Origin of the sequence: Nostoc sp. XA010 (genome assembly GCF_020829625.1) — a bacterium.
Classification (GTDB): Bacteria; Cyanobacteriota; Cyanobacteriia; order Cyanobacteriales; family Nostocaceae; genus Nostoc.
In genome coordinates this window covers 115,343-227,200 of sequence record NZ_JAIVFX010000012.1, presented here as the reverse complement: position 1 = coordinate 227,200, position 111,858 = coordinate 115,343, and the positions used below count along the sequence as shown (strand labels likewise).

90 protein-coding genes, 3 pseudogenes and 1 CRISPR repeat array (1 of these 94 running past the window's edge) are annotated in these 111,858 nt (G+C 41.1%); of the genes and pseudogenes, 43 read left to right on the top strand and 50 right to left on the bottom strand.

What is annotated here, in order from left to right; genetic code table 11:
• Positions 1-275 (top strand): annotated as a pseudogene (locus tag LC608_RS19385) (photosystem II q(b) protein); the annotation flags it as partial.
• 93 nt (positions 276-368) lie between these two features.
• Here the strand turns inward: LC608_RS19385 and LC608_RS19380 are convergent.
• The gene (locus tag LC608_RS19380) at positions 369-1,049 is read right to left on the bottom strand and encodes a RibD family protein (RefSeq protein WP_229555068.1); all 681 of its coding nucleotides are present in this window, start codon (positions 1,047-1,049) and stop codon (positions 369-371) included.
• Between the two features lie 173 nt (positions 1,050-1,222).
• Here LC608_RS19380 and LC608_RS19375 point away from each other — a divergent pair, with 173 nt between their 5' ends.
• Both LC608_RS19375 and LC608_RS19370 read left to right on the top strand, forming a co-directional pair.
• Positions 1,223-2,620 (top strand): DUF2252 domain-containing protein, encoded by a 1,398-nt coding sequence (locus LC608_RS19375; RefSeq protein ID WP_229555067.1) that lies wholly within the window; start codon positions 1,223-1,225, stop codon positions 2,618-2,620.
• Positions 2,621-2,763: 143 nt separating this feature from the next.
• Complete coding sequence (locus LC608_RS19370; protein ID WP_229555066.1) at positions 2,764-3,255, top strand: DUF1499 domain-containing protein; 492 nt, start codon at positions 2,764-2,766, stop codon at positions 3,253-3,255.
• Between the two features lie 283 nt (positions 3,256-3,538).
• Here the strand turns inward: LC608_RS19370 and LC608_RS19365 are convergent, their stop codons facing one another.
• Together LC608_RS19365 and LC608_RS19360 are read right to left on the bottom strand one after the other, a co-directional pair.
• On the bottom strand, positions 3,539-4,420 hold the full coding sequence (locus LC608_RS19365) for a CoA-binding protein (RefSeq protein WP_229555065.1): 882 nt from the start codon (positions 4,418-4,420) through the stop codon (positions 3,539-3,541).
• A 122-nt stretch (positions 4,421-4,542) separates the two neighbouring features.
• Positions 4,543-5,769 (bottom strand): succinate--CoA ligase subunit beta, encoded by a 1,227-nt coding sequence (locus LC608_RS19360; RefSeq protein WP_229555064.1) that lies wholly within the window; start codon positions 5,767-5,769, stop codon positions 4,543-4,545.
• Positions 5,770-6,419: 650 nt separating this feature from the next.
• Between LC608_RS19360 and LC608_RS19355 the strand changes: the two genes are divergently transcribed.
• Positions 6,420-8,222, top strand: coding sequence for a hypothetical protein (locus tag LC608_RS19355; RefSeq protein WP_229555063.1), 1,803 nt, complete (start codon positions 6,420-6,422; stop codon positions 8,220-8,222).
• 206 nt (positions 8,223-8,428) lie between these two features.
• Here the strand turns inward: LC608_RS19355 and LC608_RS19350 are convergent, their stop codons facing one another.
• Positions 8,429-8,977 carry a hypothetical protein gene (locus tag LC608_RS19350; protein WP_229555062.1) on the bottom strand — a complete coding sequence of 183 codons (549 nt, stop codon included), beginning with the start codon at positions 8,975-8,977 and terminating at the stop codon, positions 8,429-8,431.
• A gap of 105 nt (positions 8,978-9,082) precedes the next feature.
• Positions 9,083-9,859 (bottom strand): iron export ABC transporter permease subunit FetB, encoded by a 777-nt coding sequence (gene fetB, locus LC608_RS19345; protein WP_229555074.1) that lies wholly within the window; start codon positions 9,857-9,859, stop codon positions 9,083-9,085.
• A 333-nt stretch (positions 9,860-10,192) separates the two neighbouring features.
• Here fetB and LC608_RS19340 point away from each other — a divergent pair, with 333 nt between their 5' ends.
• Complete coding sequence (locus LC608_RS19340) at positions 10,193-11,341, top strand: DegT/DnrJ/EryC1/StrS aminotransferase family protein (RefSeq protein WP_229555061.1); 1,149 nt, start codon at positions 10,193-10,195, stop codon at positions 11,339-11,341.
• A 50-nt stretch (positions 11,342-11,391) separates the two neighbouring features.
• Here the strand turns inward: LC608_RS19340 and LC608_RS19335 are convergent, their stop codons facing one another.
• Positions 11,392-12,138, bottom strand: a complete 747-nt coding sequence (locus tag LC608_RS19335) for a DUF561 domain-containing protein (RefSeq protein ID WP_229555060.1) — start codon at positions 12,136-12,138, stop codon at positions 11,392-11,394.
• A 234-nt stretch (positions 12,139-12,372) separates the two neighbouring features.
• Positions 12,373-12,915 carry a Uma2 family endonuclease gene (locus LC608_RS19330; RefSeq protein ID WP_229555059.1) on the bottom strand — a complete coding sequence of 181 codons (543 nt, stop codon included), beginning with the start codon at positions 12,913-12,915 and terminating at the stop codon, positions 12,373-12,375.
• 85 nt (positions 12,916-13,000) lie between these two features.
• On the opposite strand from LC608_RS19330, the gene LC608_RS19325 reads away from it, so the two are divergent.
• Complete coding sequence (locus tag LC608_RS19325) at positions 13,001-13,597, top strand: Uma2 family endonuclease (protein ID WP_229555058.1); 597 nt, start codon at positions 13,001-13,003, stop codon at positions 13,595-13,597.
• A 62-nt stretch (positions 13,598-13,659) separates the two neighbouring features.
• Here the strand turns inward: LC608_RS19325 and LC608_RS19320 are convergent, their stop codons facing one another.
• A complete protein-coding gene (locus LC608_RS19320; protein WP_229555057.1) occupies positions 13,660-16,038 on the bottom strand; it encodes a tetratricopeptide repeat protein in 2,379 nt (792 codons plus the stop codon).
• 377 nt (positions 16,039-16,415) lie between these two features.
• Between LC608_RS19320 and LC608_RS19315 the strand changes: the two genes are divergently transcribed.
• Both LC608_RS19315 and LC608_RS19310 read left to right on the top strand, forming a co-directional pair.
• On the top strand, positions 16,416-16,688 hold the full coding sequence (locus LC608_RS19315) for a hypothetical protein (protein ID WP_229555056.1): 273 nt from the start codon (positions 16,416-16,418) through the stop codon (positions 16,686-16,688).
• A gap of 216 nt (positions 16,689-16,904) precedes the next feature.
• Complete coding sequence (locus LC608_RS19310) at positions 16,905-17,132, top strand: hypothetical protein (RefSeq protein ID WP_229555055.1); 228 nt, start codon at positions 16,905-16,907, stop codon at positions 17,130-17,132.
• 92 nt (positions 17,133-17,224) lie between these two features.
• On the opposite strand, the gene LC608_RS19305 is transcribed toward LC608_RS19310, so the two are convergent.
• On the bottom strand, positions 17,225-18,139 hold the full coding sequence (locus LC608_RS19305; RefSeq protein WP_229555054.1) for a hypothetical protein: 915 nt from the start codon (positions 18,137-18,139) through the stop codon (positions 17,225-17,227).
• Positions 18,140-18,430: 291 nt separating this feature from the next.
• Between LC608_RS19305 and mnmA the strand changes: the two genes are divergently transcribed.
• Complete coding sequence (mnmA, locus tag LC608_RS19300; protein WP_229555053.1) at positions 18,431-19,486, top strand: tRNA 2-thiouridine(34) synthase MnmA; 1,056 nt, start codon at positions 18,431-18,433, stop codon at positions 19,484-19,486.
• A 46-nt stretch (positions 19,487-19,532) separates the two neighbouring features.
• Here the strand turns inward: mnmA and LC608_RS19295 are convergent, their stop codons facing one another.
• The 4 genes from LC608_RS19295 to LC608_RS19280 all read right to left on the bottom strand — a co-directional run bounded on the left by LC608_RS19295 (position 19,533) and on the right by LC608_RS19280 (position 22,030).
• Positions 19,533-20,633, bottom strand: a complete 1,101-nt coding sequence (locus LC608_RS19295; protein ID WP_229555052.1) for an HNH endonuclease — start codon at positions 20,631-20,633, stop codon at positions 19,533-19,535.
• A gap of 92 nt (positions 20,634-20,725) precedes the next feature.
• On the bottom strand, positions 20,726-20,983 hold the full coding sequence (locus LC608_RS19290) for a type II toxin-antitoxin system RelE/ParE family toxin (RefSeq protein WP_229555051.1): 258 nt from the start codon (positions 20,981-20,983) through the stop codon (positions 20,726-20,728).
• Positions 20,983-21,252 carry a type II toxin-antitoxin system ParD family antitoxin gene (locus tag LC608_RS19285; protein ID WP_229555050.1) on the bottom strand — a complete coding sequence of 90 codons (270 nt, stop codon included), beginning with the start codon at positions 21,250-21,252 and terminating at the stop codon, positions 20,983-20,985. Before LC608_RS19285 ends, LC608_RS19290 begins: the two co-directional genes overlap by 1 nt.
• 124 nt (positions 21,253-21,376) lie before the next feature.
• Positions 21,377-22,030 (bottom strand): Uma2 family endonuclease, encoded by a 654-nt coding sequence (locus LC608_RS19280; RefSeq protein ID WP_229555049.1) that lies wholly within the window; start codon positions 22,028-22,030, stop codon positions 21,377-21,379.
• Positions 22,031-22,220: 190 nt separating this feature from the next.
• Between LC608_RS19280 and sat the strand changes: the two genes are divergently transcribed.
• From sat to LC608_RS19250, 6 genes are all read left to right on the top strand, one after another.
• Complete coding sequence (gene sat, locus LC608_RS19275) at positions 22,221-23,399, top strand: sulfate adenylyltransferase (RefSeq protein WP_229555048.1); 1,179 nt, start codon at positions 22,221-22,223, stop codon at positions 23,397-23,399.
• A gap of 160 nt (positions 23,400-23,559) precedes the next feature.
• The gene (locus tag LC608_RS19270; protein ID WP_229555047.1) at positions 23,560-25,686 is read left to right on the top strand and encodes a caspase family protein; all 2,127 of its coding nucleotides are present in this window, start codon (positions 23,560-23,562) and stop codon (positions 25,684-25,686) included.
• A 652-nt stretch (positions 25,687-26,338) separates the two neighbouring features.
• Positions 26,339-27,181, top strand: coding sequence for a DUF2382 domain-containing protein (locus tag LC608_RS19265; protein WP_229555046.1), 843 nt, complete (start codon positions 26,339-26,341; stop codon positions 27,179-27,181).
• A 326-nt stretch (positions 27,182-27,507) separates the two neighbouring features.
• Positions 27,508-28,404 carry a DUF2382 domain-containing protein gene (locus tag LC608_RS19260; RefSeq protein ID WP_229555045.1) on the top strand — a complete coding sequence of 299 codons (897 nt, stop codon included), beginning with the start codon at positions 27,508-27,510 and terminating at the stop codon, positions 28,402-28,404.
• Positions 28,405-28,663: 259 nt separating this feature from the next.
• The gene (locus tag LC608_RS19255) at positions 28,664-29,536 is read left to right on the top strand and encodes a YsnF/AvaK domain-containing protein (protein WP_229555044.1); all 873 of its coding nucleotides are present in this window, start codon (positions 28,664-28,666) and stop codon (positions 29,534-29,536) included.
• Positions 29,537-29,682: 146 nt separating this feature from the next.
• Positions 29,683-30,606 (top strand): ion channel, encoded by a 924-nt coding sequence (locus LC608_RS19250; protein ID WP_229555043.1) that lies wholly within the window; start codon positions 29,683-29,685, stop codon positions 30,604-30,606.
• A gap of 12 nt (positions 30,607-30,618) precedes the next feature.
• Here the strand turns inward: LC608_RS19250 and LC608_RS19245 are convergent, their stop codons facing one another.
• The gene (locus LC608_RS19245; protein WP_229555042.1) at positions 30,619-30,813 is read right to left on the bottom strand and encodes a hypothetical protein; all 195 of its coding nucleotides are present in this window, start codon (positions 30,811-30,813) and stop codon (positions 30,619-30,621) included.
• 301 nt (positions 30,814-31,114) lie between these two features.
• On the opposite strand from LC608_RS19245, the gene LC608_RS19240 reads away from it, so the two are divergent.
• The gene (locus LC608_RS19240; protein WP_229555041.1) at positions 31,115-32,878 is read left to right on the top strand and encodes an alpha/beta hydrolase; all 1,764 of its coding nucleotides are present in this window, start codon (positions 31,115-31,117) and stop codon (positions 32,876-32,878) included.
• A 113-nt stretch (positions 32,879-32,991) separates the two neighbouring features.
• On the top strand, positions 32,992-33,558 hold the full coding sequence (locus tag LC608_RS19235; RefSeq protein ID WP_229555040.1) for a hypothetical protein: 567 nt from the start codon (positions 32,992-32,994) through the stop codon (positions 33,556-33,558).
• Positions 33,559-33,681: 123 nt separating this feature from the next.
• Here the strand turns inward: LC608_RS19235 and LC608_RS19230 are convergent, their stop codons facing one another.
• Positions 33,682-35,016, bottom strand: a complete 1,335-nt coding sequence (locus LC608_RS19230) for an HlyD family secretion protein (protein WP_229555039.1) — start codon at positions 35,014-35,016, stop codon at positions 33,682-33,684.
• 951 nt (positions 35,017-35,967) lie between these two features.
• Here LC608_RS19230 and LC608_RS19225 point away from each other — a divergent pair.
• The 6 genes from LC608_RS19225 to LC608_RS19200 all read left to right on the top strand — a co-directional run bounded on the left by LC608_RS19225 (position 35,968) and on the right by LC608_RS19200 (position 44,523).
• Entirely contained in the window at positions 35,968-36,243 is a 276-nt protein-coding gene (locus LC608_RS19225; protein WP_229555038.1) for a hypothetical protein, read from the top strand.
• 795 nt (positions 36,244-37,038) lie between these two features.
• The gene (locus LC608_RS19220; RefSeq protein WP_229555037.1) at positions 37,039-37,275 is read left to right on the top strand and encodes a hypothetical protein; all 237 of its coding nucleotides are present in this window, start codon (positions 37,039-37,041) and stop codon (positions 37,273-37,275) included.
• Positions 37,276-37,510: 235 nt separating this feature from the next.
• Positions 37,511-39,655 carry a peptidase domain-containing ABC transporter gene (locus LC608_RS19215; protein WP_229555036.1) on the top strand — a complete coding sequence of 715 codons (2,145 nt, stop codon included), beginning with the start codon at positions 37,511-37,513 and terminating at the stop codon, positions 39,653-39,655.
• A 1,290-nt stretch (positions 39,656-40,945) separates the two neighbouring features.
• Complete coding sequence (locus LC608_RS19210) at positions 40,946-41,773, top strand: SDR family oxidoreductase (RefSeq protein ID WP_229555035.1); 828 nt, start codon at positions 40,946-40,948, stop codon at positions 41,771-41,773.
• Positions 41,774-42,038: 265 nt separating this feature from the next.
• The gene (locus tag LC608_RS19205; RefSeq protein ID WP_229555034.1) at positions 42,039-42,785 is read left to right on the top strand and encodes a class I SAM-dependent methyltransferase; all 747 of its coding nucleotides are present in this window, start codon (positions 42,039-42,041) and stop codon (positions 42,783-42,785) included.
• A gap of 241 nt (positions 42,786-43,026) precedes the next feature.
• Positions 43,027-44,523: a glycosyl hydrolase family 57 gene (locus tag LC608_RS19200; RefSeq protein WP_229555033.1), complete on the top strand. Its 1,497-nt coding sequence runs from the start codon at positions 43,027-43,029 to the stop codon at positions 44,521-44,523.
• A gap of 416 nt (positions 44,524-44,939) precedes the next feature.
• Here LC608_RS19200 and LC608_RS19195 read toward each other — a convergent pair whose 3' ends face one another.
• From LC608_RS19195 to LC608_RS19180, 4 genes and pseudogenes are all read right to left on the bottom strand, one after another.
• On the bottom strand, positions 44,940-45,698 hold the full coding sequence (locus LC608_RS19195; protein WP_229555032.1) for a class II aldolase/adducin family protein: 759 nt from the start codon (positions 45,696-45,698) through the stop codon (positions 44,940-44,942).
• Positions 45,685-46,353, bottom strand: coding sequence for a cysteine dioxygenase family protein (locus LC608_RS19190; RefSeq protein ID WP_229555031.1), 669 nt, complete (start codon positions 46,351-46,353; stop codon positions 45,685-45,687). The genes LC608_RS19195 and LC608_RS19190 overlap by 14 nt, the downstream gene beginning before the upstream one ends.
• Positions 46,354-46,502: 149 nt before the next feature.
• On the bottom strand, positions 46,503-46,721 hold the full coding sequence (locus LC608_RS19185) for an RRXRR domain-containing protein (RefSeq protein WP_229555030.1): 219 nt from the start codon (positions 46,719-46,721) through the stop codon (positions 46,503-46,505).
• Positions 46,722-47,344: 623 nt separating this feature from the next.
• A pseudogene (locus tag LC608_RS19180) lies at positions 47,345-47,539 on the bottom strand (pseudouridine synthase); the annotation flags it as partial.
• Positions 47,540-48,060: 521 nt separating this feature from the next.
• Here LC608_RS19180 and LC608_RS19175 point away from each other — a divergent pair.
• Positions 48,061-49,560 carry a multicopper oxidase family protein gene (locus LC608_RS19175; RefSeq protein WP_229555029.1) on the top strand — a complete coding sequence of 500 codons (1,500 nt, stop codon included), beginning with the start codon at positions 48,061-48,063 and terminating at the stop codon, positions 49,558-49,560.
• A gap of 166 nt (positions 49,561-49,726) precedes the next feature.
• Here LC608_RS19175 and LC608_RS19170 read toward each other — a convergent pair whose 3' ends face one another.
• The gene (locus LC608_RS19170) at positions 49,727-51,448 is read right to left on the bottom strand and encodes an RluA family pseudouridine synthase (protein WP_229555028.1); all 1,722 of its coding nucleotides are present in this window, start codon (positions 51,446-51,448) and stop codon (positions 49,727-49,729) included.
• Positions 51,449-51,705: 257 nt separating this feature from the next.
• Positions 51,706-53,031 carry a hypothetical protein gene (locus LC608_RS19165; protein ID WP_229555027.1) on the bottom strand — a complete coding sequence of 442 codons (1,326 nt, stop codon included), beginning with the start codon at positions 53,029-53,031 and terminating at the stop codon, positions 51,706-51,708.
• A 475-nt stretch (positions 53,032-53,506) separates the two neighbouring features.
• On the opposite strand from LC608_RS19165, the gene LC608_RS19160 reads away from it, so the two are divergent.
• Complete coding sequence (locus LC608_RS19160; RefSeq protein ID WP_229555026.1) at positions 53,507-53,770, top strand: hypothetical protein; 264 nt, start codon at positions 53,507-53,509, stop codon at positions 53,768-53,770.
• Between the two features lie 88 nt (positions 53,771-53,858).
• Positions 53,859-54,538: direct repeats of the CRISPR family, unit length 36 nt; unit sequence GTTTCAATCCCTAATAGGGATTTTAGGTAATTGCAA.
• A gap of 351 nt (positions 54,539-54,889) precedes the next feature.
• Here LC608_RS19160 and LC608_RS19155 read toward each other — a convergent pair.
• The 3 genes from LC608_RS19155 to LC608_RS19145 all read right to left on the bottom strand — a co-directional run bounded on the left by LC608_RS19155 (position 54,890) and on the right by LC608_RS19145 (position 56,916).
• Entirely contained in the window at positions 54,890-55,213 is a 324-nt protein-coding gene (locus tag LC608_RS19155; RefSeq protein WP_109007228.1) for a hypothetical protein, read from the bottom strand.
• Positions 55,214-55,496: 283 nt separating this feature from the next.
• Complete coding sequence (locus tag LC608_RS19150) at positions 55,497-55,676, bottom strand: chlorophyll a/b-binding protein (RefSeq protein WP_012407782.1); 180 nt, start codon at positions 55,674-55,676, stop codon at positions 55,497-55,499.
• A gap of 367 nt (positions 55,677-56,043) precedes the next feature.
• Entirely contained in the window at positions 56,044-56,916 is an 873-nt protein-coding gene (locus LC608_RS19145) for an MBL fold metallo-hydrolase (RefSeq protein WP_229555025.1), read from the bottom strand.
• Between the two features lie 300 nt (positions 56,917-57,216).
• On the opposite strand from LC608_RS19145, the gene LC608_RS19140 reads away from it, so the two are divergent.
• Positions 57,217-57,483, top strand: coding sequence for a Precorrin-3B methylase (locus tag LC608_RS19140; protein WP_229555024.1), 267 nt, complete (start codon positions 57,217-57,219; stop codon positions 57,481-57,483).
• Positions 57,484-57,577: 94 nt separating this feature from the next.
• A complete protein-coding gene (locus tag LC608_RS19135; protein ID WP_229555023.1) occupies positions 57,578-58,429 on the top strand; it encodes an alpha/beta hydrolase in 852 nt (283 codons plus the stop codon).
• Between the two features lie 13 nt (positions 58,430-58,442).
• On the opposite strand, the gene LC608_RS37585 is transcribed toward LC608_RS19135, so the two are convergent.
• A complete protein-coding gene (locus LC608_RS37585; protein WP_374108412.1) occupies positions 58,443-58,691 on the bottom strand; it encodes a WD40 repeat domain-containing protein in 249 nt (82 codons plus the stop codon).
• 82 nt (positions 58,692-58,773) lie between these two features.
• Here LC608_RS37585 and LC608_RS19130 point away from each other — a divergent pair, with 82 nt between their 5' ends.
• Both LC608_RS19130 and LC608_RS19125 read left to right on the top strand, forming a co-directional pair.
• Entirely contained in the window at positions 58,774-58,956 is a 183-nt protein-coding gene (locus tag LC608_RS19130; protein ID WP_109007232.1) for a hypothetical protein, read from the top strand.
• A 280-nt stretch (positions 58,957-59,236) separates the two neighbouring features.
• The gene (locus LC608_RS19125) at positions 59,237-59,932 is read left to right on the top strand and encodes a pentapeptide repeat-containing protein (RefSeq protein ID WP_229555022.1); all 696 of its coding nucleotides are present in this window, start codon (positions 59,237-59,239) and stop codon (positions 59,930-59,932) included.
• Between the two features lie 46 nt (positions 59,933-59,978).
• Here the strand turns inward: LC608_RS19125 and LC608_RS19120 are convergent, their stop codons facing one another.
• From LC608_RS19120 to LC608_RS19110, 3 genes are all read right to left on the bottom strand, one after another.
• Positions 59,979-60,959, bottom strand: coding sequence for an aldo/keto reductase (locus LC608_RS19120; protein WP_229555021.1), 981 nt, complete (start codon positions 60,957-60,959; stop codon positions 59,979-59,981).
• Positions 60,960-61,304: 345 nt separating this feature from the next.
• Complete coding sequence (locus LC608_RS19115) at positions 61,305-61,820, bottom strand: hypothetical protein (RefSeq protein ID WP_229555020.1); 516 nt, start codon at positions 61,818-61,820, stop codon at positions 61,305-61,307.
• Positions 61,821-61,998: 178 nt separating this feature from the next.
• Positions 61,999-62,298, bottom strand: a complete 300-nt coding sequence (locus tag LC608_RS19110; RefSeq protein WP_229555019.1) for an RNA-binding protein — start codon at positions 62,296-62,298, stop codon at positions 61,999-62,001.
• Positions 62,299-62,693: 395 nt separating this feature from the next.
• On the opposite strand from LC608_RS19110, the gene ilvA reads away from it, so the two are divergent.
• Positions 62,694-64,205 (top strand): threonine ammonia-lyase, biosynthetic, encoded by a 1,512-nt coding sequence (ilvA, locus tag LC608_RS19105; protein ID WP_229555018.1) that lies wholly within the window; start codon positions 62,694-62,696, stop codon positions 64,203-64,205.
• A gap of 88 nt (positions 64,206-64,293) precedes the next feature.
• Here the strand turns inward: ilvA and LC608_RS19100 are convergent, their stop codons facing one another.
• Positions 64,294-65,331: a hypothetical protein gene (locus LC608_RS19100; protein ID WP_229555017.1), complete on the bottom strand. Its 1,038-nt coding sequence runs from the start codon at positions 65,329-65,331 to the stop codon at positions 64,294-64,296.
• A gap of 10 nt (positions 65,332-65,341) precedes the next feature.
• Positions 65,342-65,587 carry a hypothetical protein gene (locus LC608_RS19095; protein WP_094352238.1) on the bottom strand — a complete coding sequence of 82 codons (246 nt, stop codon included), beginning with the start codon at positions 65,585-65,587 and terminating at the stop codon, positions 65,342-65,344.
• Between the two features lie 249 nt (positions 65,588-65,836).
• Between LC608_RS19095 and LC608_RS19090 the strand changes: the two are divergent.
• Both LC608_RS19090 and LC608_RS37580 read left to right on the top strand, forming a co-directional pair.
• Positions 65,837-66,674, top strand: a pseudogene (locus tag LC608_RS19090) (IS5 family transposase).
• Positions 66,675-67,114: 440 nt separating this feature from the next.
• Positions 67,115-67,255: a hypothetical protein gene (locus LC608_RS37580; RefSeq protein ID WP_374108413.1), complete on the top strand. Its 141-nt coding sequence runs from the start codon at positions 67,115-67,117 to the stop codon at positions 67,253-67,255.
• A gap of 485 nt (positions 67,256-67,740) precedes the next feature.
• Here the strand turns inward: LC608_RS37580 and LC608_RS19085 are convergent, their stop codons facing one another.
• Complete coding sequence (locus LC608_RS19085) at positions 67,741-69,930, bottom strand: hypothetical protein (RefSeq protein ID WP_229555016.1); 2,190 nt, start codon at positions 69,928-69,930, stop codon at positions 67,741-67,743.
• Positions 69,931-69,943: 13 nt separating this feature from the next.
• Positions 69,944-72,136, bottom strand: a complete 2,193-nt coding sequence (locus LC608_RS19080; RefSeq protein ID WP_229555015.1) for a hypothetical protein — start codon at positions 72,134-72,136, stop codon at positions 69,944-69,946.
• Positions 72,137-72,423: 287 nt separating this feature from the next.
• Between LC608_RS19080 and LC608_RS19075 the strand changes: the two genes are divergently transcribed.
• Positions 72,424-73,485: a nucleotide disphospho-sugar-binding domain-containing protein gene (locus LC608_RS19075; protein WP_229555014.1), complete on the top strand. Its 1,062-nt coding sequence runs from the start codon at positions 72,424-72,426 to the stop codon at positions 73,483-73,485.
• A 23-nt stretch (positions 73,486-73,508) separates the two neighbouring features.
• On the opposite strand, the gene LC608_RS19070 is transcribed toward LC608_RS19075, so the two are convergent.
• The 3 genes from LC608_RS19070 to LC608_RS19060 form a co-directional block, all read right to left on the bottom strand.
• On the bottom strand, positions 73,509-74,180 hold the full coding sequence (locus LC608_RS19070) for a tetratricopeptide repeat protein (RefSeq protein WP_229555013.1): 672 nt from the start codon (positions 74,178-74,180) through the stop codon (positions 73,509-73,511).
• A 26-nt stretch (positions 74,181-74,206) separates the two neighbouring features.
• Positions 74,207-75,004, bottom strand: a complete 798-nt coding sequence (locus tag LC608_RS19065; protein WP_229555012.1) for a serine protease — start codon at positions 75,002-75,004, stop codon at positions 74,207-74,209.
• Positions 75,005-75,090: 86 nt separating this feature from the next.
• Positions 75,091-75,750 carry a COP23 domain-containing protein gene (locus LC608_RS19060; RefSeq protein ID WP_229555011.1) on the bottom strand — a complete coding sequence of 220 codons (660 nt, stop codon included), beginning with the start codon at positions 75,748-75,750 and terminating at the stop codon, positions 75,091-75,093.
• A gap of 521 nt (positions 75,751-76,271) precedes the next feature.
• Between LC608_RS19060 and LC608_RS19055 the strand changes: the two genes are divergently transcribed.
• Positions 76,272-80,945 (top strand): CHAT domain-containing protein, encoded by a 4,674-nt coding sequence (locus LC608_RS19055; RefSeq protein ID WP_229555010.1) that lies wholly within the window; start codon positions 76,272-76,274, stop codon positions 80,943-80,945.
• A gap of 86 nt (positions 80,946-81,031) precedes the next feature.
• On the opposite strand, the gene LC608_RS19050 is transcribed toward LC608_RS19055, so the two are convergent.
• Both LC608_RS19050 and LC608_RS19045 read right to left on the bottom strand, forming a co-directional pair.
• The gene (locus LC608_RS19050; RefSeq protein ID WP_229555009.1) at positions 81,032-82,804 is read right to left on the bottom strand and encodes a ShlB/FhaC/HecB family hemolysin secretion/activation protein; all 1,773 of its coding nucleotides are present in this window, start codon (positions 82,802-82,804) and stop codon (positions 81,032-81,034) included.
• A 499-nt stretch (positions 82,805-83,303) separates the two neighbouring features.
• Complete coding sequence (locus LC608_RS19045) at positions 83,304-84,938, bottom strand: serine/threonine-protein kinase (protein ID WP_229555008.1); 1,635 nt, start codon at positions 84,936-84,938, stop codon at positions 83,304-83,306.
• Positions 84,939-85,293: 355 nt separating this feature from the next.
• Here LC608_RS19045 and LC608_RS19040 point away from each other — a divergent pair, with 355 nt between their 5' ends.
• The 4 genes from LC608_RS19040 to LC608_RS19025 all read left to right on the top strand — a co-directional run bounded on the left by LC608_RS19040 (position 85,294) and on the right by LC608_RS19025 (position 89,216).
• A complete protein-coding gene (locus LC608_RS19040; protein WP_229555007.1) occupies positions 85,294-86,562 on the top strand; it encodes a DUF4255 domain-containing protein in 1,269 nt (422 codons plus the stop codon).
• On the top strand, positions 86,559-88,538 hold the full coding sequence (locus LC608_RS19035; protein ID WP_229555006.1) for an ATP-binding protein: 1,980 nt from the start codon (positions 86,559-86,561) through the stop codon (positions 88,536-88,538). The genes LC608_RS19040 and LC608_RS19035 overlap by 4 nt, the downstream gene beginning before the upstream one ends.
• Before the next feature lie 83 nt (positions 88,539-88,621).
• Positions 88,622-88,984: a PIN domain-containing protein gene (locus LC608_RS19030; RefSeq protein WP_229555005.1), complete on the top strand. Its 363-nt coding sequence runs from the start codon at positions 88,622-88,624 to the stop codon at positions 88,982-88,984.
• A gap of 31 nt (positions 88,985-89,015) precedes the next feature.
• Positions 89,016-89,216, top strand: coding sequence for a hypothetical protein (locus LC608_RS19025; protein WP_229555004.1), 201 nt, complete (start codon positions 89,016-89,018; stop codon positions 89,214-89,216).
• A gap of 57 nt (positions 89,217-89,273) precedes the next feature.
• Here the strand turns inward: LC608_RS19025 and LC608_RS19020 are convergent, their stop codons facing one another.
• Positions 89,274-89,576: a hypothetical protein gene (locus LC608_RS19020; protein ID WP_229555003.1), complete on the bottom strand. Its 303-nt coding sequence runs from the start codon at positions 89,574-89,576 to the stop codon at positions 89,274-89,276.
• Here LC608_RS19020 and LC608_RS19015 point away from each other — a divergent pair.
• The gene (locus LC608_RS19015; RefSeq protein WP_229555002.1) at positions 89,534-91,336 is read left to right on the top strand and encodes a DUF4157 domain-containing protein; all 1,803 of its coding nucleotides are present in this window, start codon (positions 89,534-89,536) and stop codon (positions 91,334-91,336) included. The two genes, LC608_RS19020 and LC608_RS19015, sit on opposite strands and share 43 nt — an antisense overlap.
• A gap of 202 nt (positions 91,337-91,538) precedes the next feature.
• On the opposite strand, the gene LC608_RS19010 is transcribed toward LC608_RS19015, so the two are convergent.
• The 5 genes from LC608_RS19010 to LC608_RS18990 all read right to left on the bottom strand — a co-directional run bounded on the left by LC608_RS19010 (position 91,539) and on the right by LC608_RS18990 (position 97,043).
• Entirely contained in the window at positions 91,539-91,718 is a 180-nt protein-coding gene (locus LC608_RS19010; RefSeq protein WP_229555001.1) for a hypothetical protein, read from the bottom strand.
• A gap of 137 nt (positions 91,719-91,855) precedes the next feature.
• Complete coding sequence (locus LC608_RS19005) at positions 91,856-93,055, bottom strand: DUF4159 domain-containing protein (protein ID WP_229555000.1); 1,200 nt, start codon at positions 93,053-93,055, stop codon at positions 91,856-91,858.
• Positions 93,056-93,223: 168 nt separating this feature from the next.
• Positions 93,224-94,258, bottom strand: coding sequence for a phage tail protein (locus LC608_RS19000; RefSeq protein ID WP_229554999.1), 1,035 nt, complete (start codon positions 94,256-94,258; stop codon positions 93,224-93,226).
• 70 nt (positions 94,259-94,328) lie between these two features.
• A complete protein-coding gene (locus LC608_RS18995) occupies positions 94,329-96,527 on the bottom strand; it encodes a putative baseplate assembly protein (protein ID WP_229554998.1) in 2,199 nt (732 codons plus the stop codon).
• A gap of 54 nt (positions 96,528-96,581) precedes the next feature.
• Positions 96,582-97,043 (bottom strand): GPW/gp25 family protein, encoded by a 462-nt coding sequence (locus LC608_RS18990; RefSeq protein ID WP_229554997.1) that lies wholly within the window; start codon positions 97,041-97,043, stop codon positions 96,582-96,584.
• Positions 97,044-97,771: 728 nt separating this feature from the next.
• Between LC608_RS18990 and LC608_RS18985 the strand changes: the two genes are divergently transcribed.
• The 4 genes from LC608_RS18985 (at position 97,772) to LC608_RS18970 (ending at position 105,171) form a co-directional block, all read left to right on the top strand.
• Positions 97,772-99,100 carry a DUF4157 domain-containing protein gene (locus LC608_RS18985; protein ID WP_229554996.1) on the top strand — a complete coding sequence of 443 codons (1,329 nt, stop codon included), beginning with the start codon at positions 97,772-97,774 and terminating at the stop codon, positions 99,098-99,100.
• 151 nt (positions 99,101-99,251) lie between these two features.
• The gene (locus LC608_RS18980; protein WP_229554995.1) at positions 99,252-103,820 is read left to right on the top strand and encodes a DUF4157 domain-containing protein; all 4,569 of its coding nucleotides are present in this window, start codon (positions 99,252-99,254) and stop codon (positions 103,818-103,820) included.
• Positions 103,821-103,943: 123 nt separating this feature from the next.
• Positions 103,944-104,348, top strand: a complete 405-nt coding sequence (locus tag LC608_RS18975) for a hypothetical protein (RefSeq protein ID WP_229554994.1) — start codon at positions 103,944-103,946, stop codon at positions 104,346-104,348.
• Positions 104,349-104,673: 325 nt separating this feature from the next.
• Positions 104,674-105,171 carry a type II toxin-antitoxin system ParD family antitoxin gene (locus LC608_RS18970; RefSeq protein WP_229554993.1) on the top strand — a complete coding sequence of 166 codons (498 nt, stop codon included), beginning with the start codon at positions 104,674-104,676 and terminating at the stop codon, positions 105,169-105,171.
• On the opposite strand, the gene LC608_RS18965 is transcribed toward LC608_RS18970, so the two are convergent.
• From LC608_RS18965 to LC608_RS18935, 7 genes are all read right to left on the bottom strand, one after another.
• A complete protein-coding gene (locus tag LC608_RS18965; RefSeq protein WP_229554992.1) occupies positions 105,139-105,624 on the bottom strand; it encodes a PAAR domain-containing protein in 486 nt (161 codons plus the stop codon). The genes LC608_RS18970 and LC608_RS18965 overlap by 33 nt on opposite strands.
• Positions 105,625-105,634: 10 nt before the next feature.
• Positions 105,635-107,416: a VgrG-related protein gene (locus LC608_RS18960; RefSeq protein ID WP_229554991.1), complete on the bottom strand. Its 1,782-nt coding sequence runs from the start codon at positions 107,414-107,416 to the stop codon at positions 105,635-105,637.
• A gap of 5 nt (positions 107,417-107,421) precedes the next feature.
• A complete protein-coding gene (locus tag LC608_RS18955; protein WP_229554990.1) occupies positions 107,422-108,000 on the bottom strand; it encodes a hypothetical protein in 579 nt (192 codons plus the stop codon).
• A gap of 144 nt (positions 108,001-108,144) precedes the next feature.
• A complete protein-coding gene (locus LC608_RS18950; RefSeq protein WP_229554989.1) occupies positions 108,145-110,892 on the bottom strand; it encodes a hypothetical protein in 2,748 nt (915 codons plus the stop codon).
• Between the two features lie 38 nt (positions 110,893-110,930).
• The gene (locus LC608_RS18945) at positions 110,931-111,464 is read right to left on the bottom strand and encodes a phage tail protein (RefSeq protein ID WP_229554988.1); all 534 of its coding nucleotides are present in this window, start codon (positions 111,462-111,464) and stop codon (positions 110,931-110,933) included.
• A 2-nt stretch (positions 111,465-111,466) separates the two neighbouring features.
• Positions 111,467-111,700 (bottom strand): hypothetical protein, encoded by a 234-nt coding sequence (locus LC608_RS18940; protein WP_229554987.1) that lies wholly within the window; start codon positions 111,698-111,700, stop codon positions 111,467-111,469.
• Positions 111,701-111,811: 111 nt separating this feature from the next.
• On the bottom strand, positions 111,812-111,858 hold the final stretch of the coding sequence (locus LC608_RS18935; protein WP_229554986.1) for an FHA domain-containing protein. The gene runs 511 nt beyond the window's last position; 47 of the gene's 558 nt are visible here — the last part of the coding sequence; its start codon lies off the right edge, out of view; the stop codon is at positions 111,812-111,814.

Genomic DNA, 111,858 nt, shown 5'->3' with positions numbered 1-111,858 from the left:
CACTGCACTTCTTCTTAGCAGCATGGCCTGTAATCGGCATCTGGTTCACCGCCTTGGGTGTAAGCACAATGGCGTTCAACTTGAACGGTTTCAACTTCAACCAATCAATTATTGATTCAAGCGGTCGCGTCATCAGCACTTGGGCTGATGTAATCAACCGGGCTAACCTGGGTATGGAAGTAATGCACGAGCGTAACGCTCACAACTTCCCCTTAGATTTGGCTGCTGGTGATGTTGCTCCTGTCGCTCTGACTGCTCCTGCTATCAACGGTTAATTCTGAAGTTTAGCTAAATTAAAAAGCGCTCTCCCAATGGGAGGGCGCTTTTTAGTGTTAACGATAATAGCACTTAACTCTGGCAGCGCATTCTCAGTTGAGTATGCGGTAGTTTAAAAACAACTGACTTCCAACCTGACGAGTTTCGACGAGTTGGAGATGAGGAGCAGCTTGGGGAAGAAAACCCTCTCCCTCTACTGGGCTAAGGGCGTGCTTTCCTCCATAAATGATGGGCCAAATTGTTAACCACCAATCGTCAATTCGCCCTGCCTTTAGTAAAGCAGCTGTTAAAGCGCCGCCTCCCAAAACAATGACTTTGTGAATACCCCGCTCTGCCATCAAGCTGTAGGCTCGATTCCAGTCTAAGTCTGTCTCTCCCAAATCAATTAATTCAGCTAGCTTTTGCAAGCTTGTTGTATCAGAATTACGCTTTAAACCAGTCCGTGTTGTAAATATCCATCGCTCAATGTCCTGGCTTAAAAAAGGCAAGTCTAGTGATAGGTCTAGGGAACCTGAGACAACGCAGGTAATAGGCTGGGGAGACTGACCTCGAACCTTACGTGCTGCCAAAAGTTCGGGATTACGAATTGTATAGGTTCCTCCCTCAGCCCGAATCGTCCCTGCTCCTACCAAGACTAAATCGGCAAGGGAAGCTTGATACTCTAGGTGTGCTTGATCAACTGGATCGGCATCACGAGGCGCTTTAGGATCTACGGCACTAATTTTTCCATCGGCCGTCATCGCAAGAACCACAGTTGTTTGGATAGCTGACATGATTACATTCTGACGGTTCTTTATAATTTTACCTTTTTGAATTCTTTGCCATGAATAGTTGTTAGATTGTGCTTTAATTTACTTTCTAAGCTATGGTTCAAGGTGATAAAAGAATTGTTGTTGGATGATTGTCTCTACACAAGAGTCTATTTTTTTACACCTAAGCAACTGTCATGCTCAGACACATATCTGCAATCGTATTTGTCTTAATTTTTATTTTGGGGTTTCCATCTCCAGTTCAAGCTGCAACTCTTCGTTCAACTTGGGTAGAGAATGAAATTTACCAATACAATCATCCCTTTGCTTCTCAATTGCCTCAAGAATCGGCAACAAAAATGCAAAAGATGAAGGCTAGCCCTTTTGCCTTTTATCGGGGAACAGATCACATTTTTTATCGTGATATGCAGACTTTGCCAAGTTCAGGATTTGTGAATTCTTCAACCTCAGCCATCTGGTTAGAGGGAGATATGCATCTGCAAAATCTTGGAGGGATGAGAGACAGCAACGATAACAACGTTTTTGACACCACCGATTTTGATGAAGGCTATCTTGGCCCCTACGTTTGGGACTTGCGACGGATGGCAGCCTCTATCTTGCTGGCAGCCAAAGAGAACGGTCTTAGCTCAACTGATGCTCAGGATATTGTTCGGAATTTTTTGGATACTTATCTGAACAAGATGAGCGATTTTAAGGGAACCAACGACGAACTTTCATACCGTTTGGAATCTGGCAATACGAATGGTGTGGTCAAAGATTTGATTCAAAAGGCATCAAATAACAGCCGTTCTAGCTTGCTAAGTAAGTACACGCAGTTAAATAACAATAACAATCGGGTATTCCAGACTACCTTAGAACTTCAGCCTGTATCCAGCAGCACCTATTCCGACATTGTTGGGGCTATGAGCAGTTACATTGCCTCAATTCTTAGCAGTAAACGCTATAGCAATAGTTATTATGCTCTCAAAGACATTCGGCTAAAATTAGGTTCAGGCACTGGTAGTCTTGGTAAGTACCGATATTACTTACTGATTGAGGGGCCAAGTTCAGGAACCGACGATGATCGCATTTTGGAGATGAAGCAGGAAGGTAGTAGCGCAGTTGCGATGGCGTTCCGCCCACCGGAGGTGATCGCACTTCCAGGTCTGCTGCCAACTTCAGTTTACGGGAATCAAGAAGGGGCGAGAGTGGTAATCGCTACTAAAGCAATGCTCTCTAATACTGATCCTTTGGTTGGCTACACTACGGTCAATAGCATACCCTTTATGCTACATGAAAAATCACCCTACCAGGTGGACTTTGACTATACATTGCTAACCACTAAATCAAAATTCATGGATGCGATGGGATATGCGGGGAAGGTCGTTGCCAAGAATCATGCAATCTCTGATAAAGACTATGATGCTGCGATTATTCCCGTAAGCGTTGACAAAGAAGTGACTGATATTGTTAGCGGTAACAAGGCTGTATTCAAAGACGAAATTGTTAACTTTGCGGTGGACTATGCAACCCAAGTTGAGTATGACTACACGAGTTTTGTAAATGCTTATAACCAAGGGGTGATACTCTACTAGAACACCGATTCAGGATTCAGATATAACCCAGAATGTGGCTAGATGAATGATACTGTATAGCGCGAACTGGCAACTTGCAGCGCTCCCCCCGAAATGACCGAAAATAATTGAGTCCTATTCAAACCTTGAGGAGTGAATTTATAATGTTTCATCTGCTAACAGCTTTCGCACAGCGACTCCTGCGGAGTATCGCTTTTGTAATATTGCTAACTTTGATTAATACTTTTATACTTCCTACCGCAGCTTGGGCTACCTCTTCTGCTTTGGGAGTTGATAATGGTCATCTTAGTTCTTGTCCGGCTTCAGACAACTGTGTTGTGAGTCAAGATGGTGATCCCAAACATGCCATTGACCCAATTACCTATCATATAGATCGCGATGCAGCACGAAAAACCTTACTAAAAACTCTCACCGTTGTTCCCCGCACAGAAGTTATAGAACAGACAGATAATTACATCCACGCTCTTTCTAAAAGCCGCATCTTCAAATTTATTGATGATGTAGAGTTTTATTTCCCTCCCAATGAGTCGGTAATTCATGTGCGCTCGGCAGCTCGCGTGGGAGAGTCGGATCTTGGTGTTAATCGCAGGCGTTTGGAGCAAATTCGTCTGGCTCTGCGCGATCTAAATATTTGATTTTAGCTTGAGTGGTAATATGAATAGCAAGACAAAAATGGTTTGCCTTCAGAGAATTGTTCTGGTGATACATTAAGCCTTTTGCAAGTATGAAAGCTCAGGTGGCAAACTTTTCTCGAAATTTTTAATAGTAGATGCCCTGTTCGCCTACTTTCCTCTAAGAAAATTTGCCCCTAAGCGATCGCTAGGAAGCTTCTATTGTTGATTGAACGTGAGTGCGATCGCTATTACTCATGCATTAAAACTGGCAAACGAAGCTTGATTATTGCTTGGCTTTTTGTCATTAGCTAATCTCCTTTCTCAATAATTCTGGAATCTGAGAAGGACGTTCAGCTACTGGAACTTCCGCTTCTTTTAAAGCAGCTAATTTACTTTGGGCTGTGCCAAAGTTACGATCGCGTCCGATAACTGTTGCTAAAGTCCCAGTTTGACGCCAAGTTTTTCCTGGTGGTGCAAGTCTACCTGCAATGTAGGCAATTACTGGTTTATCAATTGCCTCGGTAATGTATCGGGCTGCTGCTTCTTCACTACCACCGCCAGGTTGACCAACTAGAACGATCGCCTCTGTATTTTCATCCTCATCGAGAATTTGCAGCCATTGGAGAAAGGAGGAACCGACGATCGCATCACTACCAATACTGACACTAATCGACTGCCCCAAACCTGCTTTTGTTAATTCGTAGGCTATTTCGTAGGTAAGGGTGCTGCTACGACTAACGATCCCCACTCTCCCAGGAGTATAAAATTCGCTAGGTTGAGTACCTAAAAGGATTTTTCCCGGTACAATGATCCCCGGACTATTTGGCCCAACTACCAAAGTTTCACAGGCTTCGGCTTTGCGGAGTAATTGCACCATATCCAAAGGCGGCACGCCAGCAGTGATGATAATGATTTGGCGAATATGAGATGCGATCGCTTCTAATGCCGCATCTAGAACGTCGTAAGGATCTACACAGATAATTGTTGTGTCAATTACCCCAAATTGTTCTATTACTTCCTCTACTAAGTCAAAAACTGGCAGTCCATGCAGTTCTTGTCCGCCACATCCAGGATTGACACCGGCTACTAAGTTCGTACCATAAGCTTTCATTTGAGCAACATGAGTGCCTGATATAAATTCACAAAAGCCTTGAATTAATACTTTACTGTTTGGCGTTAGGTTCATAAAAAATTACCGTAAGTTTGGCAACCCAGTAGTCTATGGTACTGGGCATAAAAACGACATATTTATAGTGTCGTATTAATTCAATTTTTTTTGAATTTTGAATTTGAAGAATGTGACACTCATTACCTCTTATTAGCCGTTGGTTTAGCCAGACGAACTGCTGCCGCTACTGCCTCATCTAAATTTTCTACTACAAGGAGCGCATTGCTGGGGGTTTTTAGTGTTGCTAAATACTTTCTAGCAGTATCAAATTCCGAACCAGCAAGACGGACAACTAAGGGTGAAAAATTCTGCTCTTGCCGACTTTTACTGCCATTAGAATGCACAATTTGTGAGTTAAGTTCGCTCTTGTCTTGCTGTACAACTCTAGCTATAACTTCAACCACTTCCTCAGTTTGAGGAATGCTACCTAGAAAGTTAATTAATATTACTTGAATGCTGTCATCAGCCTCTAGTATTTTTAGACCTGTCTCTAGGCGATCGCGGAAAGTAGTTGGTGTAGTATCAGTGAGGAAAGCATGACGTAGATTCAAACAAAGACCTGGATTGCCACCAGCATTAGCGACTAAATCCAAAGTTGCCATCACTGAACCAGTACCATTACCTAAAATACCGATTTTTCCGTGCATTTTCACACCATCCCAGTCACCCGATATACCATCGATCTCAGTACTGGTATGACGACTGATGATTTTTGCCGCCATCTCGGTGAGGTCGGGATGACGCTTGATTGACCGTTCATTGACCCTGACTTTACCATTAAGAGCCATAACTTGACCAGTAGCGCTGACTGCCAAGGGATTGATTTCGACTAAATCCAGGTCTTTTTGCACAAATAACTGGTACATCTTCTGGACAACGCAGCTTACCGACTGCATCAGCGTCCCCTGCAAACCCATTTTCAAAGCCAGTCGTCGGGCATAAAATGGCGAGAATTCCTGTTCTACGACAACATGGTGCATTCTTTCCCCAGCCGATTCCCAATCAATGTCTGCTTCCTTGCAACCTAAAAGTACTGGTCGGCAAACAGCAGTATCTAAAACCACCGCGAGATAAAATTCCTGGTTGGCGTCGTATTGGGATTCTGCCAGCACAACTTCTGGCAACTCGCCCCATATTGGTAAACTAAAGATATTTTGGGCAGCTGCGATCGCATCAATTGTAGTCTCCGCAAATCTGACTCCACCTGCTTTTGCCCGTTCCGCTCCATGTACTTGAGATTTCAGTACAATTGGAAAGCGAATTTTTAAACGTTTCAAATCTGTGGGATGGTCAATTCGTTGGGAAGGCAATACAGGAATGCCTATTTTGCCAAACCACTCTTTAACTTGATACTCTAATAAATCCATTGATACACCTTGTATGTTACGTTTTCCCAGCCTTTGCTTAATGCTGTCTTAATATTTTGCAGCACTTTTATTTTAGAATTAAGCTTTTGGCAGCTATAAAAATTTATTTTTCACGAATCAATTTTATCGATTTCAGCCAATGAGGCAGATTAATTTTGATAGCCAACCTGTTGGTGCTAGAGTCACAACATGTAATTTATCTCTTCAGTAAGTTTCCTAGCATAGAAGATAACTACCATTTCTGTCAAAACCCTCTGACTTAGCATCGTTTCCTTAGCCTTTGGATAAATTTGTCACAACTGCCCTGCAACTAGAATTTTGCAGAACATTAGCTCCTGTGTATTTTATTGTCCCGAAATAATGCAGTTAAAATACTCAAAAATTCTATTATTCCCATTTTTTATTTGTAATTTACATCTAAAGACAGATAATTTAACTTTGCATCTAGCACTATGAAAATGTAGCAATGCGAACAATAATTGCTTTTTTTATTTTTGGTGAAAAGTTCAAATGTGTGTTAGAACGTTGGTCGTTCAGATTTTCAGGCTGTGGTTGGTTAAACTGTGCATTTGCATTCAACAAACCTAAAAAGTTCATTTCATTCTCTTAAAGATAATCAAAACAATATAGAAATTAAGCGGGAAAGCTCTATGAAAGTAGCAGTCCAGCAGGAAGATTTACAGCTTTTAGCCAAAACTTTGCAGGAACAATTACTTGCAGAAGTCTCAACGGCTGAGGTCTTCGAGGTTAAGTGTGTCGTCAATAAAGACGAACTAATGATTTTAACCCAACACGAATCAGATGTAATAGTTGATGTTCAGATAATCTTTGCAGTAATTGAGGAAGTACTTCAGTCTCTAGCACCCCACAGAGAGCGGCGAGTGCAATGTTTCCTTAGAGTTTTTGGTGAACAACTCCCTTATGCGAAATGTTTCTTGGCTCTGAAAGAGACGGGGGGAGAGGACCTTGGGAAAAAGGGACAAGGCGACAAGGAGATAAGGGCACATGCGGATGCTGAGGATGCGGGGGAAGAATTCGTCGCATCAGAACGTTTTCCCCTCTTTGCCTCTTCATCAGCTCTGACCTATTCTCCATCAATCGATAAGATTGAGGAGGAACTGTTTGATCCGTTTGCAGATGCGCCGAATTTGCCGACTTCAAAGCCAGCATCTCAAATCAAATCCATCTTACTGGGTGCAGCTTTGGTTGGAGTTGTAGTCTTAGGCGGCGGTGCTTACTTATTGACTCGTCCTTGTGTGATGTCTGAGTGTAAAGAAATACAAAATGCCGAGCAATTAAAAATAAAATCCCCGCAGTTGTTGCGCCGTGCCAAGTCTGAAAAAGAATTAGTAGCTGTACAACAACAACTTACGGCAGCTAGTATAGCTCTGAACACAGTTCCTAGTTGGTCGCCTCGTTACCAGGTATCAGAAGAACTAAAAGCAAGTTTGTCTGGACGGTCAGAAAAAATCAGCCAGGTGGTCAAGGCTTTGGAGACGGGATCTTTAGCGACACAAAAAGTTCAAACTCCTGCATCTAGCCTAGAGGAATTACAAGCTAGGCAACACCTATGGCGACAGGCTATAGCGCCACTAGAAACCATAAGTTCCAGTAATGAACTCTATGGACTGGTGCAAGGAAAATTACTTAATTATCGTGTCCGTTTGCACGCCGTAAATCAGCAGATAGTTACGGAGGAAAAATGGCTAAAAAAACTAACGGCAGCAAAAGCTGTAGCTAGTGCAGCCGAGAATCGAGAAGCTACAGCTAAATCTTTGAATGACTGGCAAAAAGTACAGTCTACTTGGCTAGTGGCTATTAATGCCTTGAATAGCATTCCCCTAACTAGCCCTGGATACCAAGAAGCCGAAAAGCTGTTGGTAGATTATAAACCTAAATTACTAGCGGCACGCGATCGCGCTACTAAAGAACGATTAGCTGTTAAAGCCTACCAACAAGCCCTTAGCACTGCCAAGCAAGCCAAAGTATACGAGCAACAAAACCAATGGCAAGCAGCAGCGATATATTGGGATCAGGCTTTGCAAACTGCTAAAAAGATTTCCCAAGATAGCTTGTACTACACTCAGGCTCAGTCTCTCATCGAACCCTACTCAATAGCCCTCAAACAAGCACAAGAAAAAGTACAAGTTATTAGTAGTCTGCAACAAACTCGCACTGACTTGGATAAAACCTGTATTAATGGAATTCGGATTTGCACCTTTAGCATAGACAATGCAAGAATTATTGTCCGGCTAACCCCTGAGTATGACCAAATAAGGCAAAATAACTTGGCTACTCCTTATTCTAAGAATTCGGATACTGCTATTGACATTACCAATCACTTGCAAATATTACGGGAAGCCCTAGCTGTAATTAGTGACAATGCCAGCCTGTCCCTTTTTCTCTATGATTCCCAAGGTCAGGTAATTTATACGCGGACTTTAGGCAGGTAGAAAAGTTAGGAGTGAGGAGTTAGGAGTGAGGAGTTAGGAGTTAGGAGTGAGGAGTTAATCTAGAAAGTTTCTGTATAAGTTTCAAAACCTCTCTTTGCTTGCCTTACGGCAGGCTGACGCCAACTGAGAGAGGTTTTGAGAGGGGTTTATTGTATACTTGACGACCTTGTAAGCATCCTTTAATTTCATCTTGAAAACACACAATGCTATTGTTTTTGTACTTTTAATTCACATTGTTGAAAAATATAATTAACCGCCGCAAATAATTTATCTAAATCTTGAATTACATACAAATTTCTATTCCGAGTAAACACATCAGCAATCAACTTTCCGAATTGCCATATTTTACCGTTAGAAACAATCCCAAAAATATCACTGTTAAAATCATCATTAATTCGCTGCACTGCGATCATTTCAGCTAAACACTGACCCCATCCTTCTTCAAATTTGTCTTGTTTAGCTTCAACTGTCAAAAAATAAGGTGTCAAAAAATAAGGTTTATCAAAAACAATCGTACCCAGAGGATTTCGCTGTGTTACCGTATAATTTGGAACGCCTGATAAATCTTCATCATAAGCTAATGTTTCATGACTCCAAAGTGTTAATTTACTTCGGTAATTTTTCCATACTTCTTTCAATACTGGATAAATAATATTTTCACAAATAGCATCTTCAGAATTATCAATAACTCCATCTGTAAATAGTAAATCTAACTCTTCTTGAAAAGACTGTTTAACTGGGAAATCTACTTCCAAAATAAAATTAGACTGTACATATTTGATTTGAAATTTTTTAATTACTGCCTAATACTTTTGTAATTACTAAATGCCATTTTAATTTACCTTTTATTAAAAATGTCATTACCTGACTAACTGCGCGGCAGAATTGAAAAATTGACGACACAACCCCTTGGTGACTAAAAGTGTTGTCAACAAATTAGCGAAAGCAACCATAAATATAATTAAAATTTCGTAGGATACAGCATCCAGAGGTTTTACACCAGCTAATAGCTGTCCGGTGGTAATTCCTGGTATTGCCACCATACCGATGAGGAGCATTTGATTGAGAGTCGGAATTAATCCGGCTCTAATGGCATCTTTGCGATACTGGCTAACTGCTTGCTGGGGCGTTGCACCTAAGCTCAAATGGGTTTCTATTTCGAGATGGCTGGAATTAATAGTGCTGACAAGACGTTCGCCTGCGATCGCAGCTGCATTGGTAGCATTACCTAAGACTATCCCTGCTAGGGGAATTACATACTGTGGTTCGTACCATCTTTCTGGTTGAACGATCAAGAAGTTGGTGTAAAGCACTGTCAGGGCGGTACTAATTAAAATTGCACCCCACACCAAAGGCAATACATAAGGAATTTTTTGGCTGATGCGATTTCGTGCGACAATCGCCGTAATTGTCAGCATTATTGTTAATATCGCCAAAACTGCCCAAGCATTGTCCAAAGCCAAGATGAAATCTAAAATGTATCCCAATACAAGTAGTTGTAAGATGGTTCTCCCAGTAGCAAGGGCTAAATTTAACTCTAGTCCTAATTTCTCCCAGGCAGATAAACCAATGGCGATCGCCATCAATCCCACAGCAATAGCTAAATCCACGAAATCCAGCTTGATCAACTCCTGCATGGGTTCTCTATCTCCATCTCCTGGTATTTCCTTTTCGAAGCAGCCCACACACCTGGAACTTTGATCCGATGTGTTGGATCTTGGTTGATATATATTACCTTTATCAATTCAAAATTCAAAAATGGTACAACCTTAACATGGCAAACACCTAGTATGCTTATTATCTGTAAATAAAATGTGCGGTAGTTTCTGGCGCCACAATTTAAGTAAAAACCCTAATAGATGCGTATCTTGGGCGATAGTCTTTTAATAGCTCCTTTTTGATTAACAATTCAATTAGCAAAAATTGACTCTCGAAGTGCATCCTTTGTATCTCCCATAAAATAAGAACTCATGATCCAAAGTGTAAATCCTATCCCTGCCTTTGATATCAAGCAGCAATACACCACCATCGAAGCAGAAGTAAGTGCATCTGTCTTAGAAGTTCTGGCTTCTGGTCGCTATATCGGTGGCCCCTTAGTCGAAAGCTTTGAGCAACAGTTTGCTGCTTATAATACTGTTAGTGAATGTGTGGCTTGTAATTCTGGTACTGATGCACTCTACTTAGCGTTACGAGTGTTGGACATTGGTGCAGGCGATGAAGTGATAACAACGCCTTTCACCTTTATTGCTACATCTGAAGTAATTAGCGCCGTGGGTGCAAAGCCTGTTTTCGTTGATATTGACGCTACTACGTTTAATTTGGATGTAGAGCAAGTAGCGGCGGCGATTACACCCAAAACTAAAGCGATTATCCCGGTTCACCTATTTGGACAACCTGTGGATATGACATCATTGATGGCGATCGCTCAGTCTCACAATTTGGCAATCATTGAAGATTGCGCTCAGTCTACAGGGGCAAGGTGGGCTAATCAAAAAGTCGGAAGCATTGGACATATTGGTTGCTTTAGCTTCTACCCTACCAAAAATCTTGGTGGTTGCGGCGATGGCGGGGCAATAACGACTAATGACCCTGCGATCGCCACTAAACTGCGAATACTACGAGATCATGGCAGTAGAATTAGATATTTACATGAAGAAATCGGTGTAAATAGCCGCTTGGATGCTCTCCAAGCAGCTATTTTGCAGATTAAGCTACGTTATTTAGATATTTGGAACAATCGCCGACGAGATATCGCAAACTATTACTATCAGTTCCTTAGTCAAGTTCCAGGGATTGTCCCACCGCAAGAATTACCTGAGGGCATTGGGGTATGGAATCAATACACTATTCGCATATCAGGCGAAGGGCGAAATGGTTCTAGCGCCAAATATCGAGATTGGGTGCGTAGTGAATTGCAAGAACAGGGCGTGAGTTCAATGATTTATTACCCCCACCCTTTACATTTACAACCAGTTTATCAAAGCCTGGGCTATCAAATTGGGGACTTACCAATAGCAGAGCAAGCTTGCCATGAGGTTATATCCTTGCCTATGTACCCAGAACTGACACAACAACAGCAAGATCAGGTGATTTATGCGCTGAAGGATTGTTTGAGGTGAGGGGAGTAGGGAGTAGGGAATTTTAATATCTCACCACTCCCCATTAAAAACTAAGCGATCGCGCGGTTGCTAGCAGTCGCTAAGGCTTCTACTAAGCCACGCACAGCAGCAATCATTGCTATTTCGCTATTGAGTTGGTTGATGGCAGAACCAACACCAACACCAGCAGCACCAGCTGCGATCGCTAATGGTGCGGTAACGTTAGAAATGCCTGAAGCACACAATACTGGTACTGACACCACACGGGAAATCTCAAAAGCTGCTGCCAAGGTGGGAGCAGCTTTTTCAATTAATCCTAGTGTTCCAGGGTGAACTGGGTTACTGCTAGTACCGCCTTCGGTTTGGATAATATCTGCTCCAGCTTTCACCAGTTCTTCTGCTAAGTGTACCTGTTGATCTAGTTCCAAAATGTGGGGAACGGTAACAGATAGGGTAATTTCCGGGAGGAGAGCGCGGGTTTGCTGAGTCAGCGCTAGCACTTCTGGAGCCTCAAAGCGGCGTCCTTGAGCATAGAAGGAATCAAAATTCCCGATTTCAATTAAATCAGCACCAGCTGCGACAGCTTGCACAAATTTTTCTGGTTCTACTGCTGAAACACAAATTGGTAAATTTGTCAAACTTTTAGCTAGCTGTACCAAAGCTGCATCGGCGGCAATATCGACAAAAGTAGCGCCGCCAAATTCAGCAGCTTTAACAGTAGCAGCAACGCTAGCGGCGTCGAAGTTATTCAAGCCGCTAATCACTTTCAGGACGCGGCGGTTAGTAAATGCACGTTGGAGTGTGGAATGCATCGTCATAGTTTGGCTTTTGAAGCTACGAAAATTAGGTATATTCTACCGTCCCTTAGTTGATCGGGGACTAAATCACTATCGCAGTTGCCAAATCTTGATAGTTTTATCGGAAATTAAAGAGTTTAAGCCCCCTACGTCTACACGCAGTCTCAGTTACCCTGGAGGATCTTGCTACAGTTGGGGTTTAAATCCCTGTTTGAAAATGTCTTTAATTTTGAATTTTGAATTGTTACCACTATCCTAGTCAAACTCTAGAGGCCACAAATCTGCAATTGGTACTTCCCATCCTGGGAGCAGTTCGGGAACTGTTAAAATATCGCCATCATGAAGTACTATTGCTTCTTGTCCAAAGTTGTAGACTTCAACAATCCGCTCATCTGGATTGAGCAAAATTCCTACCTTAGTTCCCAAACTCAGAAATTCTTGAATCTTGGCTCTCAAATCCTCTAAATTATCACTAGGAGACTTCACCTCTACAGTCAAATCGGGAGCCAATTGAGCAAAAGACTTGGGACTGCGACGCAAGCGTTCGGCTAAAACAAATGAGGCATCCGGTGCGCGTAAATTTGAATTTGGCAACCTGAAACCGGCGCTAGAAGCTGCTGTTCGTCCCAGTTTGCGCGGTCTAACCCAGTTACGTAACTGGGCTACCATTTCAGCTGCGACCTCATCTGATTCATATCCTGATGGACTCATAACAATAATATTACCCTTGACTAGTTCCATGCGATAGTCGGGATGCTGTTGCTGCATTTGTTCCAAGTCTTCAGGCGTCAGGGACATAAAACCTCTGTAGGAGCGATCGCTTTATTTTGCCTAGAATTACTATACCGTAATACTTATAGACCTCTCCAGGAGCGATCGCCCCATGAATTCCCCAGTCATCGCCAAACCTGTCACTCCAAAGACTTCCTATGTTTTGCTGTATAACGTCAATTGGGATCAACTAGAAAAGCTAGATGTAAACCTAGAAGGTACAGGTGCGCGACTAACTTATTTAGATGGAATTTTAGAAATTATGTCCCCACTTTCTGATGACCATGAAGATGCTAAAAGTACTACAAGTCTTTTATTAGAGGCATACCTAAGAGAAAAGAAAATTCGCTTCTACGTTAGAGGAAGTGCTACACTCGGCAAACGCAAAGATGGTACGCGACGAGAACCAGATGAGTCTTATAACTTTGGGGCTAAAAAACCGATTCCAGATTTGATTATTGAGATTATTGTCACCAGTGGCGGCATTAATAAGTTGGAGATATACAAGCGTCTGAAAGCTCCAGAAGTCTGGTTTTGGGAAGATGGGCTACTTTCCGTCTATTGTTCGCGAGATGAGGAATATGAAAAAGCATCCAAAAGTTCTTTTTTGCCGGAGTTAGATATAGAATTGCTGGCGCAGTATTCGCGTATGGCGGATCAGTATGATGCAGTTAATGAGTTTAGCCAAGTGATTCGAGAACATGGTTAAAATAATTCGTAATGACGCTCCTGCGTCGCTAACATAATTAAGTTTTGTAACGGGTATTTAGGCTAAAGTTCAAAACATTTCATTGCTATTTGTACTTTCTCGACTTGCTTGGGTGCTTGCATTTCGTTAAAAAGTGCGTAAGCGTAGCCCGTCGCAGACATCGCGTTCACAAAACTTTCCCTACTTTGAGCAATTTCACCCATTCTTTTATGAGTTAATCCCAACTGATAATAAGCCTCAGCTAAGTCTGATTTAGCACCAATTTTATTAAGAATTTCTATCGTTTCTGAATGATAAAAAATTGCTCTGGTAAATTCTCCCTGTTCTCGAAAAAGTTCAGCCAGACAACTTATAGCTTTAGCCTTAATTTGGGTAAAGTTGTTTTGTTCAGAATGAAGTATAGCTCGTTGGCATAACTCAAAGGATTTTTTCAGATTACCTAAATTTTTATAAGTTAAGCAGAGAGTTACTAAACTATGCCCTATTCCCCATAAAGTCACTCTAGTTGATGATGACATAGCAGAAAAGGCAACTTCAGCAAGATTAAAGGCATCTTCTCTGCTACCAGAGCGTGATTTTATCAAAGCTAGACAGCATTGAGCATAAGTCATATAATCATCAAGGTTGCTATTCTCCTGAGCAAGGCTACAAACAGAATTGAAACAATCTTCGGCTGCTTGTATTTCCCATAATTCAAGTTTACAAAGCCCTGTATTGAACAAAATAGATATTTTTGTTTGCTTGACATCTAACTTGCCTAATACTTCTTCTGATTTTTCATAGCATTCTATAGCTTCTCTAATACATCCGATAATTCGATATGTATAGCCAAGGATATTGTAAAGTCTAATTAGTCGTTCTGGCGATTTTATATCATCTATTATCCGTTTAATTACAGAGAAGTTTTTCTGGAGCAGTCCCAGTTGGTAAAACGAGCAACCCAAAGGCAAACCTATACTCCACTGTTTACCTCGCCCTTGTAAAATTACATCACCAGCTTGCTCAAAATCACTAATTTCTACATAGTGGTAATAAGCTTCTAAAGCTGTTAATGCATCTGTGATATTTTTGATGGATGTAACTCGTTGCGTCCAACATTCTGCGGCTTTTCGGTTTACTAATTCCCATTCTTCACTGACTAACCTTAATCTACTAATCGCTTCATCCTGAATTACCGGATGCAGCCAATATTGTCCTTTTTTTGCTTCTATTAAAGACAAATCTTGCAGAGCTTTAATTACAGCTCTACGTTTTTGCTCTGATACATCCCAAAGCAAACATAAAACTCCCTCAATAGGTAAGGAAGGAATATCTTGATAACGATAGCATCCTAAACGACACAAGAGGCGATAGGCTTCTAAGTCATTTTTTTGGAGACGGTTAAATTGACTGGCGACTAAATCTTTTAACTCTCTTTCCATTAATAAATCTGTAGAGTTTTCCTGCCAATAGGCGTGGATGTCACCAGAAAAATCTGTCAATATTGCTCCTCGGAGAATTTGCATGGCTTTGGCGTTACCTCCATAAGCTCTGCACATTTCACTGAGAATTGTACAATCACAATTAATGTGGCAACTGCTGAAAAACTCTCGCCATGCTTCATCATCTAAACCTTCGAGTGGATAGAGATGAACCTCTACACTAGACTCCCGCAAACGCTCACGACTTGTTACTAAAGTAACGGAATGCACATCTGAATCTGCTAATACTCTCAATAGCTCAACATAAGGGCGACGATATTCTAGGAACTTGCCATTTTCATCGAGAGCGGTTTCTAGATTATCGATAAATACCCCAATTTTAGATGTTTGTTCTCGGAGTTTGCGCCGTAGTCGTTCTAAACTGATACCAAAGTCTCCTCCCGGTTCTTCGTTAAAGTACCGCCGTAGCCATTCTTCAACCACACTTTCTACAGGAGTAAGGTTTTGGATTTCTGTAGCCATCCACAGTTCTAAGACAAAATTAAATTTTTGACTTTTAAAATATTTGCGTGCTAATCTGGTTTTGCCAACACCACCTTCACCCTGAATGAGGATAACTTTTTGTCCCCGATTGACTAAGGTGTGGAGTTCGGCTATTTGGCGATCGCGCCCCACAAAGTTAGAATCTAAATCTTGGGGTTTAGTGCCATTGCCCCCTAGATTAGGAATATCGAGGATTATTTGCGACTGTTGAGTTGTTTTAAACCTCTGAACCACTCCTTGGAAGGTTGATTTTGAGACTTTCTCTCCTAGCACTTTTGATAGTAGATGCCACAGTTCTGCACCAACTGCTTTTAAATGCGCTTCTGTATAACGAACGCTGTTGGCAATATCCTGGTAAGTCCGCTTTTCGTCCTCCCACAAATGACCTAAGATAATTCTTTGAGTTTTATCTAAATGTTCTCCCGTCTTGAGAAAAACCAAGTTATCTACAAACTTTAAGGCTTCTTCTACACCCATTTGTTAACTTGATGTATCATTTGTAATTCATTATAACGACATTTTTACTACTTTTTCCTACCCGCCATACTACAAAATACTTTTTCCTACTCGGTAGGGAATTTACTTTATCCGACTGTAAAGCATTCTGGACTGTATTACTCTTGTAAGTAATACAGGCGAAGTTAAGTTAAGCGTCAAGAAAAGGTGGTTGAGGAGAGATTTAGAGAGCGCTACTACTGCAAGCTTAGTAAATCACACATATTACTTGTTACTGTCCGATATTAATTACTCATGAAAGTGGTGTCTACTAAACAGGCAGTGGGTATTAACTAACTAGATTCTGTAGAGCATATTTACAACTAAGTATGTAAGCCATTTACCCTACAGGAGGTTCAATGATGTTAGACAGAGATTGTCATCATGATTGCAATCAAAATCAGTGCCTCTTTGCCCAAGATACACGAAACCCCAATAGATATGTTTGTCTCAAATGTGGTGTTGAGCGAGAAATAAATAAGTATTCCTCTGGTTTTGGCTCGTTTTTGCTGCTGTTGTTGGGCTTGTTTATTTCGTTCCAACTATTAGCTAATTATGAAAAGCAAAACAATCCACAAAGGCAACAACAGTCTTTGAATAATTCACTCAAACAGGTGAATATTGACGTGTAAAACTAATCTTCAGGCTGGGCACGATTTCCCATAGCCTTCTTTTTTATACCAATTTTCTATGAAGATGCACATAAGCAGTCCCCCCTTCACAAGGGAGGACGGCTTAACCGGGGGGTAAATATATGCAGCTTCACAAACAAACGGTATTAAATGGGAAATGGGAAATCAAAAAGAATATTCACTGCTAAAAAATCAGCTACTTTCGTGAGTAAAATTATGGACTCAAATCAAGATACGCTGCTATTTCGCTTTGCTTCTAAATCCTTGAAATATTTCTTGATGGTGCTATTTGGTATTGCGATCGCTTATGTTCTATCCAGTGGTTTAGGTATCTTACAAATCATACCCATACTGCTGTACCTTTTACAAGAGGTTTTGCTTCCACTAGGAATTATCCTGTTGTGTTTAATTACAACAGCAGTAATTATTGAATCCCTGCGTTAATAATCTAGGGAGTGGGAGTGATTCAATTTTGGATTTTAGATTTTGGATTTTGGATTGAAGGAAAAATCTAAATTGAATGGCTCCTCACTTCTTCACTTTCCGTAGTAAACCCTGGTATTTTTGTATCCTAAATTTCGCAGATATTTATTCCATTCTCCAGCTTGGAATTGATCAGAGAAAGGCCCTATTGCTACGTGTGACCCTCGTGGTTGCATCCTTTCGAGGACTCCGCCAGATCGCCCTAAATCTTGGCTAAATCGGGCTAAATTCTGTCTAATTTGTTCTGCGATCGCAGGTAACTGTTCTTGAGTGGTCGGAATCACAACATAATATCTAGAGGCTTGCTTGGGAGGATTTATATTATTGCGATCGCCTCCAAAGGTTCCATTGCCTACATCTATTTGCTGTCCGTTACCGAAGCTGATAATTCGGGCGTTATATATGCCTCGTGACTGTAACTCATTCACCCGTTGTTGGGCGTTAGATACTCTGTTAAAAACGCCTGATTGAATTACATTCCGTCCTTGATATTGGCGAATGTAAGCACTGGGTTCAATCTGACGGATTGCTTGTAGCGTCTGGGGATCATTACCATCTACGTAAACTGAGTAGCGCTCAAAGTTCTGGTTATATTGGCTAAACTGTGAAGGTTGAGAGGGCTGAAAGTTCGGCGCAAACTGATTGTTTTGTAAAGGTTGGGAAGGCTGAAAATCCTGCCCATACTGATTGTTTTGCAATGGTTGGGAGGGCTGAAAATCCTGCTCCAATTGATTGTACTGTAATGGTTCCGCCGGTTGTAACTGCGGTGATGGCTGTTGACCAAAGGGAATTGCCGGTGGCGGTAAAATTTCACCGACTCCTTGAGCTAGTAGCACTTTGTTGTTGGGAATCAGCAGTAACCATCCTCCCACTAACAAGGGGAGAAGTTTTATAGTGGGCTTCCAATCTTTAGAACTTCGACGCAGCATCTGAAATGGGATAAATTGACTTGGTAATCCTCTCGACATAGTACTTTAGAAAGTAGTCAAAGTATTTTTAAATAATTTCCATCAGGAACTAATTAGTTCACCGTTGTAGCAACTATATAGCGTTAACGTAAAATTAGCTCATCTGCGCGGCAAAAAATACTTCTGTAATTAATCTTAGATAAGGGTGATAGAAGAGTGAACAGCGATGTCTACGATGGGCTACGCCTACGCTCCTTCAGCTAGCTTAAAACTGAAGTGCCTTGATAGCAAGGCTTTGAAAGAGTGTGTGCTAGAATTGGACAACCACGCAGCTATCGTGTCGTGCAATGTATGAAAAAAGTCGTCGTTGGTCTTTCTGGTGGCGTTGACAGTTCCACCGCCGCAGCTATCCTGCACCATCAGGGCTATGAAGTGATTGGTTTGACTCTTTGGCTAATGAAAGGCAAAGGTCAATGTTGCTCTGAAGGTATGATCGACGCGGCTGAACTCTGTGAACAACTGGGCGTTCCCCATCAGATTGTAGATATTCGGGATCTGTTTCAGACGCATATTGTCGATTACCTGGTAACTGGCTACAGTGCTGGGATCACGCCATTGCCTTGCTCCCAGTGCAATAAAACGGTGAAGTTTGGGCCAATGGTGCAGTATGCTCGTGAAGAATTGGGGTGCGATCGCATTGCCACTGGTCATTATGCCCGAATTAGCCATGACGAAGCAACTGGACGTTACGAATTATTAAGGGCTGTTGACCGCAACAAAGACCAGTCATACTTTCTCTATGATTTGTCCCAAGATTTACTTGCAGCAACTATATTTCCTTTGGGCGAACTAGAAAAAACTGACACCCGCCGCATTGCAACTGAATACGGACTGAAAACTGCTGACAAGCCAGAAAGTCAAGACTTATGCTTAGTGGAAAGTAACGGTTCCATGCGGGCATTTTTGGATAAATATTTAGCTCCCAAAACAGGCGATATTGTTGATGTAACAGGCAAAATTTTGGGACAGCATGATGGTGTCCATCACTACACCATTGGCCAGCGCAAAGGCTTGGGAATTGCTGCTGCCGAACCGTTGTATGTAATTGAATTAGATGCGGAAAATAATAAAGTAGTAGTAGGCGATCGCACTAAGGTAACTCAGCCAGAATGCAATGTAGGAAGGGTAAATTGGGTTTCTATTGCTGAACCATCCACCCCAATTCATGCCCAAGTGCAAATTCGCTATCGTTCAACGCCTACACCAGTGACGGTGATTCCGTTGGAAAACTCCCGTGTGCGTTTGGTGTTTAATGAACCCCAATTCAGCATCACTCCCGGACAAGCTGCGGTATGGTACGACGGGGAAAAAGTGTTAGGTGGCGGAATTATTGAACAGTTTAGTTGAATCTTACCCCGCTTTTGCGCCCCTCCTCACTTGTGGAGGGGTATTTTTATTTCTCACATTTTTGTAAAAAAGTTTGATAATGCTGTTCCAATGCAATTGAATTAGGTTTAAATCTGTCTTTATCAGGAAGTAGTAATTTTTTTCCGCTAAGTCCTTCATAATCAGTCCCGCATAAACTAGGAGAAATTATTACCTCATAGTTTTTTGGATGAATAGATAGTAAGTATTTATCAAAAAGTATGTGTATATCTACCCGAAGTAAAATTCCATTAGAGGGATGATTTGTTTCACTGCCAAGATAGGGGATAATATGAGCAGCTTGTAATACTTCATCTACGCTGTAACCTGTAATTGCACATTTTCCTTTATAGGCTTTTATCAGCTCATGCCTAAATTTAGACTGTCCTTTACGTCTAACAACAGGAGAAGAAACTCGCACCCTGTCATCTGTAATGTTATGTGGATCAAATTCATTTACAAGGATATGAAGTAATTCTCTAGAAAGAGCATCTTTAGGATCTTGTCCGGCCATCAGATGCATCAATCTAACAAAAATATCATGATCTTCTTCTGAACTCAAATTATGCTGATTTGTATATTTATTATAAGCAAAAGCTAATTTCTCAAAATCAGTTGTATCCCAAGGGTTAACATATACTGAGCTTTGATCAGTAACTTTTGTTTGCTCATGTATATTTTTAGTCTTAGTTTTTCTGAATTCCTCCGTTAATTCCTCCCAAAATGAATATAAAAACATTGATGAGGCATCATTTGGGCTTTCCCCAAAAGAGAGCTTTAAAAGTCTGAATAAAATATCTTTTTTTTGGTTCAATGTTAAATCATAAGGATGTCTTTTAATAAATTCTAAAAATACAAAAGTTATTTTTTCCCAAGCTCTAATTTCATTTTCAGGAAAAATATCGAATGTAAATTGTATCGCCCAGTTTTCAAAATTATCACCTAACAAACAATCTAAATCTAAAATGGAATAAATTCTTTTAATTCGAGTAATTTGTTCAGGATTAAGTTTGCTGATTGCTTTTTGATTACGACTAAGTTGATCAAAGGGTATACTCTCAGTTATAATTTTGCCTGTCTTTGGGTTGACAACCTTTACTTGTAGATTAAATTTTTTCTTTTTTGACATAGTTTTCCGCCCTATTATTCAGCGTTATTCTCTCCTAAATCTTCATCCAAGATTCTTTCAATATCTCGTCCGCCATAAATAACTCTAAGAATCTATACACCCGAATCCGAAGGAAGATAAAAAACAAGATAATTTTTAAATCCTTTTATTGCTTGCTGTCGAACATCAGCTAAATTAGGATGAGAAAATTGACAAGGTTTTCCCATCCCTGGCATTTTACCCAGTTGTTTGAAAATTGTTTCTGCTGCTCTAAGAAACCTATCTGAAGCTTCCAAGTTATCTTCTGCAATATAAGTCGCTAATTCTATCAAATCGCGGATGACTTGCGGTCGTTTGCTTACGTCGCTCATTAACCTTGGTTTGACCCTTTATGCTTGGTGATTCTTTCCCGCACAGCTTGGCGTATGTCTTCCCAATCATCAGCAGTCATCTCAGTTGCATTCCCAGAATTTAAACCTTCTAAAAGCATCGTTTCCAAACGTTCAGCCGCTTGACGCTTTTGGTCTTGGCGCACTAACTCACGGAAATATTCACTGACACTGCTGTAACCACCAGTCGCCACTTTCTCTTCTATATAAGTCCGCATCGCATCAGGGAGAGATATATTTATACTTTTCACTTGCATTACTTGCCTAATTTCTTGTTCATAATATTATTTTATGGCAATAAATGGCATAAATTGCCATATTAAGCTCAACTAGCGAAAGCGATACCTGCGGTGGGCTACGTTTACGTGCTTTCTATCAAAAATTACTTCTATCTAATGTTCCTTCAAACTCTTTCAAAGCTTGTACAGTTCCTACTTGCCAAGCTCGTTCAACTGTAGCGGCAATAATTTGAGTTAGAGGGATATTTGGAAAGTTAGGACTGTTATCTGATTCGATATAATGTCCATCCCTGAGTAAATAAATCCTCAGCTTTTTACTATCGTAAATCCATAGTTCTGGAACAGCGATCGCTTCGTAAGCATCAAGAGTTGTTTTTGATGTCACATCTGTTTCAATTGCTAAATCAGGAGGCGGATCATTTGGTTCCAATTTGCGACGATCAATCATTCTTTGGTAATTTTGGATGTAGAAGCAAGCATCTGGTTCTACCCCCGCCGTATTTTCCCGCTTGAAGGTAGTTGAACCGAAGGGTTCATAACTTTTCCCTGCGATCTTCAGCAAGATTTTTACAATATCCGAAATTAAGTCCTTTGATTTTTCGTGTTCGGGTAGAGGAACCGTAATTTCTAATGTAGACTTGCCGTAAGCAACTCGTAGCGATCGCTTTTCCCCCAGTTCTTGCAAAATAGACTCAAATTCCTCCCAACTTATATCCTTGATATTCACTGTACTACCAGGCGCTAGCCGTATTTGGCTAACAGGTTTAACAACAGGGGATACAGCAGTCATAAGCATTTTTCTTATAAAGGAACTATTCTGAAACTTGAGTCTGGATTAGCTTTAGCGTAACCTAATCAGATCGCTTATAGGCTTGCAAAATTTTCCTTCATTCCCTAAACTATTTTTCTCTACGTACCAGCATTTGATAAGTTAGTACATAATCTTAAACAATAACAGTTAATACAAAGAGGGGATTACGTTGAGTCACAATCCAGATGCTATAGCCCCGCACGGTGGACAGTTGGTTAACCGGATCGCCACGCCAGAACAAAGAGCAGAGTTTCTCTCAAAAGCTGACTTTTTGCCGCGAGTGCAACTAGACGATCGCGCCGTTTCTGATGTAGAAATGATTGCGATCGGTGCTTTTAGTCCACTCACGGGTTTTATGAACCAGGAAGACTACGATCGCACTGTCACAGAAATGCGACTAGCTAACGGTCTTGTGTGGTCAATACCGATTACACTATCGGTAAGCGAAGAAGTAGCTTCCCCTTTGCAAGAAGGCGGCTTAATCCGTCTGGATAACTCCAGAGGCGAGTATATTGGGGTTTTACAACTCACCCAAAAATATAACTACGACAAAACCCGCGAAGCAATAAATGTCTACCGCACTGATGATGCTAAACATCCAGGCGTGCAGGTACTCTACAACCAAGGTAATGTACATCTGGCGGGTGATATTTGGTTGTTGCAACGCGAATCTCATCCCCAGTTTCCCAGTTACCAAATTGATCCAGCTGCCTCACGGCAACTATTTAGAGACAAGGGTTGGAAAACCATCGTTGGCTTTCAAACTCGCAACCCCATCCACCGCGCCCATGAATATATTCAAAAGTGCGCTTTAGAAATCGTTGATGGTCTATTTTTGCACCCATTAGTCGGAGCAACAAAAGAAGATGATATCGCCGCAGACGTGCGGATGCGTTGCTATGAAATTTTGCTGGAACACTACTACCCCTTAGACCGGGTAAGTTTGGCAATTAATCCAGCTGCAATGCGCTATGCTGGGCCTCGTGAAGCCATCTTCCATGCTTTAGTCCGCAAAAACTACGGCTGTACTCACTTTATCGTCGGGCGAGATCATGCTGGCGTTGGTGACTATTATGGCACTTACGATGCTCAACACATCTTTGATGAATTTGACCCAAGTGAATTGGGCATTGTGCCGATGAAATTTGAACACGCTTTCTACTGCACGCGCACTAAGCAGATGGCAACATCCAAAACTAGTCCCAGCAGGCCAGAAGAACGCATTCACCTATCAGGGACAAAAGTCCGAGAAATGCTGCGGCGTGGTGAGTTACCCCCAGCAGAATTTTCCCGTCCAGAGGTGGCGGCTGAGTTAGCACGGGCAATGCGGATAGAAGTACCAGCTTAGGCCATTGGGAAAGAGGAGGCAGGACGCAGGAGTTATTTAATTTTGTTTGAATTTTGAATTGATTTCTCCCCCGCTTCCCTCATCCCCTATTTTGTAACTTTACAATACAGAGTTCAGCCCTGTAAGCTGCTAACTGATGGCTGAGGGCTGATAGCTAATTATGGAACGGCGCACGTTTTTAAACAGAATTGGCTCAATACTCGCGGTATTGGGGATAGCTGAAGCTGAGTGGTTGTCTTTAGGAAATCGCTATTATCAGGCTTTGGCACAACCCAGTCCGCGTAAGTTGGCATTGTTAATAGGTATTAACCAATACCCGCAAATTCCAGTCCTCAGTGGTTGTCTGACGGATGTGGATTTACAAAGAGAACTTTTGATTCACCGCTTTGGTTTCCAAGGGTCAGATATTTTAACCTTAACTGAGGAACAAGCTAGCAGGGAATTCATTGAGGCGGCTTTTTTGGATCACCTGGGTAAGCAAGCTAAACCCGATGATGTTGTCGTCTTCCACTTTAGCGGCTATGGCAGCCGTGTCAAATTGGAAACATCATCAGATACAATGCAAAATGCTCTGGTGCCAGTTAATGTGGGTAAGTATGCACAAAATGGTAAAATAGTCAATTATATATTAGAAGAAACTCTACTGCTATTATTGCGATCGCTCCCCACAGACCGAGTAACAGCAGTCTTGGATACTAGCTATTATGCTCCTAGTACAGTCTTAGGATTAAAAATTCGCGCCCTTCAGGAGTCAGTAGCAAAGCTAGCAGCAGAGGAACTGGACTTTCTCAAACAACTTAAAACTCAGAAGTTATCCAGCACTCCGATTGTTTTAGCAGCTACCTCAGAACCAAACCAGCCTGCAAGGGAAGGACTATTTTCTGGTTTTAATGCGGGGTTATTTACCTACGCCTTGACACAGTATTTGTGGGAATTCACCCCAGCTACCAAAATTCAAGTTGCCCTTTCGTATATGGAAAATTCTCTATACAAATTAGGTAGTAAACAGCAACCAGGGTTATTAAGTAGTCAGAAAAATCCAGATATAACGTCTTTAGTGCCAGACAATATTATTGGTGCAGAAGGCGTGGTGAGTGCTATTGAAGAAGACGGTAAAACAGTTTATCTGCGGTTGGCAGGATTACCACCACAAGTGCTGCTACACTACGGAGTTAATTCTCGATTCACCCTAGCAACAACAGAGCAATTAATATTGCGATCGCGCACTGGGTTAACAGCAAAAGCGCAAATTTCCAAAATTGAAGGTGCAAATCCCCTACAAGTTGGGCAACTCGTCCAAGAAGCAGTCCGGGTTTTACCCCGAAATATTAATTTAACAATAGCTTTGGATACTCGATTGGAAAGAATTGAGCGGGTAGATGCAACAAGTGCCTTCGCTGGATTTTCCCATGTATCCACCGTAATAGCAGGAGAAAAACCAGCTGATTATATATTTGCCAAGCTACAGGAAATTCCTAGTCGTTATGGTTTATTTTCTCTTGGTGGCGAACTAATTCCCAATACCACTGGAGAAGTAGGAGAAGCAGTAAAATCAACAGTCCAAAGGCTAGCACCCAAATTATCAACCCTGTTTGCAGCTAAGTTATGGCGACTTACAGAAAATCAAGGTTCTTCCCGCTTGCCTCTCAAGGCAACCTTAGAAATAATTAGCGGTATATCACCACGGGTCGTGATGCAACGTGAAACAATACGAACTGTCAAATCTGAAACTTCGATAAAAAAATCACTCTCCACTCCCCACTCCCTACTCCCCACTGCGATTGTACCTATCGGTAGTCGAATGCAATATCGAGTGGAAAACCAGAGCGATCGCTCAGTATATTTAATCTTACTAGGATTAAACAATAATCATACAGGAGTTGCCTTCTATTCTTGGGAAACCCCTCAAGAACCAAATACTGCGGACACCAAGCCCCTCCTCAAACAAGTCGTCATCGCCCCAGGTGAAACCCTCACCCTACCCCAAACTAATAGTGCTTCCGAATGGCTGATTTCAGGGCCAGCTTGCTTTTGCGAACAACAACTAATTTTTAGTACTGCCCCCTTTAGCGAAACTCTCGCTGCCTTGAGTACTGTTAAGTATTCCACAGCCGAACAACAGCCGATTGGTTCATTGTTGAATCCCTTAGACGTTGCACAAGCCTTGCTACAAGACTTGCATAACGCCAGCGCCCTCAAAGCAGAGATGAACAGCACAGCAGCCGACTCACATATCTTAGATGTGAATAATTGGGCAAGTCTTAGCTTTAGTTTTCAGGTTGTGTAAACAACGATATGATGCAATATCCTTGAGTTAAGGCTTGTCATTGCCCACATTTTTATAACAATCAAGCTGTCGCACTGGCCAACATCCCGCCCAAAATTTAAGTTCTGCGGCTTAGAACTACTGTCCACTTAAGTGGACTGGAATTTTGCATAACACACAGAGTTTAGCCATAGACATCGCTTAAAATTCTACATTTAGTCTAATACGCTTGGGTTGAGCATTTTTTCTCTTCTCTCTGTTTCCTCTGCGGTAGCCTGCGGTAAGCCGCTTCTCTACGTTAAAAAATTGACTTTGATAAAGAGTTTTAGCCTGGGAATAAATTCCGAGGCAGGTTAGCTACGAAGCGGAAGATTTATTTGATGTTGGTAATGATAAGTTTTAAAAAAGGAGGTTAAGGGGATCTTAAAAAGATTAAAACGTTAACTTAATCGTATTAAATCATCTCTAGTAAAACTTTTTTATACCAGCATAATATAGAGCTTTTTATTACTTTAGTTGTACTCCTATTGATTACCCTGAGTATTAGGTAATAAGGTATGAACTATAAACTAGAAAATATCTCACTTGCAATTCAGTCGCCAGCAGGAGGAAACTGAGCAAAATATTTTTTACACTATAAAATAACCCTTAATAAATAAACTGTAAACAGCGTATGCCTCTTCACAAACTTGAACATTTTGACCCCAACTATCGAGAAACTTTTGGCGGAGATGACCTTAGAGCTTTGGAACTTTACACTGGAGGAGGAGACAGAGTTGGCTCAGTGGCGGATGTTTTAGTTGATGACCATGGCCATTTCCGGTATTTAGTTATTGATACAAGTTCAGATTTTTTGGGTAAGAAAATATTACTACCAATTGGTCTTTCCAGGATAGACTATACTGCAAGACGCGTCTATGTTGATGGATTAAGCAGACAGCAAATAGAAGGTTTAGTCGAGTATAGAGAAGACATGGTTGTTGATCATGATTACGAAGAAAATGTCCGTACTGTATTTCGTTCTCCAAATAGCGGTGTAACTTACGATCAGAATACATATAATTACGAAACAGAACCAGCTTTATACGGTTTGAATAATCAAGATAATCAAACTTTTAAATTATATGAAGAACGATTAATTGCCAGCAAAAAACGCATCAAAACTGGAGAAGTCACAGTTGGCAAGCATATCGAAACAGACACTGCAAGCGTTACAGTACCTATCCAAAAAGAACGAGTTATAATTGAGCGAGTTGTGCCAACAGAAGCAGGAAAGACCGTAGATTCCAGTGAACTTAAGTTCCAAGAAGGGGAAGTAGCACGCATAGAAGTGTACGAAGAAACGCCTGAAATACGTAAAGAAGCCTTTGTCCGTGAAGAAATCAGAGTTAAGAAAGTAGTAGAAAGTGACACTGTGGAAGCAGAAAGCACTATCCGTCGAGAAGAGTTAGATGTTGATACTGAGGGTAATTTACAGGTTCAGGAACATGGTACAACTACACATGACGCTATTTAAGTAGCTGATCAATAAGTTTTTTTGGTAGATTTATCTAAAATAATCATGCAAGCAAAGTTAATTTTTATCTCTGCATGTGTTGTTTTATTAAACAACTTAAATTCCCGATTTCTTTAGGAAGTCGGGAATTTAACGCGTTAAAAAAAATACATTTTAAGCAAGGATATAGAAACGTGAAATTTCTTTGCTTTGCTATCCTAAAATATCTATAACTTTTGATTATTAAACTTTTAAAATAATTCATTCGCCAGAAAGAGGCAAACAAATCATTAAATGGCTAACTTAGTTAATAGGAGATGGGAAAGAAAATTTTTGAGGAAAATATAATGGTACTTTACAAATTACAAGATTTTGAGCCTAACTATCGCGATACATTTGAAGGTCGTGACATCAATGGACTTGGCGTTTATACCCAAGGAACCGATGAAAAAATTGGTACTGTCAGCGATGTTTTAGTGGATGAGGAAGGTCATTTCCGCTATTTAGTGGTTGATTTAGGCTTCTGGATTTTTGGTAAAAAAGTGCTACTACCACTTGGTCGTGCCCGTATCGACTATAATGTTGATCGCGTCTATACAATTGGCTTGACTAGAGAGCAAGCAGAAGATTTACCTGAGTTCAGTGAACGCGAAGCGCTTGATTATGATTATGAAGAAAGGGTGCGTGGGGTATATCGCCAACCCACAGGCTCCACCCTTCCTTTGGAAACATCAGCAGCCGTAGAAGCATCAGCACCTGTAGATACAACCTATAAGCCAGCGACGACTACGCCAACTTACAATCGTGATAGCTACAATTACGAACAAGAGCCTTCTTTATTTGGGTTAAATGAGCAAGATCATCAAACTCTGAGATTGTATGAAGAACGGCTGATTGCTAGTAAGCGCCGCCAAAAAACTGGAGAAGTAACGATTGGCAAGCACGTTGAAACTGATACTGCACGGGTTGCAGTGCCAATAGAAAAAGAGCGAGTTGTGATTGAACGTGTAACTCCAGCAGATGCAGGTACTGCCGTTTCTGGGCGCGAAGCAGACTTCCGTGAAGGCGAAGTTGCTCGCGTAGAAATCTATGAAGAAACTCCTGAAATTCGCAAAGAAGCATTTTTGCGTGAAGAAGTCAGAGTTAGAAAAGTGGTTGATCAAGACACAGTTGAAACTCAAGAAACCGTGCGTCGTGAAGAGTTAGATGTCAATTCTGGTAATCTTCCCGTTGAAGAACGTTAAATAACAAAGTCATTAGTTGCTAACTAATGACTACTAATTAATTCGACACAGTACAGGTGAGGCTGTAAAATTAGCTTTACCTGTGCTTCTAATAACTAATACAACTTTAGATTTTGGATTGCGAATTATTTTTCTGAATATTAGGTTAGATAAATACATCTATCGCAAGCATTTTCTAAATGGTATTTAGAGGATTGATACATTTAATTTAGCTAACTAGAAAACAGTTCATAAACTTTGCACTATGAATAGCCAACCGATGACAAAAAACATTGGACAGGCAAACTCTGACTCTCAGACTAGCACCTCATTAACAGATTTAAGAAACAAGGTAATCAATTTCGCTGTATTCGATCAGCAAGGTCAGCTAGTAGGAGTAGTTCATGATTTAATTGTGGATGCTAATCGTCGATTAAACCTAGTTATATCTAACCAGGGGAATCAAGACTTAGCTGATAAACATCCTTCTTTATTTCGGTTGCAGAGCCAGAGAATAAAAAAAATAGACAAGCCGACTAAATCTGTTTTCATAGACTTAAATAAATCAGAAATTGAATATATGCCTGAATATTTAGAAACAGAAACACCAGGCGAGGGCACACTATCAGAAAACTCAACTGAACAACTAGTGAATTATCAAACTACAAATAGCCCAGTTGAGCCAGTAGATTTAGATGAGGCTACGGAAGAACAGATTATTCGTTTACTAGAAGAACGACTAGTTGTTGAAAGCAGTAAGCGTAAAGTTGGTGAGGTGATTGTTCGCAAAGAAATTGAAACCCGGATGATACAAGTTCCTGTCCGGCGCGAAAAGTTGATTGTAGAACAAATTAGCCCAGAACACAAACAACTTGCAGAAATTGATTTAGGACAAGAGGAAATTTCTGGCATTGACTTAACGGAAGTAGAAAGACTTGAGGTTCAGCATTTTGGGACAGGTTTAATGGTAAGCGGTGAATTTAGCTCACCTAAAACTGCTAGTTTATTGTTGAATGCGATCGCACTAGAGCAAAATCACGGTTGTAACCAAGTGCGAGTGACCATCGCTGTTGAAGATGAGTCACACCAGAAAAAATATCAGGAGTGGTTTGATCGCTGTTCTAAAGGTCAGCAACCAAACCCTGAAAAATGAGTTAGTTTCTCGCTGATTGTTAGGGTGGGCATTGCACACCCTATTTTTTTTGCTGGTTTTAGAAAATAAAGTTGAAATTTTCGTTCCCTTGGGGGTAAGTGGAATGTCAAAATACTAAGCAGTTGCCGTTCTTTTGGCTACTTGCAATGAAATTTCGACTGAAGAGACTTTCACCGAAGAAAAAACAGCGTCTGCTCCCACCTATTCAGATTCAAGTTCGAGATGGAAAATTTGAGATTATGGGTATGGGTGCATGGCATTCTTACTGGCGCGATCCCTACCATCTGCTGCTAACGATTCCCTGGACTGGTTTTCTAATCCTAATTTGTACTTTCTATATAACTACTAATGCTCTATTTGCTCTAGCTTACTTGATAGGAGGAGATTGTATTGCCAACGCCCGACCTGGCTCTTTTTTGGATCTCTTTTTCTTTAGCGTGCAAACCCTAGCATCCATCGGCTATGGGGCAATGTATCCTAAAACAACTTACGCCAACATTATTGTCACCATTGAAGCAATGATTGGTTTGGTGGGAATTGCTGTGATGACGGGACTAGCTTTTGCTCGATTCTCCCGACCTACAGCCCGGGTGCTTTTTAGTCGTGTTGCTGTAATTACACCTCATAATGCAATGCCGACTCTCATATTTCGCAGCGCTAATCAGCGTCGCAATATAATTCTGGAGGCGCAGATGCGAGTCTACTTAATGCGCGACGATATAACCTCAGAAGGGCAGTTTATGCGTCGGTTCTACGACCTCAAACTGCTGAGGAACCAAACACCTAGCTTCACGTTAAGCTGGTCAGTGATGCATGTCATTGATGAGTTTAGTCCTTTATATGGCATGACACCAGAATCCTTAACCCAGACAAATACTATACTGATCGTCTCTTTGAGTGGCATTGATGAAACGGTTGCACAGGTTGTCCATGCCCGTCATACTTATGGTGCTAATGAGATTTTGTGGAACAATCAATTTGTCGATATCTTCCATCACACACCCGATGGACATCGCTATATTGATTACAACCGCTTCCACGATGTTTTACCTTTAGATGAAGACAGTTAAAATGCCTGCAAGTTACTCTACAGTCTGATTTACAGCAGCTTGTAAAGGTTTAACGACAACCCGACCATTTTCAACTACAGTGCAACTTTTAACCATGCTCTTGCTGGGGTTAACTGGCACATCCTGGCACTGGTTTTGGTGAGAGATATTTTGCTCTTGTTGCTGATTGAGGACGACAACACAACAGGGGCAGGAGGATAAGGACATATAAAATATTTTGATCTCTATATCTATTATCGCCTTACTGATGCTGTTTGGCTGAAAAATTTGCTACTCATGTGTTAGTCATTCGTGATTGGTCATTGATGATTGTTTTTTGGTACAGACCTCTCTGAAAGTCGGTGATTTAGGGCGTATATGGGAAACTATGGCTGTAAGTACTTGCTTCTTATGCTTGTAACCTGTTTGATATACGTAAACCAAGTAAACAGGAAAGCGGTTATAGATCCCGCCCCGCTTTCCTCCCTGCTTAAACTTGTCTGGCAGGGTTAGACAGTGGGTTTTTCTAATGAAAAAATTTCTGAGATACCTGGGTTTAGGTTTGCTATCTACGTTTTTGACTGCAACTCCCGGATTGGGAGCTGAACGTATTAGCTTTTATTACCCTCCCTTCGGCGAATTCTCTTTGTCTGTGGACTCGCTGGAAACTTTTGCGAAAGTTGGCAAAATCGATCAAGATTTTTCATTTTATGCTAGCCGTGCTACACCCCAACAACTCGCTCAACTGCGGGATCTACTTCAGCAAAGGTTCAATACCACCCCTACACTTGTATCTCAAGTTACCTACTCACCTATAGGCGAACAACTGATGCAACAGCTAGGAGAATTACTCCTCACTGAGTCTCGACAGAACGGGTTCTATGCCATACGTGCCTCTTTGATTTTGGCTGCTGCCGATCGAGAAGGTTTAACGGTTGTGAATTTGTTGCGGAAATTTCCTAGCAATACTGTGCGGGTGAATTTCACTGGAGGGTTAAAGATAGTTGATGACTTGTCACAATTGCTCAAAAAAAGGGATGAAGTTGTTGCCTCTCTTCAAAAAGAAGCGATCGCTCAAGCAACCAATTCAAAAATTGACTTCTCACAACAGCCAGATTTGCGATCGCCAGGAAAATTTCGCTGGCAGAAAAAAAGCCTGGAGTTAAACGATTTTTCTCGCAATCGCCGTCTACCCGTGGATATATATCTGCCGGAAGCAGGTTCACAAAACACTAAAGAACTGGTTTTGCCTCCCTTTCCCCTGATTGTAATTTCTCATGGTCTAGCCTCAGACCGCTCTACCTTTGTCTACCTGGCTGAACATTTAGCATCCTATGGTTTTGCCGTTGCTGTACTGGAACACCCTGGTAGTAATGCTGAACGGTTTCAACTATATTTTGCGGGTTTGGCCGGGCCGCCAGATGCATCAGAATTTATCAATCGACCTTTGGATATCAAATATCTCCTCAATGAACTCGAACGTCTGGACAAATCTGATCCCACCCTCCAAGGAAAACTCAATTTTCAGCAAGTCGGCGCGATTGGTCAGTCCTTTGGCGGTTATACTGTTTTGGCTCTAGCAGGAGCAAATATTAACTTTGAGCAACTGAGGCAAAACTGTAATCGCAATAATTCATCCTTTAATGTGTCCCTCTTGTTGCAGTGTGAAGCAAATAAATTACCCCGAAGAAATTACAATCTCAAAGACGATCGCATCAAGGTCATCATGGCGATTAATCCAATTGACAGCTTAGTTTTGGGTGAGGGCGGATTGAGTCAAATTAAAAGTCCAGTAATGCTGGTAGCAGGTAGTCAAGATATTTTTGCCCCACCTGTATTTGAGCAAATTCGCCCCTTTACCTGGCTTCCTGACTCTAATAAGTACCTAGCTTTGATCGAAAATGCCACCCACTTCTCAGCGATCGCAGAACCTACTTCTGGAAATAATGTCTTACCTGTGCCACCTGCCTTGCTAGGCCCCGATCGTGCCCCTGTTTATTCCTATCTCAACGCCCTCAGCGTAGCTTTTTTAGAAACCCATCTCCTCAACCGTCCTGAATACCGTTCCTATTTGCAGCCTTCCTACGCCACATTTATCAGTAAAGAGCCGCTTAATCTCAGTATTTTACAGTCTTTGTCGACAGATCAATTTAATCAGATTTGGAATGGGTCAGCCCCTTCCCTACGGCATGCTGCGCGAACGGGGAAGTCAAAAGTCAATAATTTTGAACCCCATAAATTTGGGGGGGAGAGACGATCGCCTCCTCGCATAAGCGGAAAACGCTGGCTGTAACGCAGTTTGTGAAGTTTTGCAAAGAATTGGCTGACTCTGCATAAAACCATAAGCGGGAACTGATAAGTCAACAGACACTATACTGTCCACTTATCGGGCAGAATTTTTTGATCATGAAAAAAGTGTTTGGATTAATTGAAAAAGAATCAGCCAAAGTTGCTCAATTACCCTTTTTTGGGTTTTTAGTCAATAAAAGCATTGCTTTTATACAAAGATTATCTTTTGCTCTTTGTTTTGCACTTTTTGTCATGGAATATGGAGATTTAAATAAATTTGTTTGCTTAGAAGAAGCAACAGTTAACCCAATTCAATATACTCTTAACAATCAAAACCGTGAAGAAAAGAGTAATTGGATATGGTTTTTAAAAGATTTAGAATACTTGACTTTTAACTTATTTTTAAATTTCACCGACTCTTTAAAATTTATTTTTAGAAAACTAATTTATGAACTATATTGGCAAACTTTTCAAGTAAATTTCCTTTATAGAGGAAGGCAGGAGAAAAACTGCCCTCTGTCTCCTGCCTTCGGTGATAAAATTTTTGAAATTTTTACAGCCTTGGTAGATATACTTGCCAATTTCGCCGAAGAATATAATATTAAACAATTATTGACTCGAAATTTCGATGGCTCCGACTTTGCTCAGTTACGGTGCAGGAAGAAAGCTACAGTCGGGGTTTAAATTCCCTTATGTAGCTTTCTTCTCTACCTTCGCGTAGCGTGTTGCAGACAGAGGCTGGGCGAATAATGTGTAAATTTTGAATTATTATAGTGCTTCTAAATGGCGTGGAATATAGGAAGGAATCTACACATCCGTTAGCAGTCTTGCTTTTCTCAGAATAAATGTCAGTAGGGTTTCTTTTTTGGAAATGATTTCAGCTGTAACTTCCATCCCTGCTTTAATAGGATAGGATTTATCGCTCTTTTTTAAATAAAGTTTCTCTGGCTCAATTGTCACCTCATAGTAAGGCGCAATTGGAATGTTACCGTTACCCTGAGATATAATGGAATCGGCACTAATGCCTCTGACAGCACCTTTGAGGATGCCATAATCTGGGTAAGGATAAGCAGAAACCCGCATTTGTACTTGCCCCTCTAAACATTTTGCGACTTGTGCGACTTTACACACCTGCACTTTACTAATATCTGAAGAGGGAACACGAGCTTTGATTACAAAAGGGGCATTGTTGGGAGCAATTTGAGCGATCGCATCCCCAACACGGACAACTTGTCCAGTATTTCTTAATTCTAGTTTCAGGATAGTACCTGCCTCAGAGGTACGAATTACACTTTTTTGCAGTTCCATAAAAACTTGTTTAAGTTCTTGTTGAGCGCTGCTAATTTGATTTTGGATTTCAACTTGACGCCTGATGAGTTCTTCTTTCTCTTTATTCAATTGAGCAATAGTAGACTCACCCTTCGTCAACTCTTGGGAAATACGTTCTTGTGCGATCGCTACATTCGCATCGCTGGGATTGAGTGCAGCTTTAGCGTTGTCGAGTCTAGCAGTAGCAGCTTTAAAAGCTTGTTCTTTTTCTTTAATTTGAAGAGCAGCGATCGCCCCTGTATTTCCCAGCTGCTGATATCGCTTCAGTTCCTCTCTGGCTAATTCAACACCCGCTTCTATTTCTTGTACTTGTGCCAGACTAGTGATTTGCTTATCCTGATAATCTCTTTTGTTGCGACTCAAGTCTGCTTTGGCAGATGTGATTGCCTGTCCCATCGCATTAGACTCAGCAGCCATCTGATTTTTTAGCGATTTTAGTTGTGCATCAATTTGCGCTCGTTGTAACTGATTCTGTTCGATAGTTCCGAGTAGTTGGCTTTTTTTAGTTTGAAATTGGGAGTTGTCAATCAGAGCGATCGTATCTCCCTTTTTCACAACCTGATTTTCTTTCACTTTGATACTTGTCACCGTTCCCTCAGATGCTGCTTGCACTAACCGGATTTCTCCGGTTGGGCGGACGGTAGCATCAGATTTTACTATGATGTTGTATTGAAATACACTGGCAAGGCTGATGGCAGCGCCAACACTTCCAATTAAAAATATTCCTCCCAACCTCGTCCATATACTGACTGAGGGAAGATATTCGTCGTTTTCGACTAGGCGGAGAAAGTCTGGTTGGGGGTCTATGAGCATGAATGGTAAAAAACATTTTGGTTACGTAAATAATCTAACAAAAAAATCTACCTAGCGTTAGACTGACGATCAAGATTTAGGGAGATACAAAAAATAAAAGCTCTCTTCTCTTGCAAGAATATTTTTGGCAGAAATTTCATAATTCTGGCTTTTTGCCTTTCAGGGCGAAAGCGACAGCTTTTGTTTTTATTACAGATAAGTCCCTTATCTGTATATAGTTAGTATGTAAATACAAGGTTTTTATACAGCTAAGTCTAAATAACAATTAGCCTTTTAATATGAACATCAAATCTTTATAATATTTATCTAAAGTTTTATCTTCTCTTTATTTATTTCTAAAAAAAATGATATAATATATACAACTTTTTCACAAGTATTTCTCATTAATCAATAATTAAGTAAATTTACGCTATTGATATTAAAATAATTTATATAAGTTCGCTTTAGCTTCGTATATAAAAATTTGATGTAAAGCGTTCCTATGTAAACATACTTACTTAAAAAGACGGAACCCCAATTGTGAATTTTATTGCCTCACTTAAACAGATATGGTATAAAAAATATATCAATTTTACTAAGTTTATCTTAAACTGCTTGTATTTACGTTATTTTCTCAGCATTAATGCTGAATATGTTTAACTTATGTATTTTCAGAAAAATACATCTTTTAGTTCACCCTATTTATATGAATATGAATATTGACGCTATTTGCTATTTTTTGATAATTGAAATTTTCTAACTAAATTTGTATAAAGAATAACTATGTAGTATCTTTTTTGAAGAGGTGTAATACATATTTCTTAAAAAAATAATTGCTTGACCTATTGAGCAAGAGTCGTATAATACTTTTAGCGGGACAAAAAAGTAATTAAATATACTCTTTAAATGTTTATATTAATTACTTTGAAGCGACGCAGTTTCAAACTCAACAATCAAGCGAGAACTAAGATTATGGAAAGCACATTATTCACCGCATTAACCGCTACCGAAGAAGCTAGTTTGTCTGGTGGTACTGATAAGCACAAGAAGCACAAGAAGTACTACACCCCCGTTAAGGCTAAGCCCGTCGTTATCAACCAAGTAGCCCTTAACGTTGCTGCTGGTATTCTTAGTGGCTCTACGATAGACCAAACCGCTGTCAACGTTGCTGAAGGTATTACTGGTGGCTCTACTGTCAGCCAAACCGCTGTCAACGTTGTTACTGGTACTGGTAAAGATAAATATTGAGGTTTAGTATAAGGGAAAGAATAAGCGTAAAGACACGATTAACCGCGTCTTTACTAAGGTAGAGTGTCTTAAACAAACTAACCTGCTCCAACAGAGTAGTTTGCCTTCTTACAAGACATTAGCTTTGTTGCTTATCGCAGTTATTCTAGCATTACGTTTATTCCTACCGCATACTTTTGTTGAACAAAGTTAATAAAGTCTATCAACGGTTCCTCTGAGGCAACTGTTGATGGACTTACTTAATACTTTTGCCAAAGATACTGCTCACCTTGAACACTCAATTAGGGAACTAAGGGCTGCTATCTGAGAAATCGCTCATATCCATGTTTAATCACTCTCGGCATAGATAGTAAAATTCAAAACCTTTTTATTTAGGGTTCTGTTTATTTGCCATAGTTTTGGGGTTTATATAAATATACGAGCATTTAATCCCTAGCTATATCTGAACTTTCAGCATTTAGCTCTAAGAGGGTGTTTGAAAAGGGTCAGCTTGAGCCTCAAGTGGAACTCAGGGGCATGATCTCAAATCCCAAAACTCCTATTCTCTCGTAGCAATTTCTCGGTAGCCAGGGTAGCGAAACACACGCTGGAAGACTTTTCAAACATCCTCTAAGCTGTAATTGTTTCATTCGAGAGTGATTAAAGAGGAATATGGATCAAAATTTACGATTTTGCAAAAAATAGCGGAAAAGATATAGCCATTTTGTTAGGTGCTACCTATGGTTATATTTCACTTAATGCACCTTCCCATCAATTTGAAAACTTGTTAATTAACATCTGAGGTTAATTAGAATCATGAAAAGCACTCAAATCTTGCCAATGTTTATATCCCTAACTGAAGATCAAGAAGTAACCCTATCTGGTGGTGAAACCAACGTGGTTTCTTATTCTTATAGTCAAGTCATAATTGATAAAAAAGGAGTAAAGAAACAAATTAAAAAGGTTGGGAAAACGAAAACTACCAAAGGAAGAACTTCAGTGTCAGGAATATTAAAAAGCTTTGGAATAAACCTATCATCCTTACTAAGTTAAGTTTGATTGGTAGTAATAAATAAGCGGGCGTGAATAATTAAAGTTTTGTAGTAAGCGGCTTCAACCGCTTACTACTAGCGAATCTAATAAATTTTACATTGCATAACATAGTTTGATTTTTTTGCTCAGTTACTTAGTAAAATTAAACTGTTGGTCAAATTATTAACGACGCAGGGACGAAACCCTGCTATTTTTTTAAGTTTTTTTACGATACTATTGGGTACTGGAGTCTGAAATGAAATACCAAGTTGTTGCACAACATAGTGAAGAAGATTGTGGAGCTGCTTGTCTTGCTTCCGTTGCTAAACATTATCGCCGTAACTTTACACTAAATCGCATCCGGGAAGCGGTAGGCACGGGGCAACTTGGAACAACATTGTTGGGATTGAGGCGAGGAGCAGAGGCACTTGGTTTCAATGCGCGTTCGGTCAGGGCATCAAAAGAAATATTAGACCGAATGAACCAAGCACCACTTCCAGCAATTATTCACTGGAAAGGCTACCACTGGGTTGTTTTGTATGGTCAGAAAGGCAAAAAATATGTAATTGCTGACCCAGCCTTTAACATCCGTTATGTCTCTAGAAATGAATTAATTGAGGCTTGGTCAGATCAAGTCATGCTTTTACTAGAGCCAGATTCGGTTCGTTTTTATGCTCAACCTGATGATAAAGTCAATGGTCTTTGGCGCTTTGCGCGGCGGGCATTGCCTTATGGGGGCATAATATTCGAGGCTTTTCTTTGCGCTATAGTTATCGGTCTGCTTTCGTTAACGTCTCCTTTCCTGCTTCAAATTCTAACTGATGATGTACTAGTTCGAGGTGATACCCAGCTTCTTATTGGTGTAATTATTGCGGTTGTGGTGATGAATTTGGTGGGAAGTAGTCTGCAATTAGTTCAATCTAACCTGATTGCCAATTTTGCTCAAAAGCTTGAGTTAGGGCTAATTCTAGAATTTGCCAGGGCAATCTTGCGGCTGCCTCTGGCTTACTATGAATCACGTCGCAGTGGCGAGATTGTTAGCAGATTGCAAGATATTCAACAAATTAATCAGCTAGTTGCTCAAGCAGTTATCAGTCTGCCTAGCCAATTGTTTATCGGACTGATTTCTTTGGCTTTCATGGTGTTCTATAGCTGGAAACTCACCTTTGTTGCCGTCGTTGTTGCTATTATCATGAGTTCATCTACGGTGGTTTTCTTGCCTATACTTCAACAAAAAATCAGAAGTATGTTGGTCTTAGACGCGGAAAACCAAGGTGTTCTCGTTGAAAGCTTTAAAGGAGCGCTGACACTCAAAACTACTACTGCTGCTCCTCAATTTTGGGAAGAATTTCAGAACAGATTTGGTCGGCTCTCAAACATAACATTTCGTACAATTCAGATTGGAATTATTAACAGTACCTTTTCTGGGTTAGTTTATGCTATTGGCAGCGTTACTTTGATTGGTTTCGGCAGCACCCTAGTTATTAGTAAAGAACTCAGCATCGGTCAACTGCTGGCTTTTAACGGGATGAATGGGAATTTTTTGGCATTAATCGGTGCTGTGATTGGATTTATAGATGAATTCATGCGTGCCAAAACTGCCACGGAACGTTTAACAGAAGTTATCGATTCCACACCTGAAACTCCGAGCGATAGTAGCAAACCCTTTGCTAAAATTCCTAGTGATGCTGATATTATTTGCAAAAACCTCAACTTTCACTACGCTGGCAGGCTAGAGCTACTGGAAGATTTTTCCATCACAATTCCTGGCGGTAAAGTTGTTGCCCTAATTGGTACATCCGGCTGTGGAAAAAGTTCTCTTGCTAAACTGATTGCCGGATTATATACACCTAATTCTGGCAATATTCGCTTTGGCATGTATAATATGCAAGACCTAGCTCTTGATTGTTTGCGGCAACAAGTTGCTCTGGTTCCTCAAGATGCTCATTTTTGGAGTCGCACAATTATTGAAAACTTCCGCTTAGGTTCTCCTCATCTCACCTTCGATCAAATTGTCAAGGCTTGCCAAATTGCTGAGGCAGATGATTTTATTAGTAGACTACCTGAAAAATATCAAACTGTATTAGGTGAATTTGGGTCAAATATTTCTGGTGGACAACGCCAAAGACTGGCTTTAGCAAGAGCTATTGTTAACGATCCACCAATCTTGATTTTAGACGAATCAACTGCTGGACTCGATCCAGTTAGTGAAGGTCAAGTTTTAGATCAACTGTTGTTGCACCGCCAAGGTAAAACCACAATCCTGATTAGCCACCGTCCTAGAGTCATTACCCGTGCTGATTGGATTATTTTGCTTAATCAAGGCAAGTTACAAATTCAGGGGACAGTAGAAGATTTGCTTGCCCAACCAGGAAACCATTTAGACTTTTTAACCCCTTAATTACTTACAGTTTTAATTAGTGGTTTGTCTAATTAAATTTTGATGAGTTTGTAGTAAGCACTTCAGTGCTTAAAAATCCAGTCGCAGTTACCGATATCCCGCCTCGGAATTCATTCCGAGGCGGGATAAAAACGCAGTGCAAGATTTATTAATAGAGATATGTCAACTTAACTTAAAACTCATGTCCCACAAGGAACTTCAGTTCCTTGCTAATAGCTAAAGTTATCTTTAGATGACTAAATAATCTGAAAAATCTTTAGTCTACTTCAGTAGGCTTTAGCTATAAGCCTCTGAAATTCATTTCTGGGCAAGCATGGAAGCCAACAGATAAACGATTTTTAGCTTAAGTTGACACCAATGAGCAAAGACAAGCCCGTACCAGCGTATTTATATCATTAGTAAAGTGAAATCAACATTTCGGGTGCTTTGCTGGATTGCGCTTGGCTTAACCCAACCTTGTATCTTAGAGGATCGGCAAGGGGGTTAGATTAATCGTTAGCTTTTCCAGATAGCATGAATTGTCACACACCAGGTAAGTCTCAAGCATTCCTTTGATGAACTCAAAGCTAAAGCCAAACAAGTTATCATTTTTACTAAAGTTTTTGCAGATAAATCTGCTGTTCTAATTTGCATTAAAAACAATAATTTAACTTTCTTTCTTCTATTATTTAAAATATCAAAATCAGAAACCTTGATTTTACTTAAATACGTAAATATACTGATGCATCTATGCAAACTACTTGAAAAACTGAGATTTTGCAAGAATAACCAAAACCTATATGTCTTTTTTGTTTCTTAGCTATGACTGAGATACTAGAATTTTCCAAAACAGGGCTTAATTGTCAGGAAAGTTAGATATTTGTACTTAGATATTTATAAAAACTTATTTAATAAAATCTTTTCCATATATATACCTGTCGTTAAGAGGTATTAAGAAATTCTGATTAAAGAATATTGCAATAGCTTGATTTAATTGCTAACGTGTGTGTGACAACGATGCTGATAATCGCTCTGAATCTAGGAGAAGTAAAATTATGAGCTATATACATTCAGCCAAGTCTGTTAGGCTTTGACAGGTTAAAAACGATAATTTTCTGCCTCGTATAGACAATTATGAGGGATTGCAGATTAACCAAGAAATATCTCGTTGCTAAAGGCTTAGTTTGGGTTTGATTTCAATTGCAATTGATTATTTGTCTTACCTTGTGCCGACAAGTGACTAGCTCTTAATTGTGTGTTTCGGCAATAACGAAGAGTTTGGTAAGACTTAAATTTTGGAGGATAAAACCAATGGAGATTCAAGGTAAAGTTGCTCTAATTACAGGGGCTTCGCGTGGGATTGGACGAGCGATCGCACTCGAACTAGCGCAAATCGGCATCAAGCAGCTGATATTAGTGGCACGCGATCGCCAAAAATTAGTTGAGGTAGCTAAGGAAATCGAGGCGATAGGAACAGAAACTGCGATCGTGCCTTTAGATTTGACGCAGACAATTGAAGTAAATATCGCTGTTGCCCAACTGTGGCGCAATTACGGACAGATTCACCTGCTGGTTAATTGTGCGGGAGTCGCATACCAAAGCTCATTTTTGCAATCTAAACTCCCCCAAGTTCAAGAAGAACTCTCGGTAAACTTGTTAGGAATGTACAATCTCACTAGTCTGATAGCTCGACGCATGGCCAGCCAAAGGCAAGGAACAATCGTCAATGTATCAAGTCTGATGGGGAAGGTGGCTGCACCGACGATGGCGACTTATTCTGCTACCAAGTTTGCCATTTTAGGATTTACCCAAGCCTTGCGCCAGGAACTAGCTGATTACAATATCCAAGTCATTGCATTACTGCCTTCCCTCACAGACACAGATATGGTGCGCGACTTAAAATTATTTCGCTGGGTGATCCCCATGACTCCCCAGCAAGTGGCTAAAGCACTCGTCACCGGAATGCAAAACGATTCACCAGAAATTTTAGTCGGATGGCAAAGTCATTTAGCTGTATGGTGTCAACGCCTTGCTCCTTGGTTGCTAGAGCTAATTTTACGAATAGCAACTCCGCCAGCACCAACGAAACAACAGCAGAGTCAAAAGCTGAAAAAGCTGATGCCGAAACTAAATTTTTGATGGCTTGTTATGTGTCTGCGCGTAAATTCTAAATTTTTTGAGGCGAGCGCCTAGCGCGCAGCAAAATTTCTACCAGAGTTGCGATCGCTTCATTATCGAGCTTTTATTACTCTGAAAAAATAAAAATGTTTGTAGTTGTTAGATTGGGTTGAGGCAATGCGCTACCCAACACCAAGGATTCTTGGTGTTGGGTCTACGTTCCTCAAACGCCACTTGCTTCAACAAATCAGAGACTACTAAAAATAATCTTGAAGTTAAGAAAATCATGATTACTCAAGAACATAACAAGTTGATGTACGACAAATATGGCGAACAATATCATCTAAAGCGAAGCAACAAAGAAAGTAGTCTTTGGAATGAATACCTAGATATTCCCGCAATGACAAAGCTGATTGAGAAAAATGTCAATCAATGTGATGTGTTAGACTTGGGCTGTGGCTCTGGGGATTTTACTGCAAAAGTGAAGTCTTTGGGAGCAAATGTTATTGGTCTAGATCAGTCGAATAAAATGATTGAGATAGCTCGTAGAGAATACCCCGAAATAGAATTTTATGTTGGTACGGCTGAAAAAATACCATTTAATGATAAAAATTTTGAGCTAATTTATAGCTGTTTAATGATTCACTATATTAAAGAATTAAGTCCATTATTTGCTGAGGTTGCAAGAGTAATCCGTAGCTTGGGTAAATTTGTATTCTCGTTTCATCATCCATTTAATGAAATAACCCATCAAGTTTGGAATGGTAGTGGTTATGACGTGACCATGCATCCATATTTTCACAACGATGAATATAGATGGAATATGTTTGATGAAATGGAATTAGTAAGTTATCATCATACTTTTGAAACAATATTCAATTCTTTAAATGATAATTCCTTCGTAGTAGAACGCCTAATTGAAACTACTCCAAATGATTCAATAAGGAATAAATATCCAAGATTTTATGAAATGACTTCTAATTATCCATCATTCTGTGCCATAAGTGCAATCTATCTACCTAACCAGAAATGAAGCCTAGCTTTACTTGGTGCATCCGCAGAGCGTAAACAAACTTTATCAAAAAGTAGAACACAAAGATGCGAATATCTGGGTAGACTGCACTGATGATTAATAGACTTGCCTGAGTTCGCAGTTACTGAAAATGACCTAAAAATGTTATAGCTCAGGGTATTTACTATATTTATGCTGAGTCAAGCGCTATTAGGTACTTTCGCAAGTTTTATAGATATAACTTATTTCGGAGCAACTAGAAATGCTTTCCTTCCCCACGACTCTTACTCCTTTGCCCGAAATTATTGATGGCTTGCCGAATATATCTGGTTGGGAAACAGAGGTTCTCTCTGTAGTTAGCCATAATCAGCCAGTATTTTTACCAACAACGAATATCCGCTTAGAAGATGTAAATGCTGTGTTTGCGATCGCCTTACACATGCACCAGCCAACTATACCTGCTGGAAATGATGGTACACTCATCAGCAATCTGCAATATATGTTTGAACATCCTCATGAAGGGGATAACCACAATGCAGATCCTTTTGCCCATTGTTACAGCCGTATGGGAGACTTGATCCCCGAACTTGTTAGTCAAGGGTGCAATCCCCGTGTGATGTTGGATTACTCAGGTAATCTTCTGTGGGGACTACGGCAAATGGGACGCAGTGATCTTCTCGATAATCTTAAACGTATTACTTGCGACCCAACCTACCAACCTTATGTAGAATGGCTGGGTACAATGTGGGGCCATGCAGTTATTCCTTCCACACCCATAGCAGATATCAAATTGCATATCATTGCATGGCAACATCACTTTGCGGCAATTTTTGGCTGGGAAGCATTAGCGCGAGTTAAAGGATTTTCACCCCCAGAAATGCACCTACCAAATCATCCTGATGCTCTCTTTGAATTTGTGAAAGCGCTGAAAGAATGTGGATATCGCTGGTTACTTGTTCAAGAACATTCTGTAGAAACAATTAGCGGTCAATCTCTTACCCATAAACATTTACCACATCGTTTGGTTGCCCGCAATTCTCAAGGCGAAACAATTAGCATTACAGCCTTAATTAAAACCCAAGGTTCGGATACTAAATTAGTTGCACAAATGCAGCCTTATTATGAAGCAAAAACATTATCAAAACAACAGATTGGGAGTGTTTTTGTACCACCAATAGTTAGCCAAATTGGAGATGGTGAAAATGGTGGCGTGATGATGAATGAATTTCCTAGCGCCTTTAAACAAGCTTGGTGGGATATGGTCAATAACGGCGGCGGGAAATCAGGTGTAGTCGGAATGTGTGGTACAGAATATTTAGAATTAATCGAAGCTGCTGGATGCAAACCTGAAGACTATCCAACTTGTCAGCCAGTGGGACAACATCAGATTTGGGAGCGAATTTTACCAGACAATTGTAAACCTGAAGCTGTAGAGAATGCCATTCAAGAATTGAAGCAAATCAACTCTAATTTTCATTTGGATGGAGCCTCGTGGACAAATCATATCAGTTGGGTGAAAGGATATGAGAATGTGTTATCTCCCATGTATCAACTAAGCAGTTTATTCCATCAAAAATTTGATCCATTACAACAAATTAACTCAGCAGAACCTGTTACCAGACAACCTCATTACCGTAACGTTCTTTTACATAACCTTTTGTTACAAACCAGTTGTTTTCGTTATTGGGGACAAGGTGCTTGGACTGATTATGCACGGGAAATTTATCAACGTGGCGAAAATTTATTGCAGATAAATTAAACTAGGGACTGGAAGCTAGTAAAATGTGACGGAAATTTGCCTACCTTTAATACCGTTTCACTTTAATACCAATTCTCTATGAAGATGCACATAATCAGTCCCCCATTCACAAGGGGGAACGGCGTAGCCGGGGGGTAAATATATGCAACTTCACAAATAAACGGTATAAGATTGATACAGATGGCAAGCAGGGGAAGCAAGAATAGTGATTTGTATCAATAATTTCGTTAAATGGTATAACAAGGGGCAAAATCCCCTTGTTGTCTGCTTAATTAAAAAGGTTTGCTCCAATTAGCTCCCTTTTAGAGGATGTTTTAAAAGTCCTATTGTATGGGGATTCCCGCCTGCTCCCTACTCCCTGCCCCTTTTCCTCTTATTGACCTTGCTTATTATGCCAGTGTCATAAAAACACAAAACTAATTTAGCAAATCAGGTTCTTCGCGCACAATTCTGTCGTAAAGGGGCTGGAAGCCAAACCACCCACTTGTATGTGACCCCACTTGAGTTTGTGTTAAACGGGCTGTTTCGTGTTTGATAGTAGTAGGTCTACCCGCAGCTTCTGCCAGTAGTTGGGCTTGGCACGATCGCTCTAAGTTAATGTACCAATAGGCAGCTTCATCTACCGTATGTCCCACAGTTAAAATGCTGTGGTTACGCAGGATTATAGCTTTGTTTGACCCCAAGGCTTGCGCCAATCGCTGACCTTCAGAAGTTTCTAAAACCACACCCGTGAAGTCATCAAACAGCGCATGGTCTTCATAAAAAGCACAGGAATCTTGAGTCAAGGGGTCAAGAAGCCGACCTAAACTAGACCAAGCTTTACCATAAAGTGAATGGGCATGAGCCGCCGCGATTACATCAGGTCGAGCTTCATGAATCTGAGAATGGATGGCGAAAGCAGCTCGATTCACTTCAGCATCGCCTTTAACCACCTCACCTTCTCTATTAACTAAGAGCAGGTCAGAAACTCGGATATGACCGAAGTATGTTCCTAATGGATTCACCCAAAAATGGTCTGTAAATTCTGGATCACGAGCCGTAATATGGCCTGCGATTCCCTCGCTGAAACCAAATTTACCAAATAGGCGAAAGGCAGCAGCTAGGCGTTGTTTGCGGTGCAGGCGTTCGTCTTCAACTCGCTCGAATACAGGGGGTTTTGGTCTAGCGTAGGGCATGTTCTTTTTCTTCTTCTTTGCAGGGAGCGTTAGAATATCCAGAGCGAAAGGATTTGACGCTGTGAGATTTTGGGATAAACTGGTGACGCAAGATGCAACCAGTATCATTACCCAGAATATGGATAGATACAGATGCGCTCTGGGATGTAGTTTTGACGGCGTGGATATCACCATCGGGGGGTAACAGACGGTAGATATCCCCTGGTTGAAGCAATCGCACTTCAGTTATTTGTAATTGTGCGTGTCCTTCAGCATCGCCGTTATCTACACGGCGATAGACTGTTTCTTCTTGATTGCCTTTGTATAAACCAATCAATCCCCAGGCTAAATGGTCGTGGACAGGAGTCGTTGAACCTGGGGGAATTACCAAACTAAAGATTGACAGGGAACGGTCTTTAGCGCGATAAAGTAGCCACTGACCAATACCACCGCCCATTCTGCTTTCAGGATTGGCTTGGGCAAATTTTTGGGGTAGCCATTCCTGTTGGGCAAGCAGTTCTTGAAAATAGGGTTCTAGTTTAGCGAGAGTTTGTGTGCGATCGTCAACAGTAATAGCGCTAATTTCACGCACTGTTGCTACAAAGGATCGTAGTTCCTGGCTCTCAATAAACCATTGGTCTTCTGGCAATGGTTCTAAGATGGTGTGGTTTGTCATCTATATTCCTCCGTTTGGGAGGCGACTAAGATTAATACCAATTTTTTTATCTTTGCTGACAATAGTACTAGTACCGCAAGGCGGAAGTCACGCATTCAAAAGTCAAAAGCATTATGAAATCAGCTTTGTAGGGATTTTAAATGGTTGTTCTATTTCCGTCGTGGCGTAGTAGTAGTTTTAATACCAGGATGAATTTTGAAGCCAAGTTGCTCAAGTTTAAAATGAGAAAGGGATTCCTTCAGAATTATAGTAAAAGGATATCGCTGAAATACGGTAGCTTTACCTTGTGACAATAGCAGCCTAGCACGGCTGATGCGTACTGGATATAACGGTTGTTGGTTGGCATTAAGAATGAATACTTTACTCATATAAAATTGTGAATTGTGGGACAAATAGTAGCAGCAACATCTATACCTTTTTGGTAGAATCCTTTGCTTGAGCATCCAGTCAGCAGTCTTTTGGATTTTGGCAAAATCATCATCACTAGTGGTTGTCAAGTCAACAATGTTTAGTAAACCAAGTTTAGAATCTTTCTCTCTGTGTCATGCCAGTTGCTACCCTACCTTAACGCTAAGAGCGTAGCTTGCTTCCCCGTAGGAGTACAAGTCAAGGAATTACAAGGGCGCACTGGCTTCTTTGTGCCTGGAGAGGTTCGTTTTTTAATAAAAAAAGATAAGAATGAGAGTTTAGAGGTAAACTCCTACACTCTTATATTTACCGCTCATTAGAGATTTCCTTGAACATTTTTTTGGGAAGTCTCTTAGCTGTGATATCAGTTTTTAAATACGGTAAATTGGTCGAATAACCGTTTAATTAACTACAAGCAGAAATTATCACATACAAATTTAAAAAGCAATAGGCTAACTCTTAGGGGAGGAGATTAAAGTAAAGCAGTGGGTTTCCTCCTTCCTAGGCGAGAGTTGAGCGTCAAAAGCGCATAATTGATTGTAAATGCAGGGTTTTTTCTAACTACGGATGCTCGAAGCGAAGTAATTTTACCTTGGTCAACTGTCACAACACCGGAAAGTATCGCTTCATAAACCTTGTGAACCTGGCGTTGCTGAAACTACTGGTTAATTTGGCGATGGGTTTGGCGATCGCGTGCCAACAACAAAATCCCAGATGTTTTTTGATCTAGGCGATGCACATATGCAAGCGCCATCCCATTCAGCAATAGATAACGTAATAGTTATATATAAGTGAAGAGAAACATCAAATATAATGTTTATAATTAGCAAGAAACTGTACTAAAGAAAGACATTGAATGGGTTAGTATTGTAGATAAGTTTGCTCTCCATAACTTACTTAATATTTTAGACATAGCGGACAAAAACTTTTCCATTGACTTAAAAACTTAGTAAAAAAGGTGTTGGCTTTTCTAAATTTAAAAAGAAGTACGAATATAACCTGTAAAGCAGAAATCAATTCATTTGTAAGCTTGTAGGATTAAATTGAATTACTAACTGGTTGACTTTCTGTGGATATATTTGTAAATTTAACAAACAAACAAAAATGTATATTCACATAAAGAATGCTATGCAAATGATAAAAAATGATTTGTAAAAAGCTGAGACGACCTATTTACCTTAATACACAAAATGATGTGTTTGTACAGTACATAAATCTTAGTATTTCAAACTTTTTCAAATCTACTGATTGCTAGAAACATTCAGGCCAATTTCGCAATACACCAATAAAGAAATTAAAATGATAAAAATAACTAGACGAGAAGCTCTGAAGCTAGGAGCGCTTACAGGTGGTTCTTTGCTGATTCCTATAGGCTTGGTATCTCGTGGACAAGCAGCTACTGCTGGTAGTCCTCAGCCTACTCGTTTCAGGATCAAACTTCCCATACCGCCAGTACTTAAACCAGTGCGGAGCAATGCGACCACAGATTACTACCAGATCACGATGAAAAAAGCTCAGGTTAATATTTTACCTGGGCTAACAACGCAGATATGGGCGTATAACGGTATTGCTCCTGGTCCCACAATTAAGCAACGTCAAGGGCGACAATCAATAATTCGCTTTATCAATAATAGTGTCGATACACCAACATCAGTTCACTTACATGGCATGGGATCGTTACCGCAGTACGATGGCTATGCTGAAGATTTGACACGACCGGGTTTCTACAAAGATTACGTCTATCCCAACAAACGCGCGGCTACGTTATGGTATCACGACCACGCCATTCATAATACTGCGCGTAATATTTATATGGGTTTGGCAGGCATGTACATTGTTCAAGATGACTTTGAGCTTGGACTACCCTTACCCAAAGGTAAATACGACGTACCACTATTTATCCAAGATAAGCAGTTTACTAATCAGGGCAGGTTAGTCTTCAATACCCAAGGTGAAATTAGTCAATATGGTGATGTTATTTTAGTCAATGGTGCGCCTTGGCCGCGCATGGAGGTAGATACCTGTAAGTACCGTTTCCGGATCTTGAATGGTTCGATTTCGCGCTCTTATAATCTTGCCCTGAGCAACGGCGATGATTTTATTATGATTGGCACTGATGCCGGATTAATGAGCGCACCAGTTAAAGTCAAAAATTTCCGGTTGGCGGCAGCAGAACGTTACGAATTTATTATTGACTTTTCTAAATACCCAGTCGGCTCTCAGGTAGTGCTGCGAAATCTCGGACTTCCTAACAACACGAATTACGACGGTACGAATCAAATTATGCGCTTTGATGTTGTGCGGCGTGAACCAGATAATAGCTCTATTCCCTCTAGGTTACGTACAATCCAGCCTATCCCAGAATCTTCAGCAGTGCGAACCAGAGAATTTAAGTATGAGCGCTCTAATAATCTGTGGGTGATCAATGGCAAAGCCTGGAATAACACCCGAATTGATGCTAATCCTAGATTAGGCGATGTTGAAATCTGGAAATTGTCTAACCCATCAGGTCGTGCGTTTCATCCTATCCACCTTCACCTAATTGATTGCCTAATGCTTGACCGTAATGGGAGACCACCTTTTCCTTACGAGCGTGGGTTGAAAGATGTCTTTTATGTTGGGGAAAACGAAACTATACGAGTAATTGGTAAGTTTGGCCCCAATACAGGTAAATATATGTCACACTGCCACAATTCAGTTCACGAAGACCACGATATGATGAATCAGTTTGAAGTGGGACGGGGCGGACGCTCACCTTTGGCAGTTGCAGCAAAGCCACTTCCAGCTCCACCTTTATAGGCATTAACGCTAAGGGATGTTTAGAGAGAAAGCAGAGGGCAGAGGGCAGGGGAAGCAGGGGAAGCAGGGGAGGCAAAAAAAGGGATTTGTATCAATTATTTCGTGAAATAATATGAGTCTTTGCAACAAGTCTTTCTCTTTGTCCCCAAGTCTTCTTCGTTGAGCGTCAAAAGGGTGTAATTGCTTGTAAATGAAGGGTTTTTTCTAACTGCGGATGCTGGAAACGAAGTTCCCTGGCGTGCAGATGTAAGCGACTGGTAACTGCACAGCATCCATAAAGGCGATCGCCTAAAATAGTTACCCCAAGTCCTCGCGCATCAGCCGCATGAACCCTTAATTGATGAGTGCGCCCTGTGAGCGGCGTAAATTCTACACGGGTGTAATCTTGTTCTCTCGCAATTACCTGGAAGTGTGTCAAGCTGGGTTTACCGTCCTGCCAATCGACTTTTTGATAAGGACGATTTTCAGGATCTCCCCAGAGTGGCAGGTCAATTTTACCTTGGTCAACTGTCACAACACCGGAAAGTATCGCTTCATAAACCTTGTGAACCTGGCGTTGCTGAAACTGTTGGTTAATTTGCCGATGGGTTTGACGATCGCGTGCTAACAACAAAATCCCCGATGTTTCCTGATCTAGGCGATGCACAGATGCAAGTGCCATCCCATCCGGTAATAGATGACGTAAGCGACTCAAGACACTATCTTGGCGATCGCGATAACGCCCAGGTACCGAAAGTAATCCAGTAGGTTTATTTACAACAATCAGCCATTCGTCTTCATAAATAATGGGTAAAGTGACCTCTCCCCCAACCCCTCCCCTATGAGGGGAGGGGCTTCTTACTCCCCTGCTAGGGGAGAGGGCTGGGGGTTTAGGTTTCAAGCCTGAGAGCAAAAATCCCATTAATGGCTGGCATCGCTCGGCACATGCTCCATAAAATTTTCCCTGGATTTTATCTTGATTTACTGAAGATGCACCCCACCAAAATTCTGCCATTGCCAGGGGTTTGAGATTATGTGTTGCCGCATAATGGAGCAGCTTCGGGGCACAACAGTCTCCTGTGCCAGTGGGCGAACCTCCTGGCATCAATTGCTGTAATGATACCGATCGCCCAGAAAAGTTAGTCAGGCTGTAGCTAGCCTGCATCTGAGCTTGGAGTTGACGCGACAGTGCTTTACGCTGTTGTTTCAGTTCGCTAATTCGCGTATCGGTTGCTGCAATTAACTGTTGAAGAGGCTGTAATAATTCATTTTGTTGGCGTTTAAGTTGTCGTCGCTCAATTCCTTGCTGACGACTCTCTTCGTCGAGTTGTTCAAGGGCAATCGTGAGTGCTTCTTCTGTAAGCGTATTGCAGATTTGCTGACGTTTCTGTTGTCGTTGATGTTTGCTATAGCGATGGCGATCGCTCATTGCTTGCAATTGTTGCTCAAATTCATCAGACAGAGTTTCATACTGCTGGCGTTCGGTTAGTTGCTTTAAGGTAAAGAGTTCGTGCTTAATCGCGTCCAACTGTGCCAAAGTGCGGGTTTCTTCCAAAGCAACTTCGTCTCGTCCTGGAATTGGTGGAACCCATCCTTCAACTACACTGCAACCATTCAAAAGACCCGAGAAGGCTTTGAGTACCCTTTGTTCGCCATGAGGCAGTTCAACTAATAGTATTCCATACATCTTGCCTTCACGAAAATAACAGTCATTTTTGGCAAGTTGTTGCATGAGTCCGTGAGCGATCGCTTCAGATATTGAGGTGCGGGGTAATTTCAGGCGATGTCTACGATGGGCTACCCCTACGCCACTTTGGAGACAACGCCCCTCGTACCAATAACTAGGAGATGAGCCACTTATCGCAAAATCGCAGTCGATAAAATCTGAGAGTACGTGCAGAACTAACATACAAAGTATGATTGCAAATCTAGTTGATCCTGATGTATGAAATTATTGCCTTTGTTAAATACCAATTCTGTATGAAGATGCGCCGATAGTGCAAGAAATAAAGAACGTAGACGCAAAACAGCTTGCCGCAGGCTACCGCCAAGAAATAAGAAATTAAGAGATTTGGCGCAGCTTCATAAAGAAAGGGATAACAAGATAGTGCGAGTGCGATCGCCTCGATTGAGCGGGTACGCAGCCAAAGATTCAACGTCTAGAATTTAGGGAGCAGGAATCGATGAATCGCTCTGTGGTGGATTGGCTTGTTCTGGTGAAAGCGGTTGTTCAGATAAATTATCTTCTATGGATATAGATTCTGGCTCTCTTATCATACCATGCTGCTCTTGCCCTCTAAGCCCAAGATATGTTGCGGCACTGATTCCTTGTAGTGTAAGAAGTGTGTCATCAAATTCCGGCATTGCTAGATTTTTAAGGACTTCCCAAACAAAGAATAGTCCAACCACAACTGTCCAAATAAATGTTTGGAATCGATGGAAGTTGACTCCATTAATATCCGATAATATATCGTAGAAAAAACCTTCAGAAACGCGTTGACTACCTTTTCTCTTCTTCTCATTCCCCTGCCCATCAATTAACGAAGTACCAAATGCAGTTACAGAATTGATTCCCAATAATATTAGTGATTGTTGTGTCAAAATATTGGTATAATCTCCTGTTATGCCGTAGATAATCAGGTAAGCACCAAAAATTAGAAATGTCCAAAAAGCAAGTTGAGAAATCGATAGACTGAACGGGTTTCTGTTCAATTTTTTTCTGCCAAGAAAAATTTGACCAATTCGGCTTTGACGATATTCATTTTTAAGAGCAGCCTTTTCAGTGATCAACAGTTCCTGTCCACCAATCACCTCTTTTTGACAGTAAACCCCTTCTATTCCAGAGCTACGAAGAGTGTTTCGGCAATACCTAATGAACATTAATACAACAGCGACAAGTAGAAACAGACACAGCCAAAATCGCCACGAAAACAGAACTATTGTTAATTGAGGAGGTGGGAAACCATCGCTCACTGGAATTGCCAGCTTTTTGGGACAGCCTACTCCCGCTATCGTGTTAATACTGTATCTGCTTGGTCTACCAAGAAGCCCATTCCATGCAGCTTGAGACGAATCGGTGCGTTCAAGTCGAAAGGCTAACCAATCATCTTGAAGAACTGTCTTTTGATCTTTACCCACAACCTTAACGATGACCGGCTCTCCGTGGACATCCTCTAGTTCATAGCCATCCAGGTACAACACTAATTGTCTAGGATCAAATAAATTGGTGGCATTAGCCGTTGCTTTTCTGGTCGCTGCTGATAATCCTTCAACTTTTATTCTAATGCGATCGCCCATTTTAACTTCGTTACTACGATTGTCGGCAATAACTTGTTGAGTTTTCAGTTCAGGAGGCACTGAACATAACTGAGGCGCAAAATTTACAGGAGGGGCATCTGAACTATCTTGAGCAATTACTGCAAAGTTGATAGTAACAATCAACAGAAAAACCAACAGAAAAATAGCAGTCAATCTTTTAGCATTTTTATACATCGCTCGGTATTCCACCAACAGTGATTACTATGTCGGTAGTGTAACCATACTTGAGTGCATTAAGGGTAACTGAAAGTTTAAAAGTTTAGGTTTCAAAATCCTTCGTTTGGTGTCGTCAGCTATACGCCGGACTGTGGTTTCCCCATTTTTGCGATCGCATCAGTGTAAAAGCAGGAGTTGGAGATTGCGATCGCTGCAATAGCAATTTGGATTACTCTAAATTCTTTAGAGTGAAGCTTTAGACCCAATTTTTCGGTAATTTAGCCCCGTTTGTCCCTATTTCTCTTGCCATTCTTGCTGACAATAAGGCAATCAAGCCAAAAAGTGACTAATCATTCAGATTTTCATTGACTACGAACCCACAATCATTAGCAGGGGTTGCTACTGCATTCCCTGGTGATTCCAGCTTTGACTCTGAAGAATTGGCTGGTATCGACTTTGTTATGGTCTTCATTTTAAAGTTTGATGGTTGTAGATGAACATAGGAATAATCCAGCCTTACAGTAACGGGTTTTTAGAAATTGTACCAGAGAGCGATTATTGGCAAATTGCAGCTATACACATCAATGGCCAAGCCTACTGCCCTACTCCTCGGCTTTATCGATCAGAAAAAGTGGCATTAGCAAAAGCTACACTAATTTATGATTGGCTAGCTGACTACGAAGGAGAAATTAGTGGTGGGGGTTGCTACTGCTCTGAATTGAAACTCATCCTATGGCAACAACCGAAAGTATCTTAGTTGATCTTGTATTAATAAGTACTTAGAATCAGCCTGTAGTCCCTGCCTTAAGTGTGGGGACTTTTTTTTGTTGATAGGATGCGATCGCCTTTTAATCCCTAATAGGGATTTTAGGTAATTGCAATTTTAAGATTAGCCAATGCCCCGTTATCGTCTAGATGTTTCAATCCCTAATAGGGATTTTAGGTAATTGCAATGATTATTATTTCACCCTTAAGGAAATCTACATGTTTCAATCCCTAATAGGGATTTTAGGTAATTGCAATATCTAAGAATAACAAGGAAGTTGGGATACGTCCTCGTTTCAATCCCTAATAGGGATTTTAGGTAATTGCAAAGGTGCAGCACGCGCCAGTGCTTATCTCGTAAGCTTTTGTTTCAATCCCTAATAGGGATTTTAGGTAATTGCAATAAAGATTTGATGGACGCTGCAAGCCATGATTTAAGTTTCAATCCCTAATAGGGATTTTAGGTAATTGCAATCTTTCCGATTTCCAATAATCTCTTTTAGCCATGCGTTTCAATCCCTAATAGGGATTTTAGGTAATTGCAAGCATACTTTCACCAGGCTAATCATCAGAACATGATAGTTTCAATCCCTAATAGGGATTTTAGGTAATTGCAATGAAGCAGATTTAGATGCAGATGAGGTAGCAGCATGTTTCAATCCCTAATAGGGATTTTAGGTAATTGCAATCTCTTTGCAGTAGTTGCCAGCCGTGCCGCCTCTGGTTTCAATCCCTAATAGGGATTTTAGGTAATTGCAATGCTGGCTTCTGAAAATCTTGCTCTATTTGATTTTCAAGGTTCGGTTGCGCGAATGCAAAAATCATAACACGAGGAGTTGTAATTTGGCTAGAGGCAAATGGCTGAAAACTAGTCCCCATAAGGTGCGCGGATGGTTTAGAAATGCTTACGCTCTCAAGTTCTTGCATATAGGACAATTCAGCCATTTTTTGCATCACTCCTTCCCGAACACCTACCCATCCGCGCATTCAGCGAAAAAACTAATCTGATGGGAAAGCTGCTTACTTATAAATATCCTATAGGTTAACTGACTTCAGGGTGATGCCTGGGTTAGGCTACACTTACGCAATACCAGCACTCTCATAACCAACCTTATTTGCCAACGTCTTCAAAGTCTGTTATTGCACAAGCAAACTCCCTAAAAGCTGTTTTAATCAAAACCTCTTTTGTCCCCCTTTCCAGCGAAGAATTGCGTATGAGGTCTGTTAATTCTATGAACAGCAGAGAAAACATAAAACGATCTTGGCGGTCAACTTGTTTCAAGCACGACGATATAAACTGATAAAGCTCTGTTTTTCTAGGTTTAGTTTGTTCTTCCCATATTTGTAAACCAAGCCGAAAAGTTTTCAAACGGATTTCATTACTGTTGAAGGACGCGTCTTTGTAGCGGACTGATACGCGTTGGGGTATTTCCATGAGTTTTAGCTATACATATTCAATGTAAAGTAATTATTCACTTATATTTTGGCTAAACCGGAAAAATCTAATATTTTGCACCAATTCCAACAACCACCATAGGTTAGGGACTTCCAACTAAAACAAATCCTATCGCGGTGTACGCAGGGGGGCAGGGAGAGAAAGAAAAATATTATCTGAGTAAATTGGATAATTTATTTGCTGGAAGTCCCTTAGAAACGAATTATTTGCGTGGACTGAGCAGTTAAGGGTAGCACGGGTGTGCTACTCCCCTAGCATCAATTTAGAGGATGCCCCAGAAATGCAGTAAGCCTTGACCAGAAAAAGCTTCAATCAAAATCGCAGATAAAAAACCAATCATCGCAAGACGACCGTTCCAGTTTTCACTCTGAGGAGTGAAGCCAAAACGCACAGCATTAGGATCTTCTGAAACAATAGGCGCAGGATTCTTAAAACCTGTCATCAGTAAAACTCCAAAGTTCAAGTGTTGTAGCAGTTGTAACTGTCTGTAAAGTAATGTAACAGATGTTTAAAAAAATGCAACATTAAGTGAATAAAGAAAATCTGCTCAACATTTTTTCATTTCGATTCACGTTGTAGAGTAAAAGTGGTTTCTGAAATTTTGCGTAGGCGTAGCCCGCCGCAGGCATCGCCTGTAGCACAAACTCTGCTGTTTCTTGCTCTTAATGCTTATTGAAATCCACTTGAGCAGGTATTAAAAGCTTGACAAGCTTAAGTAAGAGATTTTACTTTGAATTAAAACTCATCAACGCATCTCAGCAGAACCTTAAAAACCGCATAATTCCGTTGAGATGCATTGAGTTTTTGAGCTAATTGGAAGCTGTTGAGCGCAAATTGTCTTTCTGCAATTGCGAATTATCTTGGTCAGCGAAGGTTTTGAACTCGATCGCATCGTGGCTACAAAAGAGGCGCACTTCACTACTGTGGTCGAGCGATAACGCCCGTAACTTATCTTGATTAGAAAGTCGAGCCTTGCGGTCTACCTCCATGAACGACTGGTAGGCACGTAGACCAGGTGTGCAAACTCGTTTAGGAGAGCCGATTTCGTGCCGGTAAAAGTAAGCATCGCCTGCATGTAAGAGCCATCCTTCGGATGTGTCAATGGCGATACCTGCATGACCTAGTGTGTGACCGACGAGCGGTATCAGGAGAATTTCGGGCGGTAGTCCTTCGAGGTTACGTACTGCCTCAAAGCCGAACCAAGGTTCACCACCAGGCGAATAATACTTCCAATTTTTTACTTCGTCCCACTGGCCAGGGCGGTAACGTCGAGATGAGACAAACCCTTGCCGTTCCCGCGCTGCTTCAATCTCACTGAGCATTACATGCACGGTTGCTTCGGGAAAATCTTCCAACCCGCCTGCATGGTCAAAATCGAGGTGAGTAAGCACTATGTGGCGGACATCGCGCGGATTCAAGCCAAGTTGCTCAATAGCTGCAACTGCCGTGTATTTTTCTTCAAACTTGATGCGATTCAAATTCATGAAGAAGGGGCTGAGTCTTGATAATGGCGCTTTGATATCGCGCTGACCAAAGCCTGTATCTATGAGAACAAGTCCCTGATTTGTCTCGATGAGCAGACAGTGACAGACGAGACAGGCTGTTAGCCCACGACTAAAACCGTCGAAGAGTGCCCCACCAATCGGGCACATACAACCGCAATTAAGATGATGAATACGCATAAATGATTCTACCGAGCATCAATCTCTTTTAAAGATGAAAAAATATGAATAATCACCATACTTAGGAGTGAATAAATTTATGTTTTCACAGGATTTAATTGCTAAGTTACTTTTGCAGTCTGTGTCTAAAGTCTAGTGAAATCGAGTTGCAGGTTTGACTTGCTTGGGTTGGAGTGAGTCAATTAAAACTGGTGGATGCTCCAAAGTGAAATCGAGTTGCAGGTTTGACTTGCTTGGGTTGTAATTGCGAGAATAAGTCTGACTCGCTACGATCGCATTAGAAATTTATCGCATCTGAATATGGCAAACCAGGACGCTCCACTCACAGGAGAAGCGCTAATTAAGGAAGTCTGTCGGCGGATTCGGGTAGCCCGTAGCTATTGGGATGCTCACAACAATGCTGCCTGTCGGGGTGAGCGCGATCGCGCAATCTTGCTTTACAATACACTGAGCAAAGAACAAAAAGAGCAGATTCCGCAAGCGTTGCGGGTATGGCTGCGCTATCGCAGTGAGAAGTATTTTGGCGCACACCGAACACCGCCCAAATCGGCACGAAAATCAAAATAGTATTAAGTATGATATTCAGTGCATCACAACTACAGCAAATAAAAAATTTTATTTGCTGTAGAACAAAATATTTTTACCCTAGAAATAAAATTTAATGGAAAAACAGCAACTTATAAAAGTGCTAATTGGAGATTTGACTTGGCAACGATTGCTTAAATCTTTAATATTTATTTATATCTTTTTTAGTGGATATGTATATTTTCGGGCAGATAGCATGATTTTTCTGTCTCAACCTTCTAGCTATGAGGATAATCCAAAAATTATTAAGTTAAAAAGTGGGGGAGATACGAATATTTCAGCTACATATTTATTGAACAATAAAGCTAATTATACCATTCTTTATTCTCATGGTAATTCTGAAGATTTAGGAGATATCAAACAGATCCTAGAAAAATTACATGACTGGGGTTTTAGTGTCTTTGCTTATGATTATCGTGGTTATGGTACCAGTCAAGGAAAGCCGACAGAAAGCTATGCTTATGAAGATATCAATAGCGCTTACAATTATTTGACGCAAAATCTAAAAATATCACCTGAAAGAATTATAGTTTTGGGGCGTTCGGTTGGCGGTGGTTCTGCGGTAAACTTAGCAATGCATAAACCAGTAGCTGGCTTAATTATTGAAAGTTCGTTTATTTCCGCTTTCCAAGTAATAGTACCTTTTCGGATTTTACCTTTTGATAAATTTTCCAATTTGGAGAAGATAAAAAAAGTAAAATGTCCGATATTGGTTATTCATGGAAAAGCAGACGATATCATTCCTTTTGCTCATGGAGAAAAATTGTTCAATGCTGCAATATCTCCAAAACTTTCTTTATGGCTTGAGGAGGCAAATCATAATGATTTATTCTTGGTAGCTGAAGAAAAGTATCAAAAAACTTTGCAAAAATTTATTAAGCTTGTAAAGGCAAATCAGGAATTATCCCATCATACTATTCTGCCTTAAATACCATTTACGCCTAATGTGAATTATAACTAATGCAGTTGTTAATTTGCCAAATATGGATAGTGCCATCCTCATTGCTACTAGCGAGCGTTTTACCATCCAGGCTCAGAGCAAGCACTAAAACGGAACTGGAACCATCCCGAAAGGTGTGCAAGAGTTTCAAAGTCTCTGAACTCCACAGGTTAATACTGCCATCAAAATATAGATAACTTTTAGCAAAGTTCGTTAAGCACGTCAAATTTAGGTCGGTTGTTACACACACCAGCCTGATTGTGATTAGTCATAATGTAGTGTAGTAGTGCAATATATCGCGCTGTTACAAAAGCTAAATACACAGGTAAACTATGTTTCCTTTTTGGGGTAATGCCTGTTATGGAAGCGAACCCATTTCGCGCAAAGCTGGCTTAGAGCGGAAATTAAAATTCTTGATTTGGATGCGAGATGATTTAGAGTCCAGACTGGCTGGCATTAATGCTTCTATTGAAACCATTCGCCAGCAAATAGAACGCTCAGACTCAGCTGCTTAAACTTAGTTCTTGCAGAGTTTATACCTAATCCGGTTGTAACTCCTTAGTGACTGGGCGCTGTAGATGGCCTGCATCAGTGTTGTAGGTCTTTGTGCAGCGCTCTGTCACTAGCTAGCGCATAATAGAGAAATCTTAAAAAACGAAGCCCAGTTTTTTGTACTTGTGTCTGCTAGAACTAACTCTGAATAAATAATTTAAGGCCGAGATAGAGTAAGCAGAGTTTATGAATATCTTGAAGTTAGAGCCGTAATCGTCACTTAACGCGCCAAAAACTATAGAAATGAAAAATATTATCTCGATTGGTTGGAATAGCTGGTTAAAAGGGCACAAAGAATCTATTTTACTATTTGACTCAATTGCTGCTGCTAGTGAGATTGCCTTTATGGTTAACGGTCAGTGGGATGGCTGCAATGGCGTGATAATAGCTAAATGTGATGAGGTAGCTGTTAACACTGCTACCAAACTATTAGAAGCTGCATGGTGTTATCAAGGCGCATCAAAAGCTGTTTTAAACAGAGTAGCATCTGATGAAATTTTACGCCGTTATGCAATGGGAGAAAGAAATTTTATTAATGCTAATTTGAGGTGTGCAGTACTTGCGACCTCGAAACTGAGTGAAATTAATCTAAGTTATGCAAAGTTGAGTTGGGCAGACCTTAGTCAAGCTAATCTAAGTAAAGCTGATTTAACAGCAGCAGACCTAAGTGAAGCTAATTTAAGTGCAGCCAACTTGAGTAAGGCATACCTAATGAGGGCAAATTTAAAGGGGACAGACCTGCAATTAGCAGATATGAGGGGGGCTAACTTAAGTAGCGCTAACTTAAGTGAAGTTAACTTTACTAATGCAGATTTAACAGGAGCTAATCTATCGCTAGCTGACCTCAGAGGCGCAAATTTTAACTTCTGCAATTTGAGTGGGGCTAACCTCACAGGTGCTAAGTTAATTGAAAGTGACTTGGCTTTTGCTAGACAGTAACTAATGATAATAATGATTCATATTCAAATTCAGCAACGTTGAAATTTTACTTAGTTTGAAATATATTTTGTACCATTTTTTTGTCTGCATTCGCTGCTGCCCTATCTAACTCAGCAATCTCACTGGCGTCTAATTGCCAACCCAATGCACCAATATTCTCCCTCGCCTGTTCCACGCTCTTTGCTCCAGGGATAGGAATGGTTCCTTTACAGATGCACCAATTAATTGCTACCTGTGACATGGTTTTGTTTCTGGACTGTGCCACCTCTTGTAAACATGCCAAAAGCGATCGCATTCCTGGTAATATCTGCCTAAATAGCAAACCTCGGATGCCTTTGGGCAAAGGGCCTTGCTGGGAGTATTTCCCAGTCAGTAGCCCCAAAGCTAGAGGGCTGTAGGCAATAAGTTTTATTCCCAACTCATCACAAAGGTCTTTGAGCTTTAGTTGCGTGACAGGATATGTAGACAACAAAGAATATTGAACTTGCAAAGTACTAATAGAAACGCCTCGTTCAGCAAACTTTTTCTGCACTTGCTTAAGCCGTTTCGGCCCATAATTGGATAGTCCCACTCCCTTAACTAGTCCTTGCTCATACACATCGGCAAGACCATCTAACAGCCCTTCCTCTTGCCAAGGAGCATAATTCGCTGTAGACCAGTGCATCTGTACCAAATCTACCTTTCTTCCCAGACGTTGGGCAGATGATTTACAAGCCCTTACCATTGCCTGACGTGTCCATCTCCACGGGTAAGCAGCAAGCTTAGTCGCAATACAAATATTTTCTTTGCCTAAACCTACATATTCTTGGCTGAATCGTCCCAAAAGTAGCTCACTGCGACCATTCAATTTCCCAGTTCCGTAAGAATCACCTGTATCAAATAAAGTCACACCGTTGCTTACACAAAGGTTAAACACCGCTTGTAACTGGTCATCCATACTTTCGTCATATCCCCAAAGCAATTGGTTGCCCCAGGCCCAAGTGCCGCAGCCCATATTTGGGAGTGTGAGTTTTTGGAGAGTCTGCATCTTTGCTCTCTGTAGATTGCCTTATTAATTATCAGGCATATAGATCAGTAGACCGAAAAATTTTGCAATGCAAACTTTTGCAGAGGCTAAAGCTCGTGACGCTCGATAGCGTAGCGTTAGCGACGTAGGAGCGTCTGACTCGCTAACGCTGCGCTATCGCCCTTGGCGTCTCCCCTTCTCCCAAAGGGAGAGGACTCGCTACCGCTTCTCTACGAGACGCTGCGCGAATGCTAATGTCAACGGCGGACGTAGCGATCGCTGTAAATATTAAAGTATGATTTTTTATTATGCTAGACAAATGGTAGACGTTCAAATTTACGTTCTACTATTTTTTATGCACACAGATTATATTTCGGATAAATCTATTGGGGAATTCGCAAGGAGCCAAGCTTTCTGAGTCCATGCGTTATTAAATAACCCGATTTCTGGTACTTTTAACTCAAATGAATGAGGTGGTGATTGTAGCAACAAGGGCGAGCCTTTGTCATGTGACTCCACTAAGTTAACTATCCAGGGAAGAAAGTCTAAAATTTCTTTTGGTAGTACAGTTAACTCAAAGTCCCACATCAAATTAAGACCTCGGCAGACTTGTCCTTTTTTGAACGTCGTGACTCTACCAGCACTCTTATTAATAGCCAGTCGAAGAATGAATGGACGGAATGGGACAAATTCATCAGGTGCTGTATAAGGGTATACATTTAGATAGTTCAGTCTCTGCCTATGATCCATCCAAGATGCGATCGGAGAATTACTACTATAAGATGTACCAGTTATGCTCACGGGCAAATTCATAGCAGCAGCAAAGTTAGAGTAGAACTCATGCCTTAGTTCGCTAACAATATGTTTAGCTTCTGGGTTCATGGTTGCTACACCTATTACAAAAACGAGCGCATGGCTTCATAAGGGATAGTTATTATCAAACTGCAACGCGAAAGTCATTAGTCATTAGTCCAAAAGAAACCTGTCAACCAAAGCACAAAAAAAGGCAGACGCCTTGTCTGCCCTCAAGACTTTAGAGTTAAATTCTTAGTTTTAAACCTTAATAGCGGCGGGAGGAACCACCATCACCTCGTCTACCGCCAGAGGAACCTCCGTCTGTCTTGGGCTTGGCTTTATTAACTTTTAAGCTCCGACCCATCCAATCAGCAGTATCAAGGGCCTCAATCGCTGTTGTTTCTTGTGCGTCTGATTCCATTTCTACAAAGCCGAAACCTCTCATGCGACCTGTTTCTCGGTCGATAGGCAATTGAACATTTTTTACCGTTCCGTATTCTGCAAAGACTTGCCGGAGGTCATCTTCTTTAACCTCATAAGATAGATTACCGACGTAAATTGACATAGAATGTCTCCAGAATCAGGGGGTGTAGAGATTTAGATCCGGAGAGGTCTGTAATACAAATATATATAAAAACAAACTACATAGCCGAATTTAATCTTTCACGCATACTTTAACATAAATTGAGAATTTATATTCATAAGCAACATTATACTTATCTGTTGGTCTAAATACTCGGACAGTTAGCGAAACTCTTTTAAAATAAATCTACCAGCGATCACACTGAATTTCAGTTCACTAAAGAAACTCAATCACTGAACTTATTTCTCTTCAAACAGTAGGAATTTGTAAATTTTATTCACTTAAAATTTTGATAGAGTGCAATTAAATAAAACCAGTGCGATCGCTTGTAACGTAAAATTAGTTTCCATCCGGCATTTGCTAACACCTTGACGCCCATGTTTTGTGACTACCTCATCCAAATCTTGACTGCCCGTGTGTATGATGTTGCCCAGGAAACACCACTGGAGTATGCCCCAAATTTGTCTGCGCGGCTGAATAATCAACTGCTGCTGAAACGTGAGGATATGCAGTCAGTATTTTCCTTTAAACTGCGGGGTGCTTATAACAAAATGGTGCAGCTGCCACCAGATATATTAGCGCAGGGTGTAATTGCCGCGTCTGCGGGGAATCATGCTCAGGGAGTCGCCCTTGCAGCCAATCGCTTGGGAACCAAAGCGATTATCGTTATGCCAGTAACCACACCGCAAGTCAAGGTGGACGCAGTTAGAATGAGGGGCGGAGCAGTTGTCTTACATGGAAACACCTACGACGATGCTTATAGCTATGCCCGTGAATTAGAAATAGAAAAAGGTTTGACGTTTATTCATCCTTTTGATGATCCTCATGTCATTGCTGGACAGGGAACAATTGGGATGGAAATTTTACGACAATATCAGCAACCGATCCATGCGATTTTTGTAGCGATTGGAGGGGGCGGATTAATTTCTGGGATTGGGGCTTATGTAAAACGCTTGCGTCCCGAAATCAAGATTATTGGCGTTGAGCCAGTAGATGCTGATGCGATGTCTCAATCGCTAAAAGCTGGACATCGGGTGCGCTTGTCTCAAGTAGGGTTATTTGCTGATGGTGTGGCGGTGCGAGAAGTAGGTGAAGAAACCTTCCGTTTGTGTCAGCAGTATGTAGATGAAATTATTTTGGTGGATACAGATGATACTTGTGCTGCGATTAAAGACGTGTTTGAGGATACGCGATCAATTTTAGAACCAGCCGGTGCATTAGCGATCGCAGCTGCCAAAGCATACACAGAACGAGAGCAAATCGAGGGACAAACCTTAATTGCCGTAGCCTGTGGTGCAAACATGAATTTTGATCGCCTCCGCTTTGTGGCAGAACGGGCAGAGTTCGGCGAACGCCGCGAAGCCATCTTTGCAGTCACAATTCCAGAGGAACGGGGAAGTATTCGCCAGTTTTGTGAATGTATTGGCAACCGTAATCTTACAGAGTTTAATTATCGCATTGCCGATGAAAAAACAGCCCATATTTTTGTCGGTGTGCAAATTCAAAATCGTGCTGATGCTGCAAAGATGGTAGAAAACTTTGAAGCTCAAGGATTTGAAACTCTTGATTTAACGGACGACGAACTAACTAAATTACATCTCCGGCACATGGTAGGTGGGCATTCTCTCCTGGCTCACAATGAATTGCTCTACCGTTTTGAGTTTCCTGAACGTCCCGGTGCATTGATGAAGTTTGTTACTTCCATGAGTCCCAATTGGAATATTAGTCTTTTTCACTACCGCAACAACGGGTCAGACTACGGACGAATCGTTGTTGGTATCCAGGTTCCCCCGCATGAGATGGGAGAGTGGCAAGCTTTTCTCGATAACCTAGGCTATCGCTATTGGGATGAAAACAAGAATCCGGCATACAAACTGTTTTTGGGATAGGTGGATTGGGGATTGGGGATTGTTATTCTGCTACTGCCTCATTGCCCCTCTGTTCCCAGCCCCCAGCCCGCAGTCCCCAGTCCCCAATTTAACGAGAACTACCCTCCAATATCATATTGGAATCCCAAGTATAGAAGCCAATTTGGTTAGGAACCCTAGAAAATCTGCCTGTTCGATAGCCCCTAGATAATTCGTTCAGCACCTTATTTTTGACCTCTCGAAGTTGCTGAGAATCTAGTTCTCCATAAATTCCGGCGATGACTTCAGCAACACTGAAAACTTTACCTGGATTTTCTTCCAACAGAGAGGTGAGGGCATCAATTAAGAATTGACCCTCAAAGGCTTTGAGCATCGGTACTGTTTTTGGCGGGGGTACAAAAGGCTTCTTGTTTTTGTTTTTGATGCTCCTAGAAGCACCATTGCGCTTACTTGGGGCTACCAAACTTAGATCCAGAGTATAACAACCTGGCTCATCAGGAATAGTTACCCAGTAATTCCTTTCCCTGCCTTGGGTGAGGGAAGATTGAACCCTACCTTTAACTACTTTGAATAGATTGGAATCTAACTCTCCATAAAGCGATCGCACGATAAAATCGATATGACACACAGTACCTATCTGCTCTTGCAATAGCTGTTTTATGGCTTCCATTCGCGAAACAGCGTGATTATACTGGGGCAGCATAGGGATTTCAGCCACCTTCATTGAACTATCGTTGTTCTCTGGAGCGATCTTTATATCTGGCGATGTAGTTGAAGGTTGACTCTCTTTTGTATCAACAGCAGAAAAAGAATTATCGATATCAACCAAGTCTTTGTTTGCAAGTTCTGACTCTACAGACTCCACCAAGTTCATTTCATTGATGTCATCAAGAGGTGACAAAAAGCGCAAAGAGTCTTCTTGGGAAACATTTGAGGTTTCATCAGCCGCCGTCAGACTTGATATCTGTTTACTGCCATCAGAAAAAGACCAGTTAGACAACAACGCTTCTACATGATCGAGCTGCTCCCGCGCCTGCACAAAGAGGCGTTCATACTCTTCTGTGAGGCGAGCATAATAGTCTCGCAATTCCAACAATGGTGAGAGAAAAGTACCTGGAGGTGGTTCTAATTGTCCATTTTGAGTCATAAGGCTTTAATCAATTTAAATCGATGTCACTTTTGTAAGACATTGCTCTGGGTTTTGCTTTGTGAGATGCTGGCTGGGATTTCTTAGGTGCTTGGGGAGGGCGACATCTCTCACAATATAAGGGTCGAGGCCCGAAAGTCTCGCGCTTTGTCAGATCGTTACACTCTTTACAGACAAACTGGAAAACACGAGTGTGAATCTGTCTTTTGTGCGCCCTGACAGTATATTCTCTAACATCAATGAATTTACTTGCCATAATCAGGATTGTGAATTGCTCTCGTATCAATGTCCTATCAATATAGCTATTCAAGCAAATCAAGCTGCATCAGTGTGTGTTTATGTAGAAGTTTTATTGAATTGAGTGAATTTGACACCTATCATAAAGTGCAGATGAGGAACTTGATAGTTAGTTATTGACTATCCTCTCAGAGGCTATTTATAAAGTAAATCTAAAGGTGACTAATCAAAAAGATACTTTTGAAACAGTGCATTTACGTAGCGTTCAATGACTCGAAAGGCTTATTCTACCGACCTGAGTGACTCAGAATGGGCTATTTTAGCTCCCTTAATTCCACCAGCTAAGTCTGGGGGACATCCAAGGACTACTGATATGAGAGAAGTATGCAACGCAATATACTATCACTTGAAAACAGGATGTCAATGGGACATGTTACCAGGAGACTTTCCACCAAGTTCGACAGTTTACAGCTATTATTGCAAATGGCAAAAATACGGAATTTGGGAAGAATTAAACCATACACTACGTGACAAACTGAGGGAAAAATTAGGTAGGTCAACACAACCAACAGCGTTAGCGTTCGCGAAGCGTCTCGTAGAGAAGCTCGCCGTAGGCATCGCGGCAGATAGTCAGTCGGTAAAAACGACTGAAAAAAGGGGGATGTGTACGGCTTTGACGGTGGAAAGCTAAGTTTTGCGGAAGAAAACGGCAAACAATAGTTGATAGCCTGGGACTATTGCTCAAAGTGGTTGTAAGTGAGGGTAATGCTGGTGAGAGAGTGCTTGCAGCGTATGCTTTGATGGAACTGCTGGAGGAACGGCCAGAGTTATTAGAAAAAGTTGAAGTTATCTGGGTTGACTCAGGCTATGACGGTGATAAGTTTGCGCTGGCTGTTTGGTTGATGATTCAAGCTCATGTTGAAGTCATGCGCCGTACTAATAAAGAGTTTGAACTTTACCCAAGCGGTGGGTAGTAGAAAGAACATGATTGCTGGTAAAACCTGTACCATCGTCTGAGTAAGGATTATGAACGTCTGACTGAAATGAGTGAAGCTGCCATATACGCCGTTATGACTCGAATTATGCTACGTCGTCTAGCCGTCTAAAGATTTACTTTATAAATGGTCTCTCAGCATATAATTGGTGATGAGGAAACACCACTACCATTTTTTAGGCGCAGGCAATTTTCATCGCCATCATCAGAGAAATTGGGGTTAGGGAAGTGCAGGATTATTCACTTCCACTGTTTGTCAAATCAATTTATTTCCAGTGTGTCTGCATTGGTAAGGTTTACGATATTCCCCATTCAGATGATGGAAATTACCTGCCAAAAAGTTCAAACCCTGTTACAGGTGTTACACATTCGAGCTAACCCGCAACGCACAGGATGAATCCACCCGTTGGCTAGCAGCACAATCTTTAGAGAAAATCGACCTTGGCAAGTCGGATGCGATCGCTGTCTTAGTCAAGGTAACCCGCAACGTGCTGAATAGAAATATGCTAGAGAGCAGCGTCAAGTTTGAAGGAGATTTTAACAGTGGATCAGATGCCTGAAGTTGTTACTAAGTTGAAGAATTATTTAAAGTTCTATCCCTCAAATTACTCAGTCATCTACTACTGCGCCCAATCTCTCAGCTACCCTAAATTCTATGAAGCTTGGCATCGCTGGTGGATTTTTACACATTGATGTCCCAGTTTCTCAAAATTATGTCAGATTAACCTGCCAACCGATTCATCAACTGCTGATAAATCACATTTAGCCACAACTGAATCACAGGTTTACCTTGATTAAAAGATGCGATCGCCTGTTTTCGGTCATCCGCTACAAGAGAAAGCGATCGCTTCTGGCTATCGCTTTGAGCCTCTTAAACTAAAGCAAACGATAAATGCAATGCTGATTTTTTGATTGCCTCTTGGCTTTGGTTGTAATCAAGAGTAATTTATATGCGTTTGACCTGCATATCCTCCTGAGTAATTTAGCTGTATCTACATTCAAATCTCTAATAAATCTCATTTTATCTTCTCTAGCTAACTATTCATATTTCAGAACATCTAACTATTATAAAAATGTATAATTAATTTTGCTTAACTACTTAATTCGTAAAAATGAAGGCGATTTTAGCGATCGCACAATTAATTGTTTACTCAGGTAGTTCTCAACGCCTGACAGGGTTACAAGGAGTTATCCGGAACGTTAGACGGGGCTATGTTATTGTTAGGTGTTGGAACTGGCTGAACTTTGATAAAAAATCCTTTTCGCAGTGGCGGTTGATTAAACTTATCTGTCACGATAATTTCAATTTGAGACGGTAAGGCTTGATTAGCTATAAGCGGTCTTGAATCTTCAGACTTAACGTTACCAAGGTTGGAAATCTGAACGTTAATGTCTTCGCCTACTACTTTCCATTTCAAAATCACAGGTTGACCTTCTTCCACAACTATATTGGGTTCTGAACTATTATTAAGTGTAAAATAGACAATTTCAAATGGTTTCGGTTTAATTTTTACTTTATTAGTTTCAGTCTGTTTAATATTAGGTTGATAAATAGACTTAGCAAAAGGTTGCAGTGCAAAAGTATACGTCCCTGGTTGATTGACTGCTGATGGAATATTTTTACAAGTTAGCTGTTGATTATCTTTTTTACAAAAAGACTTAATCGGCATGGGAATACCTTGATTGAATTGATTAAAATCGTATTCATTGGATACTGTTGTGTCTTCTTGTTTTCTAATAATTTGGAGTTTTTTTAGTTGCTCGGGATTGCGAATTTCCCAACTAAAAGTTACTTTTTGACCTTTTTCATATTCAGATTTATCTGCTTGAAAACTGACTACTTCCGGTGCTGGGTTTTGTTTTATTTGAAGTTTTACAGGCGATATCTGGTAAAGTTGACCACTACGGTCAAAAGCTTTCAAAGTAAAAGTATATTCACCTGGTTTGGTAGTTCCGGGAAAATTAGTGCAATTCAGCACTTGTTGCTGTCTTTGACAACCTGATGGGTCTTTAAGAGTGTTGTTACTATCATATAATAAATCCTCTTTAGTTTCCTCACCTGTGGTTAGCAAAGCTAACTTTTCTAATCGACCGGCATTGCCAATATCCCAAGTCAAACGCACCCGATCTCCTTCTTCATAACTCAGACTACTTGACTGGAAATTTTCTAATTTCAAAGGCTCAGGGTGTAAAATTCGCCAAATAATTAATGCTACTCCTCCCAATAGTCCTAATATTAATAACAGGAGTAGTAAAAATTGCCACCAAGGGCGAGATTTCCAGACTAGAGTAGCTTGAGGCAATTTATCTGGAAGAGGTAATTTTTGTTGGTCTTGAACTTCAATTTTAAAATTGATCAACGCCGAGCCAAAAAACGGTCTTCGCCAGCGATTGACGGGGTTAACTATCAAATTTACTACTGCACTTTTCGTCGGCAAAACTCTCACTTTAGAAGGCTGGAATTCGTAAGTACACAGTTCTTCTTCATCTTGAGTTTTAGCACTAAAAGCTAATTCGCGCACGGTGTTACCCCGATTAGCCAGTTTTACTTCATATTTGCCAAAAGTACGGCTAACTGTTCCCAAAATGGTATTTAGTTCGACATCTATGTGATAAATCTCTGGAATTTGTATGTATACCAAATCCAGCAGCACTAAGTCGGGTGAGTTATTAGAATGCAGACGAATTGTCGGAGAGTAGCTTCCAGCCAATATATCCGTAGGGGGATGAAATTGTAACAATATTTGACCTTGATCACGTGGGTTAAGTTCTAATCCGCTACCCCCAGATAGCAACCCTGCTCCTTCTAAGCCTGTTTTTAGATAACGAATTGTAAACCATGTTTCCTCAAAATCCAGGCAAGTCAAGCGAAAACGGTCTACTCTACCAGAGCGATTATCAACTGTGACTTCTATCTGTAAAGCCTCACTAAACTTAAAAATTAGCGGGTTGCTAGGGTTCGTAGCAGGTTTGACAGAAAAGGTTGGATCATTTTCCCTAATTACGGTGTGTTCTTTGGGCTGAACTTTGATTTGTCGAAGGTAAGGTATCGGTGTTTCTTGGGGATAATGTTCGGGTGCATCTACGATTAAAGTGTAATTATAAGTTCCCGCTTGGGTATTAATAGGAATTTGGAACTCAAAAGAAACTTCTGTTTTTTGTTGGGGTGCGAGGGCGATACGTTGTCGCGGGGAAATATTTGACTGGCTGAAAATTTGAAATGCCTCATCAAAAAATACATCAATTACAGCACTCTGGTTTCCCTGATTGATGACAATAGCGTAAATTTGCAGGATATCTCCTGGCATTCCCGATTGAACACCAGGAGGATTGAAAATTACTTTCAGTGGGCTGGGTTGAATTTGCATCCCATTATTTTCCTTATTTGTTAAGGCGAATTAAATTTACTTGACAATGTTTGATACCTTGGTGATTAACTTGACAATCCTCGCCACCTGTAACAATGGCAGTTCCCTGGTTATTAATATCAATACTATTGAGCTTTAAATTGTCGGGACTTTTGTAAATTTCTCGACCGTTCAATGCTGCAACTTCTCGCTTTCCTACGGAAGTTAATGACCAAGCAACTACTCGTCCCTCATCCCCGGTACTCACTAGCTGACGACCATCTTGAGTGAATGCTATACTACGCACTCCTTGTTTTCCTACTTGCCAGCGATCGCGCACGCAATTTTGATTAATCTGCTGTTCGGTTTCAGTAGGAGCCTGACTAATTTCGCATTGTAGATCCAATATTGTAATATATCCATCTGAGTCAGCAGTTGCTAACAATCCAGGTGTTTGAGGAACAAATGCTAAACTCCAAATATAGTCACCATTTCCATGCCCTACCCCAGGAGAAGTAACCGAAAATCGCCTTTTAGGATTATTAGGTTGGTTTAAATTTAACAAAGTCAGATATTTATTGTTTCCGGCAATAGCTAGAGTTTGTTCATCTGGACTCAGTGCCATCGACCGCGATTGATAACCTAGAGATATAACTTTTTGTGGTTGTGGCTGAAATTGTTCTAAGGGTGATTTTCTTTCCCAAATCAACACATTACCGCTACCATGTCCGCTAATCAGGTATTGAGAGTTTTTCGTAAACACTAGGTCAAATACTTTATCCGTTTTGTTAACTATTTCTGGAAAGCTTAATTCATATTCTTTCGAGCGTCGAGCCACATTCCACAGTTGAATCACACCATTTTCTAAGCCAGCTGCGACGCGATTATTCTCTAGCGGATCGAATCGCAACGCAAATACAGCTTGTTTATTTGTGTCTCCCAATACACCCTTTAGTTTATCAGGTTCGTTGTTGTCTTCAGCTTCTAACTTGTTTTTATTGATTCGCCAAAGTCTAATTGTGCTGTCATCGGAACCGCTAACCGCAGAAAGTGCATTGGCACTAAAACGGACAGCGTTAACATATTTTGTATGTGCGATCGCTTCTGGTTTCAATAATAAAGCAAATAAACCAGCAAGTATTGCTAGCAAAGTTAATTGCAACCACACTGGTAATACAGGTAAAATTCGTAACTCCAAAGCTTGAGTTGTAGGTTCTGTACTACCCAGGCGATCGTCAGATAATAATGCTCTGATATCAAATTGTAAAATTTTTGACCAACCAACCCAAAATCGTTTAGTTTTCACCTCTAGAATTATCTTGGTTGTCTCTCCCAAACTCAAGTCTGCATTTTCTGGTGATATCCGAGGTGTCAATTGGCGCTGGTCTTTCCCCTGGAGTATAACATTAAGTTGCTGTTGGAGATTGCTAGCATTTTTAAATATTAGTTGAAAGCTGGCTGAATTTGAGCGCCAGTTAGGCAACCATCGATTTTTGTAGGGAATTGTTTGTTGGTGTGGTATTGCAGTAAACTCTACAAATCCCACCGGCAAAACTTCTAAACTGCCTTGGGTAGTGCTTGGATAACCATCGCGGCTCATAGCTTCTATGGTAAACTGATATTCCTGGCTGGGTGCTTGAGTTACAGACGGGGGTTGGCATTGGAAACTAGCTTCGCCTTGAGCATTAGCTGCTAAAAATAACCGCCGTTCCGCCCCCTCACTTAGCCAAGAGGGTTCAATACCCGATAAACCTACCGCTACATCAACAGGCTGTGGACTCAAGTTCCGCACTCGCAGTGGTATATCCACTGTATTACGAGGATAAACTTGGATCTGTCTTGCTAACAAATCCACGGCTACAAGTTGTGGTCTATTATCTGACTGTATATTCAGACGGACTATAAGTCTGCGTTCTTGCCGTAATTGTGGTGAAAAAATTCTGACTGTAAGATTGACTGTACCTACAAAACCTGGTAGAGGAGAATTAAAAATTATGATTTGAAAGTCAGTACTGCTTCCTGGCGGTTTAGCTGCGGATACCTCTGGTGACAAGCGATACCACAAATGTCCAGAGCTAGGACTGGCTCCAGCTGCGAGGACTTCGAGTTGAAAGCTGGCAAATTGTTCGCTGTCATTATCGACAGTAATATGAAACGAACTCGTACTACTCGGTCGAAATGTTTGGCTTTGTGGAGAAATGCTGGCATTAATCAAACTCTTTTCCATACAGTATCTGTTATATTTTCGATGCAGAGGAATAGTAAAAAATTTACACCCTTGAAAATTTCTGCAATTGAATCCACTCTGCGAATATTGCAGCTTTGATAAAGCAAAACTACACGCGGTAGGGGCAATTCATGAATTGCCCCTACGTGACAATAAGGCTTTTGGCTATTGATTGCGTAAGTGCTGGAATATTAATTTTTCAATTACTATAGTACTTTTTATGTAGGCTATTGATAAAACTTAAAGATATCTCTAGCTTAACATCTAGAGATTGAGGATATGGTAAAATGACTAGAGTCTTACTTGCTTGGGAAATTGGTGGAGGGCAAGGACACTTTCACTTGCTAGCAGCGATCGCTCAGAAATTAGAAGCTTTTGGAATTGAACCGATTTTTGCCTTACAGAACGCCCAGTTTAAAAATTGCAATCTTCCAGGAAAGGTGTTACAAGCTCCAAAAGCAATGATGCGTTCCTTGGATGACAAAGGCGATAATAAATCTTATTTATTTACTGACATTTTATATATATTTGGTTTCAGTACAGCTTTGACATTAAGTTTTCATCTCAAAGCATGGCAAAATCTAATTGATTTAGTTAAGCCATCGTTGATTATTGCTGATTATGCGCCAGCTTTGGTGTTAGCCGCAAAAGGAAAAATTCCCACTGTGGTAGTCGGCAATGGCTTTAGTATACCGCCACCAATCAAAGATTTTCCCCCTATTCGCCCTTTACCCTTACCTATTGCAGCAATTCACCGTCAAGCTGAAGTAGAAGCGTCGGTAAGGCAAGTTACTGGCTTTGATGCTACCCTTGGCTATTTGCTGAATGGCGATCGCTCATTTATTTTCTCTATTCCAGAATTAGATCCTTATACTGCTGTTAGAAAAGCAGAATATGTGGGAATTCATTCCGCACCATTCCCCGAAAACCTTGGTAATGAACGTGGAGGTGTTTGGGCTTATCTTACACAAGATTGGCATGACTATTCGTTAGTGGTAGAAACCCTGAAGCCAGAGTGTATTTTTGATGATTTAAAAATAGTCTTAAAAGGAAAGTCTCTTGCAATACATCATGCAGGTTTCATAACATCAGTAGCTTGTTTGTTGGCTGGAATACCACAACTCGTCTTTCCTAAAGATATGGAAAAGTGGCATACGGCAAAAGCTCTGTTAAATTTGGGTGTCGCAGTTGCACCGCAAGAACCACTTACTAAAGAAAGTTTGTTAAGTGCGATCGCTCATTTACCCCAAATTACTCAAAACGCTCAACAACAGGCAAAAAGGTTTGCGTATTGGAATCAAAATTTTATGGATAAGGTTATACAAGCTTGTCTTGAATTAACAGAATAAAAATACTTTTGCCTTTTCGTCTTCTAAGGTAACTTTTTGGCTTCTCTAAGCCACGGAAGAATCTTTTGGTAAGAACTTTGATCGCCTTTAGCCTTAAACAGTTTCATCGCCACTTCTAAATCTGCGATCGCACCTTTTTTATCACCTAAATTTTTCCGAGCTAACCCTCTATTGGCATAAACCTTTGGATTGTTGGGTTCTAAGCGAAGAACTTCTGTGTAGTCAGCGATCGCTCCTTGAAAGTCTTTCTGAGCAAGACGAGCGTTACCCCGATCAAAATATACCTCAGCATTATCCGGGTGCTGCCGGATTGCCTCATCATACTTTGCCATGTCTGGCTGAGGGTTAGAGTTTAATAATGGAGTAGGATTTGGTTTGACGAGATAACCAGGTGGAAAAGGATTGCTTACTCTCTTGCGCTGCTGAAAATTCAGATATGTTTTCGGACATTGTTTGCTCACTTCTCGAAAAAGAGCGATCGCAACTGGATTAGCATCCGCAAAATCATAATCTAGTATTGATAAATATTGAAGTGATTGCCGATCAAGCTTGCGTTCGCCAGACATTACTGCACAGCTTGTTGCAGCCATCTGCTGAATATTTATTTGAGCATAAGCAGTTTCTGCTGCTATGAGGCTAGTAATACTTACTCCACCGAGCAAGCTAAACATCATAATTGGGTTTATAAACTTCATAAAAATTCATCTTTCTCAAAGTTTAATCAATGAGTTAGAGAATCTTCTGCTAATTGTCGAAACATAGCAATAGGAATTCCCCAACTGAGAGCCTCCATTTGCTGAAACATTTCTACAGAAGGCTTAGAACCATCAGCAAATGTAAATACATCAATACCCTGTATTGGGTACTTTAACCTTCCGTTAATACCAACCAGTTCGCCCTTTTCATTTAAAACCGGGCCACCGCTCATCCCTACCTCTACTTCGTTGGTGTAACCTAGACGATACCCTTGGGGAAGAGATTTATCTACTAACATCATCGAAATCTTTCCTGTTGTAAAACGATATGCTTTTGTTCCCCAATTGCGAGTATCCTCTATTGCATCTTTGTTAATCGAGTGATAATTTGGAAATCCGGCGGCATAAACTTGAAAGCCAGCCGTTAAAAGATTAGAATTTCCTAGCTTAACCACTGGATAAATAGTTTTACTGTCAAACTGTACCAAAGCTAAGTCTATATCCTTTAACTTGCGGATAGCTTTTAAACGTGCGGGGTAAATTTTCCCATCAGCAGACAAAACACTATATTTACTACCTTTGCTATTAGCAACCACATGCTGGCAAGTTAGAACTGTGTACGTTTCACCTTGATGAGCAATCAGCACCCCAGAACCAGAGCCTGGTTCTGTTAATATCCTGATTGTCACTTTCTTGGCAATTTCTGCCACTGGTGAATTGCTTTCTCTAAGACTTATAGTTTTGTTATTAGTAAAAGATTTTTTGACTCCTTGCTCTATTTTATAAGTTGATTGACTCACTGATGTTGATAAACAAGATTGCATGAGTACGATTACCAACAACAACCCCATTTGAGAGTGCAAAATTTGCGATGATCTCACAGTTTTTGGGCTTAAATTTAAATTAAAATTTAGATGCCATTATTTTTTAAGGGCTGATTTGACGGTGTAGATAAAGGTGCAGCTTCTTGAGTTGGAGCGACGGATGCATCGGGAGTTGCTGGTTCGGTTGCATTATCCGTCTCGAAAGCTTTATCGATTTGTACTCCTAGTCTGATGATTGTTCTGCCGTCCGCCTCGCGCGACAAGGGAGTACTCGTAGCACCGACACTAAATTTTTTAAACTCGTTGAGGACTTGTTCTTCTTGACCACGCTCTGATTGATTCAAAGTCAATATAAGATTGTTAGAATTGCAAACTTCTCTAGTGTTGTTGATGTAACAAACTACGGGGTTAGAGCCAACAATTCCATGAGTTAATTTTAATGTACTCAGTTTTCCACCACTACTTGTTACAGCTTTGCTCAAACGCTGGCTAACTAATTCGCAGCGTTTTTGAGGCGTAAATTTGGGACCAAAAGCAGTACTATTCCAAGTAATCATTGCACCAGTTTGCCGACTACCCCTGCGAGCAACTGTAGCATAACCTTTACCCTGGCGAATGCAATGAAATGTTGTTACGTCTGCTTTGCGGGTAGGTTGAGCTTGTGCAAGTCCAAATTCGGTTGATAGTACAAAAATACTTGAGACGATCACGCTCATTAACAATTTAGTGCTAATTTTGTAAATCATTATGTACTCCTTTTTGTGAATATGTGAACAAATACTAAATTTAGTAAACGAACCCAAATAAGCTTAAATACTGAGAGTCATTCGTGCTTCACTGCCAGCTGCCAAATATCCTACGCAGTTAACTAGCAAATAACAATCAGCCGAATATTAGCTTGATTTTTGGCAACAAAATTTTTGCATCAACTTTATAGGTTGCTAGAATAACTTTCAAATTATCATATTATGACTACAAAAACTTCATTACCTATTCCGGAATACTTATAAAGCTTTTTGCAAGGCTTAAAACAGCCGGAATTTTATAAAAAATTTTAAAGATTATTGTTTATTTCGCCTGAACATCATCTATAATGCTAGGAAAATCACACATCTAAATAACTTAATAGTTACAAAAAATAAAATTTTGTAATTAAAACGAAACAGGGAAAGCAGCTATTTTTATTAGATGCAGTTCGCACAAAGTTACTAAGTTTGTGTTGCTTTGGTTTGTATTAAAATTTTCAGATAAAAATAAAGTTTAAGCTATGAATCTGCCAGCTAAATCAAGGCATAATCGTCAAATCAGTTTAGGTAGTTTTTTTCTTCCAGAAAACTTAAATATAAAACTATCTTTATTGCTATTTAAAGGTGTTGTTTTGTGGTTTGTATTACATACAACTAGCATTCTGAGTATAAATCGAGTGCAAGCCCAAGTAGTAGCTGCACCCGATGGCACCGGTACCATTGTCACTCCTAATGGTAATCAAATAGATATTAACGGTGGGCAGTTATCTGGAGACAAAGCCAATCTGTTCCACACTTTTACGCAATTTGGTTTGAATGCCGAGCAGATTGCCAACTTTTTAGCCAATCCCCAAATCGAGAACATTTTGGGTCGGGTTATTGGTGGCGATCCGTCCATAATTAATGGCAAAATTCAGGTGACGGGGAGCAATGCTAATTTATTTTTAATGAATCCGGCTGGTATTGTCTTTGGCTCTAATGCCAGCTTAAATGTATCTGGAGCTTTTACTGCTACCACTGCCAATGGAATTGGTTTTGGCTCGAATTTTTTCAGTGCAACAGGTGCAAATAATTATGCAGCTTTAATAGGCAATCCTGATGCTTTTAGCTTTTCGATGGGTCAACCAGGAGCCATTTATAATGCAGGAAATCTGACGGTAGGAGAGGGGCAAAATTTAACTTTATTAAGCGGAACTGTTGCTAATACTGGTTCACTATCAGCGCCAAAGGGGCAGATTATTGTCTCTGCCGTTCCAGGTGAAAAATTAGTGCGCTTGAGTCAACCGGGAAGTCCTTTAAGTTTAGAAATCCAGCCTCTGACAACAACTGGTAATCAACCGCAATCTTGGAGCTTACCAATTTTATCTTTGCCGCAACTGTTGACATCTGCGGGTGGTAATGCCACTAAATTAGCCATTAATAGTGACGGAAGCGTTAAACTGTTAGGTTCAGATATTCCTGTGGCAAATGGGGATGTAGTAACAGGAAATGTGACAGCGAAAACAGCAACCCTTTCAGCAAATCGCAATTTGATAGGGGTAGAAAGTCAACTCAACACAACTGGAGACTTAAAACTGCTGGCTGGGGATACAGTGCGGGTGCGGGATAGTGTGGCAAATCCCTTTATTGCCAAAGCAGGTGGAGAACTTTTTCTTCAGGGTAATCAACAAGTTGATATTTTTGCCTTGAATAATCTTACCAGTGGTTTCTTCTCTGGTAAAGATATAGTGCTGCGCTCCTTCAACACAGTGGGAGGCGATGCTCATTTTACAACAGGCGGTAATTTTCGCATTGAGAAATTAGATGGAAGCCTGGGGAGTTTGTTTAGTCCTTATGACCCTGTTGTTAGGGCTAGTGGAGATGTCAATTTCCAAAGTTACACGGGAGCTTCATTGCATATTTTAGCAGGGGGTAGCGTCAATATTCCCGGTGGAGTAACGATTAATAGCGGGGAGCTTATAAACACAAACGCAGGCCCTATACCAGCCTTTGGGAACTTTATTGCCGAGAACGTCCCGCTATCAGACGGAACAAGTATCTCTATTAATGGTGGCAACCAACCAACTCTCGACATCCGAGCGGGAACTACTGCATTTGGTACTCCTGGGATTTTAGGTAATACAGAAGGGTTTTCTAACTCAGCACCTAGTACTACTGGAACTCCAACAAGCGCAAATATAACAATTGGCAACATTGCAACCAGTTTTGGGGGTGTTGTCTTTTTAACAAACCAGTATAATCCTAATCTTTCTCTGCCTACTGGCTCGATTTCAACAGGGCAAATTAATGCATCTGCTGGTTCAGTTACAATTGATGCACGTAACAATATTACTACTACAGCAATTAGCACAACACTTTTAAATAGTTCTGTTGGTGATATTAAACTAATTAGTGCGGCTGGTGAAATAAATACTACTACTTTAGATACCTCTGCTTCCCTTGGTTATGGAGGTGGTGCGATCGCTCTCAATGCTAACAACGGCAATATCACTACAGGTGATATCAATTCCTCTGCCTCTGGTAATCGAGGTGGTGCGATCGCTCTCAATGCTAACAACGGTAACATTACTACAGGTGATATCAATTCCTTCTCTGAAGGTTCTGGCTCTTCAGGTTCAGAAGGGGGAGCAGTTGAATTAAAGGCTGGAGGTAATATTACCACCAATTCCATCAACTCCTCTGCATTCAACTCTAGTAATAGTCTTAACCAAGATGTAATATTAGCTGCTATAGGTGGCGAAGTAAATTTAGATGCGGGGGGAGATATTGTCGTTCAAGGCAATATTGATTCTTCTGCAAGCTATGTTCCCCCTGTTGAAAATCCCTCTGTTGAAAATCCCCCTGTTGAAAATCCCCCTCCTATTATCAGAGACTCTCAAGCAGGTTCAGTAACGCTCAAAGCTGGAGGTAGCATCAACGCAAGAGATATAAACTCTTCTGCTAGTGATCCTAAAGGTGCTACAGGTGGTTCAGTAGATTTAACTACAACCAGAAGTAGTATTACAGCAGGGCAAATTAACACTTCTGCTTTTATTAATCCATTGGCAGAAGTTGCTGAGTTGAATGCATTAAGTGGTGCTGTTAACTTGCAATCTGGAGGTGACGTTACTTTTAACACAATTAAAAGCGAAGCCCAAAATTTAGGCGAAAATACAGAGAATGTCCAGACTAGAGGCGGAAACGTTGCAATAACTGCAAACGGCGTTGTTAGGGGAACAGGTGTATTACCAATTGGTAGTGAAAGCTCTGTTCCTGCTAACACCACCATCTATACCGCAGGTGCTACTCCAGGTACTGTGATAATTCAACACAATGGTGGAGCAGACAACACACCATTTATTGTGGGTAATGCAACAACTGTCAATGGGACAAGAGGAGCGATTAATGCTGGCACTAATCCAGTAATTTCTTCAGCAACATTTCCGGTACTAGAAAACAACGGTGGTGTTACAAATGGTAATATCACCATCAATTCCGTTAACACTCCACCTACGCTCACGGCAAATCCACAGTTACCTAATATTCAACAAAATCAATCGTTGAAGTTTACTTATGCAGATTTAAATCCAAATGTCAATGATGTTAACAGTGATAATACCTTTTTGGTAATTGATGCAATTACAGCCGGAAAATTGACAATCAATGGTGTAGAAGTAGTTCCGGGAACGCAAACTGCAATTTTGTCTCCTGGTAACACTCTCGAATATACGCCACCACAAGACTTTTCTGGAGAACTGAATCCTTTTAGCTTTAGTGCAAGCGATCGCGTTTCTTCTTCAGCTCCACAACAGGTAAGAATTAACGTTACGCCAACACCACCCCCCCCTAATCCAGAATTACCACCGCCAGAAATTACCAAAGTAATAGAGAGAAGCAATCCACCAACAGTAACACCATCACTACCCATTGTTGATGGGGGGACACCTATATCTTTCGATCCTGGTATTGAAGGTCTAGACAACCAATTCGCCAATCAGTATTATTCTTATGCAGGAGAAGAAAGACGCGATCGGCCTCGTGTCAGTTTGTCTCAAGCGCGTGATATTCTCCGTAAAATAGAAAAAGCAACTGGGGTTAAACCTGCAATTATTTATGTCAGTTTTACACCTTCTGGTGTAGATGGAAATATATTGGGAACCGAGCAGGATAGCGACCAACTAAATTTAGTGATTGTCACTGCAAATGGAGAACCTATTAGCAAAACCATATCTACGGCAAAGCGAGGCAATGTATTAAAAACTGCCGAGCAGCTTTACAGTGCGGTGGAAGATGGTGAGGTTATAGCAAACGATCCAAATAACGAAGATTATTTAGAACCTGCTCAGGAACTGTATAAATTAATGGTTGCTCCTTTGAAAGCAGAGTTAGACAAAAGAGGCATTAACAATCTGCTGTTTGTTGCAGATGAGGGTTTGCGATCGCTGCCATTTGCAACTCTTCACGACGGTAAACAATTTTTAGTGGAGAACTACAGCGTTGGCTTTGCACTTGCTCTAGAGTTAGTTGATACTCGCTACGTCGATATTAGAAACTCGCAAGTTCTGGCAATGGGAGCATCTAAATTTCAAGAGCTAAAACCTTTACCTGCCGTACCAGAAGAATTGTCTATTGTAGCACGGGATATTTGGAAAGGTAAATTCTTCCTCAATCAAAACTTTACCCTAAATAATCTCCGATCAATACGCAAGTCTCAGCCATTCGGCATCATTCACTTAGCAACACATGGAGAGTTTAAGGGTGGAGAAGCAGATAATTCCTTTATTCAATTGTGGGATAGCAAGCTGAAGTTTAAGCAAATGAATGAATTAAATAACCCCCCCGCAGAGTTGTTGGTACTAAGTGCTTGCCGTACCGCATTAGGAGATAGAAATGCTGAGTTAGGTTTTGGAGGACTAGCGCATAGGGCGGGAGTAAAGACTGCTGTTGCCAGTTTATGGCAAGTAAGCGATGCGGGAACTTTAGGGTTAATGACGGAGTTTTACAAGCAATTAAAGACTGCACCTATCAAGTCAGAGGCATTACGACAAGCGCAAATAGCGATGATTAAAGGTCAAGTCGTTATTGAAAATGGTAAGCTGCGTACTTCAGTAAGAGCAGTTGATTTACCATCAGAATCGCCTGAATCAAAACTGCAACTAGACTTCAAGCATCCTTATTATTGGTCAGCATTTACCATGATTGGTAATCCTTGGTAACAAAAGTCAGGAGTCAGGAGTTAAATAGGGTGCGTTAAACTTCATTAAACGCACCCTACTTGCACACCAACGTTTATAAATAAAATTTAAGGTTGGTAGTAAACGCTGAAGTAGAAGCCTGAATCTTGAGCATTGTTACCGCGATCGCGTAAATCGATAAATGGAATACCGTAATCTAAACGCACATTCAACTTAGGAAGCGGTTGCCATAGCAAGCCTAAACCTGCACTAGACAAAAATCTTTGACTGGGTAAAGAAGGATTATTGGGATTATCAGAATTATTCCACACTGCACCGACATCAATAAATGGGGCAAGTAGCAAAGTTGCTAAACCTGCTTCATTTCGCACGACGGAAATTTGGTCTTCCACAGAAAAGCGAAATCCATTGTCGCCAGAACGAGCATTTTGTCGATAACCGCGCACTGATTGACCACCACCAATAATAAATTGTTGGGATGGTAAAAGGCTATTTGGTGTCAGTTGCAAATCAAGACTTGCAATCAGCTGTTGATTTTGGCTCAACTGTTGTATTCTTTGTATTTGACCAGACCAGCTAAAAAAGCGGCTGTCTGGTATAGGATGATCGTTGATAGTTCCATCAAATAAGCCTGTACCCAAACTAAATTGCGATTGCAAAGTCCATGCACCTTGGAGATCGCGTTTCACATAGTCTTGTCCAAACTTAAATACACTAGTACGGCTAACGCCATTTTGATCTGGTCCAATTCCAAAACGAAACGGTCGATTGTCAAACAAAAACGTTTGACCATCCTGGTATGAAAACCCAAAGGATAAAGCAAATTCTTCGCGAAGCGATCGCACTAATGGCTGACGATAACTAATTTCATAAAGTTCGGAGTCACCGCGAATGTTTAACTGTGAAAACTGTCGCTCGGTAATTTTAGAATTATTGATTGCTGCACGCACTTGCACAGTACCATTCATCGGGTTAACGGGTAGGCGATAATTAAAGTCATAAAAATTAAGTCCACCTGTTGTAGAACGGTTATAAGCAGCAGAAATTTGATCACCAGAAACTATTAAGCTACGGTAAGCCAGACCTACACCCAACTTTTCTGAACCTATACTAGGAGGTGAATAATTATCTATCCCAACAACAACCTTAAAAGGTTGCGCTTCAGTTACGCGCACGATGACAATACTTTCCCCAAACTTGCTTCCAGCACCAGGCGATCGCAAGCTGGCTTCCACATTTTTAAATAAAGGGTCAGAACGCAGTAAAATCAACTGTTCTTCTAACTTGTCTTTTCTCAAAGGATTCAGTCCGGCAAGTCTAATTCGACTGCGGATATACTCTGGGTTTACCCTTTGCGTTCCCTCTACTTTTATCTCTACTATTGTTCCTTCATAAACTTTAATTTCTACCTCGCGATTAGGATTAGTAACAGTTTGCTTTTCCAACACCACAGCTCTGGATGTGATATAACCTTTGTTTAAGTAAAGCTGTGTAATCTTGTCGGAAACTTCTGTTAGTTCTGCCAAGGTTACAGAACATCCTTCCGTAAGCTGACTCACTGAATTGTCTCGACTCAAACGAAAAATCACGTCATCTTTGGCTTCACCTGTAGATTCTGCGAGATTAACAGAGCAACCCGGAAAAGATAAATTGATAGCAGCAAGCTCTTTTGGACTAAAAACTTTACTACCCGTGACCTTGATTGTATTTACTGGAAAAGGTTGAGCAGATTCAGGTGTTTCAGCGCTTTCTGGCTTAGTAGAAGGGGTAACAGGTTGATTATTGTCAATAGATGGGGATGGATTTTCTTCTAAAGGTGTTTCGTCGCTATTTGTATTCGGCTCAGAATTTTCTAACGGAGTGGGTGGGACTTGTGTCACTCTATTAGATGAATTGGATGTTGCAATATTTTTTGAGAAATTATTTAAATTGGTAGCAGTAGCATGACTTGTCCAAAGACAAAATAATACAACTGGTATTGCAACTCCATATCTACTACACATGGAAAAACTTCTTATTAAAAATCGCAAATTTTTTATTCCTATTTGATTTTTACAGATTTAAATTATTGATTACTTTAGCATATTATATATCTCTATCCATTTATTTTTAATCTTTATCTATTTCAATTAATGTTGCTTCATAAATTGTTTTAGTTATGCATTTACTAGGCAATAGTGAATACAAAAAGCCCTCACAAATTACCAAAAATATACTATATATAGATATACGAAGTCTGCTTTGACTTTTAAAATTATTTGTGTAAACAGGGAGTAGGGAGTGGGAAGTAGGGAAACTTTTGAGAGTGTATTTGTTTTTTTTGAATCAAATACGACTCCTATATGAATGATATGTGGCTTTTATCAAGCTAGGTTATTATTATAAATCGCAAAGCTGTTTAATATTTGCTTGAGTCTGAGAAGAAAGTGGGTTATCAGCAGGAATTTTATTATATACCTCGTATCCTTCCAAACACTTGTTATCTTTTGCTAGTTTGATGGCATATTCCATCCGACATTTATTAAGAATTATTTGAACTTCCTGATAAATTCTGGAATTTTGAGGCACTTTTTCTGAACTAGCAATACATTCTTCATAATTTGCTATCGCGTTGAAATTTTTAATCTCGTTCAAAGCAAGCAGTGATGTCACTAGAGGATATGCAAAAATGCCACCGATGCAGGCGATCGCAATTAGCGCAATGGTAACACCTGCCTTCAGAGGTGGAGAATTTTTTGGAGGCTGGTAAATAGTTTCTTCGCGTTTGGCTGGTGTTGGGTGTGGTGTTGGGTGTGGTACAGGTGGAGTTTGAGCTATTGTTTCTTCGCGTTTGGCTGGTGTTGGGTGTGGTGTTGGCTGTGGTGCGGGTGGAGTTTGAACTATTGTATCTTCGCGTTTGACTGGTGTTGGGTGTGGTGTTGGCTGTGGTGCGGGTGGAGTTTGAACTATTGTATCTTCGCGTTTGGCTGGTGGTGCAGTCAATGGTCGAGGAATCGTTTCTTCAAAAGAGCCTTCTACGTTGGAAGAAGGAAGTTGGGCAATTGTGTCTTCGGGAGCAACCTTTGCTACACCATAAAGGTCAAAATTAACAGCAGCTTGCAATGCTTGATTTAACTCTTCTACAGTGGCAAAGCGTTTTTCTGGTTCTTTTTGCAAACACCGCATAATCACCGCTTCTAGTTGAGGAGATAAGCTTTCACAGCCTGATTGCGATCGCAAAGGTGTGGGTGGTTCTGAGGTATGGGCAAAAATCCAAGAGGCTTCACTTATACTTCTAGCTTTGATGCTAAAGCCAAACGGATCGGCTTTACTCAGCATTTCATAAAGAATGATGCCCAAACTGTAAATATCTGCTCGTCCATCTAGGTTAATTTCGCCTTTTAACTGTTCCGGTGCTGCATAGCGAAAAGTACCTAAAAATGCACTGGTAAGATTTGTAAATTCTGAAGATTCATTGCGAATTTTGGCAATGCCAAAATCGACAATCTTGACTAATTCTTCTGCTGTAGACACCAAAAAAATATTATCTGGTTTAAGGTCACGATGAACGACCTGAATATGCTCACTTTTGGTTGCTCCATTTCGCCATAAAGTGACACCTTGATGGGCGAGCTGCAAACCTTTACAAACCTGGTTGATAATATTTAGTGTATGTTCCACTGATAGCCGCTTCTCTCGCTGAAGCAACTCTCGTAGCGTCTCTCCGCGCAGATACTCCATTACATAAAATGGAAACTTTTCATCAGTAACACCACAGTCCGTAACTTTGACGATGTGATCGCTTTGGAGAGCAGCACAAACTTCCACCTCACGCTCAAAACGCTTTCTCATCTCTTTTGAGGCTACCAGCGTATCCTTAAGTAGCTTCAATGCTACCTGCTGTCCCAGTCTAGTATCCATCGCCAAAAACACATCTCCCATACCGCCACCGCCTAAACGCTTTTCTAAGCGGTAGCGTTGATTATCGCCAATCATGCGACCAATCCAAGAATCTGAGGTAGACAGGGAGTTCATCTGGCAAACACTATCCTAATTATTTGTTGATTAAGTTTTCACACACAAAAAGTGCAAAGATTAATTAATTTTGCCTGGTTTAATCTGATAATTCATCACCACAATATGTATTAAATAAGACACTATCATAAGAAAGTGTGTGAAGCAATACTGGAATATCAGGTCAATATCTGGCTATGAAAATTAATTGCAGTCTTTGCTATTAGTAATTTTAGATGTTCCAATGGCATGAGATGTTCCTATTTAATAGAAAAATAACCATTGCTGATAATTACAACCTTTAATGTCAAGATTTCGGAAAAATACGCAGTCATTTGTGAAGAATTATCTGTGCTAGCACTGTGGAGAATTAAAAATGAATAACGCGCTATCTATAGCAGCGGTAACAGCAGTACTGAAGGACTTGTTAGAGAATGGTCTTGTCAAAGATGCGATCGCCACTAGTCTTGGTGATGTCATTGTCACTGCTCTTCCCCCTGACCGCGTTTCCCAAGGAACAGATGAACGCGCTCAAATCAATTTGTTTCTTTATCAAGTTACGCAGAATCGCAATGCTGACTGGATGTCTGAAGAATTTCGCAGCAAGCAACAGCGAACACCAGGATCGCGCTCTCAAAATCCCCCTTTGGCGCTTGACCTGCACTACTTACTTACAGCTTATGGAGCAAAAGATTTTCAGGCAGAGCTTTTACTCGGTTATGCTATGCAATTATTGCATGAAATGCCTGTTCTTACTCGCAATGTCATCGAAACTTCTTTGAATAATGCAGCAACAGTCAATACTTCTAGTGTCTTGTCGCAAGCGTTAGCAGCTGTGTCTGTCTTCGATTTAGCGGAACACATCGGACAAATTAAAATTTGCCCAGAGTTTTTTAACATGGAAGAAACTTCTAAGCTTTGGTCTTCCTTGCAAACTCATTATCGCCCCTCTGCTGGCTATCAAGCTTCAATGGTATTAATTAACAGCCGCAATTTAAAACCTTCTGCTGAGGTAACGCCTTTTTCTGAACCAATAATTGAACAAGTTATCACCCCAACCGCAGCTGATAATATAATTGTGGCGGGTAGCACCTTAATTATTCGTGGTAAGCAGTTGCGCGGTGATATAACTCGCATTCGACTAGGGGGTATGGACAAGTTGATCGAAGTCCAGGTAGTTCAAGAAACGCAAATGAGTGTAACCTTACCCCCTAACTTATACGCTGGCGTTCAAAGTGTGCAAGTGATACATCTAAAAATGGGAACTCCCGCAATGTCGCATTATGAAGTATCATCAAATGTGGCTGCTTTTGTGCTGCATCCAATTATCAGCGCTATAGTTAGTCAGGTGCAGGAAAGTAGCATTGATTTGCGATCGCCAGAGATTACGGTGAAATTTAATCCGAAAGTTGGCAAGGCACAGCGAGTAGTTTTATTACTGAATGAAGTTACTATTGATAAGAATGGACAAGCCTATCACTTTTTTTCGTCGCCACGCACAGAAGACACTGACTCAATAACTATTCCTTTGAAAAATATCCAGACTGGAAGCTATTTTGTCCGGGTGCAAGTGGATGGGGCCGAAAGCCCATTATACAAAAATCAGGCTGGTGAATATGATTCGCCGCAGGTAAAAATTCCATGAATGCTTCAAAGATTAGTACAAACTGGCATGAAGCCAACCAGCGCCATCTCTTAGCAGCTTTAGCGGTAGTCAGATGTGCTTTAGAAAAGTACAGTGCTAAAGAGCAACTTGAATTACAAGCGCAGCAACAAGCTTTACACGAGGCTGTTGCGGCTATGTCTGCACCCTCAGCATTAGACAGGCTGTGCAGAATCTTTAGTTTGTCACTCTTTGAACGAGATTTGCTGCTGTTGTGTGCGGGTGTGGAGTTTAGCGGAGAATTTGCTAAGTTGTGTGCGATCGCTCAAGGAGATCCACAGCGACTTTACCCTACTTTCAGTCTTGCCTTAGCTGCATTACCCAACCCGCATTGGGATGCGATCGCTCCTAACTCATCTTTGCGTCGCTGGCAATTAATTAAAATTGGCGAAGGTTCTGCCCTTACCCTCAGTCCCCTCCGCATAGACGAGCGAATTTTGCATTATCTTGCTGGTATGCAGTATCTTGACGAACGTCTAGCTGGCATTATCGAGCCGTTAAATTTTGCGGGTGATTTGGTTCCTTCTCACCAAGCGCTAGCAGAGCGAGTCTTCGGGGTATTATCTCAAACTCCCAAAACTAAACTATTGCCAATTATACAGTTATGTGGTACCGAAAGTGGAAGTAAACGTGGCATTGCAGCAACAATTTGTAAAATCCTGGGTTTGAACCTATATGTAATGCCCGCACAAGTCGTGCCGTTAGTTGCTAGTGAACAAGAGAATTTAATTCGCTTGTGGACTCGTGAGACAATTTTAAGTCCAAGTGCCTTACTTATTGATTGCGACGAGATAGACACGAATGATATTGCTCGTGCTACGGCAATTATCCATCTAAGCGATCGCACAAACAGTGTTTTAATTCTCAGCAGCCGAGAAGGGATGCGGATGTCGCAACGCCAAGCAGTCCGTTTTGACGTGCAGCAACCAACCTCCCAAGAGCAAAGTGCAGTTTGGCAGGAAGCACTTATTGATTTAGTGCCGCAAATCAACGGGCAAGTAAATACTTTAGTCAATCAGTTTAACTTGAGTGCTGCAACTATTCACGCTGCTTGTGCGGAAGCTGCCGGATATTTGAGTCAGGGGGATGAGAAAAATATAAGTGGTATTTTATGGGATGCTTGTAGAGTGCAAGCTCGTCCCCGATTGGATGAACTGGCTCAACGCATTACTCCCTCGGCAGATTGGGAAAATTTGGTGCTACCGGAAGCGCAGAAACAAATTTTACGTGACATTGCAGCACATGTGCGGCAACGAGCTACTGTCTATGAAACTTGGGGTTTTGCTGCCAAAGGTGCGCGGGGTTTGGGAATCAGCGCTTTATTTGCTGGTGCAAGCGGTACTGGTAAAACTTTAGCAGCCGAGGTGTTGGCAGAGGAATTGCGGCTTGACCTTTATCGCATTGATTTGTCGTCGGTTGTCAGTAAATATATTGGCGAAACAGAGAAAAATTTGCGACAAGTATTTGATGCTGCGGAACAGGGTGGGGTGATTTTGCTGTTTGATGAAGCTGATGCGCTGTTTGGTAAAAGAAGTGAAGTGAAAGATGCACGCGATCGCTATGCCAATATCGAGGTCAGCTATCTACTGCAACGGATGGAATGCTACCCAGGCTTGGCAGTTTTGACGACAAATATCAAGAGTGCGATCGATACAGCCTTTATGCGGCGTATCCGTTTCGTAGTGCAGTTTCCCTTTCCCGACGCAGTACAAAGAGCGGAAATTTGGCGGCGGATCTTTCCTTGCGATACGCCAACTCAGGGGTTAGATGCTACACAATTGGCACGGTTAAATGTTGCTGGAGGTAATATTCGTAACATTGCTTTGAATGCAGCTTTTTTGGCTGCGGATGCTGGGGAGGCAGTGCAGATGAAACATGTATTGCAGGCTGCGAAAAGTGAATATGCGAAGTTGGAGAAAGCGTTGACGGAGGCAGAAATTGGCGGGTGGATTGAATGAACTTTTAGCTATCAGCTACCAACATAATTTTAGATTGAAGTCGCTGACGTTAGCATAAGGAGTTTTTAAACTTGAAGATATATGTGGATACAAGCGTATTCAACAGACCTTTTGATGACCAAACACAACCCAGAATAGGGCTAGAAACTCAAGCACTACAGGTAATACTGCTGCGGTTGGTAGAGACGGAAGTAGTAGAACTAGTTGGTTCATCTGTATTAGAGTATGAGAATAGCCGAAACCCATTTCCTCTCAGGCGGCAATGGGTAGAGCGCCAATTCCAGTTAGCGAATTTTTATCAAGCAGTAGATGACCAAATAGCGGAACTAGTGCAGCAGGGATTAGGGCAGATTGATGCATTTCACGTAGCCTGTGCTGAAGTAGCAGAGAGCAACTATTTCTTATCCGTAGATATTAAGGAGAGCTTAGAATCATCAACCCTGTAAATTTTGTTTTAGAAGTAACCGGAGAAAATTTATGAATGTCAAAATGCCAAGAGGACAGGAAGCCTTAGAGATTTTGGAGCAACACATGGAGCCATCGAAAGTAGCTCTCCTCTTGTCTATCTGGCAGACAGGAAGCGATGACTATATAAAGATTAAAGACCAATTATTTGCTGATGAGACAGTAAAAACGCTTTATGAAAAAATTCAAACTTACCAAAATAGTAAGGAATAAATCTGGTAGTAGCGATCGCCCTGCATAGCACTGCGTTAAGTGTGTAATTTTAAGCCATTAAATTTTCTTTTGGCGCGATCGCCCTGCTATGTGATGTGCGAGAATATCGTTATTTGGAAAAAAAGTCAGAGGTTTTGGCTGTTGCAACAGCCAAACTAGAGAAGCTGTTGATAACAGACAGAAATGGGCGGTTGGATGAATGGCAAAGATTAGACTTAAGTCGAATACAGTAGCAGATTGAAAATTTGTAAAATTTGTATCAGTAAAATGCCATAGAGCTAAGTAACGGCAAAGCCAGTTGATGGAGGAATGGTGAGATGAGCGATCGCTTAAAGGTTCAGCGTAAGAAACCAGCTTCATCAGACTTTATAAATCCGTCTCTTGTCGCACCAACACGCGGCTTTAATTCGCAACCTGAGACGGTTTCGTCTCAAAATATCCCCTTGCCTCAGAGTCATGATATTAGCAGAATTTCACTGCGTCCCCAGGCAAAGTTGACAGTTAGCCAACCGGGAGATTTTTACGAGCAAGAAGCAGATAAAGTCGCCCAGCAAGTAATGAGTATGGGTGAACCCGCCCTTTCTCAAAAGTCCATTCAACGGCAGACAATACCCCAAGAGGAAGAAGAACTTTTGCAAATGAAATCTTCGGAAAATCTCGCTATCCAGCAGAAAGAAATGCCTCAAGAGGAAGAAGAGATTCTCACAAAGCCTTCGCTTCAAGGCGCTACCGATGGCAGCTTCCAGGCTGAGGGTAATATTGAGACTCGATTAAATAGTAGTAAAAGTGGGGGAAGTCCGTTAGCGGATGATGTGCGAGGCTTCATGGAACCCCGTTTTGATAACGATTTCAGTCGCGTGCGGGTGCATACGGGTTCGGAAGCGGTGCAGATGAATCGGGAGTTGGGCGCACACGCGTTTGCTCATGGTAGTGATATTTATTTTGGGGCAGGGAAGTCGCCGGGGAATAATGAGTTGACGGCGCATGAGTTGACCCATGTGGTGCAGCAAACAGAAACTAACCCCATTAATACTCACGAAATCCAAACTCGTCGGGAACACCAGAATATCCAACCTATTTCACAGGCTGTGATTCAACGAGATGATCAGACTGACAAAAGTCTTAATCCTAAAGAAGGAACATTGCTGCTGCTAGAAAAGAACCGTCCAAGTGTGGAATCTGCAAGGGTAAATGCACTGGTGCGGCTAGGAAAAATTACCAAGTTGCAGAGCGATGGTAACCGAGCCATTGGGTCGTTAAAGGGACAACTGCTAAAGGTGTCTGAGCGTTATGATCAAGCTTACAAACGATTTGCCACAGTCATCGCTGCTGCCCAACAGGAAGCGCGTGATCAGCAAGAGTGGGTTGATCTGGTGGTCGGAATTGCCATTGGTGTTGCGGTTGGACTTTGCTTTGAGGCGGTAGGAGCAGCAGCACTTGTAGAAACATTAAGTGGCGGGGCTGCAACAGGACTAGGTAAGTGGGCAATTAAGGCAAGTGGTGAAGCTGTCGGTGAAGGTGGTGAGGCTGTTGCTGGGAAGAAAACCGAGGGACTGACTGAAGTCGCCGGGAAAAATCTACAGCCCGATGGGCTTAAACCTGAAGTCTTAAAGATGGAGATTTGGAAATCCTTGAGTAAACTGTATGAATCGGTGGCAAAGATTGGATCTGATAGTTGGGATCAGGCTTTATTAATGGGATCTGCGGAGTATGCAATCGGTGAGATCAAAGCACAGCGGGGTGGCGGTGCAGATATGACGCCTGATGAGGATGTTGATCTCGTTTTGGCTGTCCTCAGTGCTGACAAAGGCTGTAAGGGATTGGATAACGCACTCGACCAAGCGAGCGAAAAAATGGCTGCTTTAGAGGGAAGTATTGCCAATATGCCTAACTATGATGTCACCCAGATGGAGAAGGATATTTGGATTTTATGGATGAGCAGGCTAGAGAAGGATTCCAACATAATAGATATCGATGCAATTGAGGATCATCTTGCATCACTTGGAATAGTGGATTTTGGTTGGTATACAACAGACGCAGAAGAGAATGAAGCGATTGAAAAGGCAAAACAGCAAGCTGCCGAGGTTGGTAAAAGCCTTACCCTTGTTAAGGTGTACTAATAAAAAGGGGCGTTGCATAATTGAAGTATGAATTCGAGCGATCGCGCTGCGTCTGTTGTCTTTAGGATAAAAAGGGTTAATGTGAGGATTGGAGGAGCGATCGCTACCAATTAATTAGCGTTAACATTGTTACCTTTGCAAATCCTACACGTAGCGATTACCACTCATCCCGTAGAGTCCTCTGCATTGCTACCGCATTTCCCTACGAAATTAATTGCCCCACCAAATCAGAGAAATCATAACTGGGTTTTTGCTTGCCGTCTGACGCAACTGGATTCAAAACAACTACAATGTTCACCGCTCCAGCCGCTAACTGCGTTGGAATATTAAGATTCAAATATCCTGATTCATCAATCGTAGTCGTAAGTTTTAGAACTTCCATTGCCAATTTCTTACTCAACAAAATCAACTTCGTTTACTAGTTTACGATATTGAACAGGAGGCGATTTCAGCATGGCTACCGTAGACAATTACCGAAGGTATATCATAACGCGATCGCCACTTGGAATTCTCATCTACTCACCACTGACCAGAATAATCTTCCTGTTGCAACCCAATCAACTGCCGCCGTTTCCAAGCATAATTTAAAATATTCACCCCTAATTCCTGAGCCGTGCGAATAGTAAGTCGGGGTAAACTCAATGCTCTATCCAGCCCCCAAGCAGAGCCTAAATCACCAATAATTAAAATAATTCCTCCTCCTGTTAACACTTGAATCACTTGTTGATTAATCATTGGCAAAGCAGCAAACAAAAAAGGGCGTGTACGTAAAGGATGATCTCGTCGTAACTCATCTAAAGGTCTTAAAGGATTCTCTAACTGCTGTGCCAAACCATGAATTTTTTCAATGAGAGCATTACCATCCAAAGGTGCATCAACTAATAGCACGCCGCCAGTATTCAAGTATTTTTTAAGGTTGTCAAATTCAAGACTATTTAGAGATAATGCTTGTTTGCCTGTTAAATAAAGTAAGTCATATTCTTGAAGATTTTCATTCAATGTAACCTGACCTACTTCTTCAGTTCCTCTTAAAGATGAATATAAAGCTTCTACAGCTTGTAATAGATATGATAAATTAAAGAAACTCCGGGCGCAATCCGGGTCATTGTGATTTACCTGCGCCATGCGAACAATTGCTTGGGGACGTGCTTGTGCGTGACGACGGTAACGCAAATCAATATTGTTATAACCAGGAAAGAAAACATCAGCAGGCTGGGTAATTGTGGCTTCTCCTGATTGTAGAAGTACGCGACAAATTTCTATTTCTGTACTTCCTGGGATAGTGCTTTTTTCATCAACACGATACATTTCTTGTACAACTTCGCGTTGCGTAGTGCGACGCAATTCATCAGGGTCTACATAACTTACTACTAAATACAGCATTACAGGGTCAGAATCGCGGACTTCCGTAGCAATCCGATAGTCAATGGTGTTTGGTACAACAATTAGATTTCCTACCAAATCGATAGCAATCCCTGGCTGAATTTCTACCCAGCGTCCATCCCGATATTGGGCTTCTACTTCGCGGGGGGCTGCTATTACTTGTACACCCAAACCACAAACAATCCCTGGTTGATTTAAGCATTGATAATGAGCATTTTGGCGCAGCCGATGATAATCATGTGCTTTGCGCCAACGTTCGGCATTAATTAATAGTCCGTCTGAGGCTTGTAGGCGTTCAAAGGGTTTAATTGAAGGTGGAGGGAAGGGGTGAGACATAGTAATTTTGGATTTGGGATTTTAGATTTTGGGTTTATTAATTTTGTTAGTTTTAAGTAAAGTTAAAAAACCGCAGAGGCGCAGAGGAAATAAAAATTAGAGATATATAATTTTTGAGGAATTATGTATGATTATTAAGGGAATAAATTTGATTAAGGATAAAGGAATTTATACTGCTGAGGGATTTTCTATAAATAATTCGTAGGTGCAAAAAGCAGGTTTTTCTTGATCGATAATCCGTCGTACCAACTGTTCGTTAATGCTATTAGGATGTTCGGGGCGCAAACGGACTACAAAGTGATAAGATTGTCCACCTCCTAACACTGCTTCTCCCAATTGTGCTTGTTGTAACACGAAACTTTGACCGAAAGGTTCTGTGATACTAATATGTTTTTCAGCCTCATTGGGCAAATGTTCGTCTAGAGGCAAGTTTGTGTAAAGATGCAAGTACAAACGCAAACCCTTACGAGTACCCCGCCAACGGTAAATTTCTACTGCACGGCGAATTAAACGTCTTGATGTATGCAAGTTCCAAATAGAATCAACAGGCCAAGCTACCCAATGTGCTAAAAAGGGCAATAGAGCGCGTGGTGCTGTCAATGGGTCTAGGTTCGCCCACATGACATTGAAGCTGTCAATTACTGGTTGATAAGCTTCTTCAAATATCTTCATGAAGCGACCGATAAAGTCTACTTCCCGATATAGAACTGGCAAAAAATCCATGTAGGCGCTGTGAGGACGAATGTATAAACCGAAATCTGCATTTTGTATTTGTTCTCGTTCTGTGTCTGGGTCGATATGTATAACAACTCGACTGCGAAAATTTAACTCTAACTGCTCTTTATTCCCTGGACGCAGTGCTTCTTGGTCTTCAAAAAATGTAGCAGGAATTTGAAAATAAACCACCGCATCCATCTGCGCTCCAGGTGGGAGTTCCCTAGCTTCTGTGACGATTTGGCACCACTCAGCAGGAAATCCTTCTACTCTCAATGTCAAGCGCAAGTTATGTTGCACTAAGTTCTTTACTTGTACAATCAACTCGCTGGGTTCTCCAGGGTGCAGGACCAAACTAGAGCCAGTTGGGGCAGTTGCTATGCTCTCTGACGCAGCTAAATTAAAGCCAGCCAAAGGTACACCCTCAGAAATTCGCATTGGGGTTAATTGAATATCTATTTTTTTAGGGCTAGATGTAGTTTGAACCATCTGGGGACTAGGGGGAGGGTAAAAAGCATTTCTACGGGAGTGGAAAAACAGTTGATGATGACTACTGACGCTATTCGATCAGATTAATTATGTGACTCGATCGCACGCGATTATCTGTCCAGGAACATACCAAACCCAATGCTCCTGGGTCAATCAGTGGTTCTGGTGCGGGTTGACGGCTCCAGATGCCGTCTTGCTTGCGTAATGCAAACAGCACCACTGCACCCAGATAGCGCACTCCTGGGATTTTTTGTAATAACGCTACGATATCGGAAGTATACACAGGTCGCCCAAAAGGCCAGCCTTTACCGTCTAAACCGCCAGTTAAAGGATTTAAGTATCGATACAGGGCAACTCGTAAGTTAAGTAAAATCTCTTGTTGAGCAAGGGGATTATAATAAGCTGGCTCTAAAGCTACTTCTGTTTGCACAGAAACGCCGACAAAATCAGCTTCCTGAAGTTGTACTTGTACTCCTAACAATCGTCTTTCGTCTAAGTAGCTCAAAACTTGCTCTCGAAGTGCAGGCTGTAAGGTAAACAGTTCGGGAGATATGCCTTCCCCTTTGGCGATCGCATCTGTATTTGCTTGAGGAACGACAATTAAACGTACTGTACCTGCACCACTGCCGCTATCTGCTGGCAAACAACGAACTCTAGCCACAGCCCCTGCACCTGCACGTTGTGCTAAAACTTCAAAGTCTTCATTTGTGACTGCGCGATCGCGTGTGCGAAGTATTTGCGGCGCTCTCAACACAGCTTGTTCCAACGATTCGGCATCAGCACCATTTATCGCTGGTTTATGATTAATGACACTAGCAATGTAAGGAATTTCCGATTTTTTAAACTGGAGTGCGCCACTTTGGACGTTACCCAGACGACCACCACCTATACGATAAGCTACCATTTTAATCTCAGCCCCTCGCGCCGGAACTGCTCCATATTGATGATCCAGCGCTTGGGTTTCTGTATCGCGCATTTGAACTATAGTATCTTCTAGTGCAGGCTGCTGGATTTTACTGCGTATCTGCGTTCGCTTTTGCAGTTGGTCGGGTTCACGAATTAAAGGCCCAAACTGGACTGTACCACTAAGAGAATCGATAGTGTAATGGCGGTCTTCGGAGCCAGAATCAGCAAAATCTGAGACTTCTTGCCAATTTTGAGGTAAACCACCAGGAGGAGTTACCCAAATATACTCGTTTTCTCTACGTCCTAATACTGGAGTTCCAAGTAATTGAAAAGTTTGACCGGGCGTACCATCACTAATGCCCAAACGTTCATCCCGAATCAGAGTACTGTGACTAGCCCTGACTGTACCGCCAATTGAACGTACCCCTAAACCGATAATTCGTGGAGAATTATTGTAAGTAGATTGACGTGCCTGAGTTGCCGTTAAAACACACCGCAACCAGCGTCCGCGATAAGTGGTAAAAGTTGTTATAGGGAATTTTTCAGGTAAATGCAGAATTACATCTGCTCCTTGGGCAGGATTACCTCCCTGTTGAGCAATTTCGTGAAAACTGAAGCCCTTGGTGGCATCATCAATTTCCCGCAATAATATAGGTTGCCATTTATCACCATCCCAAGCTTCCCAACGACGCGGCGGTTGATTAGGGTTAATGCCGGTAGGTGTAGCCGCAGCCCCTTGAAACGTTATTGCCAGGACATTTCCCTCCAAAGGATCTTCCGGTTCCAAGATGATGTAAAAGCAGTTACCTGGCTGAGGAGTTTCATCAAACAGAATTTGTTCGTTACCTCCCCACTGATTATTGGCTTGGGGAGTCCAGAGGTTGGTAAATCGGTCACGAAAAGCTTGGGGAAAGTCTTCGGTTGTTGGAGCGGTTAAAAAGTGCCGCAGGTATGGCTTGCCAATGACTAAAGGCCGATCGGTACTGAAAACTATCGCTTCTGTGGTTTCTGTCCGCAGAGTAGCAACTTCTACCCCAGTAGGAATTATATTGGTTTCTGGCAGGTCAGTTGTCAGATAAAAAGTTAGGTCTGTTTGTGCTGGTGCTGGTGGCTGAAGGCGAATGCCAAGCAATTCTAAAAATGCAATATAATTCTTTCGAGGTACTTGGTTAAACCGAAGCAACATCTGGTCAGTTAACCAAGCAAATACTTCAATGAAGGTAATTCCCGGATCGCTGAGGTTGTGGTCTGTCCACTCTTGACAGTAGCGTGGAATTCGCAAGATGCTCTCTTGCACTAAGTCATCGAAGCTGCGATCGTCTAAGTTGGAATTGGGTAATTTAGGTAAAAAGTTAAATTCCACAATAATAATACCGATTTTAGATTTTGGATTAAAAAATCATGCTGATGTAATTTCTTACTCCATGCCAGAAGCTAGGTAATATGGATAGACAAAGCTGTAAATATCAGGTTCATCTTTGAGACGATAGTCGATAATGATATCTACCCTGCCTTGTTCGCCCTTCGTAGAGTAAGTGCTAAATTGCTTATCAATGCCCTTCACAGGGTAAGGTTCAGTTATAACCCGATCAATAATGATGCGTGGTTCCCAAACCTCCAAAGCTTCTAGGACATACAGGCGAATTAACATTAAAGTCTCACTATTCATGGGTGCAAACATTAGTTCCGCCAACCGCGACCCAAAATTAGGTCGATACACCCGTTCGCCTACTCCAGTACGAAGGATAATCCAAATAGATTCTTTAACTTTTTGTGCTGCTGAACTTAGCTGTATTCCCCCTTGCACACTCAAACACATTGGGAAAGCCCAACCAGTCCCTAAGTAGTCCTGTTGCTGACTATCAATCGCATCTGGCATTCAGACAGTCCTCGCTTAACAATTGGTTTATAGTTGCGTTTTAGCGCTAAAACACTCAATACGAACCATACTTCATCCACTTACCTTCAAAGATAATGGGACAGAGGATATAAGAATATTCGCCAAAGGTCGAGTTGTAGAGACAGACGCATTACCAAAGCGGCACGAAGTGCAATTTCGCGTCTCTACACATCGGAAATTTTCATAAAACTTGCTTTAACTAAGTGTTTTATCTGTAAGGGCAAAGTTTCCCCAATTTAAAATCCAATGACCAAAAAGCGATAGTTTGGTATGGCAAAATATATTTTTTACAATACCGTTTGCTGCTTATTGAAAATAAAAATTTTTAACAGTTTGAGTAAACGTAAAAATTTTCCTAAATCTTATCCACCAGAATCATAACGTTGTCTACTTCTTGTCGGTAGCTTAACTGGCGTGAGCTTGAAGGCAAACATTAGACATTGGTCGAATATGGTACTTGATTGAGAAGTTCTATTGTGGTTATTATATTATATAAATTTTTTGTAGCATAGAGGATTGGGTGGGATAAGCATAGGAACAAAGTGGATTTTCGTAAGACATTGCACTTTTTATCGAGAGAGATTATTCACAAAGCTTTAGCCTGCAAGATAAATCTCAATGAATAAATCTTAATATTAATTCCAATATTTGTTTTCTAAATACAGGCTTTATCATAAAAGTATCAATTTATGCAGGTTGGGGAACAAATGAGCGATCGCATAAGAATCCAACGGCGGAAACAAATTTCAGACAGCTACTCCTATCCACAATTAGCAACAGAAACAAGCGGTTTGAGGACTGGTACTGCTAAAACGTCGGTTATCCATGAAATTAGTCGCATTTCCATGCGTCCCCAAGCGCAACTCACAGTTAGCCAACCAGGAGATTTTTACGAACAAGAAGCCGATCGAGTTGCCCAGCAAGTGATGGGTATGGGCGATCGCACAAATCACAATGCCATCCAACGCGAGACAAGCCCCCAAGAAGAAGAGGAAAATTTACAATTAAAATCTCTAGGTAATATGATTACTCCCCTCGTCCAACGAGAAGAAATACCGGAAGAGGAGGAGGAAAAACTTATTCAAGCCAAGTCTTCGCTACAACGCACAAGTGATGGAGGTTTAGAAGCTGATAGCGATATTGCTAGCAGTTTGCAAAGTCGTAAGGGTGGCGGTAGTGCTTTACCCGATGAAGTGAAAGGTTTCATGGAACCCAGGTTTGGTGCTGATTTCAGCAATGTAAAAGTGCATACAGACAGCCAAGCTGTGCAAATGGCGACGGATTTGGGCGCACAAGCTTTTACCTATGGTAGTGATATTTACTATGGTGCGGGAAAGGCTCCAGGAAAAGATGGGTTAACAGCACATGAGTTGACCCATGTATTGCAACAAAGCGGTGGAAGCATCCTTCGCTATCAAGAAGTTAACCCATATACTATTATTCAAAGAGTCTCTTTTGCGGGTGCTGGATCGGAAACGGCTTGCGCGTTAATGAGTGATGAGCAGATTTATAGCCTCTTTACAGATGTATACTTTTCCAGTCAACCAAATGCACGTCAACACTTGATCCATTACCGGACGGGTGGTGGTAAGCCATACAATGAAAATGTTGAAGCTTTGTTTTCCGCTAATCCACGTATTCGATCGCGTATTGCTAAACTAATTAGCGAGCAGGTAGCTAATGGTGACACTCAAGGCTCACTAATTGGGCGAGGAGTAGATGATGGGGGAGATCCACCGATTAGCCAATCCGACTATGATTCAGAAGATTGGCGCAATGCTAATGGCAATATAGACGAAGTACAGTGGCGGTTGATGGGTAAATATGAACCCAGTGGCTACAATCAAATTCAAATTACGGTTGTAGATCCTTATACTTGGCATCCAATGGAAGCGCGTGCTACGCAATGCCTTCATGCAGCTTTTGAGCGGCTGAAAAGCGAGGGTGCTGCCGATTACATTACCACAGGTACAGATACCATAATGTTGCCTCCTGTACAACAATCGCCCGATGTGCCAATCGAACCAGACTATTAATCTGTTAACATCAATTGCAATCGCAGAGCATAAGCCGTTCGAGTGCGATCGCCCAATACTGACAACCAAATTTATACATAGTTGGTAACAGTAGCATTTGAATAAATTGTATTATTAACATCTAAACTGTGTGGCAGGGAGATAAGATAAGATGAGCGATCACACAAAGAAGATACAGCGTAACAAAGGCGATACATCAACCATAACAAATCCGTCGCTTGCCTCATCATCGACTCCCACGTTAGCTAATGCCAACCATAGTTTGAGTTTGCCACCAACTACTGCTTTGCCAGAACCATCGGTTCAGGCGTTGTCAAACCAGCAAGATACTCAGTCTAACAATGAGCAGTTGCCGGAAAGAGAAGCTTTCAAACAGGAGCCACTGGGACACGATATTAGTCGGATTTCATTGCGCCCGCAGTCGAAACTTTCAACAGGTCAATCGAGCGATCCTTCTGAGCCGGAGGCAAATTGGGTAGCCGATCGCATCATGCAGATGCCAGAGCCAGGAAATTTTGCGGATCAAATGCCCGAAACGCGATTTAGAGGTAAAAAATGGAACAGGTTTTATCAAGCTTTAGATAAACATGAGAATGGGCACATTAGTATTGACGAAAGAGCTTTTACAAATTTACATAAAAAACTGCTTGGGAAGTCAGAATCATCAGCCGAGACAATTTTTAATAATACTTTTCAAAAGGCAAATACTGATAATGATAAATACGATAGTGACACCCAACATGGACTTACTCAAGGTACTAGTGTAAATCAAGTTCAGTGTGGAGTAGAAAAGCTGAGTGAATCTGAAACTAGCCCGTTAGAAAATGGCGATCGCACAAGCGATATCCCCAATACGGATTCAACCACGTTGATGGCTAAAAGGACGAGTCAGCCATCTTCTGTCTCTCAATCGCAGGGTCACGATCTTAGAAAGATTTCGATGTTGCCCGTGCGAGCCAAGCTCACGGTGAGTCAATCTGGCGATCCATACGAACAGGAAGCAGATCGGGTTGCGAATGAAGTGATGCGAATGCAAATTCCAGAGTCAAATGAGGCTGTGGCAATGCGATCGCTCAGAGACACGATTCACCGTAAGTGTGCGGTTTGTGAAGAGGAATATCTTGTTCAACCGAAATCGATGCTACAGCGATCGGGTGACAGCACTTTGAAAACAGAGGGAGATATTGAGAGTCGGCTGAATAGCAGTAAGGGTGGGGGGAATCCGTTGCCTGATGAGGTGCGCTCGTTCATGGAACCCCGCTTTGGGTCCGATTTTAGTGGCGTGCAGGTGCATACGGATAGTAACGCGGTGCAGATGAATCGTCAGTTGAATGCTCAAGCATTTGCTCATAGGAATGATATTTATTTTGGGGCAGGGAAGTCTCCAGGGAATAATGAGTTGACGGCACATGAGTTGACTCATGTAGTGCAGCAGGTGGGTAAAGTTCAAGCGAAAATCGATGGGAGTTCGGGGAATCCAGTCGATCCGCCCCAATCAAAAGATGATAAACCCCAAGTACCCCCAACCGATCTGGCAGAGCCGCCCAAAACTGTTCCCTCAAATACACCTTTACCTCAACAGCCCGATCTTGTTGTCCCTGAAGCAGATAAATCGATCGATCTACCAGCTACTGCTGGAAATGGAAAAGATTCACCTACTCTATCTGCACCACCGTCTACGACAGCCAGTAATGTATCTCTACCTCAAGAACCTCAGCCGAACATGCTGGGAGGATCAGTAGCCGAAAAACCAGTTCAATCGCTCGAAAATACTGATGCAACTGCCTCTCCAGCAATTAAAGCCCCAGATGTGCCGGATTTAAGTCAATCGACTTTGCCTGATGCCACTGGCACACCTCCAACTTTGCCTGAATCACCAATATTGGCGGCAACTGCCCAGCAAATTTTACAAACAGCCGAGATAGAAAAAACTGCATTCAGCCAGCAAGTTCAATCCCACCGTTCATCACTGCAAAACGATAGTATCGCTACAGCCCAAAATATTGAAAGTACAACTCAGTCAAAAATACAAGCCACTGTAGCCGCAATCGATAGTAGAAAAGCAGAAGTTCTCAGTAGTTTTGTCTCTACTCGCGCGTCCATTACTACCGAAATGGATAGCCAAAAAGCTGTCGCTCATGCTGATGGGGAAAAAGCACTGGAAGCACTGCGTAAGCAAGGTGAGGATAAACGTCAGGCAGCGATGAAAGCGGCGGAAGAGCCTGCTAGCCAAGCTGAAAAAAATGGAGAGATTGAGGCAGAGCGAGTTCGTAAATCATCAAGTGAGACCATCGGTCGGATTAACGCCATCGCCCAACAAAAAGCGCAGGGACAGGGCAGCACGCCTGAAGAACGAAAAGCTGCGAGAGAAGCTACTATGAGCGCGGCGGCGGAAGTAGTAAATAAAATACGCAGCAACGCGGAAGAATTGGTACAGGGCGCAATCCAAGCCGCACAAAAAACAGCACAAACTTTACGCGGCGAAGGGAAAAAGCTAGCAGATTCGCTTGGCGGTAGCACTACTCAGGTAGAACAAAGCATCCAACAGGGAGTGACAAGTACAATTAATGCAATCCAAACGGCGGGAAATCAGCGCCTGCAAAGTCTTGATACGTTGCAAGCACAAGCACTAGCATCTTTGGAGCAACTAAAGGGACAAGTTATTCCTGCTTTGCAGCAGTCAGGGCAACAGGCACAGCAGGCAGCACAGCAGCTAGGACAAATGATGGTTGGGCAGATAGACGTAGCTGAAGCCCAATCTTTGCAACAATTCGACCAAGGTGTGACTGGCGCGATAGACCAGCTACATCAAGCGGACGGACAGCCACATCTCGATCCTGCGGCATTACAAGGTGCTGGACAGCAAGTAAGTAAGCCTTTCCGTCAAGGAAGACTGCAACTAGAAGCAATGCTGGGAGAACAGGTTGCGGAGATGGGGGGACAATTAGGCAAGTTAGAGACAAGCTTTGCTACCGAAATTGAGGCTGCTAGCCAGAAGTTTCAGACTTCAACGAACCAAGTCTTATCTTCGACGAATAGTGGTTTGTCGCAGATGCAGTCAGATACAACTAAACTTTTCACAGATACCTTAGCGACGGGACGGGATGCAGCCCAACAAGCAGTGCAGCAGTACGGCGATGGTCTACAACAAAAGATCGATGAAACCAAGCAAGGATGGAACAAAGCAAAAGACCAGTCACAAACTGATATCCGCACTCAAGTCGATAAAGGACTCAGCAGCCATGCGGAAATGGAGACCAAAGCACCTGGAGATTTTGAGAAGGCTGCAAAAGATGCAGTTGACAATGCACAAGGCTCAATCTGGAGTGGTATTGGTAAAGGATTGCTCTCAGTTTTAAAAGGCTTGGCAATTTTTGCGATAGTTGTTGTTGGCATTGCCGCAATAATTGCAGTTGCATTTGGAGTGGCTTTTGGGTGGCCACTAATTCTTGCCGTCGCCGCGGTTGTTGGGATAATATTTTTGGTCTATGCGTTCGGCTCCCGATTAGTGGTTCGTTACAAGGAATTAGTTTCTGTGCTTCCAAAAGATACCCCTTGGTATGCACAGTTTCTCTTAGGTATGGCACTACCATTTATTGCACTTGGAGATGTCATTGGGGTAGTGCCGATTTATGAAGGCATCATCGGTGAAAATGCTATTACGGGCAAAAAATTCACCAAAGAAGAACGGGCTGAAAAAATTACCGAAGGTGTGCTGACACTGGTACTAATCTTTCTCGCTGAGAAGTTTGCTAAAGGGGCTGGGAAAACTGGAGAGCCAGCGATCGATCCAAATCTCAATCCAGAAGTTAAACCTGGTGAAGGTGAAGTTAAGCCTGGTGAAGTTAAGCCTGGTGAACCTGGTAAAGTCAAGCCTGTGGAGCCAGGAGTAGGAGCTAAACGAACAACAGTTGATGGTCACCATGAAATTACAGTAAATAAGGAAATTATTCGTTGCAGTCCAAATTGTGGTGTTATACAAGATGCATATCCCAATGAGTTAAAGCAGAGACCCGATCTTCAAGAGAGATTGACTAAAGCTAAGGGAAAAGCAGAAACCGATCCTGAAGCAGCTGCTGAAGAGGCAAAACAGATTGATGCTGACTTAGCTGCTGTTCGGAGAGAAAACTTAACGAAAGCCAAAGCAGAGTCGCGTGCGACAATTAAGGAAGTTGAGAAACTACTTAACGACAAGGAAAATACAGAAAAACTTTCTGGAGAGGACAAAGGAAGTTTTGGTGAACAGCAACGACAACTTGAGAAAGCGCGGAATGAGGCAGATGAATCAGCTAACGGGGCTAAAGGTGATCCTGACTTAGAAGGATTAGCGCTGGAAGAATTCGAGAGGATCAACAAAAAAGCAAAAGAGCTTGAGTCAGACATTCAGAAGAAGCTAAAAGAATCTAACCAGACAATAAATCTACCAAGTAGTTGGGGAGAGATTAAACCTGATACGGTATTCCAAACGGCAGATGGTCGTAAAGTTTCTTTTGGTAAAGAACAAATTCAACTTGGAGAAAGATTCGATTCACAGGGAAAACATCTAAGGGCTATTGAGAAAGGTCAGGTTCCTCCTAGAGGAAATAACGGTCTTGTACCTTCTGAAGAACCAGGTTTTGATCTAAAATCTAAGGTCTTAGGGCAAGGGGGGGATCAGCGTTTTCATGGAAAGTCTCAAGATGGTGTCTTGAACTTTCCAGGCAAGATGACAGATCATTAGAAGAGTATTTGTAGAAGAATGTAAATGTTTTATGGAGCAAATGAATAAATCTCTTGAACCTTTACTTTGCAGAGATTCTGATAATTTTAATTTTACAAATAGCTTCTAAGGAGAATGGAAATTATGAATTTGAGCAATAGCCCTGTTTGGAATGACCTCGATAAGATTACGGAACAGATTGATTTGGATGCAGTTTTTAAGCAGCATCTAGAAGATTGCAATTATAAAATTAGCGGTTACTGGAATGGGGATGATTTTTATGAAGAAATTTCTTTCACTAGCCCACTTTATAGTGAATTAGCAAGTGTCTCTATTAGTCTTATTAAGGAAGGTAATGACAAAAAACATCGAATCAAGTTGAAGTTTTTACTCAGAACAGCTATCTCAAATAATGAAGGTACAGCAGTTAGTGATTTTGAGACAAGAGTTGGTGAACTGGTTCTGATTTTTAATTCAAATTTAGAATTTTTAGATGAGAATTGGTTGATCAACATTAAATCTCCTTTTGTTATTGCCAGACGCAGTTAGCTCATCAAGCAAAGCTAATTCGTATTCAGGAATAATTTATGGTTATAAACACTGAGAACTGTGAGTGAATAAGGAGTTATCCCTATATGTTTCTCAAGACTTTTCTTTCATTGTTCATGCGACTAATTTAGTGCGATCAATGTAAGATGCGATCGCGTTTGCTGCTCTAAATGGCGATCGCGCAGCTTAAGGGAATTATCGCTTTTTGGTTTTTGGGAGTGATATCTTCGCAGCTTAACAAAGTTATCGCGTTTTGGAGAATGTGATCGCTCTTAGTATTATTTGGTGTCGCTTGTTGTAGTTTTCACAAAATCGGATTGCTTTTATGAAATTTAAAGTCAAGCGATCACTACCAGAAAATGCGAGCGCTTTTTGGTGTTTTGGAGAAGTGTATATAAGCAAAGCTTATCGATTACAATTAAAGTCACTCCTATTATTAGAAAAATCTATGCAAATTTTTTTGCCACCAGAAGTAGAAGCCTTGCTACAACGTCAACTTACTAGCGGTAAGTATCAAAACGCAATCGAAGTTATTCTTGCAGGTATAAAACTCCTAGAACAGCAAGAAGACATCTATCAAGGACGACTGGAAGAGCTTCAACAAGAAGCACGCATTGGTTTAGAAGCATCCCAACAGGGTAAAGTCATTGATGGCTCAAGCGCGATGGCGCAAATTCGTGCCAATTTGCGATCGCATTTTATATCTGCTGCAAAATATTCACAATATTGGAAATATCTTCATTCCAAAATTTCTACCAAAATCTTTATTAAATCTTCCAAATCAATGGAATCATCCACCAATCATGACTGTGAACTCACCTAAAACAATCTTGTTTACATTTGTGGTTTCTTGAATAGTATCGCCCATCCGACAAGCTGCAAGACCGTTGATCAAAACTGTTTGACTACCATCAATGACTACACCTGCACCATCGGGAACTACAACTTTCACCACCGGACAAGTGTGAATATCAGCCATGAAACTAGCCATTAGTTTAGCCATGTTCTGTGCGGCTTCGGCGATAGTTTTAGCGAGGTTTGCGGTAGCTGCGGGTGCAGCTGGGGTTCCAGCAGCTGCGGTAGCTTTTGCCTGGGCTTTGGCAATATCTTCCGTACCCTTGGCGAAGGTTTGAGCTAATAGCACGGCTTGGGCTGCGGAAATACCGCGCCAAGCTGGTTTTTTACCAATCATCACGTTTAGGCTACCTGGCCCCACAGATAAGGGGCTACCATGAGCAGTCATATCTCCGACACGAGCAGCAGGTCTACCAGGCATAACCAACTCCTTAGTTGAGGTAAATCATCGCACCGTTAACGGTAATTGTACCGTTAGCTTTAATCTCAATATTTCCTTGCGCTTTTAATGACAAGTTACCTGTGGAATTTACGGAAATTGATTGATTGCGATCGCTCATCGTTATTTTATGACCGCCATTAGTTTCAATTTCCACACAGGTATCACTATCATTTAAATATATTTTATGACCGCCAGCAGTTTCAACGCGCACACCAGTTTTACTACCGCCTTTATCTTCTTCCACAAACTGGAGGGTATGTCCGATGCGAGTTTTAAAGGTGCGTAACCGCACTTTACCGCGTTGAATCGAGTCATCCACCTTTTCTGGTGGTGCATCCTTACCGTTCCATACTCCACCAATGACGTAAGGACGGTGGATATCACCATGCTCAAAACCGACTAAAACTTCATCATTGACTTCTGGCAAACAGTCAAAACCCCGTCCGTTGGCGGCTCCAGGCGCTACAACCCTTGCCCAATTACTTGCATGGTCTTCGGTAAGGGTGGGAAATTTGACCTTGACTCTACCCCAGCCTTGGGGGTCTTTGTTATCGGTAACAATTCCAACCAAGAAAGTCTGACCTGGCTGTAGGTGAGTTGGTGGCGTTAGGGTTGTCAGCAAGCTACCACTACGTAGCCCCCGGACGCTGAATTCTGTGGTATAAATTCTTTGATTGTAGGAATGGCGGGTTTCAGTAACGTAATAATTGCCACTAAAGCGATGGCCCATGTCTTTGAGTTCAATTACTCGTCCAGGTCGTAGATGGGGATTTCCTTCGGCTTTGGCATCAGCATAAATAAATTCTCCTCCCAGTTCATCACACAAAGCTTGAGCCATTGCTTCTGCATATTTTGATCCAAACACAGGTTGGTCTACAACTGTCATTTTTGGAGGCTTTTTATTAAGATTAAATTGGGTGCTGGTGCTACTTCCTAATTTATTTCCGGTTTTTGTTACTACCCGTTCTGAATTAGCTGTTGAGGTAATTAATTTTTTTTGAGTGTAGTCCCAACTACGTACTTCTACTGCACTGACTTGTTCAGCGCTGGTAACTCTTACGCTAAAGCTGACAACATCTTTTAACCATTTTAATTTTAAAGGTTCTTCCCCAGTTCCGGGTTTGCGAAAATGCAACTCACTACGAATATCTGATTCACCTTGTTGGACACATTTAATAAATAATTCAAAGCCAATGCGAGCTGCACGTTCTCGCAGAAATTCCATGTTAGTTTGATTTTCTTGGAAAGCATATTCATGAGGCGGGCCACTGTCATCTACTTTAGCTGTTATTCCTACTTCTTGGACAATTTTTTTGACAATATCGCTATCGGTTTCGTTTAAAAACGAACGATTGTAACGTCCTTTGTGTAAACGGTGAGAAATATCATAGCCCCGAATTATAATTGGAGCTTCAGATTTATTAGTAAAGTGAACTTCAATGCCTGTAATTTCGCCCTCAATTAAATATCCTATTCCTTCTTCTTTAAAAGCATTATCTTCTGTGGTGCTAGAACTGAAACCAATTTTGATTTTATTACCAATTGCGATCGCATCTTCGTGACGCCAAGGTTTGTTCTCGTTATCACTACTAGCAGGAAGATAACTATTATGTATTACCAAGGTAAACATCGCTGGTAAATGCAGACTTTCTTCTACTGTAATTTGCATTATATCTTTCATTAACTCTGGTGGTGCATCTGACCAGGCAGCACCAGAAGAAATTTTAATTAACGGACGGCAAATATAACGACTGGCTGTTGCATTAGGCATACGTATTAGTATGAAGATTGCTCTGATTCGGGTACAAAGGGATTAGTTTTCTGGGTTGAAGAAGCGCGGTTTTTTCTAGCTGCGATGGAGTCTTTTTGACGATTGGCTCCCTTAGAAGCAGATTGATGATCTCCTGGAGGATTTTCTTTATCGACTTCTTGTAGAGATATATCGACAATTGCACGTACTGGTGTGCCATCAGCCAAGAATTTATCTATTTTGTAGCTGATACTAAGCATGACGCAAGGAAAGGATTGTTTCTTACCCCATGCCAAAATATAAACAGGAGGGCGTTTATCTTTTCCATCTGGAGATTCAACTCCTTTTTTAATATTTTTTAGATATTGATCGATAACTGAATTCCTTGTTTCATAAGTATCAAATACAATTTGACTCAATGTCAATTTGTAAGGATCAACTCCAGAGAAGTTAACTTTTGGTAATGCAGCATTTCCTCTATTGCCAGGCTCACTTTGCCATTTACAGGTTCTTTGGATACTCATTTGTGTAGGATTAAACATGAATTCAATTGTTGGTGCTTCTCCTGGATAAAATGACATAAGTTTGGCTTTTTCTAAAGGCATTTTTATATCTCCTTATCTTAATATTTAGGTAGTTAGTATAAATAAAAATCTTCATAGTCAAGGTAGTTATAAGTTATTGGTAAAGCTTCCGGCTATCTCTGTTAGGGTTATAGTTGCATTTATTCAGTGATAATAAGCGTGGCATTACCAAGGTAATCGTCCAGAGTACATACCATGACGTTCTCGCTCAATTTCTAAACGCTGACGCAGCCGAGTATAAATTTCACGAGCCAAATTTTCTAGATCGGGAATATTGGCATTATCAGAATTAGAAGCAAACTGTTTTATTGTTTCAGTAATGGGTTGTAAATCTGTATTGGTAATTTTTGTCGGTGCAGTTACTTCACCTCCATCAGCAAAATGTTGAATTGGATATTTGTGAACCAAATTATTTGTTGATTCTGAAACATCAGATACTTTTGGCTCGTTGCGATGAAACGGCACATCAGCAAAATTGAAAAGTGTGAAATTGTCTAAGTTTTCATCTTGATTGTTCTCGTTCAGCAACTCTTCAACACTTGACCATTGAGTAATCTCGTCATAGGTTGAATTAATCGAAGATTGATAAGGGGTTGAGTTTTTTTGCCTAAAAATTAGAGGAACAGATGAATATTTAGTCGAGGATGGACTATTAGTAACTGTTTTAGCATTGAACTTATCGGACTGAATAGAACGAAAGATTGAAATATCTTTTTGTTCACTATTCAATAAATCGGCAGATGGATTTAGAGATTTAAATACAGTTGCTAAACCGATATCCAAATTTTGCTCTTCTGCTGGTTTATCAGTATCGACTTTAGTAGAATTTTCTTCTTTTCGTTGAACTTTTAGAGGTTGTGTAGAAATTTGAGCTAAACTCTCTGCGTTACCACCACTATTAATGTGATGGAGTAAGTTAAGGTTTTTCTGTGCAACTGTGGCCTTAACTACAAACTCACCTGGAGTGAGCATTGCTGGGACAATATCAGAAGGTGCTATTTGTTGATTAACTAAATTTGCTGAAACTTCAACTTCTCCACCAACTGCAAACCCTTGAGGCGTTGGCAGTTTTTGCAAACCATTGTTATCAAATAATTCCGATACTAAAGTTTTATTTTCTATTGAGATATCAGCTTTTTCTTGAGTTGATAAAAAATTGTTAGCACTTACTACTTGATTTTCTACTACAGTCTTATCTTCTGAATTAGATGTGGTATATTCTACCGAAGTTGGGGTAATTTGTGTAGGCTTAGGTATAACTGTACCTAAGTCAATGTCTAATGGAGGAGGATCAATAGAATTAGCTATTAAAGACCCACTTTGAGGTTCCGTAGGTAAAATTTGTCTAGTATTTTTTATTTCTGTATTTGCAGTAGTGCTGATAAATGTAGTTTCATCTTTTTGTTGAGGTAAAGTTTCTACTAACTCAGATACAATGTCATTATTTTGCTTTGGTAGTGTATTATAGCCTGAATTTACAAGCTCAGATAAAATCTCCGTTGGAAGTGATTTGGTGACTGTTACTATTTTCTCTATCTCTTCTTTATTACTACCAATAGTAGATTTATTGTCTTGAGTTAATAAAGAGGGTTTCTCTAAAATTGAATATTTTTGTGCAGATTCTTCCCCAATTATAGTAGTCTTGGTTTCTTGAAGATTGCTAATATTCTTTCTAATATCGCTTTCAAATTGTGGCGTATTTTTTTCTTGTAGTTGAGTACGAAAGTCTGGAGTAATTTGATTTTGAGTATTTGGAGAAAGTCCGATGTTATGATTGGGATTAACTTCTAAGTGTTCCCGAAGCGATTCATCTGAGCGAGAATGTGTATCGGTTATTTCTTGAGTTTCTGCTATTTTGTTGATCAGAGTTGTTGATACTTTTTGTGTTAGTTTTGTCTGTGCAGCTTCAGATTCAATTGTATTTAAGCCTATTTCTGATGACAAATTAGGATTATGATTAACTACGAAAGTCTCATCTGGAATAAACTTAGTTGATAAAATATCTGTGCTATTCGTGAGTATTTTTCTTTGAATCTCTGTATCTTGATAAGACTGTCCAACATTTTTTTCTGAATTAATTACTTCAGATTTTACAGAATCTTGCGTATTTATATCTGCTAACTTTAAATCAGAGTTTTTGCTAGCTTGGATAGATTTTTCAGGGATAGGTATTATTTCTATGCCTTCATTAGCTTGGATGGATTTTTTAGCAGCAATGGGTATCGTCTCTGTATCGTTTACATTGACACTGCTAGATTCAATATCTTCTAATAAAGCGGGTATATGTTGAACATCACTAACATTTAACCGATCTAATACTTGAGGATTGGCTACAGCAGATAAATATTCAGGAACTTTTATCGCATCATCAGTATTTATATGATTACTAGCGCTAACTTCATCAAAAGAATAGTTAATGCTTTTGGTTACAGGAGATATCTTTTTTGTGGATTTAGATTTAGCTTTTTGCTTTGGATTTTGGGATTTTTTAGCCGATTTTTGAGGTTTTGTTTCAGTTTGCTGGTTTAGCGCACGGGTTTCTACTTTATTAGGTAAGTTATTTGTAAAAGCAATTGTTTTGCCTTCAAGAGGATAATCATTTTGGATTTCGGCTTCTTGTCTAATTGCTTCTAATGGCTCAGGTATAATAAATGGCATTTCACTATCCCACTCATTAATATCCCATTCATTCAATAGTTTCCTCCGGTTTATTTTAGGAAATAGTTTTGGATGTTTTACCATAGGTGCAAACGATGACAACTTCATTGCTTTCATCGTAACTAATGGTTTGGGAATATTTGCTGACAAAAAAGGACGAGATTTTCTTAATAAAAATCTGTTAGATAAAAATAAATCTTTTTCTCTGACTAGGGGCTTGAAGTTGACATTAAAAAAATTTTGAATTATTTGCATAAGTCGCTAAAGTTATTGAGGCTACTTACTAGGTGATATCATCTGCTAGAGAAATATCCTGACTTATCAAAACGTGTTGTTGAATTTCCTCCTCCCCCTTCTTTACCAAATTGCAAGCCTTCGTAAGCTAAAGTTATTTCTTCAATAGCAACAGCATTGCCATCTGCTTGCAACGCTGATGTTTTCCAAGCGATAGGAATAGCACCAATGAGAGTCCAACTCTTCATAGTTTCACCTGCTTGGTTAAAAACAAGAATGTTTACATTGCGCCGAGTTGTCTTTTTTTGTTCATCAAAAATTTCAGTTATCCAGTTCCAAAACACTGGGTCATTTGTCATGCCACGTTTGAGGGTTATATCTGCAAATTCTGTGCTTCCTAAATAAATTCTTTGCTGATCATTGACACCACCTTCGTAGTAGATATTTTTCTTAATTTGAACACTTAACCCTGTGCATTCAGTAAAAGAAGCTGCAATGGTACTGCCTATTTCTACATAGAAACGATTTGTGGTGACATAATTTAATTCATGAAGAATGTTGCCATTATTGTCATTATTATTGTTACCACCCATCACTACCACCTTGTCGAACCATAGTTTCTCACCCTCTCGCGTTGCGATCGCATATCTTCTAGCAGCAGTTCATAAACGCGATCGCACAACTTGTCCATTAATAACGAGTCGCCAAAATCGAAGCCAGCAGATACCGCTTTGGTAGCACTATCTGTCGCAGGTCTGGCAGCGTATCCAGCAGTCCCACCAATGTCTCCAATCGGAGTTAAAGATGGTTGTATGCGTTCTGAGTCCATAATTAAAAAAACCTGTTTCTAATTCCAGCCTAAAGGCACTGTGCCAAAATCAGAATTAGCCAAAGGTCGAACTCAAAATGTCAAGTCTGTTTTTGTTATGAGTAAAACAAGTTAAGCCACTACCACCGTAAACCGCACTAACCCATCCTGGCCCAGTT

Bases quoted from the DNA above. Each gene is read 5' to 3' on its own strand.
- LC608_RS19380 (WP_229555068.1), bottom strand. From the start codon at position 1,049: ATGTCAGCTATCCAAACAACTGTGGTTCTTGCGATGACGGCCGATGGA.
- LC608_RS19375 (WP_229555067.1), top strand. From the start codon at position 1,223: ATGCTCAGACACATATCTGCAATCGTATTTGTCTTAATTTTTATTTTG.
- LC608_RS19370 (WP_229555066.1), top strand. From the start codon at position 2,764: ATGTTTCATCTGCTAACAGCTTTCGCACAGCGACTCCTGCGGAGTATC.
- LC608_RS19365 (WP_229555065.1), bottom strand. From the start codon at position 4,420: ATGAACCTAACGCCAAACAGTAAAGTATTAATTCAAGGCTTTTGTGAA.
- LC608_RS19360 (WP_229555064.1), bottom strand. From the start codon at position 5,769: ATGGATTTATTAGAGTATCAAGTTAAAGAGTGGTTTGGCAAAATAGGC.
- LC608_RS19355 (WP_229555063.1), top strand. From the start codon at position 6,420: ATGAAAGTAGCAGTCCAGCAGGAAGATTTACAGCTTTTAGCCAAAACT.
- fetB (WP_229555074.1), bottom strand. From the start codon at position 9,859: ATGCAGGAGTTGATCAAGCTGGATTTCGTGGATTTAGCTATTGCTGTG.
- LC608_RS19340 (WP_229555061.1), top strand. From the start codon at position 10,193: ATGATCCAAAGTGTAAATCCTATCCCTGCCTTTGATATCAAGCAGCAA.
- LC608_RS19335 (WP_229555060.1), bottom strand. From the start codon at position 12,138: ATGACGATGCATTCCACACTCCAACGTGCATTTACTAACCGCCGCGTC.
- LC608_RS19330 (WP_229555059.1), bottom strand. From the start codon at position 12,915: ATGTCCCTGACGCCTGAAGACTTGGAACAAATGCAGCAACAGCATCCC.
- LC608_RS19325 (WP_229555058.1), top strand. From the start codon at position 13,001: ATGAATTCCCCAGTCATCGCCAAACCTGTCACTCCAAAGACTTCCTAT.
- LC608_RS19320 (WP_229555057.1), bottom strand. From the start codon at position 16,038: ATGGGTGTAGAAGAAGCCTTAAAGTTTGTAGATAACTTGGTTTTTCTC.
- LC608_RS19315 (WP_229555056.1), top strand. From the start codon at position 16,416: ATGATGTTAGACAGAGATTGTCATCATGATTGCAATCAAAATCAGTGC.
- LC608_RS19310 (WP_229555055.1), top strand. From the start codon at position 16,905: ATGGACTCAAATCAAGATACGCTGCTATTTCGCTTTGCTTCTAAATCC.
- LC608_RS19305 (WP_229555054.1), bottom strand. From the start codon at position 18,139: ATGTCGAGAGGATTACCAAGTCAATTTATCCCATTTCAGATGCTGCGT.
- mnmA (WP_229555053.1), top strand. From the start codon at position 18,431: ATGAAAAAAGTCGTCGTTGGTCTTTCTGGTGGCGTTGACAGTTCCACC.
- LC608_RS19295 (WP_229555052.1), bottom strand. From the start codon at position 20,633: ATGTCAAAAAAGAAAAAATTTAATCTACAAGTAAAGGTTGTCAACCCA.
- LC608_RS19290 (WP_229555051.1), bottom strand. From the start codon at position 20,983: ATGAGCGACGTAAGCAAACGACCGCAAGTCATCCGCGATTTGATAGAA.
- LC608_RS19280 (WP_229555049.1), bottom strand. From the start codon at position 22,030: ATGACTGCTGTATCCCCTGTTGTTAAACCTGTTAGCCAAATACGGCTA.
- LC608_RS19270 (WP_229555047.1), top strand. From the start codon at position 23,560: ATGGAACGGCGCACGTTTTTAAACAGAATTGGCTCAATACTCGCGGTA.
- LC608_RS19265 (WP_229555046.1), top strand. From the start codon at position 26,339: ATGCCTCTTCACAAACTTGAACATTTTGACCCCAACTATCGAGAAACT.
- LC608_RS19260 (WP_229555045.1), top strand. From the start codon at position 27,508: ATGGTACTTTACAAATTACAAGATTTTGAGCCTAACTATCGCGATACA.
- LC608_RS19255 (WP_229555044.1), top strand. From the start codon at position 28,664: ATGACAAAAAACATTGGACAGGCAAACTCTGACTCTCAGACTAGCACC.
- LC608_RS19250 (WP_229555043.1), top strand. From the start codon at position 29,683: ATGAAATTTCGACTGAAGAGACTTTCACCGAAGAAAAAACAGCGTCTG.
- LC608_RS19245 (WP_229555042.1), bottom strand. From the start codon at position 30,813: ATGTCCTTATCCTCCTGCCCCTGTTGTGTTGTCGTCCTCAATCAGCAA.
- LC608_RS19240 (WP_229555041.1), top strand. From the start codon at position 31,115: ATGAAAAAATTTCTGAGATACCTGGGTTTAGGTTTGCTATCTACGTTT.
- LC608_RS19235 (WP_229555040.1), top strand. From the start codon at position 32,992: ATGAAAAAAGTGTTTGGATTAATTGAAAAAGAATCAGCCAAAGTTGCT.
- LC608_RS19230 (WP_229555039.1), bottom strand. From the start codon at position 35,016: ATGCTCATAGACCCCCAACCAGACTTTCTCCGCCTAGTCGAAAACGAC.
- LC608_RS19225 (WP_229555038.1), top strand. From the start codon at position 35,968: ATGGAAAGCACATTATTCACCGCATTAACCGCTACCGAAGAAGCTAGT.
- LC608_RS19220 (WP_229555037.1), top strand. From the start codon at position 37,039: ATGAAAAGCACTCAAATCTTGCCAATGTTTATATCCCTAACTGAAGAT.
- LC608_RS19215 (WP_229555036.1), top strand. From the start codon at position 37,511: ATGAAATACCAAGTTGTTGCACAACATAGTGAAGAAGATTGTGGAGCT.
- LC608_RS19210 (WP_229555035.1), top strand. From the start codon at position 40,946: ATGGAGATTCAAGGTAAAGTTGCTCTAATTACAGGGGCTTCGCGTGGG.
- LC608_RS19205 (WP_229555034.1), top strand. From the start codon at position 42,039: ATGATTACTCAAGAACATAACAAGTTGATGTACGACAAATATGGCGAA.
- LC608_RS19200 (WP_229555033.1), top strand. From the start codon at position 43,027: ATGCTTTCCTTCCCCACGACTCTTACTCCTTTGCCCGAAATTATTGAT.
- LC608_RS19195 (WP_229555032.1), bottom strand. From the start codon at position 45,698: ATGCCCTACGCTAGACCAAAACCCCCTGTATTCGAGCGAGTTGAAGAC.
- LC608_RS19190 (WP_229555031.1), bottom strand. From the start codon at position 46,353: ATGACAAACCACACCATCTTAGAACCATTGCCAGAAGACCAATGGTTT.
- LC608_RS19185 (WP_229555030.1), bottom strand. From the start codon at position 46,721: ATGAGTAAAGTATTCATTCTTAATGCCAACCAACAACCGTTATATCCA.
- LC608_RS19175 (WP_229555029.1), top strand. From the start codon at position 48,061: ATGATAAAAATAACTAGACGAGAAGCTCTGAAGCTAGGAGCGCTTACA.
- LC608_RS19170 (WP_229555028.1), bottom strand. From the start codon at position 51,448: ATGTTAGTTCTGCACGTACTCTCAGATTTTATCGACTGCGATTTTGCG.
- LC608_RS19165 (WP_229555027.1), bottom strand. From the start codon at position 53,031: ATGTATAAAAATGCTAAAAGATTGACTGCTATTTTTCTGTTGGTTTTT.
- LC608_RS19160 (WP_229555026.1), top strand. From the start codon at position 53,507: ATGAACATAGGAATAATCCAGCCTTACAGTAACGGGTTTTTAGAAATT.
- LC608_RS19155 (WP_109007228.1), bottom strand. From the start codon at position 55,213: ATGGAAATACCCCAACGCGTATCAGTCCGCTACAAAGACGCGTCCTTC.
- LC608_RS19150 (WP_012407782.1), bottom strand. From the start codon at position 55,676: ATGACAGGTTTTAAGAATCCTGCGCCTATTGTTTCAGAAGATCCTAAT.
- LC608_RS19145 (WP_229555025.1), bottom strand. From the start codon at position 56,916: ATGCGTATTCATCATCTTAATTGCGGTTGTATGTGCCCGATTGGTGGG.
- LC608_RS19140 (WP_229555024.1), top strand. From the start codon at position 57,217: ATGGCAAACCAGGACGCTCCACTCACAGGAGAAGCGCTAATTAAGGAA.
- LC608_RS19135 (WP_229555023.1), top strand. From the start codon at position 57,578: ATGGAAAAACAGCAACTTATAAAAGTGCTAATTGGAGATTTGACTTGG.
- LC608_RS19130 (WP_109007232.1), top strand. From the start codon at position 58,774: ATGTTTCCTTTTTGGGGTAATGCCTGTTATGGAAGCGAACCCATTTCG.
- LC608_RS19125 (WP_229555022.1), top strand. From the start codon at position 59,237: ATGAAAAATATTATCTCGATTGGTTGGAATAGCTGGTTAAAAGGGCAC.
- LC608_RS19120 (WP_229555021.1), bottom strand. From the start codon at position 60,959: ATGCAGACTCTCCAAAAACTCACACTCCCAAATATGGGCTGCGGCACT.
- LC608_RS19115 (WP_229555020.1), bottom strand. From the start codon at position 61,820: ATGAACCCAGAAGCTAAACATATTGTTAGCGAACTAAGGCATGAGTTC.
- LC608_RS19110 (WP_229555019.1), bottom strand. From the start codon at position 62,298: ATGTCAATTTACGTCGGTAATCTATCTTATGAGGTTAAAGAAGATGAC.
- ilvA (WP_229555018.1), top strand. From the start codon at position 62,694: ATGTTTTGTGACTACCTCATCCAAATCTTGACTGCCCGTGTGTATGAT.
- LC608_RS19100 (WP_229555017.1), bottom strand. From the start codon at position 65,331: ATGACTCAAAATGGACAATTAGAACCACCTCCAGGTACTTTTCTCTCA.
- LC608_RS19095 (WP_094352238.1), bottom strand. From the start codon at position 65,587: ATGGCAAGTAAATTCATTGATGTTAGAGAATATACTGTCAGGGCGCAC.
- LC608_RS37580 (WP_374108413.1), top strand. From the start codon at position 67,115: ATGCCTGAAGTTGTTACTAAGTTGAAGAATTATTTAAAGTTCTATCCC.
- LC608_RS19085 (WP_229555016.1), bottom strand. From the start codon at position 69,930: ATGCAAATTCAACCCAGCCCACTGAAAGTAATTTTCAATCCTCCTGGT.
- LC608_RS19080 (WP_229555015.1), bottom strand. From the start codon at position 72,136: ATGGAAAAGAGTTTGATTAATGCCAGCATTTCTCCACAAAGCCAAACA.
- LC608_RS19075 (WP_229555014.1), top strand. From the start codon at position 72,424: ATGACTAGAGTCTTACTTGCTTGGGAAATTGGTGGAGGGCAAGGACAC.
- LC608_RS19070 (WP_229555013.1), bottom strand. From the start codon at position 74,180: ATGAAGTTTATAAACCCAATTATGATGTTTAGCTTGCTCGGTGGAGTA.
- LC608_RS19065 (WP_229555012.1), bottom strand. From the start codon at position 75,004: ATGCAATCTTGTTTATCAACATCAGTGAGTCAATCAACTTATAAAATA.
- LC608_RS19060 (WP_229555011.1), bottom strand. From the start codon at position 75,750: ATGATTTACAAAATTAGCACTAAATTGTTAATGAGCGTGATCGTCTCA.
- LC608_RS19055 (WP_229555010.1), top strand. From the start codon at position 76,272: ATGAATCTGCCAGCTAAATCAAGGCATAATCGTCAAATCAGTTTAGGT.
- LC608_RS19045 (WP_229555008.1), bottom strand. From the start codon at position 84,938: ATGAACTCCCTGTCTACCTCAGATTCTTGGATTGGTCGCATGATTGGC.
- LC608_RS19040 (WP_229555007.1), top strand. From the start codon at position 85,294: ATGAATAACGCGCTATCTATAGCAGCGGTAACAGCAGTACTGAAGGAC.
- LC608_RS19035 (WP_229555006.1), top strand. From the start codon at position 86,559: ATGAATGCTTCAAAGATTAGTACAAACTGGCATGAAGCCAACCAGCGC.
- LC608_RS19025 (WP_229555004.1), top strand. From the start codon at position 89,016: ATGAATGTCAAAATGCCAAGAGGACAGGAAGCCTTAGAGATTTTGGAG.
- LC608_RS19015 (WP_229555002.1), top strand. From the start codon at position 89,534: ATGAGCGATCGCTTAAAGGTTCAGCGTAAGAAACCAGCTTCATCAGAC.
- LC608_RS19020 (WP_229555003.1), bottom strand. From the start codon at position 89,576: ATGAAGCTGGTTTCTTACGCTGAACCTTTAAGCGATCGCTCATCTCAC.
- LC608_RS19010 (WP_229555001.1), bottom strand. From the start codon at position 91,718: ATGGAAGTTCTAAAACTTACGACTACGATTGATGAATCAGGATATTTG.
- LC608_RS19005 (WP_229555000.1), bottom strand. From the start codon at position 93,055: ATGTCTCACCCCTTCCCTCCACCTTCAATTAAACCCTTTGAACGCCTA.
- LC608_RS19000 (WP_229554999.1), bottom strand. From the start codon at position 94,258: ATGGTTCAAACTACATCTAGCCCTAAAAAAATAGATATTCAATTAACC.
- LC608_RS18990 (WP_229554997.1), bottom strand. From the start codon at position 97,043: ATGCCAGATGCGATTGATAGTCAGCAACAGGACTACTTAGGGACTGGT.
- LC608_RS18985 (WP_229554996.1), top strand. From the start codon at position 97,772: ATGAGCGATCGCATAAGAATCCAACGGCGGAAACAAATTTCAGACAGC.
- LC608_RS18980 (WP_229554995.1), top strand. From the start codon at position 99,252: ATGAGCGATCACACAAAGAAGATACAGCGTAACAAAGGCGATACATCA.
- LC608_RS18975 (WP_229554994.1), top strand. From the start codon at position 103,944: ATGAATTTGAGCAATAGCCCTGTTTGGAATGACCTCGATAAGATTACG.
- LC608_RS18970 (WP_229554993.1), top strand. From the start codon at position 104,674: ATGAAATTTAAAGTCAAGCGATCACTACCAGAAAATGCGAGCGCTTTT.
- LC608_RS18965 (WP_229554992.1), bottom strand. From the start codon at position 105,624: ATGCCTGGTAGACCTGCTGCTCGTGTCGGAGATATGACTGCTCATGGT.
- LC608_RS18960 (WP_229554991.1), bottom strand. From the start codon at position 107,416: ATGCCTAATGCAACAGCCAGTCGTTATATTTGCCGTCCGTTAATTAAA.
- LC608_RS18955 (WP_229554990.1), bottom strand. From the start codon at position 108,000: ATGCCTTTAGAAAAAGCCAAACTTATGTCATTTTATCCAGGAGAAGCA.
- LC608_RS18950 (WP_229554989.1), bottom strand. From the start codon at position 110,892: ATGCAAATAATTCAAAATTTTTTTAATGTCAACTTCAAGCCCCTAGTC.
- LC608_RS18945 (WP_229554988.1), bottom strand. From the start codon at position 111,464: ATGGGTGGTAACAATAATAATGACAATAATGGCAACATTCTTCATGAA.
- LC608_RS18940 (WP_229554987.1), bottom strand. From the start codon at position 111,700: ATGGACTCAGAACGCATACAACCATCTTTAACTCCGATTGGAGACATT.